The sequence below is a fragment of the Kitasatospora sp. NPDC036934 genome (assembly GCF_055608425.1).
In genome coordinates this window covers 505,514-609,046 of sequence record NZ_JBVJQR010000001.1, presented here as the reverse complement: position 1 = coordinate 609,046, position 103,533 = coordinate 505,514, and the positions used below count along the sequence as shown (strand labels likewise).

General features: G+C 74.1%; 87 protein-coding genes and 6 pseudogenes (1 of these 93 running past the window's edge). 50 read left to right on the top strand and 43 right to left on the bottom strand.

Going from position 1 to position 103,533, the window contains the following annotated elements; translation table 11 throughout:
- Window positions 1-766: IS630 family transposase (locus tag ACZ7BZ_RS02710; protein WP_470356809.1), on the bottom strand; the 766-nt coding region annotated here is incomplete at its 3' end.
- A gap of 268 nt (window positions 767-1,034) precedes the next feature.
- Between ACZ7BZ_RS02710 and ACZ7BZ_RS02705 the strand changes: the two genes are divergently transcribed.
- Window positions 1,035-1,442, top strand: coding sequence for a hypothetical protein (locus ACZ7BZ_RS02705; protein WP_470356786.1), 408 nt, complete (start codon window positions 1,035-1,037; stop codon window positions 1,440-1,442).
- Here the strand turns inward: ACZ7BZ_RS02705 and ACZ7BZ_RS02700 are convergent.
- Entirely contained in the window at window positions 1,423-2,778 is a 1,356-nt protein-coding gene (locus ACZ7BZ_RS02700; protein WP_470356785.1) for an MFS transporter, read from the bottom strand. The two genes, ACZ7BZ_RS02705 and ACZ7BZ_RS02700, sit on opposite strands and share 20 nt — an antisense overlap.
- A gap of 2 nt (window positions 2,779-2,780) precedes the next feature.
- Window positions 2,781-3,722, bottom strand: a complete 942-nt coding sequence (locus tag ACZ7BZ_RS02695; RefSeq protein ID WP_470356784.1) for a RimK family alpha-L-glutamate ligase — start codon at window positions 3,720-3,722, stop codon at window positions 2,781-2,783.
- Between the two features lie 409 nt (window positions 3,723-4,131).
- Here ACZ7BZ_RS02695 and ACZ7BZ_RS02690 point away from each other — a divergent pair.
- From ACZ7BZ_RS02690 to qcrB, 6 genes and pseudogenes are all read left to right on the top strand, one after another.
- Window positions 4,132-4,332 (top strand): annotated as a pseudogene (locus ACZ7BZ_RS02690) (transposase); the annotation flags it as partial.
- A 133-nt stretch (window positions 4,333-4,465) separates the two neighbouring features.
- Window positions 4,466-4,648: pseudogene (locus tag ACZ7BZ_RS02685) on the top strand (transposase); the annotation flags it as partial.
- Window positions 4,649-4,846: 198 nt separating this feature from the next.
- Window positions 4,847-5,257 (top strand): annotated as a pseudogene (locus tag ACZ7BZ_RS02680) (transposase); the annotation flags it as partial.
- A gap of 51 nt (window positions 5,258-5,308) precedes the next feature.
- Window positions 5,309-5,938, top strand: coding sequence for a pyridoxamine 5'-phosphate oxidase family protein (locus ACZ7BZ_RS02675; protein WP_470356783.1), 630 nt, complete (start codon window positions 5,309-5,311; stop codon window positions 5,936-5,938).
- 128 nt (window positions 5,939-6,066) lie between these two features.
- On the top strand, window positions 6,067-6,540 hold the full coding sequence (locus ACZ7BZ_RS02670) for a nucleoside deaminase (RefSeq protein WP_380452121.1): 474 nt from the start codon (window positions 6,067-6,069) through the stop codon (window positions 6,538-6,540).
- Window positions 6,541-6,645: 105 nt separating this feature from the next.
- Window positions 6,646-8,367 carry a cytochrome bc1 complex cytochrome b subunit gene (qcrB, locus tag ACZ7BZ_RS02665; protein WP_470356782.1) on the top strand — a complete coding sequence of 574 codons (1,722 nt, stop codon included), beginning with the start codon at window positions 6,646-6,648 and terminating at the stop codon, window positions 8,365-8,367.
- Here the strand turns inward: qcrB and ctaF are convergent.
- Window positions 8,327-8,728, bottom strand: a complete 402-nt coding sequence (ctaF, locus tag ACZ7BZ_RS02660; RefSeq protein WP_470356781.1) for an aa3-type cytochrome oxidase subunit IV — start codon at window positions 8,726-8,728, stop codon at window positions 8,327-8,329. The genes qcrB and ctaF overlap by 41 nt on opposite strands.
- Complete coding sequence (gene ctaD / locus ACZ7BZ_RS02655) at window positions 8,725-10,452, bottom strand: aa3-type cytochrome oxidase subunit I (protein WP_470356780.1); 1,728 nt, start codon at window positions 10,450-10,452, stop codon at window positions 8,725-8,727. The genes ctaF and ctaD overlap by 4 nt, the downstream gene beginning before the upstream one ends.
- Before the next feature lie 262 nt (window positions 10,453-10,714).
- Between ctaD and ACZ7BZ_RS02650 the strand changes: the two genes are divergently transcribed.
- Complete coding sequence (locus ACZ7BZ_RS02650) at window positions 10,715-11,080, top strand: DUF488 domain-containing protein (protein ID WP_470356779.1); 366 nt, start codon at window positions 10,715-10,717, stop codon at window positions 11,078-11,080.
- Between the two features lie 18 nt (window positions 11,081-11,098).
- The gene (locus ACZ7BZ_RS02645; protein WP_380452134.1) at window positions 11,099-11,365 is read left to right on the top strand and encodes a hypothetical protein; all 267 of its coding nucleotides are present in this window, start codon (window positions 11,099-11,101) and stop codon (window positions 11,363-11,365) included.
- A gap of 53 nt (window positions 11,366-11,418) precedes the next feature.
- On the opposite strand, the gene ACZ7BZ_RS02640 is transcribed toward ACZ7BZ_RS02645, so the two are convergent.
- Window positions 11,419-12,606: an MFS transporter gene (locus tag ACZ7BZ_RS02640; protein WP_470356778.1), complete on the bottom strand. Its 1,188-nt coding sequence runs from the start codon at window positions 12,604-12,606 to the stop codon at window positions 11,419-11,421.
- A 115-nt stretch (window positions 12,607-12,721) separates the two neighbouring features.
- Here ACZ7BZ_RS02640 and ACZ7BZ_RS02635 point away from each other — a divergent pair, with 115 nt between their 5' ends.
- On the top strand, window positions 12,722-13,720 hold the full coding sequence (locus ACZ7BZ_RS02635; RefSeq protein ID WP_470356777.1) for a helix-turn-helix transcriptional regulator: 999 nt from the start codon (window positions 12,722-12,724) through the stop codon (window positions 13,718-13,720).
- A complete protein-coding gene (locus tag ACZ7BZ_RS02630) occupies window positions 13,717-15,414 on the top strand; it encodes an FAD-binding oxidoreductase (RefSeq protein WP_470356776.1) in 1,698 nt (565 codons plus the stop codon). Before ACZ7BZ_RS02635 ends, ACZ7BZ_RS02630 begins: the two co-directional genes overlap by 4 nt.
- 38 nt (window positions 15,415-15,452) lie before the next feature.
- Here the strand turns inward: ACZ7BZ_RS02630 and ACZ7BZ_RS02625 are convergent, their stop codons facing one another.
- Window positions 15,453-16,499: a homoserine dehydrogenase gene (locus ACZ7BZ_RS02625; protein ID WP_470356775.1), complete on the bottom strand. Its 1,047-nt coding sequence runs from the start codon at window positions 16,497-16,499 to the stop codon at window positions 15,453-15,455.
- Window positions 16,500-16,620: 121 nt separating this feature from the next.
- A complete protein-coding gene (locus ACZ7BZ_RS02620; protein WP_470356774.1) occupies window positions 16,621-16,911 on the bottom strand; it encodes a helix-turn-helix transcriptional regulator in 291 nt (96 codons plus the stop codon).
- A 120-nt stretch (window positions 16,912-17,031) separates the two neighbouring features.
- Here ACZ7BZ_RS02620 and ACZ7BZ_RS02615 point away from each other — a divergent pair, with 120 nt between their 5' ends.
- Entirely contained in the window at window positions 17,032-17,676 is a 645-nt protein-coding gene (locus tag ACZ7BZ_RS02615) for an HAD-IIIA family hydrolase (RefSeq protein WP_470356773.1), read from the top strand.
- 102 nt (window positions 17,677-17,778) lie between these two features.
- Window positions 17,779-19,920, top strand: coding sequence for a catalase (locus tag ACZ7BZ_RS02610; RefSeq protein ID WP_470356772.1), 2,142 nt, complete (start codon window positions 17,779-17,781; stop codon window positions 19,918-19,920).
- A 105-nt stretch (window positions 19,921-20,025) separates the two neighbouring features.
- Here the strand turns inward: ACZ7BZ_RS02610 and ACZ7BZ_RS02605 are convergent, their stop codons facing one another.
- Window positions 20,026-20,592: a DJ-1/PfpI/YhbO family deglycase/protease gene (locus tag ACZ7BZ_RS02605; protein WP_380452156.1), complete on the bottom strand. Its 567-nt coding sequence runs from the start codon at window positions 20,590-20,592 to the stop codon at window positions 20,026-20,028.
- 350 nt (window positions 20,593-20,942) lie between these two features.
- Between ACZ7BZ_RS02605 and ACZ7BZ_RS02600 the strand changes: the two genes are divergently transcribed.
- From ACZ7BZ_RS02600 to ACZ7BZ_RS02575, 6 genes are all read left to right on the top strand, one after another.
- Window positions 20,943-21,167: a hypothetical protein gene (locus ACZ7BZ_RS02600; RefSeq protein ID WP_380452159.1), complete on the top strand. Its 225-nt coding sequence runs from the start codon at window positions 20,943-20,945 to the stop codon at window positions 21,165-21,167.
- A gap of 313 nt (window positions 21,168-21,480) precedes the next feature.
- Complete coding sequence (locus ACZ7BZ_RS02595; protein ID WP_470356771.1) at window positions 21,481-22,368, top strand: Rieske (2Fe-2S) protein; 888 nt, start codon at window positions 21,481-21,483, stop codon at window positions 22,366-22,368.
- Window positions 22,369-22,476: 108 nt separating this feature from the next.
- Window positions 22,477-23,115, top strand: coding sequence for an endonuclease (locus ACZ7BZ_RS02590; protein ID WP_470356770.1), 639 nt, complete (start codon window positions 22,477-22,479; stop codon window positions 23,113-23,115).
- 53 nt (window positions 23,116-23,168) lie between these two features.
- Window positions 23,169-23,567 carry a VOC family protein gene (locus ACZ7BZ_RS02585; RefSeq protein ID WP_470356769.1) on the top strand — a complete coding sequence of 133 codons (399 nt, stop codon included), beginning with the start codon at window positions 23,169-23,171 and terminating at the stop codon, window positions 23,565-23,567.
- Window positions 23,568-23,832: 265 nt separating this feature from the next.
- Complete coding sequence (locus tag ACZ7BZ_RS02580; RefSeq protein ID WP_470356768.1) at window positions 23,833-24,897, top strand: FAD-dependent oxidoreductase; 1,065 nt, start codon at window positions 23,833-23,835, stop codon at window positions 24,895-24,897.
- Between the two features lie 230 nt (window positions 24,898-25,127).
- On the top strand, window positions 25,128-26,081 hold the full coding sequence (locus tag ACZ7BZ_RS02575; protein WP_470356767.1) for a TIGR03557 family F420-dependent LLM class oxidoreductase: 954 nt from the start codon (window positions 25,128-25,130) through the stop codon (window positions 26,079-26,081).
- 126 nt (window positions 26,082-26,207) lie between these two features.
- Here the strand turns inward: ACZ7BZ_RS02575 and ACZ7BZ_RS02570 are convergent, their stop codons facing one another.
- Together ACZ7BZ_RS02570 and ACZ7BZ_RS02565 are read right to left on the bottom strand one after the other, a co-directional pair.
- Window positions 26,208-27,083, bottom strand: coding sequence for a SigB/SigF/SigG family RNA polymerase sigma factor (locus ACZ7BZ_RS02570; RefSeq protein ID WP_470356766.1), 876 nt, complete (start codon window positions 27,081-27,083; stop codon window positions 26,208-26,210).
- Between the two features lie 558 nt (window positions 27,084-27,641).
- On the bottom strand, window positions 27,642-28,130 hold the full coding sequence (locus ACZ7BZ_RS02565) for an ATP-binding protein (protein WP_470356765.1): 489 nt from the start codon (window positions 28,128-28,130) through the stop codon (window positions 27,642-27,644).
- Between the two features lie 256 nt (window positions 28,131-28,386).
- Between ACZ7BZ_RS02565 and ACZ7BZ_RS02560 the strand changes: the two genes are divergently transcribed.
- The gene (locus ACZ7BZ_RS02560; RefSeq protein ID WP_470356764.1) at window positions 28,387-28,944 is read left to right on the top strand and encodes a DUF6328 family protein; all 558 of its coding nucleotides are present in this window, start codon (window positions 28,387-28,389) and stop codon (window positions 28,942-28,944) included.
- A 75-nt stretch (window positions 28,945-29,019) separates the two neighbouring features.
- Window positions 29,020-30,021 carry a PHP domain-containing protein gene (locus ACZ7BZ_RS02555; RefSeq protein WP_470356808.1) on the top strand — a complete coding sequence of 334 codons (1,002 nt, stop codon included), beginning with the start codon at window positions 29,020-29,022 and terminating at the stop codon, window positions 30,019-30,021.
- Window positions 30,022-30,143: 122 nt separating this feature from the next.
- Here ACZ7BZ_RS02555 and ACZ7BZ_RS02550 read toward each other — a convergent pair whose 3' ends face one another.
- The 4 genes from ACZ7BZ_RS02550 to ACZ7BZ_RS02535 all read right to left on the bottom strand — a co-directional run bounded on the left by ACZ7BZ_RS02550 (window position 30,144) and on the right by ACZ7BZ_RS02535 (window position 32,467).
- Window positions 30,144-30,722 (bottom strand): hypothetical protein, encoded by a 579-nt coding sequence (locus tag ACZ7BZ_RS02550; RefSeq protein WP_470356763.1) that lies wholly within the window; start codon window positions 30,720-30,722, stop codon window positions 30,144-30,146.
- Entirely contained in the window at window positions 30,719-31,297 is a 579-nt protein-coding gene (locus ACZ7BZ_RS02545; RefSeq protein ID WP_470356762.1) for a hypothetical protein, read from the bottom strand. Before ACZ7BZ_RS02545 ends, ACZ7BZ_RS02550 begins: the two co-directional genes overlap by 4 nt.
- 102 nt (window positions 31,298-31,399) lie before the next feature.
- Window positions 31,400-31,960: a hemerythrin domain-containing protein gene (locus ACZ7BZ_RS02540; RefSeq protein ID WP_470356761.1), complete on the bottom strand. Its 561-nt coding sequence runs from the start codon at window positions 31,958-31,960 to the stop codon at window positions 31,400-31,402.
- Between the two features lie 3 nt (window positions 31,961-31,963).
- Window positions 31,964-32,467, bottom strand: a complete 504-nt coding sequence (locus tag ACZ7BZ_RS02535; RefSeq protein ID WP_470356760.1) for a hemerythrin domain-containing protein — start codon at window positions 32,465-32,467, stop codon at window positions 31,964-31,966.
- Between the two features lie 246 nt (window positions 32,468-32,713).
- Between ACZ7BZ_RS02535 and ACZ7BZ_RS02530 the strand changes: the two genes are divergently transcribed.
- From ACZ7BZ_RS02530 to ACZ7BZ_RS02520, 3 genes are all read left to right on the top strand, one after another.
- A complete protein-coding gene (locus tag ACZ7BZ_RS02530; protein WP_470356759.1) occupies window positions 32,714-33,454 on the top strand; it encodes a rhomboid family intramembrane serine protease in 741 nt (246 codons plus the stop codon).
- 111 nt (window positions 33,455-33,565) lie between these two features.
- Entirely contained in the window at window positions 33,566-33,739 is a 174-nt protein-coding gene (locus ACZ7BZ_RS02525; RefSeq protein ID WP_470356758.1) for a CsbD family protein, read from the top strand.
- Between the two features lie 78 nt (window positions 33,740-33,817).
- Window positions 33,818-33,997: a hypothetical protein gene (locus tag ACZ7BZ_RS02520; RefSeq protein WP_470356757.1), complete on the top strand. Its 180-nt coding sequence runs from the start codon at window positions 33,818-33,820 to the stop codon at window positions 33,995-33,997.
- Window positions 33,998-34,074: 77 nt separating this feature from the next.
- On the opposite strand, the gene ACZ7BZ_RS02515 is transcribed toward ACZ7BZ_RS02520, so the two are convergent.
- The 4 genes and pseudogenes from ACZ7BZ_RS02515 to ACZ7BZ_RS02500 form a co-directional block, all read right to left on the bottom strand.
- Window positions 34,075-35,628 carry an aspartate aminotransferase family protein gene (locus tag ACZ7BZ_RS02515; protein WP_470356756.1) on the bottom strand — a complete coding sequence of 518 codons (1,554 nt, stop codon included), beginning with the start codon at window positions 35,626-35,628 and terminating at the stop codon, window positions 34,075-34,077.
- Window positions 35,629-35,652: 24 nt separating this feature from the next.
- Entirely contained in the window at window positions 35,653-42,063 is a 6,411-nt protein-coding gene (locus ACZ7BZ_RS02510) for an SDR family NAD(P)-dependent oxidoreductase (RefSeq protein ID WP_470356755.1), read from the bottom strand.
- A gap of 29 nt (window positions 42,064-42,092) precedes the next feature.
- Window positions 42,093-48,563, bottom strand: a complete 6,471-nt coding sequence (locus tag ACZ7BZ_RS02505; protein WP_470356754.1) for a thioester reductase domain-containing protein — start codon at window positions 48,561-48,563, stop codon at window positions 42,093-42,095.
- Between the two features lie 53 nt (window positions 48,564-48,616).
- Window positions 48,617-51,604: pseudogene (locus ACZ7BZ_RS02500) on the bottom strand (type I polyketide synthase); the annotation flags it as partial.
- A 247-nt stretch (window positions 51,605-51,851) separates the two neighbouring features.
- Between ACZ7BZ_RS02500 and ACZ7BZ_RS02495 the strand changes: the two are divergent.
- Together ACZ7BZ_RS02495 and ACZ7BZ_RS02490 are read left to right on the top strand one after the other, a co-directional pair.
- On the top strand, window positions 51,852-52,985 hold the full coding sequence (locus ACZ7BZ_RS02495; RefSeq protein ID WP_470356753.1) for an acyltransferase family protein: 1,134 nt from the start codon (window positions 51,852-51,854) through the stop codon (window positions 52,983-52,985).
- On the top strand, window positions 52,982-53,863 hold the full coding sequence (locus tag ACZ7BZ_RS02490) for an NAD(P)-dependent oxidoreductase (RefSeq protein ID WP_470356752.1): 882 nt from the start codon (window positions 52,982-52,984) through the stop codon (window positions 53,861-53,863). Before ACZ7BZ_RS02495 ends, ACZ7BZ_RS02490 begins: the two co-directional genes overlap by 4 nt.
- Before the next feature lie 105 nt (window positions 53,864-53,968).
- Here the strand turns inward: ACZ7BZ_RS02490 and ACZ7BZ_RS02485 are convergent, their stop codons facing one another.
- From ACZ7BZ_RS02485 to ACZ7BZ_RS02470, 4 genes and pseudogenes are all read right to left on the bottom strand, one after another.
- Window positions 53,969-55,636 (bottom strand): HAL/PAL/TAL family ammonia-lyase, encoded by a 1,668-nt coding sequence (locus ACZ7BZ_RS02485; RefSeq protein ID WP_470356751.1) that lies wholly within the window; start codon window positions 55,634-55,636, stop codon window positions 53,969-53,971.
- Between the two features lie 338 nt (window positions 55,637-55,974).
- Window positions 55,975-57,582 carry a DUF6351 family protein gene (locus tag ACZ7BZ_RS02480; protein WP_470356750.1) on the bottom strand — a complete coding sequence of 536 codons (1,608 nt, stop codon included), beginning with the start codon at window positions 57,580-57,582 and terminating at the stop codon, window positions 55,975-55,977.
- Window positions 57,583-57,635: 53 nt separating this feature from the next.
- Window positions 57,636-58,319 (bottom strand): cytochrome b/b6 domain-containing protein, encoded by a 684-nt coding sequence (locus tag ACZ7BZ_RS02475; protein ID WP_470356749.1) that lies wholly within the window; start codon window positions 58,317-58,319, stop codon window positions 57,636-57,638.
- Window positions 58,270-58,629 (bottom strand): annotated as a pseudogene (locus tag ACZ7BZ_RS02470) (molybdopterin-dependent oxidoreductase); the annotation flags it as partial. The gene ACZ7BZ_RS02475 and the pseudogene ACZ7BZ_RS02470, both read right to left, overlap by 50 nt.
- 257 nt (window positions 58,630-58,886) lie before the next feature.
- Here ACZ7BZ_RS02470 and ACZ7BZ_RS02465 point away from each other — a divergent pair.
- Together ACZ7BZ_RS02465 and ACZ7BZ_RS02460 are read left to right on the top strand one after the other, a co-directional pair.
- A pseudogene (locus ACZ7BZ_RS02465) lies at window positions 58,887-59,162 on the top strand (arsenic transporter); the annotation flags it as partial.
- A gap of 340 nt (window positions 59,163-59,502) precedes the next feature.
- The gene (locus tag ACZ7BZ_RS02460) at window positions 59,503-60,540 is read left to right on the top strand and encodes a zinc-dependent alcohol dehydrogenase family protein (protein ID WP_470356748.1); all 1,038 of its coding nucleotides are present in this window, start codon (window positions 59,503-59,505) and stop codon (window positions 60,538-60,540) included.
- A 45-nt stretch (window positions 60,541-60,585) separates the two neighbouring features.
- Here the strand turns inward: ACZ7BZ_RS02460 and ACZ7BZ_RS02455 are convergent, their stop codons facing one another.
- From ACZ7BZ_RS02455 to ACZ7BZ_RS02445, 3 genes are all read right to left on the bottom strand, one after another.
- A complete protein-coding gene (locus tag ACZ7BZ_RS02455; RefSeq protein ID WP_470356747.1) occupies window positions 60,586-61,440 on the bottom strand; it encodes a DUF4184 family protein in 855 nt (284 codons plus the stop codon).
- A gap of 283 nt (window positions 61,441-61,723) precedes the next feature.
- Window positions 61,724-62,626: a hypothetical protein gene (locus tag ACZ7BZ_RS02450; protein ID WP_470356746.1), complete on the bottom strand. Its 903-nt coding sequence runs from the start codon at window positions 62,624-62,626 to the stop codon at window positions 61,724-61,726.
- Window positions 62,623-62,949, bottom strand: a complete 327-nt coding sequence (locus tag ACZ7BZ_RS02445; RefSeq protein WP_470356745.1) for a PadR family transcriptional regulator — start codon at window positions 62,947-62,949, stop codon at window positions 62,623-62,625. The genes ACZ7BZ_RS02450 and ACZ7BZ_RS02445 overlap by 4 nt, the downstream gene beginning before the upstream one ends.
- A 179-nt stretch (window positions 62,950-63,128) precedes the next feature.
- Between ACZ7BZ_RS02445 and ACZ7BZ_RS02440 the strand changes: the two genes are divergently transcribed.
- The 5 genes from ACZ7BZ_RS02440 (at window position 63,129) to ACZ7BZ_RS02420 (ending at window position 68,072) form a co-directional block, all read left to right on the top strand.
- Window positions 63,129-64,364, top strand: coding sequence for a M20 metallopeptidase family protein (locus tag ACZ7BZ_RS02440; RefSeq protein WP_470356807.1), 1,236 nt, complete (start codon window positions 63,129-63,131; stop codon window positions 64,362-64,364).
- Between the two features lie 221 nt (window positions 64,365-64,585).
- Window positions 64,586-66,310: an Ig domain-containing protein gene (locus ACZ7BZ_RS02435; protein ID WP_470356744.1), complete on the top strand. Its 1,725-nt coding sequence runs from the start codon at window positions 64,586-64,588 to the stop codon at window positions 66,308-66,310.
- Window positions 66,311-66,456: 146 nt separating this feature from the next.
- Complete coding sequence (locus tag ACZ7BZ_RS02430) at window positions 66,457-67,212, top strand: 2OG-Fe(II) oxygenase (RefSeq protein WP_470356743.1); 756 nt, start codon at window positions 66,457-66,459, stop codon at window positions 67,210-67,212.
- A 9-nt stretch (window positions 67,213-67,221) separates the two neighbouring features.
- Window positions 67,222-67,518, top strand: a complete 297-nt coding sequence (locus ACZ7BZ_RS02425) for a metal-binding protein (protein WP_470356742.1) — start codon at window positions 67,222-67,224, stop codon at window positions 67,516-67,518.
- On the top strand, window positions 67,515-68,072 hold the full coding sequence (locus ACZ7BZ_RS02420; RefSeq protein ID WP_470356741.1) for a hypothetical protein: 558 nt from the start codon (window positions 67,515-67,517) through the stop codon (window positions 68,070-68,072). Before ACZ7BZ_RS02425 ends, ACZ7BZ_RS02420 begins: the two co-directional genes overlap by 4 nt.
- Window positions 68,073-68,304: 232 nt before the next feature.
- Here the strand turns inward: ACZ7BZ_RS02420 and ACZ7BZ_RS02415 are convergent, their stop codons facing one another.
- Window positions 68,305-69,099 (bottom strand): NAD-dependent epimerase/dehydratase family protein, encoded by a 795-nt coding sequence (locus tag ACZ7BZ_RS02415; protein ID WP_470356806.1) that lies wholly within the window; start codon window positions 69,097-69,099, stop codon window positions 68,305-68,307.
- Window positions 69,100-69,513: 414 nt separating this feature from the next.
- Here ACZ7BZ_RS02415 and ACZ7BZ_RS02410 point away from each other — a divergent pair, with 414 nt between their 5' ends.
- On the top strand, window positions 69,514-70,548 hold the full coding sequence (locus tag ACZ7BZ_RS02410) for a YihY/virulence factor BrkB family protein (RefSeq protein ID WP_470356740.1): 1,035 nt from the start codon (window positions 69,514-69,516) through the stop codon (window positions 70,546-70,548).
- 17 nt (window positions 70,549-70,565) lie between these two features.
- On the opposite strand, the gene ACZ7BZ_RS02405 is transcribed toward ACZ7BZ_RS02410, so the two are convergent.
- A complete protein-coding gene (locus ACZ7BZ_RS02405) occupies window positions 70,566-72,203 on the bottom strand; it encodes an alkaline phosphatase family protein (RefSeq protein ID WP_470356739.1) in 1,638 nt (545 codons plus the stop codon).
- Between the two features lie 432 nt (window positions 72,204-72,635).
- Between ACZ7BZ_RS02405 and ACZ7BZ_RS02400 the strand changes: the two genes are divergently transcribed.
- Entirely contained in the window at window positions 72,636-72,827 is a 192-nt protein-coding gene (locus ACZ7BZ_RS02400) for a hypothetical protein (RefSeq protein WP_470356738.1), read from the top strand.
- A 23-nt stretch (window positions 72,828-72,850) separates the two neighbouring features.
- Here ACZ7BZ_RS02400 and ACZ7BZ_RS02395 read toward each other — a convergent pair whose 3' ends face one another.
- The 3 genes from ACZ7BZ_RS02395 to ACZ7BZ_RS02385 all read right to left on the bottom strand — a co-directional run bounded on the left by ACZ7BZ_RS02395 (window position 72,851) and on the right by ACZ7BZ_RS02385 (window position 75,144).
- A complete protein-coding gene (locus ACZ7BZ_RS02395) occupies window positions 72,851-74,203 on the bottom strand; it encodes an MATE family efflux transporter (RefSeq protein ID WP_470356737.1) in 1,353 nt (450 codons plus the stop codon).
- A 337-nt stretch (window positions 74,204-74,540) separates the two neighbouring features.
- The gene (locus tag ACZ7BZ_RS02390; protein ID WP_470356805.1) at window positions 74,541-74,816 is read right to left on the bottom strand and encodes a DUF4265 domain-containing protein; all 276 of its coding nucleotides are present in this window, start codon (window positions 74,814-74,816) and stop codon (window positions 74,541-74,543) included.
- A gap of 100 nt (window positions 74,817-74,916) precedes the next feature.
- Window positions 74,917-75,144, bottom strand: a complete 228-nt coding sequence (locus ACZ7BZ_RS02385) for a hypothetical protein (RefSeq protein ID WP_470356736.1) — start codon at window positions 75,142-75,144, stop codon at window positions 74,917-74,919.
- Window positions 75,145-75,362: 218 nt separating this feature from the next.
- On the opposite strand from ACZ7BZ_RS02385, the gene gndA reads away from it, so the two are divergent.
- Entirely contained in the window at window positions 75,363-76,814 is a 1,452-nt protein-coding gene (gene gndA / locus ACZ7BZ_RS02380) for an NADP-dependent phosphogluconate dehydrogenase (protein WP_470356735.1), read from the top strand.
- A gap of 49 nt (window positions 76,815-76,863) precedes the next feature.
- Here the strand turns inward: gndA and ACZ7BZ_RS02375 are convergent, their stop codons facing one another.
- Complete coding sequence (locus ACZ7BZ_RS02375) at window positions 76,864-77,850, bottom strand: alpha/beta hydrolase (RefSeq protein ID WP_470356734.1); 987 nt, start codon at window positions 77,848-77,850, stop codon at window positions 76,864-76,866.
- A gap of 27 nt (window positions 77,851-77,877) precedes the next feature.
- Window positions 77,878-78,471 (bottom strand): TetR/AcrR family transcriptional regulator, encoded by a 594-nt coding sequence (locus tag ACZ7BZ_RS02370; RefSeq protein ID WP_470356733.1) that lies wholly within the window; start codon window positions 78,469-78,471, stop codon window positions 77,878-77,880.
- A gap of 7 nt (window positions 78,472-78,478) precedes the next feature.
- On the opposite strand from ACZ7BZ_RS02370, the gene ACZ7BZ_RS02365 reads away from it, so the two are divergent.
- Window positions 78,479-78,661 (top strand): hypothetical protein, encoded by a 183-nt coding sequence (locus tag ACZ7BZ_RS02365; RefSeq protein ID WP_470356732.1) that lies wholly within the window; start codon window positions 78,479-78,481, stop codon window positions 78,659-78,661.
- A gap of 50 nt (window positions 78,662-78,711) precedes the next feature.
- Here ACZ7BZ_RS02365 and cynS read toward each other — a convergent pair whose 3' ends face one another.
- Together cynS and ACZ7BZ_RS02355 are read right to left on the bottom strand one after the other, a co-directional pair.
- Window positions 78,712-79,179, bottom strand: a complete 468-nt coding sequence (gene cynS, locus ACZ7BZ_RS02360) for a cyanase (protein WP_470356731.1) — start codon at window positions 79,177-79,179, stop codon at window positions 78,712-78,714.
- A gap of 113 nt (window positions 79,180-79,292) precedes the next feature.
- Complete coding sequence (locus ACZ7BZ_RS02355; protein ID WP_470356730.1) at window positions 79,293-79,883, bottom strand: carbonic anhydrase; 591 nt, start codon at window positions 79,881-79,883, stop codon at window positions 79,293-79,295.
- Window positions 79,884-80,008: 125 nt separating this feature from the next.
- Between ACZ7BZ_RS02355 and cynR the strand changes: the two genes are divergently transcribed.
- Window positions 80,009-80,920 (top strand): transcriptional regulator CynR, encoded by a 912-nt coding sequence (gene cynR, locus ACZ7BZ_RS02350; RefSeq protein WP_470356729.1) that lies wholly within the window; start codon window positions 80,009-80,011, stop codon window positions 80,918-80,920.
- Window positions 80,921-80,979: 59 nt separating this feature from the next.
- Here the strand turns inward: cynR and ACZ7BZ_RS02345 are convergent, their stop codons facing one another.
- Complete coding sequence (locus ACZ7BZ_RS02345; protein ID WP_470356728.1) at window positions 80,980-82,467, bottom strand: FAD-dependent monooxygenase; 1,488 nt, start codon at window positions 82,465-82,467, stop codon at window positions 80,980-80,982.
- Window positions 82,468-82,594: 127 nt separating this feature from the next.
- Between ACZ7BZ_RS02345 and ACZ7BZ_RS02340 the strand changes: the two genes are divergently transcribed.
- Together ACZ7BZ_RS02340 and ACZ7BZ_RS02335 are read left to right on the top strand one after the other, a co-directional pair.
- Entirely contained in the window at window positions 82,595-83,566 is a 972-nt protein-coding gene (locus ACZ7BZ_RS02340; protein WP_470356727.1) for an Lrp/AsnC family transcriptional regulator, read from the top strand.
- Window positions 83,567-83,742: 176 nt separating this feature from the next.
- Complete coding sequence (locus tag ACZ7BZ_RS02335; protein WP_470356726.1) at window positions 83,743-84,492, top strand: hypothetical protein; 750 nt, start codon at window positions 83,743-83,745, stop codon at window positions 84,490-84,492.
- Window positions 84,493-84,645: 153 nt separating this feature from the next.
- Here ACZ7BZ_RS02335 and ACZ7BZ_RS02330 read toward each other — a convergent pair whose 3' ends face one another.
- Entirely contained in the window at window positions 84,646-85,332 is a 687-nt protein-coding gene (locus tag ACZ7BZ_RS02330) for a TetR/AcrR family transcriptional regulator (RefSeq protein ID WP_470356725.1), read from the bottom strand.
- A gap of 163 nt (window positions 85,333-85,495) precedes the next feature.
- Between ACZ7BZ_RS02330 and ACZ7BZ_RS02325 the strand changes: the two genes are divergently transcribed.
- Both ACZ7BZ_RS02325 and ACZ7BZ_RS02320 read left to right on the top strand, forming a co-directional pair.
- Window positions 85,496-86,467, top strand: coding sequence for an alpha/beta hydrolase (locus ACZ7BZ_RS02325; RefSeq protein ID WP_470356724.1), 972 nt, complete (start codon window positions 85,496-85,498; stop codon window positions 86,465-86,467).
- A 202-nt stretch (window positions 86,468-86,669) separates the two neighbouring features.
- Window positions 86,670-87,728 (top strand): hypothetical protein, encoded by a 1,059-nt coding sequence (locus ACZ7BZ_RS02320; RefSeq protein WP_470356723.1) that lies wholly within the window; start codon window positions 86,670-86,672, stop codon window positions 87,726-87,728.
- A gap of 67 nt (window positions 87,729-87,795) precedes the next feature.
- Here the strand turns inward: ACZ7BZ_RS02320 and ACZ7BZ_RS02315 are convergent, their stop codons facing one another.
- From ACZ7BZ_RS02315 to ACZ7BZ_RS02295, 5 genes are all read right to left on the bottom strand, one after another.
- Window positions 87,796-88,191, bottom strand: coding sequence for a hypothetical protein (locus tag ACZ7BZ_RS02315; protein WP_470356722.1), 396 nt, complete (start codon window positions 88,189-88,191; stop codon window positions 87,796-87,798).
- A 207-nt stretch (window positions 88,192-88,398) separates the two neighbouring features.
- Window positions 88,399-89,544, bottom strand: a complete 1,146-nt coding sequence (locus ACZ7BZ_RS02310) for an FAD-dependent oxidoreductase (RefSeq protein WP_470356721.1) — start codon at window positions 89,542-89,544, stop codon at window positions 88,399-88,401.
- Window positions 89,545-89,795: 251 nt separating this feature from the next.
- Window positions 89,796-90,491 carry a TetR/AcrR family transcriptional regulator gene (locus ACZ7BZ_RS02305; RefSeq protein WP_470356720.1) on the bottom strand — a complete coding sequence of 232 codons (696 nt, stop codon included), beginning with the start codon at window positions 90,489-90,491 and terminating at the stop codon, window positions 89,796-89,798.
- A 382-nt stretch (window positions 90,492-90,873) separates the two neighbouring features.
- A complete protein-coding gene (locus ACZ7BZ_RS02300; protein ID WP_470356719.1) occupies window positions 90,874-91,407 on the bottom strand; it encodes a GNAT family N-acetyltransferase in 534 nt (177 codons plus the stop codon).
- A gap of 69 nt (window positions 91,408-91,476) precedes the next feature.
- On the bottom strand, window positions 91,477-92,550 hold the full coding sequence (locus ACZ7BZ_RS02295; protein ID WP_470356718.1) for a HEAT repeat domain-containing protein: 1,074 nt from the start codon (window positions 92,548-92,550) through the stop codon (window positions 91,477-91,479).
- A gap of 277 nt (window positions 92,551-92,827) precedes the next feature.
- Here ACZ7BZ_RS02295 and ACZ7BZ_RS02290 point away from each other — a divergent pair, with 277 nt between their 5' ends.
- From ACZ7BZ_RS02290 to ACZ7BZ_RS02280, 3 genes are all read left to right on the top strand, one after another.
- A complete protein-coding gene (locus ACZ7BZ_RS02290) occupies window positions 92,828-94,372 on the top strand; it encodes an MFS transporter (protein WP_470356717.1) in 1,545 nt (514 codons plus the stop codon).
- A gap of 104 nt (window positions 94,373-94,476) precedes the next feature.
- Window positions 94,477-94,866, top strand: coding sequence for an SCO5389 family protein (locus ACZ7BZ_RS02285; protein WP_470356716.1), 390 nt, complete (start codon window positions 94,477-94,479; stop codon window positions 94,864-94,866).
- A 238-nt stretch (window positions 94,867-95,104) separates the two neighbouring features.
- Window positions 95,105-96,160, top strand: a complete 1,056-nt coding sequence (locus ACZ7BZ_RS02280) for an LLM class flavin-dependent oxidoreductase (RefSeq protein ID WP_470356715.1) — start codon at window positions 95,105-95,107, stop codon at window positions 96,158-96,160.
- A gap of 50 nt (window positions 96,161-96,210) precedes the next feature.
- Here the strand turns inward: ACZ7BZ_RS02280 and ACZ7BZ_RS02275 are convergent, their stop codons facing one another.
- Complete coding sequence (locus ACZ7BZ_RS02275; RefSeq protein WP_470356714.1) at window positions 96,211-97,992, bottom strand: gamma-glutamyltransferase family protein; 1,782 nt, start codon at window positions 97,990-97,992, stop codon at window positions 96,211-96,213.
- A 238-nt stretch (window positions 97,993-98,230) separates the two neighbouring features.
- Between ACZ7BZ_RS02275 and ACZ7BZ_RS02270 the strand changes: the two genes are divergently transcribed.
- The 5 genes from ACZ7BZ_RS02270 to ACZ7BZ_RS02250 form a co-directional block, all read left to right on the top strand.
- Window positions 98,231-99,310 carry a methyltransferase gene (locus tag ACZ7BZ_RS02270; protein ID WP_470356713.1) on the top strand — a complete coding sequence of 360 codons (1,080 nt, stop codon included), beginning with the start codon at window positions 98,231-98,233 and terminating at the stop codon, window positions 99,308-99,310.
- Window positions 99,311-99,707: 397 nt separating this feature from the next.
- Complete coding sequence (locus tag ACZ7BZ_RS02265; protein ID WP_470356712.1) at window positions 99,708-101,009, top strand: ABC transporter substrate-binding protein; 1,302 nt, start codon at window positions 99,708-99,710, stop codon at window positions 101,007-101,009.
- On the top strand, window positions 101,006-101,935 hold the full coding sequence (locus ACZ7BZ_RS02260; protein ID WP_470356711.1) for a carbohydrate ABC transporter permease: 930 nt from the start codon (window positions 101,006-101,008) through the stop codon (window positions 101,933-101,935). Before ACZ7BZ_RS02265 ends, ACZ7BZ_RS02260 begins: the two co-directional genes overlap by 4 nt.
- Window positions 101,935-102,798, top strand: a complete 864-nt coding sequence (locus tag ACZ7BZ_RS02255) for a carbohydrate ABC transporter permease (protein WP_470356710.1) — start codon at window positions 101,935-101,937, stop codon at window positions 102,796-102,798. The genes ACZ7BZ_RS02260 and ACZ7BZ_RS02255 overlap by 1 nt, the downstream gene beginning before the upstream one ends.
- Window positions 102,799-102,857: 59 nt before the next feature.
- On the top strand, window positions 102,858-103,533 hold the 5' portion of the coding sequence (locus ACZ7BZ_RS02250) for a glycoside hydrolase family 36 protein (RefSeq protein WP_470356709.1). Its footprint extends 1,127 nt past the window's final position; only the first 676 of its 1,803 coding nucleotides appear in the window; its start codon is at window positions 102,858-102,860; its stop codon lies off the right edge, out of view.

Sequence of the window (103,533 nt, the reverse complement as noted above, 5' to 3'; positions counted from 1 at the left end):
GGTGCACGTCGAGGTCGGCGGGCACCTCCTTGTCCAGCTTGGCGAGGAACTTCTTGAACTCCGCGGCCCGGTGCCGGCCGTGGAGCGAGCCGATGACCTCGCCGGTCGCCACGTCAAGTGCGGTGAACAGTGTGGTGACGCCGTTGCGGAGGTAGTCGTGGGTTCGACGTTCCGGCATGCCCGGCATCATCGGCAGGACCGGGGCCGAGCGGTCCGGTGCCTGGATCTGGCTCTTTTCGTCCGCGCAGAGGACAAGGGCACGCTCCGGCGGGTCCAGGTACAGCCCGACCACGTCGCGGACCTTGTCGATGAACTGCGGGTCCTTGCTGAGTTTGAAGGTGTCCACCAGGTGCGGCTTGAGGCCGAACGCCTTCCAGACCCGACCGACCGTGGATTTTGACAGCCCGCTCTCGGCGGCCATCGACGCACGTGACCAGTGGGTGGCGTCCCGGGGTGTGCGTTCCAGGGTGGCGACGACCAGGTCCTCGACTTGGTCGTCGCTGATCTTCCGTGGGGCGCCGGGACGTTGCTCGTCCGCCAGACCCTCCAGCCGGCCCTCCAGGAACCGCCGCCGCCACTTGCCGACCGTCTGTGGCCAGATTCCCAGCTCGGCGGCCACGGCCTGATTGGACTTCCCGTCCGCACAGCCAAGGACGATCCGGCATCGTTGTGCCAGCGCCTGCGAGGACTTGGCCCGCCGCGACCAGCGGACCAGCGTCTCGCGTTCCTCGTCCGTCAACGTCAGCTCGGCCATCGGCCGTCCCATTCGCGCCACGGGGCAAGGCTACACATATACATCGAATTTCAGGCGCAGGACACTAGAAGGCCGATGGAGATCTTGCTGATCCTGCGGGCGGCGTGCCGGCGGCACATGGCGTAGCTGTGGGCGGCTCCGGTGGCCCGTGGCTACGGAGGGTGCTTGTGTGGGTGCGAAAGGTAGCCGTGGGGGTGTACTGATGATGGGATCTTCGATGCGACGGATGTCTGCTGGTGCTCGTTCTGTGTGTGCTCTGGCTCTTGCCGGAGCGTTGGGTGTGGTGGTGCTGGCGGTGCCGGCGGGTGCGGCCACCGGTAACACGTGCGGTGGTGCGGTCTCGGACTGGGTCGGCGAGAGCGAGCTCGACAAGGCGTTCGAGGGGAGTGTGACCTTGCCGGGTGGGTCGACGCGGGCCATCTCGATCGCGCCGCAGACTCTGGGGAGCACGCTGGTGAAGACGGAGCTGACGGCGTCGGCCGAAGAGTCGCGTGCGGCGGTGGGGAACTTCGTCCTGCGCATCAACAGCCTCGGGCGCGGGCAGATCACCTTCCCGACCTACGCGGGGGAGACCGGCGTCACCACCGGGACGCTCTGCCCTGTTGGCACCCGGGTCACCAGGATCACGGGGAAGGTCTCCACTGCCGGGGTCGAGGGCAAGCTCGACTTCACCGCTTCCCGTACCTGACCCCGGGGCGCTGACGCGGCCACGACGGCGGCTCTGCCGGTGTGCGGCTCCTCGGAGCCGCACACGCCGGCAGGGCTGCCGTCGTGGTGGGCCGGGTCTTGGGACGTCGGCCGAGCAGTACGCCCGCCCCGACCGCGGAGAGCGCCGACACGGTGCCGCCGAGCAGGAGTCCGTAGCGCGGGCCCGCCGTCTGGCAGAGCCAGCCGATGCCGGGCGCGGCCAGCGGGGTGGTGCCCAGTGAGGCGAGCATGTAGAGGCCCATGACCCGGCCACGCAGCGCGGGGGCGACGGCGAGCTGCAGCCGGGCCTTGGCGGCTGTCATGAAGAGCAGCAGCGCCGCTCCGGTCGGCACCAGCGTCAGGGCGAAGGTGCGGAAGCCGGGCATCAGGCCGCTCGCGGCCTCCAGCGTCCCGAAGGCGAGCGCGTAGCCGGCCGTGTGCCGCCAGCCGCAGGGGCGCGCGCGAGCTGCGAGCAGCGAGCCGGTCACCGCGCCCACGGCGAGCGCGGCGGAACCGATGCCGAACGCGGCGTCCGGGCTGTGGAAGACCTGGGTGGCCATCAGCGCGGTGGTGATCTGGAAGTTCATCCCGAAGGCGGCGACGAAGGCCACCAGCACGAGTGTCAGGCCCAGCTCGGGGCGCTCGCGTACGTACCGCAGCCCGGCCCGCACCTGCCGCCCGGAGCCCGTGGGAGCCGAGGCCGGGCGCAGGGTGCGGGTGTCCATGCGCAGCAGGGTGGCCAGGACCACGGCGTAGGAGAGGGAGTTGAGGGCAAAGGCCGGGGCGACGCCGAAGGCGGCGATGACGGGGCCGGCCAGTGCGGGGCCGGCCACTCGGGCGAGGTTGAGCACCGCGCTGTTCAGCGCCAGCGCGCTCGGCAGGTCGTCGGGCTCGACGGCCTCGGCGATGAAGGCTTGCAGGGTGGGTTTGTCGACGACCATGGTCAGGCCCAGCGCGAGGCAGAGCGCGTAGACGGCGCCCAGGGTGGCGGAGCCGGTGGCGGTCAGCAGGGCCGCGGCCAGGGCGAGCGTGCCGTGGAGGGTCTGGGTGAGCAGCAGCAGCCGGCGTTTGGGGAAGCGGTCGGCGGGTGATCCGCCGCAGGCGCCGAACAGCAGTATCGGCAGCAGTTGCAGGGCAGTGGTGATGCCCAGCTGTGTGCCGTCGTCGTGGGACAGCTGCAGGACGAGCCAGCCCTGGGCGATGTTCTGCATCCAGGTGCCGGTGTTGGAGACCGCCTGGCCGATCGCGAGGAGGCGGTAGTTGCGGTGGCGCAGCGGCGCTAGGGCCGATGTGCGTGCGGGTGGGGCCGGTGCGGCGGGTCCGCGGGGGTCGGCCATCGCTACACCCGGGCGGTCAGTCTGGCCACGCAGGCGGCCACGACGGCCGGGGTGACCTCGCTCATGTGCTCGCGCCAGCCGACGTTGGCGTTGACCTCGCAGATCGTGAACCCGCCGTCCGCTTCGAAGAGCAGGTCCACCCCCGCCACCGCCAGGCCCAGCGCCTGGGCGGCACGGACGGCCAGTGTCTCGCCCCCGGGGTGCAGGCCGGGGCAGAGCACGGCGGTTGCGCCGAGCGCCAGGTTCGACCTCAACCCGCCGTCGGCGGCCGAGCGGACCTGGGCCGCGACGGCCCGGCCGTCGACCACCACCACCCGCAGGTCGCGGCCGTGCGAGTGGGACACGTACCGCTGGAACAGGTACGGGGAATCCTCCTTGAGGCTGCCGTGGACCTCCCGCAGCATCTGGGCGTCGGGGGCCAGGAAGACCTGACCGCCGCGCTGGCCGCGCACCGACTTCACCACCGACGGCGCGGAAACCCCGGCCGCGATCACATCCTCCAGCCCCGCGTGCGCATAGCTGCGGGTGTCGGGGACGGGAAGACCCGCCAGGGCCAGCTCCTGCAGCTGCCAGAACTTGTTCGCACCCGCCAGCACCGCCTCCAACGGGTTGAGCAGCACCGTGCCCATCGCCACCAGATGACGCAGCAGCGTGCCCTCCCGGTCGGTACTGAGGCTCGGGGACGCCAGCCGGGCGTAGACCACACCCGGCGCCTCCAGCAGGCCACCGCCCAGATCCCGCAGCGTAAGCTTGCCGCCCTCGATCCCGAGCAGCAGCTCATCGGTGCGCCACACGGCGAACCGGCCGGGCAGCGCGTCCTCAAGAGCTGTGGTGAGGTCGCCGACGATGCCGTTCTCCAGCAGACCGGGACCCGTCAGCAGCCAGCACTGGGCGCCTGTCCGGCCGCCGAGCGGTCGCCTCGCCGGGGCATCGCTCAACGTCACCGCAGCAACTCCTCGCCTGGCCGTACCGACAACCCTGCGATGCTGACACCCAACGCCCGGCAGGGCCGGGCATTGAGCCGGACAGCGGCGTGCCACGCCGACAATCGGATCCGGGCAGCCTCCGCTGCGACAAGTGGGCAGGGCCCGCGCGTGTCTGCCGGTGCCACCGCTTCGTCGTGCCGCGACGAGGCGGGGGCCTTTGCCGGCACACGCGGGACTTCGCCGGCCGATCACGTGATACCACGCCCGCTGGAGGCAGCCACCGCGCCGGACCGGCAGTCGCTTCCGGCCGGGGATCGTCCAGACAACGGACGACGACGTCCGCTTCTGGCCCCGCCGACCGCACGCCAGGACCAGACCGTTTGGCGTGGTGACGGGGGTATGGGCCGGGGAGACGGTCGGGCCGGATGTGTGGAAGACCTACCGGGAGTTGATCCCGGCGGGAAGCGTGTTCGCGTTCCTGGCCGAGCATCGCGGTGAACTGTTCCCGGCGGCGATGTTCGCGGACATGTACCCGTCGGCGAACGGCCGCCCGAGTACGCCGCCCCAGGCCCTGGCCGCCACGATCACCCTGCAGGCCCTGCACGGACTTTCGGACTTCGAAACGGTCCATCCGCGAACGGTGCACCAAGACCAAGGCCGGTCGCATCCTGACCATTCGCCCCCACCTCGACCAACTCGCCGCCGCCCGGCACCAAAGCGCCACCGACCCCAACTGGCAAGCCGACTAACGCCGCTGGCGACCACCCGTCGAACGCGCCGTCGCCTGGCTCGTCCCCCACGGCAACCGCAGACTTCGCTACCGCGGCACCGCCAAGAACAACACCTGGCTCCACACCCGAACCGCCGCCCTCAACATACGAACCCTCATCAACCTCGGCCTCACCCACGCCCACGGCACCTGGCATCTCACCCCCACCACCTGACCAAGAGGGCCCACCCGGCCCCCACCCGAACAGCGCCTCAGCAAGATCTCCATCGGCCTTCTAGTGTCCTGCGCCTGAAATTCGATGTATATGTGTAGCCTTGCCCCGTGGCGCGAATGGGACGGCCGATGGCCGAGCTGACGTTGACGGACGAGGAACCCGAGACGCTGGTCCGCTGATCGCGGCGGGCCAAGTCCCATCGGCTCGCTCCACGGCCGGCACCGGGCCGCGGAGTTCAAGAAGTTCCTCGCCAAGCTGGACAAGGAGGTGCCCGCCGACCTCGACGTGCACCTCGTCTGTGACAACTACTCCACCCACAAGACCCCGGCGATCCAGAAGTGGCTGGCCGCACACCCACGGTTCCATCTGCACTTCACCCCCACCAGCTCGTCCTGGCTCAACCAGGTCGAGCGGTGGTTCGGCCTGCTGACGGACAAGCAGCTCCGACGTGGAGTCCACAAGCCGGTCCGCGCGCTGGAGAAGGACATTCGGGACTGGATCAAGACCTGGAACGAGAACCCCCGGCCCTTCACCTGGACCAGGACCGCCGACGAGATCCTCGAACGACTCGCCTCATATCTTGAACGAATTCCTGGCGCAGGACACTAGGCTGGCCACACGCCATCGCACGGCGAGACACACGGGGAGAGGGGAACGTCCATGCGGACGGACGGACTGGTGGAGATCACTTCCGAGGACGAACTGCGCGAGCTGCTCGGTGCGCCGACCCCGCGGGACGCGGCCAAGGTGCGGACCTCCCTGCACGAGCACGACCGCGCTTGGCTGGCCGCCTCGCCGTTCTGCGTGGTCTCCACGGCGGCGGCGGACGGCAGCTGCGACGCCTCCCCGAAGGGCGACCCGGCCGGCTTCACCCTCGTCCTGGACGACACCACGATCGTGGTGCCCGAGCGCCCCGGCAACCGGCGCACCGACGGCTTCCGCAACGTCCTGGGCAACCCCCACGTCGGCCTGCTGTACGTGATCCCCGGCCGCGGCGACACCCTGCGGATCAACGGCCGGGCCCGCCTGCTGCGCGACGCGCCGTTCTTCGACCGGCTGGTGGTCAACGGCCACCGGCCGCCGGTGGCGCTGCTGGTCGAGATCGAGGAGGTGTTCTACCACTGCTCCAAGTCCTTCCTGCGCTCGGCGCTCTGGAAGCCGGAGTCCTGGGCCCCGGAGGCGGCGCCGTCCCGGGCGCGCATCGCCAAGAGCCTGGAGCGGCCGGACGAGAATCTGGCGGACCTCGAGCAGTACTACGGCCCGCGGTACGGCGCCCGGCTCTACGGGTGAGCCGGGGGCGCCGGGGCGGCCCCACGACGGCGGGGTGACACTGGTCGGGGGTCCGGAGGCGCGGCAGCCCGCTCCGACCCCCGCCCAGCCGTCCGCCCCGCCGTCCGCCCTGTCCGAGGAGACCCGCCATGGCCGACCACTCCCCCGCCCACCTGCTCGCCGCCATCGAGCTCGGCGCCTCCGCCCGGGCCCACGGCAACCACCCGTTCGGCGCGCTGCTCACCGGTCCCGACGGGGACGTCCTGCTCACCGCCGAGAACACCGTGCTGACCGACCACGACGTCACCGCCCACGCGGAGATCAACCTGGTCCGCGAGGCCTCCCGCACCCTGGCCCCGCACCAGCTCGCCGAGGCCACCCTCTACTCCAGCACCGAGCCCTGCGCGATGTGCGCCGGGGCGATCTACTGGAGCGGCATCCGGCGGGTCGTCTACGCCCTCGCCGCGCCCGAACTGAACGCCATCGCGGGCGTCGACCCGGACGAGCCGGTCCTCGACCTGCCCTGCCGCGCGGTCTTCGCGGCCGGCGGCAACACCGTGGAGGTGTCCGGTCCGTACCTCTTCGAGGAGGCTTCGGCCGTGCACGTCGGCTACTGGGGGTAGCGGAGCACCCCGGTTGCTCCGACCGGGTGCTCCGGGCTCGGCCCCGGCGGAGGATCGGGATGCCCTGCCCGGCCGGGCCAGGCGTTTCGCACTAGGTTGCCCGCTATGGACGGAAACCAGGCTCACGGCTGGCGGGTGCCCGCGAACCGGCCGGAGCGCGCCGTACGGGCCGTGGACGGGCGGCTCCCGCTGACCGAGGCGGGCAGGCTGCTGCTCCGCAAGGCGTTCCCCGACCACTGGTCGTTCCTGCTCAGCGAACTGGCCCTGTACAGCTTCGTCTTCCTGCTGCTGACCGGGGTGTTCCTCACCTTCTTCTTCAACCCGAGCATGGGCGACGTCGACTACCAGGGCCCCTACCTGCCGCTGCGCGGGGTCCGGATGTCCGAGGCGTACGCCTCGACCCTGCGGATCAGCTTCGAGGTGCGCGGCGGCCTACTGGTGCGTCAGATCCACCACTGGGCGGCCCTGCTGTTCGTCGCCTCGATCTGCGCGCACCTGCTGCGGGTGTTCTTCACCGGCGCCTTCCGCCGCCCGCGCGAGCTGAACTGGGTGATCGGGGTGACCCTGCTGACCCTCGCCCTGCTGGAGGGGTTCTCCGGCTACTCGCTGCCGGACGACACCCTGTCCGGCACCGGGCTCCGGATCGCCGAGGGCGTCCTGCTCTCGGTGCCGCTCGTCGGCAGCTACCTCACCTTCTTCGCCTTCGGCGGCGAGTTCCCCGGGCACGCCATCATCCCGCGGCTGTTCACCGTGCACATCCTGCTGGTGCCCGGTCTGCTGCTGGCGCTGATCGGGGCGCACCTGACCCTGGTGGTGGTGCTCAAGCACACCCAGTGGGCGGCGCCCGGCCGGACCAACCGGAACGTGGTGGGGCTCCCCTTCTTCCCCCAGTTCCTGGCCCGCACCACTGGCCTGGCCTTCACCGTCGGCGGCATCCTGGCGCTGTCCGCGCTGTCCGCGGAGATCAACCCGATCTGGCGCTACAGCGCCTACCGGCCCGACATCGCCGGGGCGGGCGCCCAGCCCGACTGGTACATCGGATTCATCGAGGGGGCACTGCGGCTGATGCCCGCGGCCGAGACCGGGGTGCTCGGGCACACCGTCTCCTGGAACGCCTTCCTGCCCGCCCTGGTGGTGCCGGGCCTGCTGTTCGGGGCGCTGTACGCCTACCCCTTCGTGGAGCGCTGGCTCACCCCGGGCGGCGGCGAGCACCACCTGTGCGACCGGCCGCGCAACAAGCCCGTCCGCACCGCGCTCGGGGCCGCCGGGGTCACCTGGTACACCGTGCTGCTGATCGCCGGCGGCAACGACGTGGTCGCGTACGTCTTCGGCGTCTCCGTCGACTCCCTGACCTGGGTGCTGCGGGCGGCGTTCTTCCTGGCGCCGGCGTTCGCGTTCCTGCTCACCCGGTGGCTCTGCCTCGCCCTGCAGGCCAGGGACCGTTCCCGGCTGCTGGAGGGCGACCCGACCGGGCGGATCGACCAGTCGATCGAGGGCGGCTTCGACGGGCACCACCGGCCGGTGCCGGCCGCCGAGCGGTACGCGCTGCTCGTGCGCGACGCCCCGCGACCGGACGAGCCGCGGCCCGGGGCGCCGCGCACCGAACGGGCCCGGGCCGCGCTCGGCTCCTGGTACCACGGCGACCGGGTCGAGCTGCCCGCGACCGAGCAGGAGGCCCGCGCCGTCGCGGCCGTCCTCACCGCGCCGGAGCACCCCGCACCGCCGGCGACCGACCGGCCCGCGCTCCCGGAGCGGCGCGGGCCGGTGAGCCGGCTGTTCCGCCGGCTCAGGCCCCGCCGTCGCCACGGTCGTGGTACTGGAAGATGAAGCCGAACACGGCGAAGCCGAGCAGCACCGCACCGCAGACGATCAGCCAGCGGGCGAACACCAGGCCCAGCGCGAAGACCACCAGGCCCGCCGCGGTGAGCACCGGGTAGCCGCTGCGGGCCGGGAAGAAGCCCACCTGCCCGGCGGACTCCACGATCTCGGCCTCCTTGCGGTCCTGCGGCCGACCGCCGCCGCGCCGCTGGTGCTGGACGAACCAGAACAGCGCGACCAGCCCCGACATCAGGAACGCCACCGTCAGGATCGCCTTGCCGGCAGGCTCGTGCGCCCAGAAGCCGTAGACCAGCCCGACCACCGCGAAGAACACCGTCATGACGGCGAACAGCCAGCCCTCGGCCTTCATCCCGCCTCCCCCTGTCCGCTCCGGCCGACCTGCGGCTGTCCGGCGCCGCTCGGCGAGTCCTCCGGCGGCACCTCCGGGTGGTGCAGGTCGAAGGCCGGCGACTCGGAGCGGATCCGGGGCAGCACCAGGAAGTTGTGGTGCGGCGGCGGACAGGACGTGGCCCACTCGAGGGAGCGGCCCCAGCCCCACGGGTCGTCCTGGTCGACCCGGGTGCCGTGCCGGGTGGTGACCCAGACGTTGTAGAAGAACGGCAGGTTGGAGACGCCGAGCAGGAAGGCGCCGATCGAGGCGACCACGTTGAGCGTGGTGAAGCCGTCCACCGCCAGGTACGTCGCGTAGCGCCGGGGCATCCCCTGGGCGCCCAGCCAGTGCATCACCAGGAAGGTGGTCTGGAACCCGACGAACAGGATCCAGAACTGCACCTTCCCGAGCCGCTCGTCGAGCATCTTCCCGGTGATCTTCGGCCACCAGAAGTAGAAGCCCCCGAAGGTCGCGAACACGACCGTCCCGAACAGGACGTAGTGCAGGTGGGCCACCACGAAGTAGCTGTCGGTGACGTGGAAGTCGATCGGCGGCGCGGCCAGCAGCACCCCGCTCAGTCCGCCGAACAGGAAGGTCACCAGGAACCCGATCGACCACAGCATCGGGGTCTCGAAGGACAGCGAGCCGTGCCACATCGTCCCGATCCAGTTGAAGAACTTCACCCCGGTGGGCACCGCGATCAGGAAGGACATCATCGAGAAGAACGGCAGCAGCACCTGCCCGGTGGCGAACATGTGGTGCGCCCACACCGACATCGACAGCGAGGTGATGGCGATGGTCGCGCCGATCATCCCGTAGTAGCCGAACAGCGGCTTGCGGCTGAAGACCGGGATGATCTCGCTGACGATGCCGAAGAACGGCACCGCCACGATGTACACCTCCGGGTGGCCGAAGAACCAGAACAGGTGCTGCCAGAGCATCGCCCCGCCGTTGGCCGGGTCGAAGACGTGGGCGCCGAACCTGCGGTCCGCCTCCAGCAGCAGCAGGGCCGCGGTCAGCACCGGGAAGGCCAGCAGCACCATGATCGAGGTGAACAGCACGGTCCAGGTGAAGACCGGCATCCGGAACAGCGTCATGCCCGGTGCCCGCAGACAGGTGATGGTGGTGATGAAGTTGACCGAGCCCAGGACCGTCCCGAGACCGGCCACCACCAGGCCGAGCGCCCACAGGTCCGGGCCCGTCCCGGGCGAGTGCTCCGGCCCGTTCAGCGGAGCGTAGGCGAACCAGCCGAACGCGGGGGCGCCGCCCGCGGTGAGGAAGCCGCTCAGCACCATCAGCCCGCCCAGCAGGAACGCCCAGTAGGTGAAGGCGTTCAGCCGGGGGAAGGCCACGTCGGGCGCGCCGATCTGCAGCGGCATGATCGCGTTGGCGAAGCCGGCGAAGGTCGGGGTGGCGAACAGCAGCAGCATGATCGTGCCGTGCATGGTGAACAGCTGGTTGTACCGCTCGTTCGACAGGAACCCGGTGTCGGGGCCCAGCAGCTGCGTCCGCATCAGCAGCGCCATCAGGCCCCCGACCAGGAAGAACCCGAAGGCCGTCGCCAGGTAGAGGTTGCCGATCACCTTGTGGTCCGTGGTGAACAGCCAGCGCAGCAGCCGGCTGCCCCGCCGCACCCGCAGCCGGACGCGCGGCGGCGGGCCGGTGCCGACGCTGGTGTCGGCGGTGGTGTCGGACGCACTCATGGGACCTCCGCAGCGGAGCCGGATGAAACCCCCGGCAGGGCCCCGTCCTCCCCCGGAACGGCCCGGCCCCGCACACCGGGAGCGACCCTAGCGGCGGCGGGCCGGTGCCACCGGGCGCCACGCGGGACCGGCGCGCGGGCAGCCGCCCCGGCTGCGCCGTCGGTGTGCGGATCCGCCCGATCCGGGCACACGCTGGTGTGGGCGGACCGCCACGGGCGTGGACGGACCGGCCACCAGCACACCGAGCCGGGAGGAACCCGCCATGGCCGCACAGATCAGCTACCGACGGATCTACGAGGTCGCCTCGCCCCAGGACGGGCAACGGGTACTGGTGGACCGCGTCTGGCCGCGCGGCATGAAGAAGACGGACGCGCACCTGGACGAATGGCTGCGCGACGTCGCCCCGTCGACCGGACTGCGCAAGTGGTACGGCCACGATCCGGAGCGCTTCACCGAGTTCCGCCGCCGCTACCTCGCCGAGCTGCGCGACGCCGAGCACCGGGAGGCCGCCGGCCACCTGCGCGAGCTGGCCGCCCACGACCCGCTCACCCTGCTCACCGCCACCAAGGACGTCGACCACAGCCAGGCGGCCGTTCTCGCCGACTGGCTGGCGAAGAAGAAGCACTGAGCGGACGGGTGACCCGACATGACGGCGATCGTCGTCCTGTTCGAACTCGAACAGGACGAAGCCCTCGGACCGGATGGCGTGGAGCCGGTGGTGCTGGCCGTGCACGCGGCGGGCGGCGACCCGGAGGTGCCCGAGGACCCGCTCCCGCGCACCCTGTGCGGCCTGGACACCGACCCGATGGAACACTCCCACTACCGGCCCGCCCGCCCGGGCGAGCCCTGGTACCCGCCCGCCCTGGCCGATCGGCGCTGCGCCGCCTGCGAGGCCGCCCTGCGGGCGCTCTGAGCTCGCAGGGGGTTGTGCGCCCGCAAAAGTGCTGCCCGCAGGCCGGCCTCGGGTCAGCCCCGGGCGGTGAAGCGGCGCCGCCCGAGCACCACCGCGGCCGTCAGCGGCACGGTCGCCACGGCGGTCACGCCGAACAGCAGGTCGAACCGCCCCTGGCCGGCCGCTCCTCCGCCGAGCGCGGTGCCCAGGGCGCTGCCGACGAACAGCGCGGCGACGAAGCAGGAGACGGCCGTCCCACGCGCCTCGGGCACCACCGAGGTGGCCCACGCCTGGAGCGTCGAGTGCAGGAAGGCCCAGCCCGCGCCGAGCAGCGCGGCCACCAGCGCGTACGTCCACACCCCCGGCACCAGGGCGGCGGCGCCGTAGCCGACCAGCACCAGGGCGCCGCCGATCGCGGCCAGGCCGTGCGCCGGGACGTACCGCGTCAGGGCCTTCACGGCACGGGTGAACACCAGCGTCCCCGCGCCGTACAGGGCGGTGATCGCACCGGCCGCGGCGTCGGAGAGACCACGGTGCTCCAGCGCCGGCGCCACGAAGGTCAGCCCGCCCAGCAGCACCGCGCCCTCGACCAGGCCGAGCAGGGCGACGAGGTACGCGAACGGGCTGCGCAGCACCGCGCCGAGCTGCCCGGCCAGGCTGCCGGCCGGGGCGCGTTCCGGCTCCACCGCGCGGCGCAGCCCGATCGCGGCCGCCGCGGCGGCTATCGCGGGCACCACGAACACCAGCCGCCAGTTCAGCCAGTTGGCGACCATCCCGGCGAACAGCGCGGCCAGTCCGTTGCCGAGCCCGAGCGCCGCCATCAGGTCGGCCAGCGCGCCCTGCCGGCGCTCCGGCGCCACCGCGTCCCCGACGAAGCTCAGCGAGGACGGCACGACGGCGCCGAACGCGAAGCCGGTGACCACCCGCAGCGCGGTGAGCACCGCCAGGTTCGGCGCGGCGGCCGAGGCCAGGCCGGCCAGTGCGGCCACCACCAGGGCGGTACGGATCACCCGCAGCCGCCCGATCCGGTCGGAGAGCACGCCCCAGACCGGTTGTGACAGTCCGTAGGCGAGCGCGTAGCCGCCGGCCAGGGCAACCGCGGAGGACAGCGGGACGTGCAGCGCGGCCGCGACGGTGACCAGCACCGGGCCGATGGCGAAGCGGTCGAAGTTGGCGGTGAACGCGGCGGCCGTCAACGGGAACGGCACCCTGGTGTCCGGCCGGGCGGCGACCGGAGCGGCGGTGTGGGCGATCGGAGTCATGCGTCCCATCCTCGGGCCGCCGCCGGACCCTCCCCGCCACCAGGCGCTGACGGATCATCCTGGTAGTGGGAGTAACAGCCTCGGCCGGATCGCCGGACCGTACCCTGGGCCCACCATGAACGATCGTGAAACACAGCGCCGCACGGCGCTCGGCGCCTTCCTGCGCTCCCGGCGGGAACGCCTGACCCCGGGTGACGTCGGCCTGACCGGCGGCCCCCGGCGCCGGACGCCCGGGCTGCGCCGCGAGGAGGTGGCGCTGCTGTCCGGGGTCAGCGTGTCCTGGTACTCCTGGCTGGAGCAGGGGCGCCCGATCGCCGCCTCCGGCCAGGTCCTGGACGCGCTGGCCACCACCCTGCGACTCACCTCGGCCGAGCGGCGCCACGTCTTCGACCTCGCCGGCGAGAACGACACCGCCCCGCGCCCGGCCGCCGACGGCTGCCCCGCGGTCGGCGACCACCTGCGGGCCACCGTCGCGGCCCTCAGCCCCACCCCGGCCTGCCTGCTGGACCGGCACTGGGACATCCTCGCCCACAACGGGAGCGAGGCCGCCATCTACGACGGGCTGGACCAACTGCCCGTCCAGCGGCGCAACATGATCTGGCTCTACTTCGGCTGGCCGCCGATGCGCACAGTCCTCAAGAACTGGGAGGCCGAGTCCTGGGCGGTGCTGGCCCAGTTCCGCGCCTCCGCCGACCGCCACCCCGGCGACCCGCGCTTCGCCGAGATCGTCACGGACGTCTCGACCACCGACCCCGGCTTCCGCGCCCGCTGGGAACGCCACGACGTGGCGGGCTTCAACCCGGCGCTCAAGCGCTTCGACCACCCGCGGCTCGGGCCACTGACGTTCCGCCAGGCCAAGCTGATCGCGGCCGAGGACCCGGATCTGCACCTCGTCGTCCGCCACCCTGCGGACCCGGGCACCCGCCGGACGATGGCGGCGGCGGCCTCCTGCCCGACCGCACCGGTCGGCGACCCGGTCGAGGCGGCGGCCGGCGCCGACGGCCCTCCCCTGGTTGCGTCGGGTCGGCGCCCGCTCCCGGCCCCGACGGGTAGCGTGCGGTCACGGGCCGCGGCGGCACCGGGCGACGGCCCCGGGAACGGGAGGCGGCCATGAGCGGGAGCGGATCGGTGCCGGACCTGCCCGGACCGACGCCGTACCTCCCTGGTCCGACGCCGGACCTCCCCGGAGCGACGCCGGACCTCCCGGCGGGGCCGCCCCGCCGAACGGTGCTCCGGCTCGCCGTCGTGCCCCTCGCCGCGCCGTTGGCGGCGGTGCTCGCGGCCTGCGGGGGCGCGGAGCCCGCGCCGGCCCCGGGCCCGTCGGCCTCCACCCGGTCGCCCTCGCCCCGGCCCACCACCGCGCGCCCCACATCCGCCGGCCCGGCCGACTGGGCCGCGCTGGCCAAGGACCTCGGCGGCACGGTCATCGGTCCCCAGGACGGCCGTTACCAGGACGCGAGCCGGCTCTACCAGCCGCAGTTCGACGACCTCCGACCCGCCGGGATCGTCTACCCGGCCACCGGCCAGGACGTCACCACCTGCCTGGCCTTCGCCCGCCGCCACGCCGTCCCGGTCGCGGTGCGCAGCGGCGGGCACAGCTACGCGGGCTGGTCGTCGGGCCCCGGCATGGTCCTGGACGTCGGGGCGATGGCGGGGGTCGGCGGCTCGGGCGGCACGGCCACGGTGGGGGCCGGGGCGCGGCTGATCGACGTGTACGCGGGGCTGGCAGCCGACGGCGTGACCGTCCCGGCCGGCTCCTGCCCGAGCGTCGGCGTGGCCGGGCTGACCCTGGGCGGCGGCATCGGCGTCACCTGCCGGGCGTACGGGCTGACCTGCGACAGCCTCACCGGTGCCCAGGTGGTGACGGCGGACGGGCGGATCCGGCGAGTGGACGCGGACACCGACGCCGACCTGTTCTGGGCGCTGCGCGGCGGTGGTGGCGGCAACTTCGGCGTGGTCACCTCCTTCACCTTCCGCACCCACCCGGCGGCGACCTGCGCGTACGCCTTCCTCTCCTGGCCCTGGTCCGCCGCCGGGTCGGTGGTCGCCGCCTGGCAGAGCTGGGTGGCGGGCGCCCCGGACCAGCTCTGGGCGAACCTGCACCTGGACACCTGGCCGGACGGCAGGCTGCGCCTGACCAGCACCGTCAACCTGCTAGGTCCGCAGAGCGAACTCGCCGACCTGCTCGACCGTCTGGCCGTCGCCCCGGCCACCGCCTCCCTCCACACCGCGCCGTTCCTGGACACCATGAAGGTGCTGGGCGGAGTGGCCGGCTGGTCGCAGGCGGCCGCCCACCTTCCGGGCAGCCTGCCCGGCCGGAGCCCCGACGGCCGACTGACCAGGGAGTCGTACGCGGCCCGGTCCGACTTCTACACCAGGCCGATCGACGCGGCCGGGATCGCGGCGCTGGTGGCCTCCGTCGACCGGTACGCCCGGACCGCACCGCAGGGCGGGAGTGCCTCGGTCGCCTTCGACGCGCTGGGCGGCGCGGTCGGCCGGATCGCTCCGGGGGACACCGCCTTCGTCCACCGCGGCGCGCTGTTCTCGGCCCAGTACATCGCCAACTACCCTTCTCCCGGGGCCGGTTCGGGGCCGGGCGTGGAGCAGTCCCAGGCCTGGCTGCAGGACGTCTGGAGCACCATGCGCCCGTACGCCAGCGGCGAGGCGTACCAGAACTACCCCGATCCGCGCCTGGCCGACTGGGCCCGGGCGTACTACGGCGGCAACCTCGACCGGCTGCGCGGGGTGAAGCGCGGCTACGATCCGGACGGCCTCTTCACCTTCCCCCAGGCCATCACCCCGGCCTGACGCGTGCCCGGTCCGGCCCCGACCGGGCACGTCCCGGCTCAGCCGAAGCCGTATCCGCGCGGCGCCGTCACGTCGAGGGTGTCCCGAAGCATCGCCAGTGCCGCGCCGAGCGGGCTGGAGCGGCCGCCGCTGACCGTGATGTCGCCGGCGTCGGGGCAGCCGTAGACGACCGCCTTCTCCGGGCCGGTGATCGCGTGCAGCGGGTCGCCGGGCGCGGTCCGCTCCAGGCGGACCTCGACGAGCAGCGGCCGGTCGGCGCTCGCACTCGCCACCGCCCGCAGCCGTTGCCCCCGAGCGTCCGCGGCCACCGCCGCGGCGCCCGTCCCCGCGTCCACCGCCTCCGTACTGACCCTGACGGCGGCCGGATCCCAGCCCCACAGCAGGGCCGCGAGCAGTCGCACCTTGGTGGCCGCGTCGGCGCCCGACAGGTCGGCCGAGGGATCAGCCTCGGCGATGCCGCGCCGCTGGGCCTCGGCGACCGCCCGGTCCAGGGGGTCGCCCGCCGCCAGACGGTCGAGCACGAAGGTGGCGGTCCCGTTGGGGCAGGCCCGGATCGTCCGGCAGCCGAGACCGCGCACACCGGTGCGCGCCAGGTCCGCGGTCGGCAGGGCCGCACCGGTCGCCCCGGAGATCCTGACCAGGCTGCCGCCCGACCGCGCGGCCCCGGCGAGTTCGCGCCAGTGGCTCAGCAGGTGACTCTTCGTGGCGGTGACCACGTGCACCCCGCGCCCCAGCGCCAGACAGGCCTCCTCGGCGGCCTGCTCCCGCGCCTGCGGGGAGGACGGCAGCGACTGGACGAGCACCCGCGCGCCGGTGCGGTCGAGGGTCTGCGCCAGGGAGGCCAACGGGCCCCACTCCGCCCGTGGCGGGACCGGGCCACCGCCGTGGAGTTCGACCTGCGCCGAGCCGACCCGCACCGCCGCGAGCCTCGGCCGGATGCCGTACTCCTCCGCGATGCCGTCACCGTGCGTCAGCAGCCGCTCGGCGTAGGCACGGCCGACGGGACCGTAGCCGGAGAGGACGACGGCCGGCTCACCGGCCGGTGGGGCCGAGGGGGCGACGGTCCGGACATCTGGTGCGGGCATCCCGCGAGGATACCCGGGGCTGTCCGGGCAGCAGCCGGCGGCGGCTGCTGTTCGCCCGCTTCCACGGCCGGTCCGGGCCTCGCCGGGCCGGCCGGCGGAACTCGCCGAGGACACCGGGGGGTCAGCGCAGCAGCACGGCCAGCAGTTCCGCGAGGGTGGGCCCGGCGTCCGCCGGGTGGCGCAGTTGCTTGCTCGCGATCACGTGGTAGTGGTTGACCCGCCCGAGGCGCTCGTGAGTGAGGTAGCCGGCCGCTTCGAGATCGGCGATGATCCGCTGCACGGCCCGCTCGGTGAGCAGGCAGCGGGCGGCGATGTCCCGCACCCGGATTCCGGGATCGCGGGCGATCTGCACCAGGACGCGGGCGTGATTGGTGAGGAAGGTCCACCCGAGGCCCGCTGGCCGCTCGGTCATGGTCCCAGCCTACGGCCGGTGCCCCACGCCCCGCTGCGACTCGGAAGCCGTCCCGGTTCGTCATCCCGATTCGCCGTCCGGCGCCGTTTGCCTCCCGCGACGGCGGCAACCCGCAGGAGTATGGCCTACCTAGGAGAACCCGTACCGACCGTCCCCCAGCCCCGCCCGCGGAGCGAGCACCGGGACCGGTCCCGGCCCTGGCTGACCGTCCGCACCGGCGGTGCGAGGACGGACGAACCCTCGGGCGCGGTGCTGTTCGGCCGCGACGGCACGCTCCTCCAGAACGTCTCCCCCAACGGCGATCCCGCCATGGTCCACCCGGCGGCGGGCGTCCGGGCCGCCGTCGCCGCGCTGCGCGGGGCGGGCCTCGCGCTCGGTGTGCTGAGCAACCAGCGCGGCGTGGCCCGGGGGCTCTTCGGGCGCGGGCAGGTCGAGGCGGTCCAAGCCCGGGCCGAGGTGCTGCTCGGCGCGATCGACGTGTGGGCGGTGTGCCCGCACGGGGAGCGCGACGGCTGCGCCTGCCGGATGCCCGCTCCCGGACTGGTGACCGCCGCCTGCGGGGCGTTGGGCCTGCCGCCCTCGCGCGTCACCGTGATCGGCTGCGAGGACACCGTGCTCGCCGCCGCGTTGACGGCCGGCGCCCACGCGATCAGGGTCCCCGGGGCGAGCGGGCCGGTGGCCGTCCGGTACCGGCTCTGCACCCCGACGGCCTGTCCGGCGGCCGGGAGCCCGGCCGAGGCGGCCTACCTCCTGCTGCGGCACTGACCACCGCCCGGCGCCCGCCGGCCCGGCCCCGGACTCCAGGGCCACCGAACCCTCCGACCACCGAACTCCAGGACCACCGAACTCCAGGACGGAGAAGTCGAGATGCGCACCTCCCCCGAATCCCCCGAGCCCGCCGACCGGGACGCCAAGGACGCGGCGCTGGACGCCGCCCGGGCCCCCGATCCGGACGGCCCGCTCACCACCGACCAGGGCGTCCGCGTCGACGACACCGACAACTCGCTCATCGTCGGCGACCGCGGCCCCACCCTGCTGGAGGACTTCCAACTGCGGGAGAAGCTCACCCACTTCGACCACGAGCGGATCCCCGAACGGGTCGTGCACGCGCGCGGCGCAGGTGCCTACGGCTTCTTCGAACCGTACGAGTCGCTGGCCGAGTTCACCTGCGCGGACTTCCTCCAGGAGGCCGGCCGGCGCACGCCCGTCTTCGTCCGCTTCTCCACCGTGCAGGGTCCGCGCGGCTCCGCGGACACGGTGCGCGACGTCCGCGGCTTCGCCGTCAAGTTCTACACCCGGCACGGCAACTACGACCTGGTCGGCAACAACATGCCGGTGTTCTTCATCCAGGACGCGGCCAAGTTCCCGGACTTCGTCCACGCGGTGAAGATGGAGCCCGACAACGAGATCCCCACCGGCGCCTCCGCCCACGACACCTTCTGGGACTTCTGCTCGCTCCAGCCGGAGTCCACCCACATGCTGATGTGGGTGATGTCCGACCGGGCCATCCCGCGCAGCTACCGGATGATGCAGGGCTTCGGCGTGCACACCTTCCGCCTGGTGAACGCCGACGGCCGGGGAACCTTCGTGAAGTTCCACTGGAAGCCGGTGCTCGGCGTCTTCTCCCAGGTGTGGGACGAGGCCCAGCTCACCGCCGGGCGCGACCCCGACTTCCACCGCCGGGACCTGTGGGAGGCGATCGCCGCGGGCGACTTCCCCGAGTGGGAGCTGGGCGTCCAACTGATCCCCGAGGAGGACGAGTTCGCCTACCCGTTCGACCTGCTGGACCCGACCAAGCTGGTCCCCGAGGAGCTGGTGCCGGTGCGCCCGATCGGGCGGATGGTCCTGGACCGCAACCCGCAGAACTTCTTCGCCGAGACCGAGCAGGCGGCCTTCCACACCGCCAACATCGTGCCCGGCATCGACTTCACCAACGACCCGCTGCTCCAGGGCCGCAACTTCTCCTACCTTGACACCCAGTTGATCCGCCTGGGCGGCCCCAACTTCTCCCAGCTGCCGGTCAACCGCCCGCTGGCCGAGGTCCGGGTCAACCACCGGGACGGCTACGGCCAGCAGGTGGTGCACCCCGGAACGAGCTACGCGCCGAACTCCGTCGGCGGCGGCTGCCCGTTCACCATGGGCGGCGGCCACCTCGCCGAGGGGGTGTTCGAGCACTACCAGGAACGCATCGACGGCGTCGCGATCCGGCGGCGCAGCCCCAGCTTCGCCGACCACTACGGCCAGGCCGCGCTGTTCTGGCGCAGCATGGCGGACTGGGAGCAGCGGCACATCACCGCTGCCTTCGCCTTCGAGCTGGGCAAGGTCGAGGACGAGGAGGTCCGACGGCGGATGGTCGGCAACCTGGTGCACGTCGATCCGGGCCTGGCCGCCGAGGTCGCCCGGCGGATCGGCGCGCCGGAGCCCGAGGCCACCCCTGACGACCGGGCCACGGCCTCGGCCGGGAACGACGTCGCCGGGCCCCGGACCTCTCCGGCGCTGAGCCTGGAGAACCTGCGCGGCCCGGGCATCCGCACCCGCAGGATCGCCGTGCTGGCCGGGCCCGGCGTGGCCGGCGACCAGGTCCGGGCCGCCCGCGAGCACCTGGGCCGGGCGGGCGCGGGCGTGGAGACGCTCGCCGCGCACGGCGGCCACGTGCTGGCCCAGGACGGTGAGCACCTGTCGGTGGACCGCCCGCTGCCCACCACGGCCTCGGTGCTGTACGACGCCCTGGTGGTGCCGGACGGCAGCGACCGGACGCTGCCCGCCGATCCGGACGCCGTCACCTTCCTCGCCGAGGCACTGCGGCACGGCAAGCCGGTCGCGCTCCTGGGCTCGGGCGTGGAGCTCGCCCGGGCGGCCGGGTTCACCGCGCCGGACGAGCTGGCCGGGGTGGCGGTCGGCGCGGGCGGGGCGGACAGCGCGGACGGGGCCGACGGCCGGCGGCCCGGGCCGGAGTTCTGGACGGAGTTCGCCGCTCTGGTGGCGCAGCACCGCTTCCCGTCGCGCTGACACCGCCTCCCGGGGCGACGAGCACGGCGAAGGCCCGTACGGCTTCCGTACGGGCCTTCTTCCGTTCCGGCCTTCGTGCTGGGCCCGGGAACGGCCGGGAGGCGGTCAGGCGGCGGCGTCGGCCCGGGCGCTCAGGGCGGCGTCGATGCCCCGCAGGAAGTCGTCGAGGTCCCCGGGGTTGCGGGAGGTGAGCAGCCGCCAGTCGTTGGCATCGTCGGTGACCAGCGGCTCGTCCGTCCAGGTCGCGCCCGCGTTGGCGAGGTCGGTGCGCAGCGACGGGTAGGAGGTGAGCCGCTTGCCGTAGGCCACGCCCGCCTCGGCCAGCAGCCACGGCCCGTGGCAGATTGCGGCGACGGGCCGGCCGGAGGTGGTGAAGGCGAGCACGACGGCGACCGCCTCCAGGCGGAGCCGCAGGCTGTCCGCGTTGAGGGTACCGCCGGGGATGAGCAGCAGGTCGTACCCGGCGGGGTCGATCTCGTCGAAGGTGTGGGTCGGGCGCACGCGCTCGCCCGGGTCCCGGTCGTGGACCAGGGTGCGGATGTCGTCCCGGTGCGGGGCCGCGATGTCGACCTGGACACCGTTGTCGCGCAGGTGCCGCACCGGAACGAGCAGTTCGTCCTGTTCCACGCCGTAGTTCGTCACGATCGCCAGGACCTTGGTGGGGTGGGTCATCGCTCCTCCTGGGCAGCGTCAGCGGGCCTCGGGCGCGGCCGATCCGCACCCCGGATGCCGGCGGGTACCCGGCCCCGGCCCGGCCACACCGGCACGGCCGGGCGGTTCACCGCTCGTCGTCCCGGCCCTCGCCGCCGTGGCGGGCCCGGGCGCGGGCGTCGGTGTCCATGGGCTCCTTCACCCGTGCTCACCGGGGCCTCCCCGGTGGTACGGCCGGAGTCCGTCCCGGCCGAGGGCGCGCCTGCCCGCTGTGGAGCGGCGTAACCATCCCACCGGGCCCGGCCCGGTGGCCGTCCGTGGTATCCCGGGTTTGCATGGGGTGACCGAGCCCCGAGACCCCGGAGGTCCCCGTGTACGAGATGTGGGCCGAACACGACCCGGCGGTGTCACCACCCGCAGTGGTGTGGCACGTGGTGGCGAAGGACGACGCGACGGCGTCACTGTGCGGACGGTTCCTCGAACCCGCCCAGCGGGTCGTCCCGGCGGGCGACGGCGCGGACGCGGAGGTACCGGACCGGTACTGCGACCCGTGCCTGGTGACCGTCCGTGAGGCGCTCGCGGCCGCCGGCGGCTGACCGACCGGAGGCCGCTGCGGACCGGGCCGGCGGGGTGCCGGCGGTCCAGCCGGGTGGCCCTGACCCGGGCCAGGGCCAGGGCCGCCCGCGCATCCGCCTACGCCCGCGGCCGACTCACGGACGCCGTCACCCGGGCCGGGCGCCGCATCGAGGCGCTGAAGCGGTTCCGGGCACTGGGCGACCTCCTCCCGAAACCGTTCACCGACTCCGACGACCCCGGCCGGGCCCTCATCGCCCCACGGGACGGAATGACCGGCCCCTACCGGGCCGGGGCCGAGGGTTTGACCGGGCCCGGACCGGCTAGCCGCCCGGTATGAACGCATCGGCACTGCACACCCGCCCTTGGTCCCGTCGGCTGCGCCGCGCCCTGGAGGCGCCGGCGCACTGGGACGTCCTGGACACCCCCGCCCGCCCGCTCGCCGACGCGGTCGAGGCCCTGCCGCTGGGCCCGTACCGGGACGCCCTGCACGGCGTGTGGCTGGGCCACCCGCTCCACCCGGCCCTGGTCCAGCTGCCGATCGGCTGCTGGATGTCGGCAGGCCTGCTCGACCTGGCACCCGGTCGGCGCCGCTCGGCCGACGTGCTGGTGGCGGCGGGCCTGCTGGCGGCCGGGCCGGCCGCCCTCGCCGGCTGGGTGGACTGGGCCCGGCTCGACCCACCGCGCCGGCGCACCGGGCTGGTGCACGCGCTCGCCAACTCCGGCGGCGTACTGCTGTACGGCGCCTCGCTGCTGGCCCGGGGCCGGGGACGGCGCGGGCGCGGGCGGCTGCTCGGCCTCGCCGGGCTGGCCGCCGTGTCGGGCGGCGCGGTGCTCGGCGGGCACCTGTCCTACCGGCAGGCCGCCGGACCCGACCGGGCCGCCGCGGTGCCCCGGCTGGCGCCGCCGGACTGGGTCGCGCTCGGCGCCGTCGAGGACTTCCCCGTCGGCCGTCCGGTCCGCCGCAGGGCGGGCGAGCTGGCCGTGGTGGTGGTCCGCGACGGCGAGAACTGCCATGTACTCGTGGAGCGCTGCTCCCACCTCTCCGGCCCGCTCTCCGAGGGCACCGTCGCCGACGGCTGCCTGCGCTGCCCGTGGCACGGCAGCGAGTTCCGCCTTCGCGACGGCCAGGTGGCGGGCGGACCGGCCACCGCGCCCCAGCCCGTGCTGGAGACCCGGGTGCTCTCAGGACATCTGGAGGCCCGGCTGCCCGGCGCCGGCTGACCGGCCCCCGGGCCGCGTCGACGCTGTTTCGGCCGGGCGGAGCGGGGCAGCCACGGGGCCGTGTCCGCCCCCGCCCGACGGCCCGCCGCAGAGTGAGGTGACACCGCGATGACCGTCGAAACGATCAGGGACCGGCTGCTCGCCGAGTACGGCCGGACGTACGCCGAGGAGGCCGGCATCACGCTGCGGGACAAGCCTTCGCCGCTGTACCGGCTGCTGGTCCTGACCGTCCTCTGCTCGATCCGGATCAGCGCTGGGACGGCCGCCCGGGCCGCCCGGGAGCTGTCCGCCGCCGGGTACCGCACACCGCGCGCGATGGCCGGCTCCGGCTGGCAGGAGCGGGTGGACGCGCTGGGCCGGGCCCACTACGTCCGGTACGACGAGAGCACCGCCACCGCCCTCGGCGAGGGCGCGCACCTGGTGCTCGACCGCTGGCACGGCGACCTGCGCCGCCTGCCGGAGGAGGCCGACCACGACCCCGCCGCCCTGCGGGAGCTGCTGCGGGAGGCCCCGCGGATCGGCCCGGTGGGCGCGGGCATCTTCTGCCGGGAGGTCCAGGCGGTGTGGCCGTGGCTGCGCCCGTACTTCGACGAGCGGCCGTGCCGGGCGGCCCGGGAGCTGGGGCTGCCGCACACGGCCCGCGGCCTCGGCGGACTGGTCCCGCCGGAGGAGCACGCCCGGCTGGCCGCCGCGCTCGTCCGGGTCAGCCTGTCCAAGGACGCGGCGGAGCGGCTGCGGGCCGGGTGACCGGCGGTCCCGGATGTCCGTCGACCCGGCGGGCGGCTGTGGGAGGGTGGACCATGCCCTTGAGCGATTTCCACCTGCGTGCCTCCGTGGCGGTGTCCGACATCCGGCGAGCGGTCGCGTTCTACGAGGGAAAGCTGGGCCTGCGGGCGTTGTGGGCCGGTCCCAGCGCCGCCGTCCCCGCCGGCAGCCGCGTCTACGGTTCCGGTGGTGTCCCGGCCCTGAACGTGTACCAGTCCGACACGGCCGGGAGGTCCGCGGCGACCATGGCGGTCTGGTACGTCGACGACATCGACCGGGTCGTCGGCGAACTCACCGCCGCCGGCGTCGACTTCGTGTGCTATGACGGGTTGGAGCACGACGCCGGGGGCATCACCGCCCGGGCCGGCGGTGGACGCATCGCGTGGTTCCGGGATCCGGACGGCAACACCTTCGCCGTCGAAGCCGACGTCTGAGTGCCGGAGCCGTCGACGAACTGCATCGTCATCCGGTGCGGGCGGTGCTGCGAGTCCGTGATCGCTCCGGGGCCTGACCACCGAACAGCCGCCTCCGTGAGACGCGTCAGGGCGGCGGACGTGACAGCTGTCAGTGCCGAACGGTGACGGAACGGGCTGTCGCGCGGGGGCCCGGCTCGGCGATGCTGATCACGGATCGGTCGGACACCCGTGGGCAGGAGCCCGGCGGGCGTTCGAGGGGGCGACGAGAGACGGGAACGTCAGCATGAAGGTATTGGTGGCCGGGGCCGGGATCGGCGGGCTGTGCCTGGCACAGGGGCTGGTACGGGCGGGGATCGACGTCCGGGTGTTCGAGCGGGAGGCGGCCGCGGACAGCCGGTACCAGGGGTTCCGGATCGGGCTGGACGCGCCCGGGCTCGCGGCGCTGCGCCAGTGCCTGCCGCCCCGGCTGCACGGGCTGCTGGAGGCCGTCACCGGGCCGCTCGCAGGTGAACGGCGGGTGGTGGACGAGCAGTTGACCGAACTCCGGCGGCTCGGCCGGACCGACGGGGGCACCGCCGCCGACCGGCACGTACTGCGGCAGCTGCTGCTCGCCGGGCTGGCGGACCGGGTGGAGTTCGGCCGGGCCGTGGTCGGCTACCAGGAGCTTGCGGACGGCCGGGTGGCCGCCCGGCTCGCGGACGGCGACACCGTGGAGGGCGACCTGCTGGTGGGCGCGGACGGCGTGGGCTCGGCGGTGCGCCGGCAGCTGCTGCCCGGGGCACGGGTCGTCGCCCTGCCCGGCAACTCCGTGCTCGGCCGCACCCCGATGACCGAGCGCCTCACCGCCCTCGTGCCGGGCGCGGGCACACTGGTGCAAGGGGCCGGGGTGAGCCTGCTGATCGGCCGGATGGAGTTCCGCCGGCCACCGCGGTCGGCGGCGGCCGAGCTGGCGCCGGAGGTCGAACTGCCGGACACCACCAGCTATCTGCGCTGGGTGGCGATGCTGCCCGAGCCGCTCGACGCCCCGGCCGGGCCGGCCGACTGGGCGGGGGTTCGGGACCGGCTGCTCACGCTGATCGACGACTGGCACCCCGATCTGATCGAGCTGGTCCGGCAGTCCGACACGGGCAACAGCTCCCCGCTCACGATCCGCTACGCCGAACCCGTACCCCACTGGGGCACCGGACCGGTCACGCTGCTCGGCGACGCGATCCACCCGATGCCGCCGAGCGCCGGCCAGGGCGCGAAACGGCGTTGCGCGACGCCGAGCTGCTCTGCCGCTCGCTCACCGCCGTCCACCGCGGTGAGGCCGATCCGGCGACCGCCGTCGAGGAGTACGAGCTGCTGATGCTCGACCGCGGGTTCGCCGCGGTGGCCGACGGCCTGGCCCGGCTGCCGGAGTTCACGCCCGCCCGCTGAGGCGGGCCGGCGCCCGGCGCGGCCTCCGGGCCGGGCCGGGCCGGGCCGGGCCGGGCCGGGCCGGGCCGGGCCGGGCCGGAGGCGAACGACGGCGAGGTTTCGCGGCTGCCCGCCCGGATAGCCGCTCCGGCGGAAGCGTCCCGAGGAAACGAGGCTGCCATGACCGCGTTCGGCTATTTCCTGTCCTGCGAGGAGTTCACCCCCGCCCAGCTGGTCGACCAGGCCCGACTGGCCGAACGGGCGGGCTTCACCCGGCTGGCGATCTCCGACCACTACCACCCGTGGAACGACGCCCAGGGCAACGGCCCGTTCGTCTGGGGTGTGATCGGCGCGCTCTCCGAGGCCACCCGGCTGCCGGTGACCACGCTGGTCACCTGTCCGACGATCCGGATCCACCCCGCGGTGACGGCCCAGGCGGCCGCCACCGCGGACGTGCAACTGCCCGGCGGGCTCCGGCTGGGCGTGGGCACCGGTGAGGCGCTCAACGAGCACGTCCTGGGCGACCACTGGCCGCCGTTCGACGTCCGGGCGCAGATGCTGGAGGAGGCCGTGGCGGTGATGCGCGAACTTTTCACCGGCGGTGCGGTCTCGCACCACGGCCCGCACTACACCGTGGAGAACGCCCGCCTCTACACCCCGCCGCGGGACGGCCGACTGCCGGTGTACGTCTCGGCGTTCGGGCCGAAGGCGGCCGAGGCAGCGGCGACGTACGCGGACGGCCTGGTCACCATGACCCCGGACGCCGAACTGGTCGGCCGCTACCGGGCCGCGGGCGGCGCCGGGCCGGTGGTGGGCGGGCTGAAGGTGTGCTGGTCGGAGGACCGTGACCGGGCGGTCAAGACCGTCCACCGGCTCTGGCCGAGCGAGCTGTTGCCCGGCGAGCTGGCCCAGGTGCTGCCGACACCGAGGCACTTCGAGCAGGCGACCGAGCTGGTCACCGAGGAGATGGTCGCCGACGCGGTCGTCTGCGGCGACGATCCCCAGCAGCACGCGGACCGGCTGCGGGGCTACGTCGGCGCGGGCTTCGACGAGGTGTACGTCGGCCAGATCGGCCCGGATCAGGAAGGGTTCTTCGACTTCTACCGCGATCAGATCCTGCCCCTGGTGGCGTAGGACGCCCCTCCCGCCCAGCGCGCGGAGCGAGCACGTCCTCGTCGCCGACGGCGCACACCGCACACGACGGACCCCCGTAGCAGTTGGCCCCGCTACGGGGGTCAGAAACGTCGAACGGTGGCGAAGTCACTCGGGCTCGGCCGTCTCGTCTGGCTCGTCGGCCCAGCCGGGGGCGTCGCGGTCCTCCAGCTGTTCGCGCAGCCGGGCGAGGGTGGCGGACAGCAGCCGGGAGACGTGCATCTGTGAGACACCGATCCGGGCGGCGATCTCGGACTGGGTGCAGCCGTCCCAGAAGCGGAACTTGAGCACGGTCTGCTCGCGTTCCGGCAAGCGGGCGAGCAGAGGGCGGACGGCGGTGCGGAAGTCGGCGAGTTCGATGCCGGGGTCGCAGCCGCCGAGGCGGTCCAGCATGGCACTGCCGCTCTCGTCGGTGTCCTGCTCGCGCAGGGCGTCCAGCGAGCTGGGGCGGTAGACCCGGCCCGCCACCAGGCCCTCGGTGGCCTGCTCGACGCTGAGGTGCAGGTCTTCGGCGATCTCCTGCGGTTGCGGGAGGCGGCCGAGTTCCTGCTCCAGCCGGTCCGAGCCGCGGGCGACCGTGAGGTACAGCTCCTGCATGCTGCGGGGGACCCGCACGGGCCACGAGGTGTCCCGGAAGAAACGTTTCATCTCGCCGGCGATGGTGGGGATGGCGTAGGTGACGAACTCGACTCCGCGGGTGGGGTCGTAACCGTCCACCGCCTTGATCAGACCGATCGTGCCCACCTGCAGGATGTCGTCCATGTCCTCGGCACGGTGCCGGAAGCGGGCCGCGATGAACCGCACCAGCGGCATGTTGAGCTCGATGATCGTGCCCCGGACGTAGCTGTAGGCGCTGCTCTCGCGGGCGAGGCCCGCCAGGCGCTCGAACAGCGCGTCGCTGAGCTCGCGTGCCTCGGTCTTGCCCATCGCGCGCAGTTCGGTGGTGGTGGGCCTCGGTGGCAGGTCGGGCTCGGCGACGGTCACGGACCCATCCCGGGGGGCGGTTTCCAGAGGGGTGGACACGTGTCCTCCTCGTATCGGGGCGAACGCCCGGCGACGGCCACGGACTGTCGTCCGTCGAGTCGTGGGCTCTTCCCCAGGACCACGGCCCGCTGTCGGCGCGATGGTCCCGGTGGCACCCGGTCCGGGCACCCGCGGCGGTTCGTCCGGCGAAGCAGCCGCATGAATGGTTTACCCGACATACGACATAGAATTCATGTTTCGGCTGATTTCTTGTGATTCGTCCGGGTACACGCGGTCTCGTGACGTTCCGGGACCACGAGTCCGCTCCCGAGGAAGAGAGGTGCGCCATGACCGTTCCGACGCCCCCCGGTCCGGACACCCAACCGATCCCTCACCCGAACCCCACGCCCAGGCCGGGCGAGGAGCCCGATCCGGTGCCTCCGCCCATCCCGCCGTTCCCGGCCCCCGAGCCCTTCCCCGACCCCGACCCCGCGCCGCCGCCGCAGCCGCACCCCGGGCAGCGGTGAGGGCCCCGACCCGCGCGGACCACCAACGGTCGGCCGGAGCTGACGACGCCCGTCAGCCCGGCCGGCCGCGATCGTCGCTCCGGCCGTAACGGTCGGGCGGGGCGGACACCTCGGCCCAGACCAGCTTGCCCCCGCCGTCCGGCCGCGCACCCCAGGCCCGGGCGAGCCGGTTCACCACCCGCAGCCCGTGCCCGCCCGGCCGACCGGTGTCGGCGGGCCGGCGCAGCCTCGGCCGTACCGGACTGGCGTCCACGACCTCCGCCCGCAGGCGGATGCCGTCCCAGTTCAACCGCAGCTCGCGCGGACCGCCCGGAGCGTGCAGACAGGCGTTGGTGACCAGCTCCGAGACCAGCAGCAGGACGTCCTCCGCCACGGCGCGCCGCTCCGCGTCGACGGTGGGCAGCCAGTGCCAGGACCGCAGCGCCGCCCGGCTGAACTCCCGGCTGCGCCGCACCGCGCCCTCGGTGCCCGCGAAGACGAGCCGCCTGGTCTCCCCGGCGGCCGTCGGGGAGCCCCGCGCGGAGCGGTCGGGGGGATACATCCGGGCCTCCTCACGCCTGGCCGGGAAGGTCACCTGGTTCGGCCGGAGGCCGTTCCTGCGGGGCGGCCCCGGAGAGGCCGGTGCCGCCCCGAGGTCGGTACCGATCCGGAGGACGGCACCGGCGCCGGTGACCGCGAACGGCCGCGCCGCGCCGGACCGCAGGCCCCCGAACTCCACGTGCCCCTGGTTTCATGCTCCGCGTTTGCCCGACCCGGTCAGGGCTACACGCGCTCAGGTAAGGAGGCGAAGACGAACCATGGCGACGCCGAACAGCGAAGGCGGCGGCGACCACGCCCACCGGTCCCGAACCGGACGCCGAGAGTCGCCCGAGGAACGGGCCGACCGACGCTGGCGCGACCTGCTCCAGGAGGTCCGGGTCGCCCAGACCGGCTCACAGATCCTCTTCGGGTTCCTGCTGAGCGTAGTCTTCATGCCCCGCTTCACCCAACTCGGCGCATTCGACCGGGGGCTCTACGTCACCACCGTCGTCCTCGGCGCGCTCGCCACCGGGGCGCTCACCTCCCCCGTCGCCTACCACCGGATCTTCGCCGGCCACCGCCTGAAACCCGAACTGGTCAACGCCGCGGCCCGCCTGGTGGCCACCGGCCTGGTGCTGCTGGCCCTCACCATCGGCTCGGCCCTGCTCCTGCTGCTCAGCGTGGCGACCGATCACGCCATCGCCGGCGTGATCACCGCCGCCGTCATGCTCTGGTTCACCTCCTGCTGGCTGCTGCTGCCGCTGGCCCACCTGCACCAACGCGACGGCCGCGAGGACGGGCCCCCGGACGAACCGCGCCCCGACCGGCACTCCTGACGTTCCCGACGGGCACTCCTGACGTTTCGGCCACCCGCCGCGGGCAAGACGCCCGCCATGAGGACCGTGACGGCCGTGGAACCGGAAGGGGCACTTCGGCGGATCGCCTTCCTGCTGGAATGGGAGGGCGCCTCGCCGTACCGCGTCAGGGCCTTCCACACCGCCGCCGACGCGGTCCGCGACCTGCCACCCGGCCCGGTGGACGCGGCCCGGGCCCGGCGGCTGCCGGGCGTCGGACCGGTCACGGCCGAGGTGATCGCCCAGGCCTCGGCCGGAGAGCTGCCCGGCTACCTCGCCCATCTGGAGCAGACGGCCGGAGCCGCCGCCCGGGCCGGGTGGGACCTGGTCGCCGAGGTGCGCGGCGACTGCCACCTGCACTCCGACTGGTCCGACGGCGGCCACCCGATCGACGAGATGGCCGACGCCGCCCGCGCCCTCGGGCACCGCTGGGCCGTCCTCACTGACCACTCGCCCCGGCTGACCATCGCCCACGGCCTCAGCCCCGAGCGGCTGAGGCACCAGCTCGACGTCGTGGCGGCCCACAATGCCGGCCACGACTCCTTCCGGCTGCTCACCGGGATCGAGTGCGACATCCTGGAGGACGGCTCGCTCGACCAGGAACCCGAACTCCTCGGCCGGCTCGACCTGGTGGTGGCCTCTGTGCACTCCAAGCTGCGCGCCGAAGCCGAGCCGATGACCGCCCGGATGTTGGCGGCGGTCCGCAACCCGCGCACCGACGTCCTGGGGCACTGCACCGGACGGATCGTCACCGGCCGCGGGCGGCCGCCGTCCCGATTCGACGCCGTGGCGGTGTTCGCCGCCTGCGCCGCGACCGGGACGGCGGTGGAGATCAACTGCCGTCCCGAGCGCCGCGATCCGCCCGACGAGCTGCTGCGCCTGGCCGCCGAGGCGGGCTGCCTGTTCGCCGTGGACACCGACGCCCACGCGCCGCAGCAGCTGCACTGGTACACCTCGGGATACGCCCGGGCCGCACGGCTCGGCCTCGGACCGGACCGGTTGATCACCACCTGGTCGCGCGAGCGGCTGCTGGCCTGGGCGGGAACCGGGCGGCGCTGACACCCTCCGGGCCGCCGGGTTCCGGCACCGCGCCGCCGGGTTCCGGTCCCCGGCCACAGGGTCCCCGCCCCCGACCCCGCCCGCGCGGGGACGGGCCGCGTGGATGCGGGCGGGCCTCGCCCTCAGCTGCTGAGCAGCCGGTCGAAGAAGGCCCGGTACTGCTTCAGCGCCACGCGCAGCTCCTCCGTGTCGGCCTCCCCTTCGCGGTTCCACTGGCTCTCCAGGCCGTTCTTGCGGCCCGCGAAGTACTCGGCCAGGCGGCGCATCACATCGGCGACCAGCTCGTCCGCGTCGCGGACGGCCTCGCGGGGGTCGTCGACGAAGCGCGTCTGGACCTCCAGCCACCGGGAGCGCAGCTCCTCCGCCTCACCGGACGGCAGCAGGGACTCGCGCTCCTGCCGCTCGCCGTCGGCGGACATCTCGCCCTCCACGGCCCGACCGGTGCCACCGCCCGTGGCCGTCGTTCCTTCGTCATCCGTCGCGGCCGACTCCGTTCCTGTCGGCTGCGTTGCTCCTGCCTCCGTTCCTGCCGGCTCCGTTCCTCCGGCCGTGTCGTCCGTGCCCTGCTCCGCCTCCGTGGCGGTGGCCTCGCCGGGGTAGACGGGCCGGGCCCGGCTCTCCGGCGTCTCGTCGGCGCGCACACCCGCGAGGATGTCCTCGGTCGACGTCCGTCGCTCGTCGTCGCGGTTGGTCGGCGTCATCTCGGTCGCTCCGTTCCGCCTCGTTCCGTTCCGCCTCGTTCCGTTCCACCGTCGAGGAGCGCGTCGAACAGCGCGCGGTAGTGCACCATCGCGCCCCGCAGCTCCTCGGTGGTGGCCTCGCCGCGGCGCGCCTGGGTGTTGACGACGTGCGCGGCGCGGTAGTGCTCCAGGGTGCGGCCGTGCTCGACCGACAGGTCGCGCAGACGCTGTTCGTAGTCCTCCGTCGGGTAGCCGCGGTCCCTCATGAGTGTCGTGACCAGTCGGTCGGCGTCCTGGACCGCACTGCCCGGCCGGTCGACGAACTCCTGCTGCACCTGGATCCAGTCCTGGCTGTAGCGCTGCCTCGCCTCGGCCGGCAGCGGCTTGATGTCCAGCTCGCGGTGGCGCTGTTCGCGCTCCCGCAGATCGCGTTCGGCCGCGATCCGGCTGTCGGACCGGTCCACGGTCCGTTCGTACTCGGGGCCGAATCGTTCCCGTAGTCGGCGGCGGCGGTTGACGAACCACAGCGCCGCGACGACGAGGACCACCACGACGGCGATCGGCACGATGATCGCGACGAGTTCTCCTGTCGACATCGGGCCCTCCTTGCTTCTTCTTCGGTTCTTCTCCGGGGTGGCACGCCGCGCTGTCCGCGGGTGCGCCACCGGGGTGGTCGTCGTCTCCTCCGATCCGCGGGGTCAGCTGGGTTCGGCCCGGGAGACGTAGTCCCGCAGCCGTTCCACCAGCGGGCGCTCGGGTGGCGGGAGGCGGTCGGCGGGACGTTCGGTCGGGGGCTGGTGGCGGGGCCGGCCGGAGGAGCGTGCCTTGGCCTCGCGCGCGCGGGCGGCGAGCTCCCGCAGTTCGGCCTCGGTGGTGACGGCCCGTACGGCCGGGAAGAGTCGGGCGTCCTCGTCGCCGGCGTGCCGGGTGACCTCCTCGGTCAGTCGGGCCACCAGGCGGTCGAAGTGGGGCGAGTCGACCCCGGTCGGCCGGAGTTCCTGCAGCAGGGCCTCCACCGCGCGGTGGTCGGCGAGTTCGCGTTCCTCCACCGCCGGTCCGTCGGCCAGCCGGTCGCGGACCAGCGGGTAGAGGTGGAGTTCCTCGGCGCGGGTGTGGCGCACCAGTTGGTCGGCCACCTGGTCGGCCAGCTCCTTGCGGCGCGGGTCGCCGTGGGGCAGGCCGCTGAGTTCGCTGAAGTGGACCAGTACGGCCCGGTGGTCGGCGGTGAGCTGCTCCAACAGGTCCTCGTCGTGGTGCACGGCTCAGCCCTCCAGGGCGTCGGCGATGCGGTGCAGCACCCCGCCGCCGCTCGGGTGGCGCGGGGCGGTCTCGCGCACGGCCTGCATCCGCTCGCCGAGTTCCCGCAGTTCCTTGCGGCCGAGCGTGGCCCGTACCTTCGGGAACCAGTCCGCCTCCTCCTGCTCGATGTGCCGTTCGACGGCGTCGATCAGGACGGTGGTCTTGGCGTCGTAGCCCTCGTCGCCGGGGGACATCCGGCTCAGCTCCTCGCAGAGCAGGTCGGCGACGTGGTGCTCCTCCTTGGCCCGGTCCATCTCCTCGGCGAGCCCTTCCACCTCCTGGCGGATCCTGGGGTAGACGAGTTCGTCCTCCAGGTAGGTGTGGACGGTCAGCGACTCGATGATCCGTCCGACCGTCCCGGCCCGGGCCTGGTCGTCGCCGTCCTGGGCGAGCGCCCGGTACTCGCGGAACAGGCCGCGGACCTCCTTGTGGTCCTCCCGCAGCAGGACGATGGCATCGTTCGACATCGCTCGGTCCTCCTCTTCAACTCCCCCGCAGGCCCGGCGTGTCCCCGGCCGGGGCCGGGCCAAACGCGGGCCGCGGAGAGGATCACCCCGGAGCGGGCCGCCGACCACCGCGGAACCCGGCTCCCGCCGTGACGGTCGTCACGGCAGGTCGATGATCATTTGGGCTGGCGTCGGTGTCCGGCCGATTGCGATGATGAGCGACCTGGCGGGGTGAGGTGCCCCACGGGTGTTCGAAGGGGGGCGCCGATGTCGCCGCACGAGATCGGGTTGTACGCGAGTGCCGCGGTGGTGGTCGGGGTGGGGTTGCGGACGCTGCTGCTGGTCGGGACCGCGGACGGTGCCGGAGCCGGCGGTTCGGCGGGCGGCGGTTCGGCGGGCGGCGGCACCGGACCGGCTGAGGTGCTGGCGGTTGTCCGGGCCGCCCTGGCACGGCGGCCGTGGGTGACCGCCGCGCTGTTCGCCGTCATGGCGGTGATGGCCGTGGTCCAGTACGCGGTACCCGGCGTCGTCGAGGGTCTGATGCGCCGGCCGGACGCGCTGTCGGACGGGCAGTGGTGGCGTGCCGGGACGGCCCTGCTGGTGCAGTCCTCCGGGATCGGGCAGATCGCGTTCAACCTGGCGGCCCTGCTGGTGATCGGCGCCGTCGCGGAGTCGGTTCTCGGCTGGTGGCGGACCCTGTCCGTCTTCCTGGTCAGCGGTGTGCTGTCCCACGTGGTCAGCCTGGCCTGCTGGTCACCGCGCGGCGGTGGCGACTCCGTGGCCGTGTGCGGCCTGCTGGGGGCTCTCGCCGTCACCTGTCTGCTCCGCAAGAGCGACCTGGGGCTGCCGTTCAAGGGCGTCTGGATCGTGCTGCTCATCCCCGCGGTCGGGGTGTTCCTGTGTCTGTTGCACAACAACCACGGCGCCGGCCTGGTGGCGGGCTGCCTGCTCGGCGTGGTCCTCGCGCCCGGCACGAGGATCCCGCTGCCGCGGCCGGTCGCGGCGTAGCCCGGGCCGGTTCCCGCCGGGCCGGTGTGGAACCGCGGATCCGGGGCAGACGCGGTCCCGAGGCCGTAAGCGTCGGCCCGTTACCGGAAACCGAGTGGAGGAGTGCACCCCATGGGTACCGAGGACAAGCTGCGCAACATGGCGGAGAAGGCCAAGGGCAAGGTCAAGGAGGCCGCAGGGAAGGCCACGGGCGACCGGGTGGTCGAGGCCGAGGGCCGGGGCACACAGATGAAGAGCGACCTCAAGCAGGCCGGGGAGAAGGTCAAGGACGTGGGGAAGGACTGACGCCCGTACCCGTCGGCGAGCCCGTCCGGGCGCCAGGGGGTGCCAGGAGGTCGCCAGGCGTGCCAGGAGGTGAGGACGATGAGCACCACGGGGCAACCCGTGCCGGCGGACCCGCCTGAGCCGGTCGAGACGCCGGAGTCCCGGATGACCGGCGAGGGCGGTCCGCCACCGGAGCACGAGCAGGACAAGGGGCCGCAGGACGGCCCCGAGTTCGAGGTGACGGAACCGGCCCACGAACCGGAGTCCGGTAGCCGCTGACGCGGCGAACAGCGGTCCCGGGCGTGTCTGACGATTCCCGCCGGGCGCGCGAATTGTCAGACACGCCCCAGGAGTTGTCAGACACGCCCCAGGAGCCGCTCGCCGTCCTGGGCGCGCAGGACCTCACAGAGCGCGCGCAGGGCGGCTTCCGCCTGGTCGATCTGCGGGTCGGTGATCCGGACGGACGGCTCGATCCGCAGGGTGGTCGCCGCGCTGGCGGTCGGGAAGACCCGTAGCGCGTGGGCGTTGAGGAGGTGGCCGGCGGCGGCGTAACCGAGCACCCCGGCCCGGGAGAGTTCGCTCAGCACCGGTGACGGGGAGTCGCTCTGGTCGCGCAGTTCCAGGCCGAGCATCAATCCGCGGCCGCGCACGTCCACCACGACGTCCTTGAAGTCGTCGCGCACACCGGACAGTTGCTCCAGGATGCGTTCTCCCCGTTCGGCGGCCCGCCGGTACAGGGCGCCGCCGTCCGCCTCCAGCAGGTCGAGGGTGCGGGCGGCGATCAGGGTGGAGAAGGCGTCCTTGGCGAAGGTCGAGCTGTGCAGCAGCTCGAACTCGGGCCGGTGGCGCCGCTGGTGGACCAGCGTCACCGCGGCCTTGGCGAGGCCGCCGCCGAGGCTCTTGGCGAGCACGTAGTAGTCGCCGCGCAGCCCGATGGCCGAGCTCGCCAGGAAAGTGCCGGTACGGCCCATGCCGCTCTGCACCTCGTCCACCACGATCGGGCAGTCCGCCTCGGCGCAGATCCGCTGCACCTCGCGCGCGTACCCGACGGTGAGCGGCCGGACCCCGCCCTCGCCCTGGATCGGCTCCACCAACAGCGCGCACAGCCTGGGCAGTTGGTGCTCGACGACGTCCACGGCGCCTTCGGAGACGGCGAGGCCGAGCAGTGCCCGGCGCTCCTCGGCGACCGCCGTGGCCAGCGTCTCCGGGTCCTCGGCGGAGACGAAGCGGCAGGAGGCGGCCAGGGCCCGGAACGGCTCCCGGACGGCCGGGTTGTGGGTCAGCTGGACGCTGCCGACCAGCTTGCCGTGGAAGCCCCCCGCCAGCGCGAGCAGCACCGGCGGCTCCTCACCGCGGGCCCGGTTGGCGGCGCTGACGGCGGCGGCCAGCGCCTCGAAGTCCCCGCCGCCGGCCAGCCGTTGGGCGGCGGCGCTGAGGGGCGCGCCGTCGCGGGCGGCCCGGCGGGCCCGCTCGACGCCCTCGCCGATCCGTTCGAACAGCGCGGCCGCCTTCAGGCCGCGGTCCAGTTCGGCGTGCTTGACCGCGGCCTCCACCGCCTCGGCCCCGCTGTTGGCGAAGACGGCCAGGTAGCGGCCCGGGTCACCGGTCTCCCGGCGGAGGATGTCATTGAGCCGGCGGGCGACCGTCTCGGCGTACGGGTGCAGCGAGAACTGCGCGTGCACCGGCACCTGAGCGGCCAGCAACTCCTGTGCGAGAGCCGTCACTTCGGGGTGGTTGTGGCCGAGGATCGTCGCGCCGAAGCCGCCGACGAGGTCGAGCACGGGGATCTCGCCGCCGTCGTCGCCGCGCCGGTAGAGGGTGTCGCCCTCGGCGCGGACGTACTCGACGGCCAGGCCCAGGGTTTCCAGCTGGGCGCGGAGGAAGGGTTCGGCCAGACCGGTGGTGTTCATCGCGGTGCCTCTCTGGGGTGCCGGTCAGAGCCGGGTGTCGATGAAGCGGAGCAGTTCGTCGTCGTCGGCGTCGGCCAGTTCGTCGGCCGCGCGGGTGGCCGCCACTGCGGCCCCCGCTGCGGCCCCCGGAGCGGCAGCGGCCGGTTCGAGCCGCTGGAGCAGGGTGCGCAGCCGGGCGGCGTGTTCCTCGCGGGCAGCCCCGTCCAGGGCGGCGAGGGCGTGCTCCAGAGTGTCCAGCGCGGCGGTGGCCGCCCGCTGCTCCTGGACGGAGCCCAGGAGGTGGCGCAGCTGCTCTGCGACGGCGGCCGGGTTCGGGTGGTCGTAGACCAGCGTCGCGGGGAGCTTGGCGCCGGTCAACCGGGCCAGCCGGTCGCGCAGTTCGAGCGCCATCAGGGAGTCGAAGCCGGCGTACTCGAAGGGCTCCTCGGCCGGGATCCGCTCGTCCGCCCCGAGCACCTCGGCGGCTTCGGCCCGGACCAGCTCCAGTAGGGCGCCCGGGTCGGTGGCGACCAGCCGTACCGGCTGCGGTTCGGCGCCGCCGGGCGCCGGGGCCGCCGGGTGCGGCGCGGCGAGGTCCCGCAGCAGCGCCGGAGCGGGTCGGCGGATCGCCGCGGCGTCCAGGGCCAGGGGCACCAGTACCGGACGGCCGTCGGCGATGCCCACGTCGAACAGCCGCAGCGCATCGGCGGGTTGGAGCGGCCGTACGCCGGTGCGGGCCAGCCGGGCGCGGTCCGCCCGGCTCAGGGCGGCCGTCATGCCGTCGGAGGCGTCCCAGGAGCCCCAGGCCAGCGATACGGCGGACCGGCCGGCGGACCGGCGGCGGGCCGCGAGGGCGTCCAGGAAGGCGTTGGCCGCCGCGTAGCCGGACTGGCCGGCCGTCCCGACGATTCCGGCGGCGGAGGAGCAGAGCACCAGGGCGACGGGGAGGTCGCGGGTGGCCTGGTCCAGCCAGAGGGCGGCGTCCGCCTTCGGGCGCAGCACGGTGGCGAGCCGCTCGGGGGCCTGTGCGCCGATCACGGCGTCCTCCAGGACTCCGGCGGCGTGCACGACCACGGTCAGCGGCGCCTCGGCCGGGACGCCGGCGACCAGGGCGCGCACCTGCTCGCGGTCGGCGGCGTCGCATCGGACGACCTCCGCGTGTGCGCCCAACTCGGCCAGTTCGGCGCACAGTTCGGCGGCGCCGGGTGCCTCGGGGCCGCGCCGGGAGGCGAGCAGGAGCCGACGGATGCCGTGCCCGGTCACCAGGTGGCGGGCGATCTGCCGGCCCAGCAGTCCGGTGCCGCCGGTGATCAGCGCGGTACCGGCGCCATCCAGCGCCGGACCGTCCGCCCCGGGTGCGGCCGCGACCAGACGGGGCACCCGGACGGCCGGGCCACGGAGGGCGAACTGCGGCTCGTCCGCCGCCAGCGCCTCGCCCAGGGCCGCACCGACAGCTCGGGCGCAGGCCTCGGGGCTCGCGTCGGCGGACAGGTCGAGGTCGACGAGGAGGAGTCGGCCAGGGTGCTCGGTCTGCGCCGAGCGCACCAGTCCGGCCACCGCCGCCTGGGCCGGGTCCACCGGCTCACCTTGCTGGGTCGCCACGCCGTACCGGGTGGCCACGACCAGGCGGTGGTCCTCGTGGCGGGGTTCGGCCAGGAAGGCCTGGACGGCCGCCAGCACCCGGGCGGTCGCGCGCCGGGCGCGCTCGGCGTCGTCGGCGGCTGCGGCGGCTGCGGCGGCTGCCGCTTCGTCGGCGGTGGCCTCGGGCCCCGGCAGGAGCAGTAGCCGGCCCGAGGACTCCGGCGCCGCCGCCAGGTCCGCGACCGGCGTGACGGGGACGGGCTCCGCGCCCCGCACGGGCAGGTCCCGCCAGGCGACCCGGAACAGTGCGCCACCGCCAACCGCCTGAGCCTGAACCTGCGCCTGGGCCTGGTCCTGCGGCGTCTCCGGCCAGTACCGCCGCCGCTGGAACGGGTAGGTCGGCAGGTCGACCCGGCGCGCGTCGGGCGGGAGCAGCGGCGTCCAGTCGACGGGCACGCCCCGGACGAACGCCTCCGCGAGCGAGCGGGTGAACCGGTCCCGCCCGCCGTCGCCGCGGCTGAGCGTCCCGCAGACCACGGCCGCCGGGCCCGCCCCGGTGTCGGCGAGGGTGGCCTCGATGGCCGTGCTCAGAACGGGGTGGGCGGCGATCTCGACGAAGGCCGTGCAGCCGTCGCCGGCGAGGGCCCGTACCGCCGGTTCGAAGCGCACCGGGTGGCGCAGGTTGCGGTACCAGTAGTCCGGGCCGACCGGGCCGGTGATCCACCCGCCGTCGACCGTCGAGTACCAGGGCACCGCCGGGGCCGAGGCCGGTACCCCGGCCAGGTGGCGGAGCAGCTCCGGCTCCAGCTCCGCCACCTGCGCGGTGTGGGAGGCGTAGTCGACCGGGATCATCCGGACGTCGATGCCCCGGCCCGCCAGTTCGCCGTGGAAGGCGCTGAGCGCCGCGCTCGCCCCGCCGACAACGGTGCGCTCCGGCCCGTTCACGGCGGCGATCTCGACTCCCCGGCCGCAGGCGCGGATCCAGTCCCGGACCCGGCGTTCGGGCAGCGGTACGGAGAGCATCCCGCCGCTGCCCGCGAGCCGCTCGCCGATGGCCCGGCTGCGCAGCGCGACCGTCCGGGCGGCGTCCGCCAGGGTCAGGGCGCCCGCCACGCAGGCGGCGGCGATCTCGCCCTGGGAGTGGCCGAGCACGGCCGCCGGGCGGACGCCGTAGGACTCCCAGAGGGCGGCCAGCGAGACCATCACGGCGAAGGACACCGGCTGGGCGACGTCCACCCGGTCCAGTGGCGGGGCGTCGGGCGCGCCGTGGACGACGCCGGCGAGCGACCAGTCGACGTACCGGGCGAGGGCCTGCTCGCAGGCCGCCATCCGCTCGGCGAAGACCGGCTCGGCCTGCCACAACTCCCGCCCCATCCCGGCCCATTGGGTGCCCTGGCCGGGGAAGACGAAGACCACGTCCTGGTCCGCCCGGTCGGCCGGTACGACCCCGGTGACCAGCTCGGGTGCCTCCCCTCCCGCCGCCAGGGCCCGCAGCGCCGCGCGCACGGCCGCCGGGTCCGCGGCCACCACGACGGCCCGCCGTTCGAACAGGGATCGCCCGGCAGCCAGCGAGAGCGCCACGTCCTGCGGGCGGGCCCCACCGTCCAGCAGTTCGGCCAGCCGCCCCGCCTGGGCCGCCAGCGCCTCCGGTGTCCGCCCGGACACCAGCAGCGGCACGAGCGGCGGCACCGTCGGCGCCGACGACGGCGCCGACTCGGCGTCGGGGGTGCCCGCCCGTTGCGGAGGGGCCTGTTCCAGCACCACGTGAGCGTTGGTCCCGCTGATCCCGAAGGAGGAGACCGCGGCCCGGCGCGGCCGCCCGCGCTCCGGCCAGCGGCTGGTCCCGGTCCGTAGTCGCACCACGCCGCCGGACCAGTCGACCCGGCTGGTCGGCCGGTCGACGTGCAGGGTGCGCGGCAGCACCCCGTGCTGCAGCGCCAGCACCGTGGCGGCCACGCCGACGGCGCCGGCCGCCGCCTGGGTGTGGCCCAGGTTGGACTTCACCGAGCCGACCAGCAGCGGCTCGGTGCGCTCCGGCCCGTAGGCGGCGATGAGCGCCTGGGCCTCGATCGGGTCGCCCAGCACGGTGCCGGTGCCGTGCGCCTCGACCGCGTCGACCTCGTCCGGGCCGAGTCCGGCGTCGGCCAGGGCCCGGCGGATCACCCGCTGCTGGGCGGGGCCGTTGGGCGCGGTGAGGCCGTTGGAGGCGCCGTCCTGGTTGACGGCGGAGCCGCGCACCACCGCGAGCGGGCGGCGGCCGGCCCGACGGGCGGCGGAGAGCCGTTCCAGGACGAGGACGGCCGCGCCCTCGGCCCAGCCGGTGCCGTCCGCGGCTTCGGCGAAGGGCTTGCACCGGCCGTCGGGGGCGATGGCGCGCTGGCGGGAGAACTCGACGAAGGCGTCCGGCGTCGCCATCACCGTCGCGCCGCCGACCAGTGCCGTGGTGCACTCGCCGGCCCGCAGCGAGCGCACCGCCAGGTGCAGGGCCACCAGCGAGGAGGAGCAGGCGGTGTCCACCGCGACGGCCGGACCGTGGGTGCCCAGGACGTACGCGACCCGGCCGGCCGCGATGCTGGTGGCGCCGCCGGTGACCCGGTAGCCGTCGGCCGCGCGGGAGACCGGGACGCGTTCGGTGTAGCCGTTGGCGAACACCCCGGTGAAGACCCCGACGTCCTGGCCGCGCAGGGCGGTCGGGGCGATGCCCGCGTGCTCCAGCGCCTCCCAGCTGGTCTCCAGCAGCAGGCGCTGCTGGGGGTCCATCGCGGCGGCCTCGCGCGGGGAGATGCCGAAGAAGTCGGCGTCGAAGAGCGCGGCGTCGGCGAGGAAGCCGCCGTGCCGGGTGTCGGAGCGGCCGGGGGCCTCGGGGTCCGGGTCTTCGAGCGCGGCGAGGTCCCAGCCGCGGTCCTCGGGGAAGCGGGTGACGGCGTCCTGTTCCTCGGTGAGCAGTTGCCACAGCGCCTCGGGGGTGGTGATCCCGCCCGGCAGCCGGACGGCCATGCCGGTGATCACGACCGGGTCGTCCCCGGTGGCTGCGGAGGGCGTCCGGTCCTCCTCCGCCGGGGCGGTTTCGCCGAGGCGGGCGCGCAGCAGCTCGACCACGGCGGCCGGGGTCGGGTGGTCGAAGGCCAGCGTCACGGGCAGCGTCAAGCCGGTGGCGGCGGCCAGCTGGTCGCGCAGCAGGACGGCCTTGAGCGAGTCCATGCCGAGTTCGGCGAAGCTCGTGGTGGCGCCGTGGCGGCGGCCGGGCGGGAAGCCGAGCGCCGTCTCGGTGGCGGCGGCGACCAGGGCGGGCAGGCCGTCCCGGCCGGTCGGGCGCGCCGCCGCCGACCCGTCCTCGACGGTGGGCAGCAGGGCCCGCAGGGCCGCCTGGTCGGCCTTCCCGGCACCGTTGCGCGGGATCTCCCCGACCAGGTGCAGCCGGACCGGGAGCTTGTGCGGCGCCAGCCGGTCGGCGGCGAACTCCCGCACCGCGTCCAGGGTCGGGGCGCCGCCGGGTTCGGCCACGGCCACTGCCACCACGGTCTCGCCCCACTCACGGTGCGGCGCCCCGAGGACGGCGACCTCCCGCAGGCCGGGGCAGCCGGCCAGGGCGCGTTCGACCTCGGCCGGGTAGACCTTCTCGCCGTTCTGGATGATGACGTTCTTCAGCCGGTCGACCAGGTACAGGCAGCCGTCGGCGTCCAGCCGCCCGAGGTCGCCGCTGCGGAACCAGCCCTCGGCGTCCCGCAGGGATTCCTCGCCGCGCCAGTAGCCGGGCGAGACGTGCTCGCCGCGCACCCAGACCTCGCCCGGCCGGTCCGGCCCTGCGACGTCCGCGCCGGTCTCCGGGTCGACGATCCGCAGCTGGGTGAAGGGCATCGCCCGGCCCGCCGAGCCGGCCTTGGCGACGGTGAGTTCGGCGGGCAGGTAGCTGGCGAAGCAGGCGGTCTCGGTCAGCCCCCAGGCCTGCTGGAGCATCACCCCGCGCGCGGCGTAGTCGAGGACCAGCCCCGGCGGCACCGGCGCGCCGGCCACCACGGCGCCGCGCAGCGCGGAGAGGTCGGCGGCGGCGAAGCCGGGCTGGCGGGCGAGCAGGGCGTACATCGAGGGGACGGCGAAGAAGGTGTCGACCTTCAGCTCGACCAGGTCGCGCAGGGTGCGCTCGGGGTCGAAGCGCCGGCGCAGCACCGTGGTGCCGCCGTGGCCGAGGTTGCGCAGGGTGAAGCAGTTGAGCCCGCCGATGTGCGACAGCGGGGTGACCACCAGGTTGACGTCGTCCTCGCGGGTGGCCATCGCCGCGTCGATGTTGGCGGCGTTCCACCAGATGTTGCCGTGGGTGAGCCGCACCCCCTTGGGGCGGCCGGTGGTGCCGGAGGTGTACAGCAGGACGGCGAGGTCCTCGGCGTCCAGCGGCGCGGGTTGGCGCGGCGGCTGGGCGGCGGCGGCCAGGGCGGGGCCGAGCGGCGTCCAGTGCGGGCCGGGCGGTTCGATGACCGGGGCGGCCAGGTCGTCGTCCACCAGCAGCAGCCGCGCGCCGGACTCCCGGTCGACCAGCGGCGCGTGGCCCGGCTCGGCCACCACCGTGTGGGCATCGCAGTCCCGCAGCAGTTCGGCCACCTCGGCCGCGCCGAGCCGGTGGTTGACCGGGACGAAGACCGCGCCCAGCCAGCTGCAGGCGAGGTAGGCGACCAGCAGCGTCGGGCTGTTCAGCCCCAGGTAGGCGACCTGGCGGCGGGCCGTCACCCCGCCCTCCGCGAGCACCTCGGCGAGCCGCCCGGCCCGGTCCAGCAGCTCGGGGTAGCCGATGGCGGCTTCCTCGTAGTGCAGGGCCGGGCCCGCTCCGGGCCGGCGGGCCGCGCGGCGCAGTGCGTCGATCGGGGTGATCTCCAGATGCATGGTCGTCCTCCTGGTCGGGCGGGGCGCGGTCAGGCGGTGGGTCCGGGCGGGCCGGTGGGTGCGGGCAGTCCGACGGGTTCGGACGGGCCGGTGGGTGCGGCGCCGGCCGGCGGCGGCGGGAGCCAGCCGGTCCGGACGAAGAAGTCCACGTAGCGCCGGAACAGCGGCAGGTCGATCGGCGGGCAGGCGATGCCGGTTCCGGCCAGGGCCCGTTCGGCGGCGGAGACGTCCATCAGCGGATGGACGGCCTCGTGGCCGGCGATCCGCTCGAACGGGTCGAGCAGCGGGGTGAGCGCGTTGCCCGGGTCGGCGCGCACCGCGCGCTGCCAGGCCGAGAGCTCCACCTCGGGCAGCGAGTAGCCCAACTCCCTGAGGTATCCGGTCAGTTCGCCGTACCCCTCGGTGCTGGTGTTCTGCAGGTGGAAGGTCCGGCCGGCGTTCCCGCGCTGCCCGGCGAGGGTGGTGATGGCCGCGCTGATGTAGTCGACGGGGGCCAGGTGGACGGCGCCCGCGGCCGCCAGCCCGGCCGGGACGGCCCCGGCCTGGACCAGGCCCTTGAGACTCAACCAGAAGAAGTCCCTGGTCTGGCAGGCACCGTGGACCTGGTCGCCGCAGATCACGTCGGCCCGGTAGACCGTCACCGGCAGTCCGCGTTCCCGGGCGATCGCCACCACCTGCTCGGCCACCCACTTGCTCTGGGCGTAGCCGTTGGCCAGCGCCTGCGGCGGACCGGTGGGGGCCGAGACGGCGCGCGGGCCGGGCGCCGGGGCCAGGGGCGTGAAGACGGCGGTGGAGGAGACGTGGTGCACCGGCACGGTGCGGTGCCGGGCGGCCAGCCGGAGCACCTCCCGGGTGCCGTCCACGTTGGCGGCCCGCAGTTCGGCGTACGGGCGCAGCCAGTTGACGGCGGCCCCGGCGTGGTGGACCACGTCGACGGTCCGGGCCAGCCGGTCGAACTCCAGCTCGGTCAGGCCGAGTCGGGGCTGCGCGAGGTCGCCGACCACGATCGCGAGCCGGTCCTGGTCGATCTCCTCCCACACCCGGTACCAGCGCAGCCGCTCGCGCAGCCGCTCGGTGGCCGCGGCGTGGTCGGCGGCGCGCACCAGGCAGTGCACGGTCGCCTTGGTGGAGCGCATCAGGTCGCGCAGCAGGAAGGCGCCGAGGAAGCCGGTCGCACCGGTCAGCAGCACCTCCCGGGGCTCGGCGGCCTCCTCGACCACCTCGGCGGCCGGGCGGACGTCCTCGTCCAGACGGACGTCAGCCGCGAAGTCCCCGGCACCGGCGGCCGCCTCGGCCCCGGCGGGTGTCTCCGGCAGGGCCAGCTCCGACACCAGGTGGTCCGCCAGCGCGGCCGGGGTCGGGTGCGCGAACACCGCCCCGGGCGCCAGCCGCAGGCCGGTCAACGCGTCCAGCCGGTTGCGCAGTTGGACGGCGGCGAGGGAGTCGAAGCCCAGCGCGGGAAAGGCGTCCTCGGCGCCGACGGCCGCGGCGTCGGGGTGGCCGAGCACCCGGCCGGCCTCCCGGCGAACCAGGTCGACGGCCTCCGCCCGGCGCCGCTCCGGCGGCAGCCCGGCGATCGTCCGGGCCAGGGACTCCACCGCCACCTCGCCCGTCCCGGCGCGGGGCCGCGGCGGCAGCGGCGCGAGACCGGTGAACAAGGTCGGGAGGTCGGCGGGTCGGCGTCGCAGCACGGCGAGGTCCAGCGGGGCGGCCAGCACGGCGGCCCGCCGGCCGTCCAGCGCCGCGTCCAGCAGCGCCGGGCCGTCGGCCGCGGTGACCGGGCGCAGCCCGCTGCGGGCGATCCGCCGCAGGTCCGCCTCACCCAGGTGTCCGGCCATGCCGCCCCCGCCCTGCCAGAGGCCCCAGGCGATCGCGGTCGCGGGCAGGCCGAGTCCGGCCCGGTGTTCGGCGAGGGCGTCCAGGAAGGTGTTGGCGGCGGCGTAGTTGGCCTGGCCCGGCCCGCCGACGATCCCGGCGACCGAGGAGAACAGCACGAAGGCGGACGGCCGGCGCGGGAGCGTCAGCTCGTGCAGGTGCCAGGCGGCGTCCACCTTGGGGCGCAGCACCGCGGCCAGCCGCTCGGGGCTCAGCGCGCCGAGCAGGCCGTCGTCCAGCACCCCGGCCGCGTGCAGCACGGCCGTCAGCGGCCGGTCGGCCGGGACGGTCGCCAGCAGTGCGGCGAGCGCGGCCCGGTCGGCGACGTCGCAGGCCGCCACGGTGGCCCGGGCGCCGAGCGCGGCGAGTTCGGCCACCAGGGCGGGCGCCCCGGGGGCCGCGAGCCCGCGCCGGCCGGTGAGCAGCAGCCGTGTCACGCCGTGGCGGCGCACCAGGTGACGGGCGAACACCGCGCCGAGGGCGCCGGTGCCGCCGGTGATCAGGACGGTGCCGCCGGTTGGCACGGCCCCGGCCCTGGGCGAGGCCCCGGTTCCGACACCGACACCGGTTCCGGCACCGACACCGGTTCCGGACGAGGCCCCCGGCACGGCCCGGGCCAGGCGCGGGACCAGCAGCCGGCCGGCCCGGACCGCCGCCTGGGGTTCGCCGGAGGCGAGCAGTGCGGGAAGGGCGGCGGCAGAGGCCAGGTCGTCGTCGAGGTCGACCAGGACGATCCGGTCGGGCGCCTCGGACTGGGCCGAGCGCAGCAGGCCCCATGCGGTGGCGGCGGCCGGGTCGGTGACCCCGGCCACGGCGCCGCTGGTCGCGACGACCAGCGGTACGGTGGCGGTGCGTTCGTCCGCCAGCCAGGACTGGGCCAACTGGAGTGCTTTCAGGGCCAGTTGATGAGCCCGGGCCGGGACGTCGCCGCCGGGCGCGGGCACCAGCGGGGCGAGCACGGCGTCGTACTCGCCGATCGTGTCCAGTACCTCCGCGAGGTGCGCGACCCTGCGGGCCGAGGGCGGCACGAGCGCGGTGCCGTCGGTGAGCACCGCCCAGGTCACCGGTGGCACGGACGGCGGCGGGGTCACCGGGGTCCAGTCCAGCTGGAACAGCCCGTCCCGGGCCCGGGACCGTTCCTCCGCAGACACCTGGTCCTGCTCGGTCAGCGGCCGCAGGACGACGGCGGCCACCGAGGCGACCGGACGGCCACCGGGGTCGGTCAGCCGCAGCGCCGTGCCGTCCGGCCCGGGGGTGAGCCGGGCCCGTACCCGGGTGGCGCCGGTGGCGTACAGCCGGACCCCGCGCCACTCGGCGGCGCGCCCGGGACCGGCGCAGCGCAGCACCGTGTCCAGCAGCTCCGGGGGCAGGCCCCAGTCCTCTGCCGGATCCTCGGTCAGGGCCACCTCGGCGAACGACTCCCCGTCCGAACGCCAGAGCGCCGTCACTCCGTCGATCTCCGTGGGCACCGCTTCCGCGCCCGGCGGCGGCCACGCCTCACCGTCGGGGGCAGGCTCGGCGGAACCCCGGCTGAGCGCGCCCGTGGCGGTCGACGTCCAAGCCCCGCTCTCCCCCGCCCGGGTGTGGACCGCGAAGGCGCGCCGCCCGTCGCCGTCCGCCGGAGCGAGCACCAACTGCGCTTCCACCGCACCGTGCCGGTCATGGATGGTCAGTTCGTCGAGCACGCCGTGCCCGGCCTCCTCCCCCGCCCGCAGGGCCAGTTCCACCAGTTCGGCCGACGAACCGCCGGGCAGGCGTCCGCCGAACACCAGCTCGCCGCGCCCGGCCAGCTCCGTCACACCGGTCAGCAGCGGGTGACCGAGCGCCCGCCCACCGGAACCGGCGTCCTGGCGCGTGGCCCGCGAGGGCGTCAGCCAGTACCGCTGCCGTTCGAACGGGTACGTCGGCAGCTCGGCCGCCGCCCGCCGGGCCGGGCCGAGCACGGCCCGCCAGTCGACCGGCACCCCGGCCGCCCAGAGCGCGCCCAACGCCCCGATCAGGCCGGGTGCCTCGGCCGAGCCCGCCCGTACGCTCGGCACCGCCGTGACCGGCCGCTCGCCGCCGTCCAGGCAGGCCCCGATCAGCGGCGACAGCACCGCGTCCGGGCCCACCTCCAGGGCCGCCCCGACCCCCTGGGCCGCCAGGGTGCGGACGGCATCCAGGAAGCGGACCGGGCGGCGCAGTTGGGCGGTCCAGTGGTCGGGAGAGCACAGCTCCCCGGCGGTGGCGAGGCGCCCGGTCACCGTGGACACCAGTGGCAGCGTCGGGGCGGCCAGCCGGACGCCCGCCACTGCCCGCCGGAACTCCGGAAGCATCGGGTCCAGCCCGGCCGAGTGCACCGCCCGGCTGATCGTCAGCCGGCGGGCCCGGCGGCCGCGGCGCTCGACCTCCACGGCCACCTCACCCACCGCCGCGGCGTCGCCGGACACCACTACCGAGGCCGGGCCGTTCACCGCCGCGAGCGACACCCGCCCGCCGTGCCGCGCCATCAGCTCGACCGCCTCCGCCTCGGAGGCCTCCAGCGCCACCACCGCCGCGTCGGCGGGCAGTGCCTCGACCAGCCGGCCGCGGACGGCGAGCAGGGTCGCGGCGTCCGGCAGCGCCAGCACCCCGGCGACGTGGGCGGCGGCCAGTTCGCCGACCGAGTGCCCGGCCACCACGTCGGGCCGCACTCCGAAGGACTCCAGCAGCCGGAACAGTGCGACCTCGAAGGCGAACACCGCCGCCTGCGCGTACCCGAACCGCTCCAGCGCTCCCCTGCCGGCCAGCACCTCACCGAGCGGCGCCGGCAGGTGCGGGTCCAGCGCGGCGCAGACCTCGTCAAAGGCCGCCGCGAACGCCGGGTACGCCCGGTGAAGGCCGCGGCCCTGCTCCGGGCGCTGCGAACCGTGCCCGGGGAACACGAAGGCGAGCCGCCCCGGCCGTACCGGCTCCGCGCCCGGCTTCCCGTCCGGCTCCTCGGCGAGCGCGCCCAGAGCGCGCAGGAGGGTGTCCCGGTCGGCGCCGACCAGGGCGGCCCGGTGCTTGAGCGCGGCGCGGCCGGTGGCGAGGGTCTCGGCCACGTCCCGGGGCGAGGCCTCGGGGCTCCGTGCCAGGTGGTCCAGCAGCCGGGCGGCCTGGGCGCGCAGGCCGCTCGCCGTCGCGGCGGACAGCAGCCACGGTACGGCGGGAAGCGGGGCCGCCTCGGGCGCCGGTTCGGTCTCGGGCGCCCGCTCGGCTTCGGGCGCCTGTTCCAGCAGCACATGGGCGTTGGTCCCGCTCACACCGAATCCCGAGACCCCGGCACGGCGCGGCCGGTCCGCCGATGGCCAGGGCCGCCGCTCGGTGAGCAGCTCGACCCCGCCCGCGGCCCAGTCGACCAGCGGCGTCGGCCCGTCCACGTGGAGCGTCGGTGGCAGCACGCCGTGCCGCAGGGCCTGCACCGCCTTGATCACCCCACCGATCCCGGCGGCGGCCGTCGCGTGCCCGAGGTTGGACTTGACCGAGCCCAGCAGCAGCGGCCGTCCGACCGGGCGGTCCGCGCCGTAGACGGCCTGCAGGGCCTGCGCCTCGATCGGGTCGCCGAGCCTGGTGCCGGTGCCGTGGCCCTCGACGGCGTCGACCTCGCCGGGGGTGAGTCCGGCGTCGGCCAGGGCGCTGCGGATCACCCGCTGCTGCGCGGTGCCGCTCGGCGCTGTCAGCCCGTTGGAGGCGCCGTCCTGGTTGACGGCCGTGCCGCGCACCACCGCGAGCACCCGGTGGCCGTGGCGGCGGGCGTCGGCGAGCCGCTCCAGCAGGACGAGCCCGGCGCCCTCGGCCCAGCCGGTGCCGTCCGCCGCCGCCGCGAAGGACTTGCAGCGGCCGTCCGGGGCCAGGCCGCGCTGCCGGGCGAAGTCCACGAAGCCGAGCGGCGAGGCCAGGACCGTCACCCCGCCTGCCAGGGCGAGCGTCGACTCGCCACTGCGCAGCGAGCGCACGGCGAGGTGCAGGGCCACCAGCGAGGAGGAGCACGCGGTGTCCACGGTGACGGCCGGGCCGTGGAAGCCGAAGGTGTACGCGATCCGGCCGGAGACGACGCTGCCCAGGCGCCCGGTCAGCAGGTAGCCCTCGTACTCGGCCGGGGTGTCCGGCCCGAGGTAGGACTGCTCGGTGGCGCCGGCGAACACCCCGACGTCGGTGCCGCGCAGGGCGGTCGGGTCGATGCCCGCGTGCTCGAACACCTCCCAGGCGGTCTCCAGTAGGAGCCGCTGCTGCGGGTCCATGGCGGTGGCCTCGCGCGGGGAGATGCCGAAGAACCCGGCGTCGAAGCGGGTGGCGGTGTCCACGAAGCCGCCCTCCCGGGCGTAGGACGTGCCGGGCACCTCCGGGTCGGGGTCGTAGAGGGCGTCGAGGTCCCAGCCGCGATCGGTGGGGAACGGTGTGACGGCGTCCCGGCCGTCCAGCACCAGCCGCCACAGGTCGTCGGGCGAGGCGACGCCGCCGGGGAGGCGGCAGGCCATGCCGACGATCGCGATCGGCTCACCCGCGGGCGGGGGCGAGGGCAACTGCGGCTGAGCAGACTCCAGTTCGGCGATCCTGCGTCGTGCGTCGCGCAGGTCGGCGGTGACCCAGCGCAGGTAGTCGACGAGCTTCTCCTCGTCCGACATGGTGGCTTCCTCTCTCGGCGGGCGTGCTGTCAGCTCCGGATCGACCGGCGCCGTCAGGTCCGGGCCCGGCCGAGCTCGTTGTCGATGAGGTCGAACAGCTCGTCCTTGGTGGCGGTCTCCAGCCGCCCGAAGCGGTCGAGGAGGTCCCGCAGGCGTTCGGTGACGGCGAGGACTTCCGCGCCGCCGGCCGGCAGGCCCGCCAAGGCCTCCTCCAGCCGGTCGACTTCGGCGAGCGCGATCGGCCGGTCGGTGCCGGACGGCCGGTCGGTGCCGAACGACCGGTCCGCTGCGGCCATCAGGTCGAGCAGCAAGTCGGCCACGGCCTCCGGGGTGGGGTGGTTGAACAGCACGGTGACCGGAAGCTCCAACCCGGCCAGCGCCGCCAGTCGGTTGCGCAGCTGGACGGCGGTGAGCGAGTCGAATCCGAACTCCCGGAAGGGGCGGCCGACTTCGATCGTCATCGGGTCGGCGATCCGCAGGACGGCCGCCGCCTCGGCGCGCACCGCGTCCAGCAGGTGGGCGCGTCGCTCCCCGGCCGGTAGGTCGGCGACGTGCCGGGCGAGCGCCCCCGCGTCGCCCACCGCCGACGCAGAAGCAGACGAAGCGGACGAGGCGGAGGAGGCCGAAGAGGTCCCGGGGTCAGCGGTCGTGGTCGGCTCCAGCCAGTAGCGCTCGCGCTGGAACGGATAGGTCGGCAGGTCGACGTGCCGGGTGCCGCTCCCCGCGAAGAAGGCGGACCAGTCGACGGCCGCCCCGGCCACGTACCGCCCGACCAACGCCCGGACGACGGCGTACGGCGCGTCCTCGCCGGGCGCGGCCTCGACTCCCAGGACCAGTACGTCCTCCAGCCCCTCCGCGATCGGCCCCTCGCCCGCCAGGGCGCGCTCGGCCCAGCCCTCCGCGTCCGCCCACCGCTCGGCGGGCTCCTCACGACCGCTCGCGGCCGAGATCAGGGGCAACGTCGGCGCGGCGAAGGTCAGCGCCGCGACCTCGCGCCGGAACTCCGCGCGGGCCGCCGGCTCGTCGCCCTGCCGGAGCAGGCGCTGGCGGGCCGCGAGCAGGGCCACCGCGTCCGGCGCCGAGAGCACCCCGGCGAGGTGGGCGGCCACCACTTCGCCGCTACCCCGGCCGACCAGTGCCGCCGGGCTCAACCCCCAAGCGACGTACAGCCGGTGGAGCGCCATCTGCGCCACGAATCCGCCCGCGGCGGCCCCCGGCAGCACAGCGGCCTCCTCGCCGGCCTCTCCGCCCGCCTCCTGGCACGCCTCCTGGCAGGCCGTCGCGAACACCGGGAAGGCGGAACGGAGTTCGGCCACCACACCAGAGCCGGGCCCGTCCCCGTCCGGGCACAGGAAGACCGTCCGCGCCCGCCGCTCCGCGCGCCGGGCCTCGCCCGCAGCAAGGCCTCCGGCCAACTCGCCCAGCGCTTCGACGAGTTCGGCAGCCGTCCGGCCGACCACCGCCGCCCGGTACGGCAGCGCCGCCCGGCCGACGCCCAGCATCCGGGCGACGTCCCGGTGATCCGGAGCCGGGCCCGTCCCGCCGACCAGCGCCAGCAGATCCCGCGCCCGCTCCGCCAGAGCCCGGGCGGAGCGCGCCGAGAGCACCCACGGCACCACCGGCGGCGCGGCCCGCACTGCCGAGGGGTTGTCCGCCTCCTCCGGCGGGGCCTCCTCCAGGATCACGTGCGCGTTCGTTCCCCCGAGCCCGAAGGAGGAGACCGCCGCCCGGCGCGGACGGTCGACCGTCGGCCAGTCACGGGCCTCGGTGAGCAGGGCGAGCGCCCCCGACTCCCAGTCCACGTGCGGGGAGGGCTGTTCGGCGTGCAGCGTCGCGGGCAGTCGACCGCGCCGCAGCGCCTCCACCGTCTTGATCACCCCGCCCACACCGGCGGCGGCCTGGGCGTGCCCGAGGTTGGACTTCAGCGAGCCCAGCCAGACCGGCCGCTGCGCCGGGCGCTGCCCGTACGTGCGCAGCAGTGCCCGGGCCTCGATCGGGTCGCCGAGCGCCGTCCCGGTGCCGTGGGCCTCGACGGCGTCGATGTCCTCGGTGGTCAGCCGGGCGTCCGCGAGGGCGGCGCGGATCACCCGTTCCTGGGCGGGACCATTGGGCGCGGTGAGGCCGTTGGAGGCGCCGTCCTGGTTGACGGCCGAGCCCCTGACGACGGCGAGCACCCGCCGGCCGTCCCGACTGGCGTCGGACAGCCGGGCGAGCATCAGCAGCCCGGCGCCCTCGCCCCAGCCGACGCCGTCGGCGCTCGCCGAGAAGGCCTTGCAGCGGCCGTCCGGGGCGAGGGCCCGCTGGCGGGAGAAGCCGAGGAAGGCGGCGGTGGTGGCCATCACCGTGACGCCGCCGGCCAGGGCGAGGTCGCACTCGCCGCGGCGCAGCGCCGCGCAGGCGAGGTGGAGGGCGACGAGCGAGGAGGAGCAGGCGGTGTCGACGCTGACGGCGGGGCCCTCCAGGCCGAAGGCGTAGGCGAGTCGGCCGGAGAGGACGCCGGGGGCGCTGCCGCTGAACAGGTAGCCCTCGAAGTCTTCCCGGGGCAGATGGGGCCGGCTGCCGTAGTCGTTGTACATCACTCCGGCGAACACCCCGGTTCGGCTGCCGCGGAGGGTTTCGGGCGCGATCCCGGCCTGTTCGCAGGCCTCCCAGGCGATTTCCAGCAGGATGCGCTGCTGGGGGTCGGTTGCGAGGGCCTCCCGCGGGGACATGCCGAAGAATTCGGCGTCGAATCGATCGGCGTCGTACAGGAATCCGCCTTGTTCGACGTAGCTCGTACCGACGGTGTCGGGGTCGGGATGGAACAGGGAATCGAGCGGCCAACCCCTGTTCGCCGGGAATCCGGAAACGGCGTCGACGCCCTCGGCGACCAGTTTCCAGAGCAGTTCGGGCGAGTCGGCGCCGCCGGGGTAGCGGCAGGCGGCGCCGATGATCGCGATCGGTTCGCACTGGCGCTCCTCCAGGGCCCGCAGGCGCTCCCGGGTGTCGACGGCGTCGGCGACCACGCGCTTGAGGTACTGGCGCAGGGTGTCATTGTCGGCCACGTGGGTCTCCGGTCCTGGGGCGGGCGGGCAGGGGCGGCGTGGGGTCGGAAGATCGCGCACGCACCCTAGCCGGGTAGCTGATCTCTATCAGATCTGACCCGCCGTCAACATTTCGAGCAGGAAAGTATGCAGAGCATGCAATCGGCTCGGCTTTCCCAAGGCAACGTCAAAATATCTGTTCCCCAGTCCAGTTCGGATACGATCACCGGACCTCCCCGCCCATTCCGACACCTCGGGAACGCTCTTGGCACTCGGCAGGTCGACCCGGCTGCCCTCGCTCACCGGTCTGCGCTTCATCGCGGCGGCGGCGGTGGTAGCCCAGCACTCCAGCCTGATCTGGACCCACGGGCACGGCGAGAGCGCGACCCTGCTCCGACTGGGCTTCGCCGCGGTGACGTTCTTCTTCCTGCTCAGCGGCTTCCTGCTGACCTGGGCGTGGCGGCCGGACCAGCCGGTCCGGGTGTTCTGGCGCCGCCGGCTGGCCCGGATCATGCCCACCCACCTGGCGACCCTGCTCGCCGGGGTGCTGCTGCTCGCGGCCGCCGGGCAGGCCGTGCCCCTGCGGGCCTGGCTGCCCAACGCGCTGCTCCTGCAGACCTGGCCCCCCGACTTCGACCTGCTCGACCCCGGGGTGAACGGGGTGTCCTGGTCACTCTGCTGCGATCTGGCCTTCTACCTGCTGTTCCCCGCCGTCGCCCGCCGCGCGGCCGGGATCCGCCCCGAACGGCTGCGGCACTGGGCCGCCGCGATCGTCGCCGTGATCCTGCTGATCCCGCCACTGGTCACGGCGGCGCGCCCGCTGCTCGACGGGCCGCCCTTCGGACTCGGTGTGACGCTCCGTCAGATCTGGTTCTGCTACACCTTCCCGCCCGCGCGGATGCCGGAGTTCCTGCTCGGCATGGTGCTGGCCCGGCTGGTCCGGGAGGGCCTGCTCGACCGGGTCCGGACCTGGCACGGCGCCGCCGCCTTCGCGCTGCTCTACCCGCTCGACCAGCTCTCCCCCCTGCTGTTCGGCGTCACCGCGATCACCGTCCTCCCGCTGGCCGCGCTGATCGTCGGGGCCGCCAACGCCGACCGCCTGGGCCGGCCCTCCCGGCTCGCCCACCCGCTGGCCGAGCGGCTCGGGGCGCTCTCGTTCGCGCTCTACCTGACGCACTACCTCGTGATCGAGCACGGCGACGCGCTGCTCGACCCGCACGGCACTGCCGACGGGCTCCGCCCACTGCTGTACACGGCCGTCCTGGCCCTCACCTCGCTGGCGGCCGCCTGGCTGCTGCACGCCTTCGTCGAGGAGCCGATGGTGCGCGTCCTGAACGTACCGCGCCGCGCCCGGCCCGCCGAACTCCTCGCCACCGCCGACCGGAGGGAAACCCCTTGACCACCGCCCGCACCCCCGTCGCCGTGCTCGGCCTCGGCCTGATGGGCACGGCGCTCGCCGACGCCTTCCTGGCCGCCGGGCACCCCACCACGGTCTGGAACCGTACGGCCGCCCGCGCCGACGGCCCGGCCGCCCGGGGCGCCCGGCGCGCCGCCACGCCCGCCGAGGCGGCGGCGGCCGCGCCGCTGGTCGTGCTCTGCCTCGCCGACCACGACGCCGTCCGCGAAGTCCTGGGCGCAGCCGGAGGGTCCCTGGCCGGCCGGGTCCTGGTCGACGTCACCTCCGGCACCTCCGACGACGCCGCCACCGTCGCCGAGGCCGCCGCCCGCCACGGCGCGCAGAGCCTCGACGGCGCGCTGCTGGCCACACCCGACACCATCGGCCTCGCCGGGACCACCGTGCTCTACAGCGGGCCCGAGCCGGCCTTCCGCGCCCACGAGCAGACCCTGACCGCGCTCGGCGGCTGCCCCGCCTACCTCGGCGAGGGCACCGGGCTCGCGTCGCTGCACGACCTCGCGCTGCTGGCCGTCCTGTGGTCCGGCCTGAACGGCTTCCTGCACGCGACCGCGCTGCTGCGCACCGCCGGGATCGGCGCGACCGAGTTCGCGCCGAGCGCCGAGCTGCTGTTCGGCAGCATGGGCGCCTTCCTGGCCCGCTACGCCCGGCAGGTCGACGAGGGCGACTACCCGGCCGAGGACTCGGCGTTGCGCACCCACCTGGCCGCCGCCGCCCACCTCCTGACGGAGAGCGAGCGGCGCGGCCTCAACCCCGTCCTGCCCCGGCAGCTGGCGGCCGTCATGGCGGCGGCGGCCGCCGACGGCCACGCGGCCGACAGCTACGCCGCCGTGGTCGGTCACTTCGCCGAGCCGTCGGCGTAGCCGGGTCCGTCGGCGTAGCCGGATCCGTCCGCGCGGGCCGGGGTTCCACCCCGCAGGCCGGGTCCGACCGCGCGGGCCGGGCCGTACGGGCCGTGCGGTCGGGGGCTACGCCCCGGTCGCCGCCGCCTCCCGCAGCCGTCCGGCCGCGAGCAGTTCCGCCACCAGCGCGATGTCCCGCTCCATCCCGCGGTCCCCGTCCATCATCGGCGACACCGCGCGCACCGCCGCGTGCACGGCCGCCGTCGGGCCGCTGAGCCGTTCGGCGCCGCGCAGGTCGGCGGCCTGGCAGAGGGCGAGCAGATGGATCGCCGCCGTCTGGCGCACCAGTTCGACGACCGTCCGGGCGTCCCGGGCGGCGATGGTGCCCATGCTGACCTTGTCCTGGTTGTGGGCCTCGGTGGAGCGGGAGAACGAGGTCGCGGGCATGGTCAGTTTGAGCGCCTCGGCGACCAGCGAGGAGGCCGCCAGCTGAAGGGACTTGAAGCCGTGGTGCAGCCCGGCCTCCCAACTGTCGTCCGGGAAGCGCTGGATGAGGTTGGCGGTGAGGCCGTTGTTGTACTTCTCGTCCACCACCAGCTGCAACTGCCGTTCCAGCAGGTCGCCCACGCTGGCGGCAGCGGTCTTCAGCGAGTCCATCGCCTGGCCGATGTGCCCGCCGTAGAAGTTGCCGCCGTTGACGACCACGCCCGCCTCGGTGTCGAACAGCGGGTTGTCGTTGGAGGAGTTGATCTCCACGTGGGTCCAGTCGGTGGCGAAGCCGAGGGTGTCCCGCAGCACGCCGTTGACGTGCGGGGCACAGCGGATCGAGTACCGGTCCTGGACGGCCTCGGCGAGCCGGCGGTAGCCCGTCCCGTCGGGCATGACGTCGGCCTGGCCGGCGTCCTGGTCCCCCGCGAAGGGGCCGGTGCCGTCCCGCCCGAGCAGCCGGCGCACCGTCCGGGCGGATTCGGCGCTGCCGGGGTGCGGCTTGTGGTCGAACACGAACGGGTCGAAGTGGCGCGGGTTGCCGTTCAGGACCTGCGAGGCGAGCGCCGTGCACAGGTCGGCGGCGAAGGCGAGTTCGGTCGCGTCGCGCAGTGCCAGTACGGCGAAACCGGCCATGAAGGAGGTGCCGTTGACCAGGGCCAGCCCCTCCTTGGAGGCGAGTACCACCGGTTCGAGTCCGGCCTCCGCGAGTGCCTCGGCGACGGGCCGGGCCTCGCCGCGGTGGAGCACCGTGCCGTGCCCGGTGAGCATCGCGCCGAGGTAGCTGAGCGGGACGAGGTCGCCGCTCGCGCCCACCGAGCCGCGCTCCGGCACCACCGGCAGGATGTCGGCTTCCAGGCAGTCCAGCAGCAGTTGGACCACCTCCGGGCGGATCCCGGAGTTGCCGCGCGCCAGGCAGTTCGCCCGGGTGATCACCGTGGCCCGCACCACGTCCGGTGAAGCCGCGGGGCCGAGGCCGCAGTTGAAGCCGCGGATCAGGTTGGCCTGCAGCGCCTCCACCTTGCGCGGCGAGATCTGCCGGGTGTTGCTGTCGCCGAAGCCGGAGGTGACGCCGTACACCCGCTGCCCGGAGTCGACGATCGCGTTCTTGAGGTCCACCGACCGCTTCATCCGGTGCACCGCGCCGTCCGCCAGCACCACCCGCCACGCCTCCGGCCGGCGCGCGGCCGCCGCGGTCTCCTTGACGGTCAGCGAGCGGCCGTCGAGCAGTAGTTCCGCTCTGGGCGCACCAGTGGCGGCCGGGCGGTGCTGGGTCCTCTGCGGGCTCCGGGTGCGGTCAGACGACAACTCGACTCTCCTGTCTATCGGCCGCCCGAGGCCTTGAACCGGCCTCGGGCGGGCCTTCGGGCGGGCCTTCGGGCGGGCCGTGGTGACGCGACGACGGACACCCCGAGGCCGACGGGGGGAACGACTTCGACTCCCCGCTGTTGATCTCCTATCACTCTACGTCACCAACGGTCGCCGAACGCCCGCGGCCCGCGCCCCCCGGGGGTCGGGGTGCGGGCCGCGGAGCTTCAGGGCGGGTCAGTGCCGCTCGAGTCGGTACCATTTGGGCCAGTGCCGCTCGAGTCAATGTCGGTTGGTCAATGCGGGTTGGTCAATGCGGGTTGGTCAATGCCGGTTGGTCAATGCCGATTGGCCGGGGCGCAGCGGAAGCTGGCGGCGTCCGCGATGTCGCCGTGGCCGGTGTAGCGGGAGACCAGCGGGTAGGCGCAGAGGTTGCGGCTGACCGTCCGGCCGTCGGCGGTGTTCAGGGTCGCGGGGAGCGTCTGCGGCGCCTTGCCCTGTTCGACCCAGGCGGTCAGCGCGGCGAGGTCGGCGGTCTTGCCGGAGAGGCCGCAGTGGGCGGTGCCCGGGGCGAGGAAGAGCCGGTAGAAGTCGTCGACGTTCGAGGCGCCGCCCATCCGCCGCTCGACCTGCTTGCGGTAGCGCACCGTGCCGGCGGCCGGGATGAACTCGTCTGCCGTGCCGTGCCAGCTGAGCAGCTTGCCGCCGGCGTCGCGGAAGGCGGACAGGTCCGGGTCTGCGGTGCCGATGACCTTGTCGTATTCGGCCACGGACTGCTGGAACAGCTGAACGAACCGGTCGGCGGTCAGGGTCGTGACGTCCAGCGTGGGCTGCTTGGCGACCCAGGTGGACACCCACTTGGCAGGTACCGGGAACGGCGCGCCCACCGGCTGGCCGGCATCGTCCGTGGTGTGGCCGGCGAGGGCGCTCAGGTCAGCCCCGATCGGCGTGCCGGCCCACAGCTTGCGGCCCGAGGAGGTGCGCGGACCGTCCCAGATCCGACGCACCACCTCGGCGTCGGCCGCGCTGATCGTCACCTGCTTGCCGTCGCACTCGATGGTGGTGCCGATCAGCCGGCGCGGGTCGAAGCCGCACTCGTCGGGCCGGGACACCAGACCGTCCCGGGCGCCGTCCAGCCCGTCGCAGGCCTGCACGGCGGCGGCGGTGAAGGCCTCGAACTCGCACTTCGTCGGGTAGGTGTGCGCCTCGTTCATCACCACCTGCGGCCACAGCGTGGCGACTTCGAACTGCGTCCAGTTGACGGCGGGCGCGTTGGCGAGGATGCCGTTGTAGTCCTCCGGGTACTTCTGGGCCTCCATGTAGCCCTGGCGGCCGCCGGTGGAGCAGCCGTTGAAGTACGCGTACGAGGCGGCCCGCTGGTAGTGGGCGGCGATGACGTCCTTGGCCACGACGGCGGCCTCGTGCTCGGAGCGGGAGGCGAAGTTCTCCAGCAGCGTCGAGTCGACGGTGCCGTCGCTCTTCAGCCCCCACCCGGCGTCGATGTAGGTGCTCACCCCGGCGTCGGTGGTGGCGGCCGCGTAACCGCCCTTGAGGGCGGCGGCCAGGTTGCTGCCGTAGTCGCCGGCGGCGTAGGCGCTGCCGCCGACGGTCTGCAGCCGGCCGTTCCAGTTCTGCTGCGGCAGCCAGACCCGCACCTTGGCGTGGTCGCCCTGGCCGGGGTGGGTGAGGGTCACCGTGACGTCGCAGAACGCGGGGACGTCGGGAACGTGATCGGCCTTCAGCGGGAACACGGCGGGCACGTCGACGGTGCCCGCCGGGTGGGCGACCGCGGTGACGGCCTCCACCTGCGTGCCGTCCGGGGCCGCCACCGCGGGGGCGGCGCAGCTGTAGCCGGCGGGCATGCCGGTGTCCGCCACCGCGCCGGGGGCGTAGAGCACGGCGGCCAGCGGCAGGCCGGCCGCGAGAACGGTCAGGAGTCGTTTCATCGGGATTCCTTTCGAGAAGGTGAAGTTGCCCTAGGTACGGTGGCGTTGACGAGTCAGAGGTCGGGTGAGGAGCCGGGCCCGTGGTGTTCCTCCGGCAGCCAGTGCGGGTGGTGGCGGCGCGCCCAGGACCGGCTGACGTAGCCGGTACGCATCCCCCGCCGCGACTCCCGGTCCCGCAGCGCCCGGCGGATGTGCCCGACCAGGACGGCGGCCACCGCCCAGGCGAGGCAGTCGTGGACGAAGATCGCGCTGGTGCGGGAGACGAACGGCAGCAGCCGGGTGAACCACATCAGCAGCCCGGTGGCGGCCATCACCAGCACCGCTCCGGCGATCCAGCCGGCGTACAGCTTCTGCCCCGCGTTGAACCTGCCCGCCGGCCGGTCGTACGGCCCGGTCAGCCGCCGGTGCGCGGCCCGCAGCCACTGCCGGTCGTACGGCGCGAAGCGGTTCAGCCGGCGCAGGTCGGCGCGGAACGCGCGGGAGAGCAGGCCGAGCAGCACGGGCACCGGCAGCAGGATGCCGGACCACTCGTGCAGGGTGGTCACCAGCCTTCGCCGGCCGACGAGTTGGGCCAGCGGGCCGAGGTAGAGGCAGGCCCCGGCGGCGCCGCACACCAGCATCAGCAGCCCGGTGCTCCGGTGGACCAGCCGCTGCGCCCGGGTGAACCGGCGGACCCGGCCGCCCGGTTCAGACGGCGGCGCCGCGGTCGGCGCCGCCGAGCCAGCCGTCGACCGCATAGCCGTACTCCTCCCAGTAGCCGGGGATCACCCGGTCGGTGACGGTGATGCCGGACAGCCACTTGGCCGACTTGTAGAAGTACATCGGCGCCACGTACAGCCGCACCGGGCCACCGTGCTCGTGACTGATCGGCTCGTCCTGCATGTTCAGCGCGACCAGCACGTCCGGGCGCCGGGCCTGCTCCAGGGTGAGACTCTCGCTGTACGCCCCGTCGAAGCAGGTGAACCGGAGCGCCTTCCCTTCGGCGCGCACTCCGGCGGCGTCCAGCAGCTCGGTGAGCCGCACCCCCTGGAAGGGCGTGTCCGCCGCCGACGGATCACCGGCGCACAAGTAACTGTTCTGAACGGTTATTAGATTGGCATCCGCGCCGGTCACTCGTCAACCCGGTTACCGCATCGGCAGTGATGGCGCATCGCGGAACGCGCCGACTGGCCTGCCGATGCGCCACAAGGAGCTCGGACGGCTCAACTCGACAGCACACGGCCACCATCGGGCAGTCCTGCGATTTCATCACCGGTCTATATGGTTACTGACCAGAGACGCTCAGCCCCTGCCGGTCGCCGCCCGCCGCCCTCGGCCTGGACGCCACCGTCGTACTGCTGACGCCGGTGGTGTTCGCCACCGCCGCCCGGCTCGGCGCCCGCCCCAAGCCCCACCTGTACGCCTGCACCCACCTGTCCGACACCGCCTCGCTGCTGCTGCCGGTCTCCAACCTCACCGATCTGCTGGCCTGCGCCGCCAGCGGACTGGGCTTCACTCGCTTCGCCGCCCTGATGGCACTGCCCTGGCCGGCGGCCATCGCCGTCGAGTACGCGGTGCTGCGCCGCTTCTTCGCCACCGACCCTCCTCACCCTCGCCCTCGTCCCGGGCCTCGGCATCCTGGTCACCGTGGCCCGCTGGCTCCGGTCCGGTGACCGGCGGCACGCCCTGCTCGCCGCGCTCGTGGTGGCCCTGCTGCTGGGCGGCGCCCTGCTCGGCTGACGCCGGGCCGCCTGGGCGTTGGCCTCGCGTCCGTACGCCCGGCCTCGCCGCACGCCCGCCCCGGAGGCAGGCTGGATGGAGCGGGCCACCCGTCCGGCGGACGGCAGAACAACGGGCGGCACGCGGCACGCGGCAGGCGGCACACGGCAGGCGGCGGCCGACAGGCGGCAAGCGACGGACGGCAGACGGCAGGAGTCGGCGATGGACACGACGCGACCGGCACCGGGCAACAGCGGGGCCTGGGTGGTGGCCCGCCCCGGTCCGGTGGCTGCGGCGGGACCAGGGCCGCTGGAGTGGGAACGCCGGCCGCTCCCCGAGCCCCGGCCCGAGGAGATCCTCCTCGACGTCGAGGCGTGCGGGGTGTGCCGCACGGACCTGCACCTGGCGGAGGGCGACCTCGCCCCCAGGGTGCCCAGGTGCACGCCCGGACACGAGGTGGTCGGACGCGTACGGGCGGTCGGCTCCGCCGTCGACGGCTTCGCGACCGGCGACCGGGCCGGAGTCGCCTGGCTGGCCCGCACCTGCGGCAGCTGCGCCCACTGCCGGAGCGGACGCGAGAACCTCTGCCCGCACTCGCGCTACACCGGCTGGGACCGGCACGGCGGCTACGCCCACCACCTGACCGCCGACGCCCGCTTCGCCTACCGGATGGCCCAGGGGCCGCCCGCCGAGGAACTCGCCCCGCTGCTGTGCGCCGGGATCATCGGGTACCGCGCCCTGGAACGGGCCGAGCTGCCGCCCGGCGGACTGCTCGGAATCTACGGCTTCGGCGCGTCCGCCCACCTCACCGCCCAGATCGCCCTCGCTCGGGGCGCCCGGGTGGCCGTGTTCACCCGCGCCCCGGCGGCCCGACGGCTGGCCCTGGAACTCGGCGCGGCCTTCGCCGGGGACTCGTACGACCCCGCACCGGAGCCGCTCGACGCGGCCGTCCTCTTCGCCCCGGTCGGCGAACTGGTACCGGTCGCCCTGGCCGCCCTCGGCCGCGGCGCCACTCTCGCGGTCGCCGGCATCCACCTCAGCGACATCCCCACCCTCGACTACCAGCGCCACCTCTTCCAGGAACGCACGCTGCGCAGCGTCACCGCCAACACCCGGGCCGACGGCCGCGCGTTCCTCGCCGAGGCCGCCCGGGCCCGCCCGATGGTGCACGTCAACCGCTACCCGCTGCGGCAGGCGGACACCGCACTCAGGGACCTCGCTGCCGACCGGGTGACCGGCGTCGCCGTCCTGCTGCCGTAGCCACACGCGGGCCGGGCCCGGGCGCACGGTCGGGCGGCGGTGCGGTCAGGCGGCGGCGTCCGCCCCCGCCCCGTCCTGGTGGCCGGACCCTCGGCCCGCCGTGAGGGCGCGCCGGATCCACCAGCCGGCGGCGTACAGGGCGAGGGCGGCGATCAGTCCGGCGCCCGCGCCCTTCGCCGCGTCGGACAGCGCCCCTTCGAGGACGGCGCCCAGCGGCTGCCCGGCCGTCGCCGCGTCCGGCCCGGCGTGCCACCGCCAGGCGTGGGCGACGGCCCCGGCGGCCGCGCACAGGGCCAGCGAGAGCAGGACGCTGCGCGGCGCCGCGCCCGTGCCGACCCGCAACCGGGCCCGCCCGCGCCACCCGTACACCGCGATGGCCGCCAGGCCGCCGACGGTGCTCATGTGCTGCAGCGCCCGGGCCCAGGTGAGGCTGCCCGCCAGGGTGGACTCCAGCCAGGGCGTGCGGGTGGCCACGAAGCCGTCGACGTGGGTGAAGGAGTCCCAGACCAGGTGGGTGGCGATGCCGATCAGCGCCGACAGCAGCACCCAGCCCGCCCGCCGGACCACCGTCCCCGCCGTCCGGGCGCCCGCCGGGCCGAGCGGCGACGACGGCAGTGACGCCGGTGACGACAGTGACGCCAACGGCCGGTGCCCGGCCAGGAACATCGCCCACAGCGCCAGGGTGTACGGCAGGCCGACGGTCAGGGCCCCCGGCAGGGTGTGGGTGGTCGTGGCGTTGGTGAACGGCTCGTACCAGGACTGCGCGCTGACGGGCAGCCCGATGGTGGAGACGAAGTAGGGCATGTCCGGCGCCACGGCTCCGGCGACCAGCGCGGCCCGGCTGAAGGGCCCACGCAGCAGCGGCAGCACGGCGGCGGGGTGGGACAGGGTGAACGGCATGGGCATCCTCTCGCGCGGACCGATAGTCCGTCGAACGGAATGCTACGTCAAACGGACTAATACCTGCGTGCCGATCCCCGCCCCCGGTCGGCGCGGGCCGTACCGGCGCCGAGGCGATCGAGCGGGCACACGGAGCAGGGCGCTCACCGGGCGACGGCTGACCGGCCGGGCCGCTGAGCACGGGGCGCACCGGGCGGTCAGAGGTACCGGCGGCAGCGGCCCGCCGCCCGTACGCGGCGTGCGCTCCGGCGCGATCCCAGCCTTCCCGCCCCGGGGGCGGCGCTCAGGACGACCGGCGGAAGGCCAGCCCCAGGCGGCCGGCGAGCGGGACGGCCGCCAGGGCCGCCGCCAGGACGATCGCCAGGCAGGTGACGGCGGTCGGGTCGCCCCAGGCGGTGGTGCCGGCCTCGGCGAGCAGCGGCGGGCAGGCCAGGGCGAGTGCGGCCAGTTCGCGACCGCCGCGGGATCGGCGGTGCCAGGCCGAGGCGGCGCCCGCCGCCGCGAGCACGAGCAGGGGCCAGCAGCCGTAGTCGGTGCTGACCCAGGGCAGGACGTGGGCGCCGACGGCGGCCCGGGGCACCAGGACGAGCGCGATCACGGCCCCGGCCGCCCCCGCCGGTAGCGCGCCCGCGCCGTCCGCGCGCCGGTCCGGTGGGCAGGCGAGCAACAGGGCCGCCGCCAGGGTGGCCGCGGCGGGGGCGGCGACCGGGTCGCCGAACGCGGGCCCGCCGGCCACGGCGGCCGCCGCGAAGGCGAGCAGTCCGAGCACCGTGCAGGGCAGACCCACCCGTCGGCGGCCGGCCAGGGCGGCGGCCGCGCCCGCGAAGACGAGCAGTGCGGAGCCGAGCAGCGCGCCCCAGGCCCCGGACAGGTCGACCCGGAGCTGGGACAGCACCGGCGTGGGCGAGGTGACCAGGGCGGTGTACCAGCGCAGCAGGTGCAGCCCGCAGGCGGTGGCCGAGGCGGCCAGGACGAGGGGGTGGGCCAGACCGAGTGCCCGTGCGGCGGGGCCGGCCGGCCCGAGCCCGGCGCGCATCCGCAGGGCCTGGGCCGCCAGTTCGCCCGCGTCCCGCAGGCGTGAGCGCAGCGGCTCGCCGGCCGTCATCTCGTGGAAGGTCGCGGCGATCTCCTCGCCGTGGGCCCGGCGATGGGCGGCGGGGTAGAGCCGGAGGACGTGTTCGATCATGTGCCGGTGGCCGCCGGCCGGGTGGCGGAGAGGCGGCGGGCGGCCTCCCTGGCCGTCGCGGCCAGGCGTTCGGCTTCGGCCGCCAGTCGTTCCCGCCCGGTCGGGGAGAGGGTGAAGATCCGCCGGGCCCGGCCGTCGACGACCTCCTCCCGGTCGACCTCGATCAGCCCGTCGGCCAGCAGCCGGTCCAGCGCCCCGTACAGGGCGCCGGTGCGCAGGGCGACCCGGCCGTGGGTCATCGCCTTGATCTCCTGGGCGATGGCGTATCCGTGCCGGGGGGCGTCCGCGAGGGCGGTCAGGACCATCACGGTGGGTTCTTGCATCACACGCTCACTCACCCCATGAAGATAGTCATTCCGCCGGAGCATCTCAACGAACCCCGGACGGGGCCGCGCTCGGGCCCGGCTGGTGGCGGATCCGTGAACCTGCCCGGAACGGCGGGGGCGACCCCCGATCATCGAGCCAGACAGTCCGTCCGCCCCCTGGAGGCCCCGTGTCCGACCTGCCCACCTCCGTCACCCTGCTCGACCGGCTGGGACTACCCGACCTCGCCCGCGATGCCGCCCGCCTCCAGCCCGAACTGGTCGCGCTCCGGCGGGAGTTGCACCAGCACCCGGAGCTCGCGCTGGACCTGCCGCGGACCCGCGACCGACTGCTCACCGCGCTCGACGGGCTGCCGCTGGAACTCACCCTCGGCACCGGGCTGAGCTCGATCACCGCCGTGCTGCGCGGCGGCCGCCCCGGGCCGGCCGTGCTGCTGCGCGCCGATATGGACGCCCTGCCCGTCCAGGAGAGCGCGGGAGTGCCGTACGCGTCCACCGTCCCCGGCGTGATGCACGCCTGCGGGCACGATCTGCACATGGCCGCACTGGTCGGTGCCGCCCGACTGCTGGCCGAGCGGCGCGCCGAGCTGGCCGGGGACGTGGTGCTGATGTTCCAGCCCGGCGAGGAGGGGGCGGGCGGCGCACAGCTGATGGTGGACGCGGGAGTGCTGGAGGCGGCCGGGGATCGGGTGGTGGCCGGGTACGCGCTGCACGTGGCTGCCGCCATGCTGCCGGGCGGGCTGGTCGCCACCCGCCCGGGGCCGGTGCTGGCCGCCTCCGACACCCTGCGGGTCACGCTGCGCGGGCGCGGCGGGCACGGGTCCAGCCCGCACTCGGCACTGGACCCGGTGCCAGCGCTGTGCGAGGCGGTGTTGGCCCTCCAGACGATGGTGACCCGGCGGATCGACGCCTTCGACCCGGTGGTGCTCACCGTCGGCACGCTGAGCGCCGGTACGGCCGCCAACGTGATCCCGGACGAGGCGCGGTTCTCGGCGACCGTCCGCTCCTTCTCGCCGCACGCGCGCGAACTGGTGCACCGCGAGGCGCTGCGGGTGGTCCACGGGATCGCGGCGGCCCACGGGCTGGAGGCGGTCGCCGAAGTGGAGCCCGGCTACCCGGTGACCGTCAACGACCCGGTGGAGGCGGGGTTCGCGGCCGCTCTGGCGGCCCGGCTGCTCGGGCCGGAACGTTTCGTCGAGATGCCCAAGCCGATCGCCGGCTCCGAGGACTTCGGCGTGGTGAGCGCACTCGTCCCGACGGCGTACCTGATGCTCGGAGCCACGCCGGCCGACGGCCGCGACCCGTTCGCCGCGCCCTACAACCACTCCCCCGACGCCGAGTTCGACGACGGCGTCCTCGCCGACGGCGCCGCGCTGCTGGCCGGCCTGGCCCTGGGGCGGCTGGCCCGGGGATGACCGCCCCAGGGCGGTCGGCAGCCGAGGAGATTCGGTGTGCCCGCGGTGCTCTGACGGTGTCGCAGCTGCTCAGGGCACCACGGCCGGTGACGGGCCACCGTGCGGAGATCTCATTCGTCGCGTTCCGTTCAAACGCCGCTTACCCCATCATGGAACCGTGTCTGCGCGCCTACGCGCGTAGCTCTCCCCTGTACTTCCCCACACCACAGAGGACTTGACCCATGTTCAGACGCATCGAAGCGGTACGTCCGCTCGCCCTCGGCGCCGCCGCCCTGACGGTGCTCGCCGGCGCGGGCGCCGCACCCCACCCGGCCGCCGCGGCCCCGGCGAAGAGCGCGACCACCGCCGCCACGACCACCCAGCACCGCGTGCTGTTCGACAGCAGCAAGGCGGAGACCGCCGGCAACGCGGACTGGATCATCAGCACCAGCCAGCCGGACCCGCTCGGCCAGAACGCCAACCCCCAGTCAGAGACCGACTGGACCGGCGCCATCTCCAGCTGGGGCGTCGCCCTCCAGAAGACCGGCCAGTACAGCCTCAAGACCCTGCCGAGCGGCTCCACCATCACCTACGGCACCGGTGGCGCGCTGGACCTCGCCAACTTCGACGAGTTCGTGCTGCCCGAGCCGAACATCCGGCTCAGCGACGCCGAGAAGACCGCGGTCATGACGTTCGTCCAGAACGGCGGCGGACTCTTCCTGGTCTCCGACCACACCAAGAGCGACCGCAACAACGACGGCTGGGATTCCCCCGCCATCATCAACGACCTGATGACCAGCAACTCGGTCAACAGCAACGACCCGTTCGGTCTGTCGGTCGATCTGCTCAACATCCAGACCGACAACCCGACCGCCGTCAACGACGCCGCCGACCCCGTCCTGCACGGCCCCTTCGGCACCGTCACCGGCAGCATCATCCGCAACGGCACCACCTTCACCCTCAAGCCCGCCGACAACCCCACCGTCAAGGGCATCGTCTACCGCACCGGCTACTCCGGCACCACCGGCGCCTTCTTCGCCACCAGCAGCTTCGGCAAGGGCCGGGTCGCGATCTGGGGCGACAGCTCCGCCATCGACGACGGCACCGGCGAGCCCGGCAAGACCGTCTACGACGGCTGGAACGACCCGGCCGGCACCGACGCCGCCCTCGCCCTCAACGCCACCGCCTGGCTCGCCGGCAGCGGCGGCGGCACCACCACCGGCAGCGTCACCCTCAGCAACCCCGGCGCCCGGACCGCCACCGCCGGAACCGCCACCACCGTCCAGCTCTCCGCCACCGACACCGCCGGCGGCACCCTGAGCTACGGCGCCACCGGCCTGCCCGCCGGCCTCGGCCTCAACAGCACCACCGGCCAGATCAGCGGCACCCCGACCACCGCCGGGACGTACTCCGTGACGGCCACCGCCACCGACTCCACCGGCCCCTCCTCCTCCGTCACCTTCACCTGGACCGTCCAGCCCACCGGCGGCGGCACCGGCTGCACCGCCGCCCAACTGCTCACCAACCCGGGCTTCGAGGCCGGTACCACGGCCGGCTGGACGGAGACCAACACCGGCGGCAGCAGCACCATCAACAGCAGCTCCAGCGAGCCCCCGCGCTCCGGCGGCTACGACGTCTGGCTGGACGGCTACGGCAGCGCCAACACCGACACCCTCGCCCAGACGGTCACCCTGCCGACCGGCTGCAGCACCTACACCCTCAGCTTCTGGCTGCACGTCGACACCGCCGAACCCACCACCAGCGCGTACGACAAGCTCACCGTGACCGCCAACGGCACCACCCTGGCGACCTACTCCAACGTCGACGCCGCCGCCGGCTACCAGCAGCACACCCTCGACCTCGCCGCCTACGCCGGCCAGACCGTCACGCTCAAGTTCACCGGCGCCGAGGACTACACCAAGCAGACCTCCTTCGTCCTCGACGACACCGCCGTCAACGTCGGCTGACCCGACACCGGTTGCCCTCCCCGCACCGGGGAGGGCAACCCAGCCGGAACCTCCCGGTCCGAAAGCCGCCAGCCAGTACCGTCGCGGCGTCGCAGACTGGATCCGACGCGGCCACCCCGACGGACCGCGGTGAGGAACCGAGAGCGATGACCGTCCGCACGACGCCCGTGAGCACCCGACCCGGCACCGCCGCCCTCGCGCAGGCCCGGCAGCGCGTCGAGGCGGCCGACTGGCCGGCCCTCACCGAGGAGCTCGACGCCCACGGCTGCGCGCTCACCCCGCAGCTCCTCAGCGGCCCGGAGTGCCGCGACCTGGCCGCCCTGTACGAGCGTGACGAGCTGTTCCGCAGCACCGTGGACATGGCCCGGCACCGCTTCGGCTCCGGCCAGTACCGGTATTTCACCCACGAGCTGCCCGAGCCCGTCCACGCCCTGCGCCAGGCCCTCTACCCGCAGTTGCTCACCATCGCCCGCGGTTGGGCCGAGCAGCTCGGCCGGCCCGCGCCCTGGCCCGACACCCTCGACGAGTGGGTAGAGCGGTGCCACGCGGCCGGACAGGCCAAGTCCTCGCAGATCCTGCTGCGTTACCGGGCCGGCGACTGGAACGCGCTGCACCGCGACCTCTTCGGCGACCTCGTCTTCCCGCTCCAGGTCGTCATCGGCCTCGACGAACCCGGGACCGACTACACCGGCGGCGAGTTCCTCCTCGTCGAGCAGCGCCCCCGGGCCCAGTCCCGCGGCACCGCCACCGTCCTCCGGCAGGGCCACGGCCTGGTCTTCACCACCCGGGACCGGCCCGTCCGCTCCACCCGGGGCTTCTCCGCCGGCCCGGTGCGCCACGGCGTGAGCACCGTGCGCTCGGGCCTCCGGCACGCCCTCGGGCTCGTCTTCCACGACGCCTGAGGCCGCACCATGACCGACCCCGACTCGCCGTCTGCGGCACGGACCTACCGCCCGGTCGGCCCGGACGGCCTCACCCACCCCAGCAGCCGGCCCGGCACCCTGGGCGGCCACCGGCGCGCCCGCGTCTACGGGCGCCTCGACCGCCCGTCCGCCCGACGCGCCGTCGCCGCCGGCCACTACGTACGCCACCGGGTCTTCTTCGCCGACGAGCCCACGGCCCTCGCCGCCGGCTACCGACCGTGCGCCGTCTGCCTGCCCACCACGTACCTGCGGTGGAAGGCCCGACAACAGGAGCAACAGCCATGACCCCCGCCGCCCCCGGCCCGTCGCCGCTCATCCACCCCGGCGAGCTCGCCGACTCCCGGCCCCTGCCCTCCCCCGGCGAGCACACCGAGGCCGAACTCGACACCCTGATCGGCCTGTTGACCGCCACCCGCCCCCGGGTGCACACCGTCAGCGTGGGCCACGGCCGGGACGACGTCTCCCGGGCGGCCGCCCGGGCCTTCGCCGACGCCTGGCAGGCCCGCAGCGGCTCCGTGCTCACCGTCACCGACTGGCCCGAGCAGGCCGCCTCCTGGCTGCGCCCGGCCCAGCGGTTCACCGCTCAGGCCCCGGACGCCTGGGTGGTCGCCGCCGCGCCCCTCGGCTGGATCCAACTGGCCCGGCGGCTGCGGCACAGTACCGGCTGGACCCCTGAACGGACCTTCGGCTTCGCCGCCCTCGCCGAACCGCGCGCCATCGCGCTCGCCGGGCCCGACACCCTGCACGGTCTGCGCGGCGCCACCCCGGACGGCCGCACCTGGGAGGTCCGGAACGGCTGGCTGACCACCCCAGTCCCGCCGGACGGAAGCATCCCGTGAACGCCACGCCGCCGCTCTTCCCGCCGCAGACCGCAGACCGCACCGACGAGCGACGTGCAGAAGACCTACGCCGGCGATGAGACCGCCGACCACCGACTCGACACCGGCCGGTCACCGGTCACCGGTCACCGGTCACCGGCCGATGTTCTCCACACCGCGCGAACTGGCGCGGACCCTCCTCGACGCCGCCGGGGACGGCGACCCGTAGCCGCGCCCGGGCCGCGGACGCCGGTCAGCGCCCGGCCCGGGTGAAGGCACCGCCGAGGTAGCGGTGCTCCGGGTCGTCCGGGGCGAGTTCACCCAGTTCGGCGATCAGCTTCGCGGCGTAGGCCTCGGCGTCGTCCTGCGGCCGGTAGCCGAGGGCCCGGGCGGTGGAGAGGTCCCACCAGGCGCGGGTGTTGGCGGAGATGCCGTAGGCGACGGTGTGGCCGGTCACCGGGCCGGTCAGGGCGGCGTGCACCAGGCGGGCGCAGTCGCCGGGGCTGAGCCAGGTGGAGAGCATCCGGATGCTGCGGGGCGCGGGGGTGAAGGAGCCGATGCGCAGCGAGACGGTCTCCATCCCGTGCCGGTCGGCGTACAGCGAGGCGAGGTCCTCGCCGAAGCACTTGGAGAGCCCGTAGTAGGTGTCGGGCCGCTGCGGGGCGTCCACCGACACGGCGCTGCCGTCGGCGGGCCGCTCGGTGAAGCCGGTCGCGTGGTTGCTGCTGGCGAAGACGACCCGGCGCACGCCTGCGGCCCGGGCGGCCTCGTACAGCCGGTAGGTGCCGTCGATGTTGGCGGCCAGGATGTCGGCGAACGGCGCCTCTCCCGGGATCCCGGCCAGGTGGACCACGGCGTCGACGCCCTCCGTCGCGGCCGCGAGCGCCTCGGCGTCCGCCAGCTCGGCGGTGATCGCGTCGGGCTCGCCGGGCACCGGGAGGCGGTCGAAGCAGCGCAGCCGGTAGCCGTGGGCGGGCAGCAGCTCGCGCAGGCAGCTGCCGATGCGGCCGGCGGCGCCGGTGAGCAGGACCAGGCGGGGCTGGTTCACCATTCCGTGGTTCTCCCATGATTGATCGACGGCTCGTCGCCGGGTCCACGCGGGCGAACTCGGCGACGAGCGAGGATACCTGACGCGAGGCCAGGGCTCGCGGCGATATTCGGGCCGTCCCACGGCCGCCCCGTCCCACGCCCGCCCGGCCCACGCCCCGCCCGACCGACCGCAGGGGCGACCGGCGTCCCGACCGGGATCCCCGTGGCACAGAGCCGCGGCCCCGGCCCGCGCGTCCACCGCTCACGGCCTGGCGGACGAACGAAGGGGCACCGGCCGTGCGGAGCACCACCGCGGGGGCGTAACGGCCGCACGGCGCTCCGGGTGCGTACCGGTCGGCGGGCCGGGCAGACGCGTCCACGCGGGCCGTTCGGTGACCGGGTCCGCACACGGCACGACGCGGAGGAGGACGGCATGAACCCGGTCGAACGCGCACTGCGATCGGTTGACCGCTTCCAGCAGCGCCACCGGCCCACCGCCGTGGTGTTCGGAGTGGTCAAGAAATACGGCGACGACCGGGGCGGGCTGCTCGCCGCGCTCGTCAGCTACTACGGCTTCCTCGCGCTGATCCCCTTGCTGCTCCTGCTCAGCACCGTGCTCGGCTTCGTCCTGCACGGGAACCCCGGCGCGCAGCGGTCCGTCCTCGACTCGGCGCTCGCCGACTTCCCGATCATCGGCGACCAGCTCCGCCAGAACGTCCACTCGCTCCAGGGCAGCGGGTTCGCGCTGGTCGTCGGCGCGCTGTTCCTGCTGTACGGCGCGCTCGGCATCGCCCAGGTGCTCCAGCACGCGATGGCCGAGATCTGGAACGTCCCGGGCGTGCGCCGGCCGGGCTACTGGCCGCGGCTGGCCCGCAGTCTGCTGCTGCTCGCGGTGCTCGGCGTCGGCGTGGCGCTGGGCACCGGGGCGGCCTCGCTGGTCACCGTCTCGCTCGGCGGTACGGCGGCCCGGATCGGCGGACTGGTGGTCTCCGCGCTGCTGAACGCCGCCCTGTGCCTGGCCTGCTTCCGGGTGCTCACGCCCCGCGGGGTGCCGACCCGCGCCCTGCGGCCGGGCTGCCTGCTCGCCGGGCCGCTGTTCACCCTCCTCCAGGCGTTCGGATCGCTACTGGTCGTGCACGAGCTGCGCCACGCCAGCCAGGTCTACGGGTTCTTCGCGACCGTGATCGGCCTGCTCGCCTGGATCTACCTGGCCGCGCAGATCACGGTGTACGCCGCCGAGGCGAACGTCGTGCTGGCGCGCCGCCTGTGGCCGCGCAGTCTGCTCCAGCCGCCGCTGACCGACGCCGACGAACAGGTGCTGAGCGCCATCGCCCGGCAGGAGGAGCGCCGCCCGGAGCAGCAGGTCGACGTCGCCTTCACCGACGATGCCTTCACCGACGGCGACGCCCCGGAGGCGCCGGACGATGACGCCGGGGGCACCGCTCCCCCGCCGTCATCGGCGGCCTGACGCCCGCGCTCCGGTCGTCAACGGACCGGCAGCACCCGGGTGTGCTCCTCTCGGACGGCCTCCAGGGCGTTCGGCCGGAGGCCGAGCAGCTTGAGGATGGTCGGCGCGATCTGCTTGGTCTCGACCTTCTCGTCCCGGCGGACGCCGTCCGGGGTCGCGGCACCGGAGACCACCAGCGGGACGTCGAGGTCGTCGGGGTGGGCGCCGCCGTGCTCGGCGATCTTGCTGCCGCCGGTGTAGACGACGCCGTACTGGGCGACGCCGTAGACGTCCGGCACCCGGGGGTCGCCCGGGTCGACGCCGAAGTGGTCGGCGGCCTCGTCGCCGGCGTAGATCTTCTGCACGCCGCTCTCGGTGAAGGGGCGGGGCTTGCCGTCGATGTCGACGCCGTTGCCGTGCTGCGCCAGCAGGTAGTCCTTGGCGAACCCGGTGGCGGTCGCGGAGCGGTCGTTCAGCCAGAGCAGCACGCCGTCGTCGTCCACGGCGTGGGCGACCAGGTCGCCGGCACCCGGGTGGGCGGCCTTCCAGGCTGCGTTGAGGCCGTCCAGCAGCGGGCCGTCGTCGATCCGGTCGAGCGCGGCCGGGTCGGTCGGGGACTGGCCGTGCTTGGCGGAGAGGATGACGGTGGTGGAGCCGTCCAGGTGCTGCTTGCGCAGTTCGGCAGTCAGCGCACCGATCTGCTGGTCGACGTACGCCAGGTTCTTCTCCACCAGCGGGCCGGGCACGCCCTTGGCGACGTAGCCGCCCCGCAGTCCCTGGGAGCTGGCGAGCTTCTGCGCGGTGGAGACGGACTGGAAGTTCAGACCGAACACCGCCGGGGTGCCGACCAGCTGCGCGCGGCTGTGGTCGTAGCCGTCGATCTGGTTGAGGACGGCCTGCACCTTGTAGGAGTCGTACTGCTCGGTGGCCTGGTTGTCCTTGGTCCAGTCGCCCTTGTAGCCGGTCGCCTTGCTGTTGATTTCGGGGGTGAAGAGGTCCTGGATGCCTTCACCCGAGGGGCCGTTGAGGATGTCGTAAGCGGCGTGCTTGTCCGACCACGCGGTGCGCAGCCCGGCCTGGCGGGCCACCTCGAAGACGGTGTTCACCTGGAGGTAGGAGTGCGGGTAGACCGGCCGGCAGGTGTCGGGGTCGACGGGCAGCTTGGCCGGGTCGATCAGGGTCTGCGGGCGGCCGGTCATCCGCAGGATGGAGCCGGGCAGGCCGGGCAGGCCCTGGCCGGCGTCGAGGGCGTCCTTGTTCTTGTCCAGGTCCTCGGTGAGGTCCACCTCGACGCCGGGCTTGGCGCTCTCGCAGTCGGTGGTGCCGGCCGGGAGCAGCGCGGCGTCGTAGGTGTCGTCGTAGTAGACGCCGGTGGTGCCCGGGCCGCCGCCGGTCAGCTGGGCGACCATGCCGGGGAAGGAGTCCGAGGGGTCGGTGGTGCTGGCGCGGGTGAACTCCACACCGCCGCGGACCAGCCGGGCGAGCGCCGACTGCGGGTGCTCGGCCACGAACCGGGCGAGGTCCGCCTGGTGCAGGCCGTCGACCGACACCAGCAGGACGTGCGCGGCGCGGGCACCACGGCCCTCCTCGGCGGCGGCGGCCTGGGCGACGGTGGATCCGGCCAGCACTCCGGCGGCGCCGATGGTGGCGGCCAGCCGGACATAACGACGGGTCACAGAGGTCTCCTGTGGAGGGGGAAGGGAAGTCGCGGAGGCGGTGCGCCCCCAGGGTGGGAGGCCCCGGTGTACCGGCGGCGGCCGGCACATGAACAACTCCGGACTCCGGCCCGGAGAGCGGCGCGATTTTACCGTGACCTCACCAACTCGTGGCGCTGCCATGGTGCTTGGACGACGGGCGCGGCCAGTGCGGCCCCGCGCTCCGGCCTGCGTGCGGCCCGGTGTTCGGGCCTGGGTGTTTCGTGTCAGATGATCTTGATTGATTGCCAAACGATCTTGACCGACCGCGAATGACAACGCGGTGCGCCCGGGAGAGGAGGTGGGGGTCGCCGAGGCGGAGCGGTGCGAGGAGCGTGGTCCCAGGTTTGGCTGTCGGGCCGACATGGCGGCACCACCCGGCTGGCGTTCGCGGGCGCCGCGGGGAGTGGGACGGTGGCCGGGAGATCCGGCAGGGTTGCCGGATCTCCCGAAGGCCGGGGTCGGCGCCCCCTGCCCGCCCTCCCGGGGCGGGACCCGGCCGAGTTGATCGGCCACCGGGTGCCGCTGTCCGCGGCCGCCGACGCCTACGACCTGTTCGACCGCCGCGAGGCCTTCAAGATCGTCCTCGCTCCGCCCGAGACGTGACCCTCGGGGAGGTCCGCTGTGACTCAGCCGGTCGTGGCAGCTGTCCGGGCACTGCCCTCGGCTGACAGTTTCCGGATGTGCCGTACGGCGACGAGCGGCACACTCACGCCGATCAGATTGCAGTACGCCACCGCTTCGTAGAAGCCGTCCGCGCTGCCGGCGGCGTGTGCCGCAGCGGCGCTGACCGCGACGATCAGGCCGAAGTAGACGGCGTTGAGCACGATGGCCCGGAAGCCGCCGCCGGTCTCCTCCATGACGGTCAGCGAGGTGAGCACGGGGCCCTGGACGGCGTAGGTGAGCGCCACGGCGCCCAGATAGCTGCCGGCGGCTGCGGCCACCCCGACGTCGCCGCTGATCAGCCGCGCCAGAGGCTCGTGCACCAGCCACACCAGTACCGCGATCGCCACGTAGACCATGACGGTGACCTCGATGCCGCCACGCATCAGCCCACGCATGCGCTGCCAGTCGCCTTTCCCGCGCAACTGGTTGATGGTGATCGCCGTGGCCGTGCCCAGGACCATGCCCGGCAGCAGCACCACGTTCTGCAGGGTGGACACCACCGTGAACCCGGCCACGGCGTCCTGCCCGTAGCCCCCGAGGACGCCGACGACCGCGACGTTGTACGCGGAGATCAGCAGGAGCGACATGGCGATGGGCACGCCGATGCGGCGCAGGCCGGTGAGGACTTCGCGCCGCCAGATCAGGACGGCCGGCGGATGCCACAGCTCGGTGCGGCGCAGCAGCACCACGCCCATGGTCAGGCCGGTCACAGCCGCTGCCGCGTCGGCGACGGGCACCGCCGCGATTCCGACGCCGGTGCCGAGCCCGAGGCCGGCCACGAGGCCGATCCGCACGCTCGCCGTACAGACGACCAGAAGGGTGGCGTGCCGCACGTACCCGTAGCCGCGCAGGCAGGACGCGCAGAGCTCCGTCCCGACGCCCAGCAGATCGGCGGCGCTGGTCCAGCGCAGGAAGGAGACGAAGGTGTCCCGGTGCTCGGCGTCCACGTGGAAGAGACCGGTCAGCAGGGGAGCCGCGATCGCGAGGACCAGGTACAGGGCCGCGCCGAGCCCGAGCCAGACCCTGGCCAGGCTCGCGGCGTTCGTCATCACGTCCCGGGGACGCCCGGCCCCCTTGCTGATCGCGGCGGCGACCTGGTTGGAGACCCCGAAGCCCACGGTCACGGCGATGACGACGAGGCCGACCGGCTGATACAGGGAGCGAATGTAAATGGCGTCGCCCCCCATTCGCCCCAGAAGAGCGACGATGCCGAGCTGGACAGCGAAATTGAGGGACTCGGCCACAAGAAGCGGAACAGCGAGGCCCGATATGGTGCGCCACACGTCCCTTCCTTCATGCGTGGCCAGGGAAAACATACAAACCTCCGGGAGTGTGACGGCTGGGCGTGACGGGGGAAGAGTCGCGGGACGCTATCGACATTCACCGACGAATGTCCACGGAGGCCGGCCGGTTCAGGCCGCTGCCGTGTCGAACCGGCACAGGCTCGGGCATCCCGGCGAGGGTCGCAGTCGGCGAGGGCAACCCTCCGGCCGATCGACTGAGCCAAGAGACCATGTCACCCCAGTCGAGTCACAACATCAGTCCGACTTCGCTGTCCCAAACCGACCGCACAGTGATCCATCTTGGACGGCACGACTGGCCGAACGTCGAGCTGAATGAGGCCAGGCAGATGCTCCGGGCTGTGCAGTCAGGTCAGCACGCGGCGACGTTGTCCGAGATCGAGCAGCTTGCTCGGAGACTGCGCGCGGCAGGTGTTGATGCCCGGGCTCTCCGCGACTGAAGCTCCTCGTCGTTTGGTGGCGGACGGTCAGGCCTCCACCAAGCGTCGTTGCCGCACTCGACCTCGAAGTGCCACCAGCCTTCCTCCTTGCCGCGGTTCAGGAGCTTCTTGATCCCGGAGAAGTCGGCGTTGGCCGGAACGCTGAAGGCGACCATCGGGAACTCTTCGCTGAAGTACTTGCGCCGCAGGTTGCCGGCCGCGCTGGCCGACCGCGCTGGCCGACCGCGCTGGCCGACACCTCGTGGCCGGCGGCCGCCAGTTCGGCGGCCTTCGCCCGCTGCCGGGCCGTCAGCGAGTGCTCGGCCCGAACCCCGGACGCGGCCCGGCGTCCGCGTCGGCCTCCGGACGGCGGCCGTGCAGGACTTCGAGGATGTGGCCCTCCCACCACAACGCCTTCTCGACTGTCTGGGGAGGGAAGGTCTCCAGCCTCGACTGGACCGGCAGCGGTGCGCGGGCCGGCAGGTCGACCACGGCGAAGTCCGGATCGCCCGTCAGCTCCGCGACCGGCACCTCCACGGGGCGGCACCGCCTGCGGCACCGCGGAGCGGGACGGCGCGCACCCCCGAACGGGCTAACTCCCCGGGCGCCACGCACCGCCCGGCGGCGATCCTGTAGTCCGACCGCCCCGGGCGGTATTTCCATGCGCGGTGCGAGGCACGAGACTCGAGGCCCGTGAGACGCGGTGAGGAGCCCGCGGGCTCTCCGGAAGCTCCGAGGAAGGAAGCAATCAGGTCATGGACGCATCCGCACAGATCGGCGTGACGGGGCTGGCGGTCATGGGCCGCAACCTGGCTCGGAACTTCGCCCGCAACGGCTACACGGTCGCGGTGCACAACCGCACCCCGGCCCGGACCCGGGCCCTGGTCGAGGAGTTCGGCCACGAGGGCCGGTTCGTCCCGGCGGAGTCGCCGCAGGACTTCGTGGCCGCGCTGGAGCGTCCGCGCCGGCTGCTGATCATGGTGAAGGCCGGCGGGCCCACCGACGAGGTGATCGAGGAATTCGCCCCGCTGCTGGAACCGGGCGACATGATCATCGACGGCGGCAACGCCCACTTCGCCGACACCCGGCGCCGCGAGAGGTCGCTGCGCGAGCGCGGCATCCACTTCGTCGGCAGCGGCGTCTCGGGCGGCGAGGAGGGTGCTCTGCTCGGCCCCTCGGTCATGCCCGGCGGCTCCGCCGAGTCCTACACCGTGCTCGGCCCGATGCTGGAGAAGATCAGCGCCCACGTGGACGGCGAGCCGTGCTGCACCCACATCGGCACCGACGGCGCCGGGCACTTCGTGAAGATGGTGCACAACGGCATCGAGTACGCCGACATGCAGCTCATCGCCGAGGCCTACCACCTGCTGCGGGAGGTCGGCGGCTACGCCCCCGCCGAGATCGCCGAGATCTTCAGGCACTGGAACCAGGGGCGCCTGGACTCGTACCTGATCGAGATCACCGCCGAGGTCCTCGCCCACACCGACGCCGACACCGGCAAGCCCTTCGTCGACATCGTCCAGGACGCCGCGGAGCAGAAGGGCACCGGACGCTGGACCGTGCAGACCGCCCTGGACCTCGGCTCCCCGGTCACCGCCATCGCCCAGGCCACCTTCGCCCGGGTCGCCTCCTCCCGGGCCGAGCTGCGCGCCGCCTACCGCCCGCTGCCCGGCGGCACCGTGCACGAGATGCGCCCGCACGAGGCCGACCGCTTCACCCGGGACGTCGAGCAGGCCCTGTACGCGTCGAAGGTCATCGCCTACGACCAGGGCTGGACCATGATCCGCGACGCGGCGGCCGAGTACGGCTGGGACATCGACCTCGGCGCGGTGGCGAAGATCTGGCGCGGCGGCTGCATCATCCGGGCCGCCTTCCTCGACCGGATCCGGGCCGCCCACGCCGACAACCCGGACCTCGTCAGCCTGCTCGCCGAGAAGCAGTTCGCCACCGAGATCGCCGACGCCCAGGCGGCCTGGCGCACGGTCGTCGCCGGGGCCGCCCAGCACGGCATCCCGGTGCCGGCCTTCTCCGCCGCCCTCGCCTACTACGACACCCTGCGCAGCGAGCACCTGCCCGCCGCCCTGGTCCAGGGGCAGCGCGACTTCTTCGGCGCCCACACCTACCGCCGCACCGACCGGCCGGGCAGCTACCACACCCGCTGGGCCGAGCCCGACCGCCCCGAGGAGCGGACGGACACCGGGGCGTAGCCGGGCAGCGGGTGCAGCCGGACAGCGGGGCGTCGGCGAGCCCGGGGTTTCAGCCCCGGAGGACGCGCCGCAGCCAACGGGTGCGGGCCTCCTCGGCGTCCCGGGCGACGGCCGCCTCCGGGGCGAGGGTGTCGAACCCGTGGCAGGCGCCGGGCCACACATGCAGTTCGGCCCGGCCGCCCGCCTGCCAGATCGCGTTGGCGAAGCCGACGCCCTCGTCCCGGAAGGTCTCGGCGGAGCCCACGTCGAGGTACGTGGCGGGCAGCCCGGACAGGTCGGTGGCACGGGCCGGGGCCGCGTAGGGCGGGAGGTCGGCGGCGCCGTACCGGTCGCCCAGCACGGCCTGCCAGGCGGTGGCGTTGGAGGCGCGGTCCCAGGTGTCGTGGCCGACCATCTGGTGACTGGAGAAGGTGTCGCCCCGGTCGTCGAGCATCGGGCTCAGCAGCAGCTGGCCGATCGCCGCCGGGCCGCCGCGGTCCCGGGCGAGCAGGGCCAGCGCCGCGGCGAGCCCGCCGCCGGCGCTCTTGCCGCCGATGACCAGGCGCCGGGCGTCCACGCCCAGCTCCTCCGCGTGCTCGGCCGCCCAGCCGAGCCCGGCGTAGCAGTCCTCGATCGCCCCCGGGAAGCGGGTTCCCGGTGCCAGCCGGTACTCCACGGACACCACCGCCAGCCCCAGCGGCAGCGCCCAGGAGCGCAGCAGCCGCGGCAGGACGGACCACGCGTTGCCCGTCACCATCCCGCCGCCGTGCAGGTAGTACAGCAGCGGCAGCGGCTCGCGGACGCCCGCGGGGCGGGCACTGACCAGGGTGACATCACCCTCCGGCCCCGGCACCCGCAGCTCCGTCACCTCGAACCGGCCGCCGTCCCGCAGCCGCTCCGACGTCGGCCGGGGACGGGCGGACGCGTCCCGCCGCTGCCAGGCCGCCAGGCCCTCCGGGGTCAGCACTTCCCGCGCCCGCCCACCGGCGGCCTCCACCGCCGTCCGCACCTGCGGATCCAGCGGCGGCACCCGCCGGACTGCCGAACCGTCCGTCATCGCCACTCCCCCTCGCTCGAGCTGCCGTCAGTTCGTCGTTCGCAGAGCGCGTTCGAGGAGCACCTCCGCCGCCGCTCGCGCGTGCCGGCCGTAGTCCGCCTCGCCGAGCACCATGGCACGGCTGGCCGCCCCGTCCGCGAGGGTCACCAGCTGTTCGGCGAGGGCCGCGGGCTCCCGGCAGCCGAGCTCCTCGACCAGCGCGGTGACCAGCGGGACCATCCTCAGCTTCTGCTCCCGGGCGTAGGAGTGGACGCTGCTCCGCGGGTCCGGGAACTCCGCGGCGGCGTCGATGAACGGGCATCCGCGCACCGGTCCGGCGGGTGCGGCGGGGAGGTCGAACAGCCCGAGGATCCGCTCCCGCGGCGGGAGGTCCGCGCGGTTCAGCACGCCCTCCACGGTGGCGCCGGACGCCACGAGGTCCTCCAGGTGGGCGATCACCAGCTCCCCCTTGGTCCGGAAGTGCGCGTAGAGCGTGCGCTTGGAGACCGGCGCCTCCTCCGCGACCTGTTCCATCCCGGTCGCGTTGATCCCCTGGGCCGCGAACAGCCGGGCCGCGGCGGCCAGGATGCGTTCCCGGCCCCCGCGCCCGCGCGGTCGAGGGTGCGCAGTCGTCGTACGCATGTGCCGAGTGTACGTATCCGTTTACTTCGGCGGTGTTGGTCTGGGCGACCTTGTCGGCGCTCTCGGTGAGGATCCGGCCGTCCTTGACGATGACGGTCGCGAACGGGCGGCCGCCCTCGGCGACGTTCTGGCGGGCGATGTCGATGGCGCGCTGGGCGAAGTCCGCGGTGGCCTCTTCCCGATCGGGTGAGGGGGAGGTGGGGCGGGCGGCGGCCCGCCCCACCGATGAGCAGGCGTGGGTCAGAACGGCTTGGTCGGCAGGTACTTGCCGTCCAGGGTGATGACGGCGCGCTCGCCGCCCTCGGGGTCGGCGACCTTCTTCACGTCCAGCTTGAAGTTGATCGCGGAGATGATGCCGTCGCCGAACTCCTCGTGGACGAGGGCCTTGAGGGTGGTCCCGTAGACCTGGAGCATCTCGTGGAAGCGGTAGATGGTCGGGTCGGTGGGGATGCCGCCGGGGATCGAGCCTCGGGTGGGGATGGTCTGCAGCAGCACCGCGTCCTCGTCCAGGCCGAGCAGCCCGGCGACGGCCTCGGCGGAGGTCTTCGGCAGGGCGTGCTGGCCGAGGAGGGCTGCGGTGGTGAAGGCCACCGACAGGCCGGAGACGTCGGCGATCTGCTGCCACGTGAGGTCCTTGCGGGTCTTGGCATCGACGGCGGCGACGGCGAGCGCCTGGCGGGCGGTGGGGTCGAACTGGGCGTGCACCATGAGGGGCTCCTTCGGGTGGTGGGCGCTTCGCGGTGGTGCGGAGCGCGCGGGTCGAGGGGTTCCGGTCCGCGCGAACGGGGCGGCCCGGGGCTGGGGGGCTGGGGGCCCGGGAGTCAGGCCGCGAGCGCGGCCCGGTCGGCGGCGGTGAGGTCCTCGACGCGCCCGGTGGCGATGTCGAAGACCCAGCCGCGCAGGGCGACCGTCCGCTCGGCCAGGGCGCGGGCGACGGCGGGGTGGGTGGCCAGGTTCGCCAGCTGGGCGAGCACGTTGTGCCGCACCAGGGTGGGGACGTCCCCGGCGGTGGCGGTCCGCGCCACCGAGGCGTCGGCGAGCCGCAGCCAGTCGGCGACGGCCGGGGCGCCGCTGAGGTCGTGGCCGTGGGCGAGGGCGGTCATCGCCCCGCAGGCGGAGTGCCCGCAGACGACGATGTCCCGAACGCCCAAGGCGGCGACGGCGTACTCGATGCTGGCGGTGACCCCGTCGGCGCCGGGGGTGTACGCGGGCACCAGATTGCCGGCGGTGCGGATGACGAACAGCTCGCCCGGCTCCGACCCGGTGATCAGCTCCGGTACGACGCGGGCGTCTGAGCAGCCGATGAACAGGGTGTGCGGGCTGTGGTGGGCGGCCAGGTGGGCGAAGAGCTCTTCCTTGGCGGGGAAGACGTCCCGCTGGAAGTGCGCGATGCCCTCGGCGAAGTCACGCATGGAATCACTCCCTCTCGTGGCGCCGGGCCGGTGGGGCCTGGCGAGATCTACTGTGCATGACCTGCTGCTATAGCGTCCAAGAGCTGCTACCGATGGCATCCATCGATGCGGTCTATAGTTCGCCCATGGCCCTGGAACTGCGCCACCTGCGCTACCTGCTCGCCGTGGCCGACCACGGCAACTTCACCCGCGCCGCCGAGGAGCTGCACATCTCCCAGCCCACGCTGTCCCAGCAGATCAAGCAGCTCGAACGGACCCTGGGCACCCAACTGCTGGACCGCACCGGACGCACCGTGCGCCTCACCGACGCCGGCCAGGCGTACGCCCACCACGCCCGCGGCGCGCTACGGGACCTCGCCGCTGCCGAACGCGCCGTCCACGACGTCCAGGACCTCTCGCGCGGGCAGCTGCGCCTGGGCGTCACCCCCACCTTCACGGCCTACCTCGTCGGCCCGCTCGCCGCCGGACTCCACACCCGGCACCCCGGCATCGGCCTGACCGTGCGGGAGAGCAGCCAGGACGGCATCGAAGCCGGCCTGCTCACCGACGAGTTCGACCTCGGCATCGCCTTCCGGGGGCCGCACCTGCCCGGTGTCACCGGCACCGACCTGTTCACCGAGACCCTCACCCTGGTCACCGGCGTCGACACGCTTCCGGCGGACCCGCTTCCCGATCCGCTCCCCCTGCGGGACCTCGGCGACCGCCGACTCGCCCTGCTCAGCGGCGACTTCGCCACCCGGGGGCACATCGACGCCTACTTCGCCCAGCACCGCGTCAGCCCGCGCATCGCCGTCGAGGCCAACTCCGTCCAGGCCCTCACCGAGGTCGTCCAGCGCACCCCGCTCGCCACCGTGCTGCCGGACGCCGTCACCCACGACCACCCTCGGCTCGCCCGGATCCCGCTCGACCCGCCGCTCCCCACCCGCACCGTCACCCTGCTGCACCGCTCCGACGCCTACCGCAGCGCCGCCACCCGCGCCTTCACCGACCTCGTCCACGACCTGGTCCGAACCCGCGGATACCCGCCGGCCGCCTGAACAGCGGACGGCCGGCGGGCCCGACCCCCGTTCAGCCGGCCGGCAAGCCCCACCCGCGCTCAGCCGCCCGCCGGCGCGCCGAACCAGCGGGCCAGGGCCGGCCGCAGGGTCGCCGGGGTGCCCACCCAGCACACGTGGCCGTCCGGGCGGATCAGCATCGGCTCGACGGGCGCGCCCCGCCCGGCCCGGTCCACCCGGTCCGACCAGGGGGCAGCGGCCCCGGCGAGGGTGTCCTCGGGGTCGAGCAGCACGCCGCGCCCGGACCGCAGCAGCTCGTGCACCCGGACCGCACCGAGGTCGGCGTCCGGAACGGGCCGCCCGAGGAGCGGATGGGCGCCGGTGTCCGGCATCGGGTAGCGGATGGCCGTCCCGGACATCACGGTGTCCAGGTGCCGCCGTGCGTCCGGCAGTTCGAGCAGCTCGACGAAGACCTCCCGGGTGGCCAGCACCTCAGGGTCACGGGTGCCCACCCAGTCCATCAGCAGGCTCTGCGCCTGGACGTTGCGCAGCGCCAACGTCCCGGCCAGGTGGCGCTCGGTGTGGTAGCTGTCGAGCAGCCCCTCCGGTGCCCAGCCCCGGACCGCGGCGCCGAGCTTCCAGCCGAGGTTGAAGGCGTCCTGCATCCCGCCGTTCATGCCCTGGGCGCCGAGCGGGAGGTGCACATGGGCGGCGTCGCCGGCCAGGAACACCCGCCCGTGCCGGTACTCGGCGGCCTGCCGGGCCGCGTTGGTGATCCGGCGGGCGTAGCAGAGTTCGAGCAGCTGCACCCGCTCGCCGAACACGGCGCGCAGACCGTCCCGGATCTCGTCCTCGGTGATCGGCACGTCCCTGGGCAGCGACCGGCCCGGTCCGCCCATGGCGAGGCGGCGCAGCGGCCGGCCCCGGCCGTCGGTGCCGAGCGGGAACACCCCCGCCCAGGCACCGTCGGCGCTGTGGTGGTGGGTCGGCAGGCCGTCAGCCCCGCTCAGCCGCACATCGGCGGCGATGGTGGTCAAGGTGCCTGCCCGGCCCGGGAATTCAGCCTTCAGCAGGGTCCGCACCGTGCTGTGAGCGCCGTCGGCGGCGACCAGGTACCGGGCGCGGACGACACGGCCGTCGGCGAAGGTCGCGGTGACGGCGTCCTCGTCCTGGGCGAGGCCGACCAGTTCGTGGTCGCGCCGGACGTGGAGGCCCTGAGCGGCGAGGTGCCGTTCGAGGAAGGCCTCCAGTTCGGCCTGGGGGACGGAGCGCCAGGGCTGCCGGGGGCGGAAGGCGGTCCGGCCGTCCTCGGCACCGGGGGTCGGGACGGGCGCCAGCGGGATGCCCGCGAAGTGACTGCCGCCGACCGGGTGCTCCCCGGTGGCCAGCAGCGGCGCCAGCAGGCCGCGCTGGTCGAGCGCCTCCAGTGTGCGGGTCTGCACGCCGCCCGCCCGGGACAGGGTGCTGCGCCCCGGCAGCCGGTCGGCCAGTACCGTCCTCACCCCCGCCAGCAGCAGTTCACCGGCCGCCGTCATCCCGGTGGGGCCAGCGCCGACCACGAGTACGTCGGTGTCGGTGTCGGTGTCCATGGTTCCTCCCTGGTTCGGTCGGTCGGCTGATCCCGCCGACCGGGGACAACGCTCCGTCCGCCGAGGGGTGTTGAGCCAGTAACGAGCGCGCTGGTGCCGGTATCCGACACCGACTACCCTCGGCACGGTGGAATCCGACTACGACGAGCTGGACCGCCGTCTCGTCCACGCCCTGCAGATCGACGGCAGGGCCCCGTTCAGCACGATCGCCGCCGCCCTCGGGGTGTCGGACCGCACCATCGCCCGCCGTTACGCCGCACTGCGTTCCACCGGCGCGCTGCGGGTGCTCGGCGGCGTCGACCCGACCGCGCTCGGCGCGGTGCTCTGGCTGCTGAGGGTGCGCTGCGCGCCCAACGCCTCGATCGCGGTCGCCGAGGCGCTCGCCCGACGCCCCGACACCTCCTGGGTGAGCCTCTCCTCCGGCGGCACGGAGATCACCTGCAGCGTCCGCACCGAGACCGACGCCGACAGCGAGGCCCTGCTGCTGGCCCGGCTCCCCCGCACCCCGCGCGTCGAGGGCGTGAGCGCCCACTCCGTCCTGCACTCCTTCTACGGCGGGCCGGACAACCTGATCGCCAAACTCGGCCCGCTGGACGCGACGACCGTCGAGGCGCTGCGCCCGCCCCCGCTGCCGCACCGCCCCGGCCCGGTACGGCTCGACGACGGCGACCGCCGACTGCTCGCCGCCCTGGCCGCCGACGGCCGCGCCGGCTTCGAGCAACTGGCCACGGTGACCGGCTGGTCGCCCACGACCGTCCGGCGCCGGATGACCGAGCTGCGCGAACACGGCGTGCTCTACCTGGACCTCGACTGCGACCCGCGCCTGCTCGGCATCGGCATCGGCAGCCGGACCCTGCTGTGGCTCTCGGTCGCGCCCCCGCACCTGGCGGAGGCCGGCGAAACCCTGGCCGGGCACCCCGAAGTCGCCTTCGCCTGCGCCACCACCGGCCCGACCAACCTCTACGCCAGCGTGCTCTGCGCCGACCAGCGGGCCCTGTACCGCTACCTCACCACCCGGGTCGCCGCGTTGCCGGCCGTCACCCACGTCGAGACGGCGCCGGTGATCCGGACGCTCAAGCAGGCCGCGAACCGGGTGTAGCCGCCGTCCCCGTCCGGGGCCACAGCGGCGTCACCGCATGCCGAGGCCGTCGGCCGGACACCCGGATGCCGAGTGCCCGGACACCCGCGAAACGGCTGCAACCGGAGGCTGCGCGGCGGCGTCCACCCGGATACGAACGGTCGCCCGACTGTCGTACCACCGGGGGGACTTCACACATGCCGATCAACGACGCCGTACCCGCGCCAGCGCCGCACGGCGCCCTGACGCCCTGTCCGAGCTGCGCACTCACCGACCAGGTCCGCAGCGTGCCGGCCGTCCACCTGGACGAGCGGCGGAAGGTCACCGTACGCAGCTCCGGCCGCGACGGCCGCGCCGAGACCCGTGAGGAGGTCTCCGCCCTCGGCCGCGCCCTGGCGCCCGCGCCGCCGACCTTCACCACGGCGTTCCAAACGCTGCTGGTCCTGGGCGTCCTGACGCTGTTCGGGACGGTCGCCACCTTCACCGCGGGCATGTCGGACCGCAACGCGTCCGTCCACCACGAGCCCGACCTCTCGCCGCCGGACTGGGTGACCAAGCACCCGGGGTTCCCGAACGACCTGCCCACCGAGCTCCCGGGCTTCGGCCCCGGGCCCGCCCCCGCCTCCCCGGCCACGCACTCGGCGGCCCCGCTCGCCGAGGCGACCGGAACGCCGACCATGCTCCTGGTGTCGTACCTGCTCCTGGCGGTCACGATCGCCCTGGGGGCGGGCGCGATCGCCCTGTTCCGCGCCCGGCGCCGGCACCTGGCGGGCCGGCCGCAGGCCGAGCGGCTCTGGAACCAGGCCTGGTACTGCGCCCGTTGCGGCAGCGCGTACTTCCCGCCCACCGCCGGCCAGGGCACCGGCGCGCTCGGCCTCGCGGACTTCCGCCGCAGCGTCTGGACGGCGGGCGGCTACGGCGACCTCGCCGACCGGTACCGGCCGTAGCCGCTCCCGGCCGCTGGAGCCGGGCGCCGCGAAACCGCCGCCGCCCACCCCGACCTCGTCGGCGGGCTCGACCTCGTCGAGGCCGGGCCCGCCGGGGCGCACCAGGTGCCGTCGACGCGCCCGACGGTCCGGTACGTCAGGGGATCCGGTACGTCAGGGGGGCGGGCACCTCAGGGGATCGGGTACGTCAGCGGATCCGGCCTCGATGTGGGCGAGTTGGGCGGCGAGGATCTCCTCGAAGGCGGTGCGGCGGTCCGCGCCGAGGGGTCGGATGTCGCGGGCGAAGTGGGCCAGGGCCGGGAAGTGTTCGGGGTCGGCGCCTAGTACGGCGACGCGGAACTGCTCCATGCCCTGCTGGTACTCCTCGGGGGTGATGGTGCTGATGCCGCCCTCGGAGGAGATCAGCGCGGCGAGCAGGACCACCAGGCGGTGGTAGCACTCCGGGATCTCCCGGTCGGGCAGGCCGGAGGTGCGCAGGGCCTGGAGCAACTCCTCCATGACCAGCCGGGATCCGGTACCGCCGGAGCCGTAGCGCCCCCAGATCGCGGCGAGTTGGGGCTGCTCACCGAAGGTCTCCCGCAGGCGCAGGGCCAGGGCGGTGACGCGTTGCTTCCAGTCGCCCTCGGGGCGGTGGCCGTCCATGGTGGCCAGCAGGACCCGGTCCGCGACCGCGCGCAGCAGTTCGGTCTTGTTGCGGAAGTGCCGGTAGAGGCTGGAGGAGTCGGTCCCCAGGGCCGCGGCGAGCTTGCGCACGCTGAACGACTCGGCGTCACCCGCGCGCAGCAGCGTGGCCGCGGTGTCCAGGATCTCTTCGGTCGACCATCGCCTGCGGCCGGTCATCTCGTCCCTCTCGTCTCTCGTCTCGTTCTCCCGCCCCGTCTCCTGTCCGGGCTGAGCCTAACGTATGCACTTGGCGTTGCACGCGGTGCGTGCATAATGAGGGCATCGCGTCCGTCCGACCGTGACGACACCCGGCAGCACGCCGGGAGGGGGAGCAGGGCACATGAGCGGGAACACGACCGCGGCACGACCGCTGGAGCCGGACTTCGAGACGATCACGACCGAGGAACTGATCGCCTACCGCGAGGCGGAGAACCGCTTCCGGGCCTCCGCCCCGGCGCGGGCCGTCCTCGGAGAACCGCACCCGGGCGCCGCCATCGAGTGGCAGCGGCTGGCACTGCCCGACCGCGACCTCCCGGTCCGGGTGTACCGGCCAGCCCTGGTCGAGGACAGTGAGGTCGGCGAGGCCGGCGCCCGGACCGCCCTTCCGCTCGTGATCCACGTCCACGGTGGCGGCTTCGTGGGCACGGCGGCGCAGTGCGACTGGACCAGCAGCCACCTCGCCGCCCGGCTGCCCGCACTCGTCGTCTCGGTCGAGCACCGCCTTCTCGCCCCCGCCGATCCGCTCTCGAACGCCGCTGCCGACGGCTGGGACGCACTCGACCACGTGGTGCGGAACGCCGCGCGGTGGGGCGTCGATCCGGCCCGCACGGCCGTGTTCGGCGAGAGCTGCGGCGCGCTGATCAGCGCCCTGACGGCCCTCCGGGCCAGGACGGCCGGCCTGGAACTCAAGGCTCAGGTCCTGGTCAACCCGGTGACCGACGTCACCGGGACGATGTTCGACCACCCGTCCACGGCCGAGCACGGACACACCTCGACCCTGGCCCTGCCGCAGCTGCGACTCTTCCAGCGGCTCGCCGTCCCGCCGGGAACCGACGCCGGCGCCGTCTCGCCGCTGTACGCGGACGACCTGGTCGCCCTCGCCCCGGCACTGGTGGTGGTGCCCACCCATGACCCGGTCGCCGACCACGGCCGCCGCTACGCCGAGCGGCTGCGCGCGGCCGGGACTCCCGTGCGGCTCTCCGAATTCCCGGGCGCCAGGCACGCGTTCCTCACCCTGCCCGGCATCGAACCGCAGGCCGAGGCCGCCCAGTCGGAGATCCTCCGGTTCCTCCGCGCGGCTCTGGCGGCGTGACGGGTTCTCACCGGCAGGGAGGCGAAGGCGGTACGGGCCAAGGACCAGGCGGACTTCGACGGTGTGCTGCCGCTGCTTAACCGGACCCGGCGCGACGCCCTCGCCGGCTGCTGGAGCGCATCCACCCCCCGGCATCGCTGGCTGACGGCGCTGGCGGAGTGGGCCCCGTCCGGCCAGCCGTACACTGCGAGAGGATTCCGGCATGACGATCACACCACGGCTGGTGGCCACGTACCCGGTCCCGGACCCGGCCGGTGCCCAGGCCTTCATCGACCCCACCGGGCCCGTCCCCCGGCTGGAGGTCCGCACGGCCGGGTCGCTGCGCCTCTACGAGCTGCGGGAACGGGCGGAGCAGGTGGCCGAGTTCCCCGCGCCGGCGCCCGTCGGGTGGCTGAGGGCGTGGACGGCGCCCGACCTGTCGTTCGCCGTCTTCGGCGCCGCGACGGGGTACGTCGCCGTCGCTCCGGACGGCCGCAAGCTGTGGGAACAGCCGTACGGCACTTGGGAGGTGGGCCGATGGGGCTACCTCGCGTTCTCGGCGGGCGGCGCCGACCGGGAGCTGCGGATCTGGCTGCGCCTCCCCTCCGGCCTGCCCGACCACACCCTGATCCTCACCCTGGACGTCCGGGGGGCGGTGCTGGCGCGCAGCGTGCTGCCGTGCGGCGGCTACGAACGGTTCGTCTCCCTGCGCTGGGACGAGCACGGCGAGGTCACCGGTGTGACGGTGTCCGGGGGGCTGCAGGCGGACACCCGCTACGCGGCCCGGTGGGAGTCCGGCGCCATCGTGCTGGGCGGGCCGCTGCCGCAGGACCGGGACGCCCTGCGCCTCGGCGAGCGCGAGTACCTGGGCGCGGACTCCGGGAACACCCGCTGCATGACCGTCGACCGCAGGGGACGGGACGTCAGCTGGCACCGCCTGCCCGGCCACCAGGTCACCGCCACGCTCGCCCTGGGCGACTTCCCGGCCCCCGGCACGGGCGACTGCTCGGTGCACAACGCGCCGTACATCTCCTCCTGGAGCGGGTTCGTGGACGACGACACCGCGATGGTGACGCTCCACAACCCGTACGACGAGGCCGCGGTGTACGTGTTCGGCGAACAGGACTGGCGGGAGCACAGCCACTGGCTCGCCGACCCGGCCACCGGTGGCCTGCACGGCCGGATCGAGTACCCGATGGCCGAGGTCGACACCGTGGTGCCGGTCGGCGACGGCACCTGGATCACCCAGGAGTGGGACGCCTTCCACCGCTGGCGCCGCTGAGCCGACCCGAGCCGAGGCGTTCGGTGGTCGGAGCCGCGGCCACCGAACACCCCGGCCGGATCCGGGATCAGTGCCAGGCGGTGCAGAACGAGTAGCCGTTGACGTTGACGCACCCCCGGGTGACGATCCCCGAGTCCGGGAGTTCGTCGGTGTACCCGCTCGTGTTGATGACCGTGTTGAGCCAGCCGTCCCACGTCCTGCCGCCGTCGCTCGACTGGTCCATGTAGACGGACCAGGACTGCCCGGGCGTGGCGCCGCCCCTCGCCTTCGCCCACTCGTGGTTGCCGATGAGCTCCGTCGCGAGCTGGACCCAGCCCCAGTTGGTCGAGACGTACTGGCAGTAGTAGGCGGCGGGCTCGTCGCAGTTGTTGTACTGGGCGGCGGCCTGCGCGGTGCCCGACATGCCGACGAATCCGCCGCCGACCAGCGCAGCGGTGGCGATCATCGTTCCGATACGACGCATGGTTCCCTCCGTGGATCGTTGGTCCGAGGGCACCCCACACGGGTGGACCACCGCCTCCTCCGGCCGGAGGCGCTCCCCTCGTCCGTCCGCACAGCAGGTTGCCAGCGCACCGACAGGCCGGGGAACGACGTTGGCCGGACGTTCCTCCGACACTTCGCCCCGGGAACGACGGCCCGGGAACGACGACCTGGAGAGTACGGCGGGTCGTCAGGCGTCGGTCGGCCCGGTGGTCAGGAGGGCGGTCATCCTCTCCAGGCCGGCCCCGCCGAACATGCTGTCCAGACTGGCGGCGGACTCGGCGGCGCTCGCCTCGCTGCGCGGGAAGAGGGCCTGCTCGTAGGCGGTCAGGGCCGCCTCGACGTCGCCGGGGTGGGCGACGACGGCCCGACCGAGTTCGGCGCCGTCGAACATGGCCAGGTTGGCGCCCTCGCCGGCGAACGGGGACATCAGATGCGCGGCGTCGCCGAGCAGGGTCACGCCGGGGACGCGGTCCCAGCGGTGGCCGATCGGCAGGGCGTGGATGCGGCGCGGGTTGAGCGTGTCGGCGTCGGCGACCAGGCGGCGCAGGTCCTCGCTCCACCCGTCGAAGTGGGCCAGGACGGCGGCCTTGGCGGCCTTCGCACCGGCGGCGCTGAAGTCGAGGGTGTCCAGCCAGTCCTCGTCGACCTTGAGCGCGGTGTAGACGTGCAGGCTGCCGTCGGTCTCCCGGTGGGCGAGGATGCCGTTCCGGTCACCGAGGCAGATGAAGAACCCGCCGCCGATCAGGGCGGCGCTGCGCGCGTGGCGGGTGTCGGCGTCGAAGAGGTCGGCCTCGATGAAGGAGATGCCGGTGTAGGCGGGCCTGGCGTCCGAGAGCAGCGGCCGGATCCGGGACCAGGCGCCGTCCGCCCCGATCAGCAGGTCGGTGGTGATGGCGGTGCCGTCGGCGAACGTCACCTCGTGGCGTCCGGCCGCCAGCGGGCGGGCACCGGTGACCTTCCGCCCCCAGTGGAGGGTGCCGTCGGGCAGGGAGTTCAGCAGGAGGTCCCGGAGGTCGCCCCGGTCCACCTCGGGCCGGCCGCCCGTCCCGTCGTCCTCCTGGGCCAGGTGGACGGTGCCGTCCGGGCCGAGGAGACGCAGGGCCTGGCCGCCCGGGTGGACGATCCCGCGGAAGTCGTCGTGGAGGCCGGCGGCGAGCAGTGCCTGCTGGCCGTTCTCCTCGTGGATGTCGAGCATGCCGCCCTGCGAGCGGGCCTCGGCGCCCGCCTCCTGGTCGAAGACGGCGGCCCGGATGCCGTGGACGTGCAGCACCCGGGCGGCGGTGAGACCGCCCAGGCCGCCGCCGATGATCGCGATGGGGACGTGCGTGTTCATGCGGATGCCTCCGGGGGCCCGTGGTGCCGGACGCCGACCGGCGGGCGGTGGTGCCCCGTGTCCGGCCGTCGCCGCCGGGCTCCGTGCCCGACCGCTCCACCGTAACGAACATGTTCGTAACGAACAAGTTCGCCGCAACCAGTCGCCACCAAGTGCGAACAGGCGCGAACAGGCGGGAACAGGCGCCGGCGGCACGGTGTCGGCACATGCGAAACGGCCCCGGGGGTACCCGGGGCCGTTTCGAGGGACGGTCAGCCGACCGTGCCGGGAAGGGGCGTCCGGATGATGCCGTTGACCAGGACGTCGAAGCCCCAGGCCAGCCGGTCCTCACCCGTACCGGCGAGCAGGGCCGGCATATGGGCGTTGATCATCGGATGCGTGGCCTCGCCCGCGGACCGTACGGCCCGCGTCAAGGCGTCCCAGTCCTCGCGCGAGGCGGCGTCGCGCTGCTGGGTGCCGTGCTCGGCCGCCGTGGCGGTGGCGTGCTGCAGCAGGATGTCGACACCCCAGGCCGCCTGCTCCCGGGCGGCACCGCTGCGGGCCAGCAGGCCGAGGATCCGCTCCACCAGGCGCAGGTAGTTCTCGCCGCTGGGGCGGGCGACCAGGGCCGAGCGGGCGAGCTGCGGGTGCTCGAACAGGACCCGGGTGTACGAGACGAGCACCGCGAAGAGCTGCTCCCGCCAGCCCTCCCCCGCCTCCCGGGCGGCCAGGTCCACCTCACCCAGCAGCGCGTCCAGGACGGCCGCGTGCAGTTCCGCGGTGTTGGCCACGTAGACGTACAGCGAGGCCGGTCCGGTGTCCAGTTCCTGGGCGAGGCGACGCATGGTCACCTTCTCCAGCCCCTCCGCGCGCATGATCCGCACGGCCGTCTCCACGATGCCCTGCCGGGTCAGCGCAGCCTTCGCGGGGCGCTCGCGGCGACTGACCGGTCCTCGTCTCACGTCCATGGCCCGATCGTAACGAACATGTTCGGAACGGCCTCGGGCCGGCCACCACAGCTCGGGCCGGCGACCCCGGCGACGCCACTGCGGACTCGGCCGCGACCACCCGGGCGCCTGCGGGGCGGCTGTCGCCGGTGGCCGCGTCGACCGGTTCAGCAGCCGGGCCGGGTCGGTGGTCACAGCGGCGTGCAGGACCGACGGGGCGAGGTGGGCGGCCGACCAGGCGAGGGACTCGGCGGCCCTCATGCTCACCGGCGCCCTGCGCCGCAGCCGGTTCCGAGGCACGCGCGCGCCTCAGTCGAGGCGTCTCACCCGGTGGCGATCGATGCGGCCGGGGAGGTACGGACGGCGGTCCGCCATCCTGTGGTGATCCGGCGGATCGGCCGGCTCACGCCTGGTACTCGGTGAGATCGATGGCGTGAACGCGCAGCGGATAGCCGTACACCGGGTGCTCCGTCTCACGTTCCGGCACCATGCCGAGCTTGCGAACGACGTTCTCAGAGGAGCCGTCACCCACTCGGTTGATGCTGATGACGCGGTCGAGGCCACGATCCTGGAGTGCGAACTCCAGGGTGGCCTGGGCGGCTTCGGACGCGTATCCCTGGCCCCAGAACTGTCGGCCGAGCCGCCAGCTGATCGCCACGTCCGGCAGCACCTCCGGCAGGAATTCGGGCACGGACAGCCCCGTGAAGCCGGCCAGCTCACCCGAGGCCAGCATCTCGACGGCGAAGAGGCCGAAGCCCTCGTCGTCCCACTCCTCCTCCCACCTCTCGATGGCCTCAGCCGTCTCGTCGAGGTCGCGCACCGAGCCGTCGTCGATCCACCGCATGACCTCCGGGTCGGCGTTGATGTCCGCCATCGGCGCGAGGTCGTCGTCACGCCAGCGACGGAGGAGGAGGCGGGGGGTGTGGATCTCGGTCATGGTGCCCATCTTGCCGGAGGCGAGGGCCGCTTCGACAATCGGCCCACCACCAGCGTTGACGGAGTAACGTCAAGAGTCGGCCGGCGCCGCCCCGGTCCTCGAAGGACCGGTGAGGTCGGCCACCACCAGCTCGGCCGCCCGTACCGGGTCCCCTCCGGCGCGGGTGAGCAGCGGGGCCACGTCGTAGGCCGCGTCGACCATCCCCCGATGGGTCACTGTCATCCCGTGCACGGGCTGGTAGCGCGGTGAGCTGAGTGCCGCGCCGATGTCGGGGCGGAGCCGCTCCAGCTCCACGACGACCGTCCAGGCGTCGTCCTCGATCCGGGATCGCCGTACCGGGTCGCAGGCCTCGATGGCCTGGTCGGTTGCGGGTGGGTCGGGCTCGCAGGCGGCCAGAGCCGACAGCAGCTCGGGGACGCCCAGGACTGCCGCCGCGTGCAGGGTGAAGTTGTGGGACCAGCCGTCGGAGTTCAGCAGTTGCGCGATCAGTGGGACGGCCCGCAGGTCGTGCCGTACGGCCAGCCCTCGCGCGCCCTCCTCCCGGACCTCGCCGCACTCATCTGTGGTGCACTTCCACAGCGCGTCCCTGATGGCGGCCGTGTCCTGCTCCAGCTGGAATCCCAACGTGAAGGCCGCCCACTCGCGGACCTCGGGGTCCTGGTCCCGGGTGAGCCGGATCAGCGCCCGGATGTCGGGCCCGTCGGGCAGTCCGCTGTTGACGGAGCTGAAGGTCGAGGCGACATGCCGCCGCAGGTCGGTGTCCTCGTGTCCGGAAAGCCTTGCCAGCAGGGGAACGGCGCGCGGGTCCTGCGCCCGGCCCAGGGCGCAGACGAGGGAGCTCAGCACGCAGCTCTCCGCCTCCGCTTCGGCCAGCGCCATCAGGGCGGTGGCCGCCTCTCGACGCAGGGGCTCGTGCGCCCCGTCGGCCGCGTATCCCACCAGATCGCAGCCCACCGTCCGCTCCAGGGGATCGGCCGACCCCAGCAGCCCCAACCCGCCGCGCAACGCGGTCTCCTCGCCCTCCCCCTTGACCGCCTCAATGACCAGATTCCAGTAGGCGTGACTGTCGTCGTCCGCCTCCGCTGCCTGCGCCACCCGCGCCGCAGTCACCAAGCGCCCCGCCAGCCCCACCGCGTTGTCCATGTGCGCATCTTGCCCGAAGGACCGGGTGCCGGGCACCGGGTTTCTCCGCCGGGCCCGCACCGGCACTCCGACCAGCTGCACCGCCCGTGCGGGGCCGACGGCCGCAGGGTTCGACCTCGCGCTCGCACCGGCACCACCGCCCGCCCTCGTCCGAAAACAGACGGTTGTCGGTAATGAACGGTTGTGTTCCCTATCTCCCCGGGGCTACGGTCGGTGGTAGCGAACGGACTCCGTTCACTCACCGTCGTTCGACCCCACGCCATTGGGGGACCCTGCCATGGCAACCCCGCGCACCCTGCCGCTCGCACCGCCCGCGTCCGCACGGCGCGGCCAGCACCCAGGGATAGCCCTCACCGTCATCGCGGCCACCCAGCTCATGGTCGTTCTGGACATCACGATCGTGAACATCGCCCTGCCGCACATCCAGCAGGCCTTGAGCTTCTCCACCACCGACCTGTCCTGGGTGATCAACGCCTACACGCTGACCTTCGGCGGGCTGTTGCTGCTCGGCGGGCGGGCCGGTGACATCCTCGGGCGCCGGCGGGTGTTCATCGTCGGCGTACTGGTGTTCGGCCTGGCCTCGCTGCTCGGCGGGGTCGCCCAGAACGCCCCCTGGCTGCTGGCGGCCCGGGCGTTGCAGGGCGTGGGCGGCGCGATCGCCTCGCCCACAGCGCTGGCGCTGATCGCCACCAACTTCAAGGAGGGCCCGGAACGCAACCGGGCCTTCGGCGTCTACTCCGCCGTGGCCGGTGCGGGCGGTGCGGTGGGTCTGCTGCTCGGCGGCATGCTGACCTCCTGGCTGTCCTGGCGCTGGGTGCTGTTCGTCAATGTGCCGATCGGCATCGCGATCGCGCTGCTGGCGCCGCTCTACATCAACGAATCCGAACGGCACCCCGGGCGCTTCGACCTGCCCGGCGCGTTCACCGCCACCGCGGGCATGGTCTCCCTGGTCTACGGCTTCATCCGGGCCTCCGACCACGGCTGGACGGACGCCGTCACGCTGACCGCCTTCGGCCTGGCCGTACTGCTGCTGGCGGCCTTCCTGCTGAACGAGCGGCGGGTGGCGCAGCCGATCACCCCGCTGCACCTGTTCCGCGACCGCAACCGCTCCGGCGCGTACGGGCTGATGCTGTGCGTGGCCGCGACGATGTTCAGCATCTTCTTCTTCATCACCCTGTTCGTGCAGGAGATCCTCGGGTTCAGCCCGCTGCGCGCGGGCTTCGCCTTCCTGCCGATCAGCGTGGCCATCGTCGCGGCCGCCCAGTTCGCCGCGCGCAACCAGATCCGGTGGGGCCCCAAGCCGTTCCTGGTCACCGGGTCGGTCCTGGTCCTCAGCGGGGTGTTCTGGGCGACCCGCATCGACATCCACAGCACCTACGCGAACGGCATCCTCGGACCGACACTGCTGTTCGGCTTCGGGATGGGCTCGATCTTCGTGCCGGTGATGCTCACCGCCGTCTCGCACGTGGCACCGAACGAGACCGGCGCGGCCACCGGCATGCTCAACACCACGCAGCAGGTGGGCGGTTCGCTCGGCCTGTCGATCCTGGTCACGGTGTACGGCACCGCCAGCCGCAACGAGGCCGAGCAGCAGGTCGGGGCGTTCCTGCGGCAGGCGACGCCGGGGCAGGCCCTCCAGTTCAAGGCGAGCGGGAAGCTGCCGGCGCCGTACTCCTCGGAGGTGCTGGTGCACGGCATCGCGACGGCCTTCCAGCTGGGGCTGGTGTTCGCGTCGCTGGCGGTGGTGATCGCGGTGTTCGTCATCAAGGTGCGGCGGGCGCCCGAGGCGGCGCACGTCAGCGCTTCGGGGGGCGGTACTTGACAGGGCGTCGGGGCGTCCAGGACAGTCCCTTTACGCAAATGGTTTTCATCTTCGTTAACCATTCCCCGTCCGCGCCCAGCGCGCGCCCGCGAAAGAGGACCCCCATGTCGCTCGACGTCTCCCCCGCCCTGCTCGACCAGGCCCGCGCCGGCCACGTGGAGCAGGCCGACTTCCTCGACACCGTCCGCGCCTCGCTCCCGTACGCCTACCAGGTCGTCGCCGGGCTCAGCACCGAACTCGCGGCCACCGAAGCCGAGTTCACCACCGACAACACCACGCCCAGCGACCAGCAGCGCGCCCAGCTGCTGCGCGCGCTGGCCAGCAACGCCATCCGCGGCAGCCTGGAGGAGCACTTCGGCGTGAAGCTGGCCTTCGTCAACTGCCACCGGGTCGGCGCCTTCCGCCCCGGAACGGAGTCCAGCGAGGCGTACCGCGAGTTCACCTCGCTGCACAACCAGATCCGCAACCAGAGCCCGGAGCTGCGCAGCTGCTGATCCCCCCGGCCCCGCGCCCGGCTCCGGCGGGCGCCCGCCCTCCTGGGACGGGGGCCGCCGGAGCGGGGTGCGACCCGGCGCCGCGTTTCCGCCCGTTGCGCCGGGTTGCGCCGGGTTGCGAACCGTTGTCCGGATCGTGCGCCGATCTTGTGGCGCCGAGCACGGCCTGCGTACGGTCGACGGGCACCACCCGTCCGGCCCCCACCGGGGCCGCAAGAGCCCACGCGGAGCCGCCACCATGCCGACCTCCCCACGCCCGCTGCGGAAACTCGGCTTCCTGACCATCGGGCTCTTCGACGAGGCCGACCCGCACCGAGGCCACGAATCCACCCTCGAACTGATCACCCTCGGTGAGCACCTCGGCTTCGACAGCGCCTGGCTGCGCCACCGCCACCTCCAGTACGGGATCTCCTCCCCCCTCGCCGTCCTCGCCGCCGCCACCCAACGCACCCGCCGCATCCAGCTCGGCACCGCCGTCACCCCGCTCGGCTGGGAGAACCCGCTGCGGCTCGCCGAGGACCTCGCCACCGTCGACGTGCTCTCCGGCGGCCGGCTCAACCCCGGCTTCAGCGTCGGCCCGCCCGTCCACTACGAGCACGTGCGCGGCGCCCTCTACCCCGACACCGGCGAGCAGGAGGACTTCAGCCCCGCCCGCGCCGAACGCTTCCTCGCCCTGGTGCGCGGCGAGGACGCCTCCGACTTCGCGGGCACCGAGGGCATCGAGGTGTACTCGCGCCGCGTCCAGCCGCACTCCCCCGGTCTGGCCGACCGGCTCTGGTACGGCGCCGCCAGCCTGCGCTCGGCCCGCTGGGCGGGCGAGCACGGGCTCAACCTGCTGACCAGCAGTGTGGTCAAGCCCGAACCCGACGGCGCTGAACCCGACGCCGCCGCACCGGACTTCGCCCGTATCCAGGCCTCACAGATCCGCGCCTTCCGCGCCCACCACCCCGACGGCGAGCGCGCCCGGGTCTCCCAAGGCCTGGTGGTCATCCCCACCGACGGCGCCACCCCGGAGCAGCGCGCCAAGTACCAGGCGTACGCCCTCGCCCGCACCCCGCGCACCCTCGCCCCGCAGGGCCCGGCCCGGCTGGTGTTCGCCCCCGACCTGGTCGGCAGCTCCGCGGAACTCGCCGAACGGCTGCACGCCCACGCCGGCTACCGGGAGGTCGACGAAGTCGCCTTCGCGCTGCCGTTCAGCTTCGACCACCAGGACTACGTGCAGATCCTCACCGACCTCGCCACCCGGCTCGGACCCGCCCTCGGCTGGTCGCCCTCGGCGCCCGGACAGGGCTGAACGGCCGCCGCACCCGATCACCCCGCCGCAGCCTGCCCAGCGTCCACCGCTCACCGGCCGACGGCGTAGCCCTGCATCCCGCGCGGATTGGCGCCCGCCGAGAGCACCCCGGTCTCGGGGTCACGGGCGACGGCGCACAGCCGCCCCTCCGACCACGGCGGCCCGACCGTGACGTGGTGCCCGCGCCGGCGCAGCCGCTCGACGGTGTCCGGGCCGAACCGGGACTCCACGAAGAGGCTGCCGGGCCGGCTGCGGCGCGGGTGGAAGGAGCTGGGGAAGCCCTCGGTGTGCCAGTTCGGGGCGTCGATCGCGCCCTGGAGGTCGAGCCCGCCGCGCACCGGCGGGCGCAGCGCGGCGGCCAGCAGGAAGTGCAGGCTCCACTGGTCCTGCTGGTCACCCCCCGGGGTGCCGAAGGCCAGCACGGGTCGGCCGTCGCGCAGGGCGAGCGAGGGCGAGAGGGTGGTGCGCGGACGGCGGCCCGGGGTGAGGGAGTTCGGCAGTCCGGGGGTGAGCGAGGCCATCTGGAGCCGGGTGCCGAGCGGGAAGCCGAGGCCCGGGACGACCGGGTTGGACTGCAGCCAGCCGCCGCTCGGGGTGGCGGAGACCAGGTTGCCCCAGCGGTCGACCACGTCCAGGTGACAGGTGTCGCCGCGGGTGGTGCCGTCCCTGCCGACGGTCGGCTCGCCCGTCCCGGGGGCGTCCCACTCGGACGGGTCCTGGACGCCGACGAACTCCGCGAGACGGGGCGCCCGCCCGTCCGGGCTGCCTGGCCGGAGGTCGTGGGACGCCCGATCCGCGATCAGGGCGCGCCGGGCGTCGTTGTACCCGGGCGAGAGCAGCGCCCCGATCGGCACGTCGCCCGCGTCGCCGTACCAGGCCTCGCGGTCGGCCATCGCGAGCTTGGCGCCCTCGACCAGGGTGTGCACGTACTCGGCTTCGTCGAGCTCCGCCAAGTCGGCTGGCAGCAGGGCGAGTTGCTGGAGGAACGCCGGACCCTGGCTCCACGGGCCCGGCTTGGCGACCGTCCAGCCGTTCCAGGTGTGCGTCACCGGCTCCTCGTAGTGCGCGCTGAACGCCGCCAGGTCGTCCCCGGTCAGGGTGCCCGGGTGGCGCTCGCCGGAGGTGTCCATCGCGGGCCGGGCGGCGAAGTCGGCGAGCGCCTCGGCGACGAAGCCCTCCCGCCAGTTCCGCCGGGCGGCGTCGATCTGGGCCTCTCGTCCGCTCCCGGCGGCCTCCGCCTCCCGGATCAGCCGCCGCCAGGTCGCGGCGAGCGCCGGATTGGTCAGCAGCGCGCCGGGCTGCGGCGCCCGCCCGCCGGGGAGGTAGAGCTCCGCCGAGGTCGTCCACTCCTCCTCGAACAGCTCCCGCACCGTCTCGACGGTCGTCCCGATCCGCTCGACCGCCGGATGCCCGTACTCGGCGTAGCCGATCGCGAAGCGCAGCACCTCGGCGAGCCGCCGGGTGCCGTGGTCGCGCAGCAGCAGGAGCCAGGCGTCGAAGGCCCCGGGCACGGCGGCCGCCAGCGGTCCCGTCCCGGGGACGAGCGAGAGGGCGAGCGCGCGGTAGTGCCCGATGCCCGCCCCCGACGGTGCCGGCCCCTGACCGCAGAGCACCTGCACCGGCCCGTCCGCCGGCGCCAGGATGATCGGCACCTCCCCCGCCGGTCCGTTCAGGTGCGGCTCCACCACCTGCAGGGTGAAGCCGGCCGCCACCGCGGCGTCGAAGGCGTTCCCGCCGTCCTCCAGCACCGCCATCCCGGCCGCCGAGGCCAGCCAGTGCGTCGAGGACACCATCCCGAAGGTCCCCTGCAGCGTCGGCCGGGTCGTGAACATCGCTACCCCCTCCGTGCCCGTGCGGCTCCAGGGCCCGTCTTCGAACCCGCGTCCGCGGGGGTTTCAGGACGGACCCTAGGAATCCTGGCCGTCCCCGCCGGACTTGTCACCACCGCGTCGGCGGACGCCTTCCCTGGTCGGCCCCGGACGGCCCGCGACCCCGGACGGAGCGGGCTTCGGCGCGGGCCGGCGCGGGAAGCGTTCCCGGGCGGGGGAATCAGGAGCGGAGGAGGACGGTATGAACCAGAGCGACGGCACGTTCCCGGACGGGCCGGCGGGGACGGCGGCCGGCAGCGGCGGAGGCGATCCCGACGAGCGCCTCCGTCGGTCCAACGCCTTCCTGGTGGACGAGATCCTCGGCTTCCTCCACCCCGCCGCGCTGCGCGCCGCCGCCGAGGTGGGTGTGGCCGACCACCTCGCCAAGGGGCCCGGCACCCCCGCCGAGCTGGCCGCCGCCACCGGCACGGACGCCCGCGGCCTGTACCGGGTGCTGCGGCTGCTCGCCACCCGGGGCGTGGTGGCGGAGGACGAGTCGGGCCGGTTCGCGCTGACCGAGGCCGGGCAGGCATTGCGCAGCGACGTCCCGTACTCCGCGCGGGCGGCCGTGCGGATGCTCAGCGACCGCACCATGTGGCGGCCCGCCGGGGAGTTGACCCGCTGTCTCACCGAGGGCGGCTCGGCGTTCGACGAGATCTTCGGCATGCCGTTCTTCGACCACTTCGCCCAGGACGCGCGCACCGCAGACGTCTTCCACGTGGGCATGGCGGCGATGTCCGACGCGGAGAACGCCGCCATCGCCGCCGCCTACGACTACCCGGAGAGCGGTACCGTCGTGGACGTCGGCGGCGGCCACGGCGGCCTGCTGTCGGAGGTGCTGCTCCGCAACCCCGGGCTGACCGGTGTCCTCTACGACCGCGCCCACGTCCTCGCGGGCCACCGCCTGGGCACGGCCGAGGAGCTGGCGGGACGCTGGAGCCTTGCGGAGGGCGACTTCTTCACCGCCGTGCCGCCCGGCGACGTCCACCTGCTCAAGCGGATCACCCACGACTGGGACGACGAGCAGTGCGCGATCCTGCTGGGCCACTGCCGACGCGCCCTGCGCCCGGGCGGCCGGGTCCTGGTGCTGGACGCGGTGGTCCCGCGCGGCAACGCCCCGCACCAGTCCAAGGCGCTGGACCTGATGATGCTGGCCTCGCTCGGCGGCCGCGAGCGCACCGAGGAGGACTTCGCGGAGCTCTTCGGGAACTCCGGCCTGCGCCTCTCCCGCGTCGTCCCCACCCCGACGGTGCTCTCCGTGGTGGAGGCCGTCCCGGCCTGACGTACCGCCGCACCGACACATCGACACATCGAGACACCGCCGCGCCGTCGCACCGTCGCGCCGTCGCACCGAACAGGAGCAGTCGGGAGCAGCCAGGAGCAAACAGGATCCATCACAAGTCAACATCCCTACACATCGTAACGCTTTCGCTCTGTACGACGAAAACTGAATGAAAACTCTTGTTCACCTCTGACGGAGGTCGCTACATTCCTCCTCGGCCGCCTGCCAGACCGGCGGCGCAGCGGCGACCCGGCCCCGGGAGCCGCTGAGACATCCGCGCGCCCCCTGTTCCCCGGTGCGGCAGCGCGTCTCGAGGGAGGAAGACCCGGACATGGGTGGCAGAGTCGTGGGCGGGCCGAGTCGGCGCGGATTCCTGAAGGGACTGGGAGTCGCGGCCATGGCCGCCGCCGGGGCCCCGGTCCTCTCGTCGTGCAGCGGATCGGGTGCCGGAGCCGACGTCACCGGAGGCTCCGGCACCCCGTCCGGCTCGATCACGGTGTGGAGCTGGAAGAACCCGGCCGCCGAACTCAAGGCCCTGGTACCGGCGTTCAACGCGGTCTACCCGGACGTCAAGGTCACGGTCCAGGACATCGGCAACCCCGCGATCTGGGACAAGATCACCATCGCGATGGCGGCCGGCGGGCAGGGCCTGGGCGACGTCCTGCACCTCGGCGTGGACTACCTGCCCAGCTACATCGAGAAGTTCCCCGGCGGGCTGGCCGACCTCTCGAAGCTGGGCGCGGGCAAGTACGCCGGCGCCTTCGCGCCGGGCCTGTGGCAGACCGTCTCCCGGGGGGACAAGGTCTACGCGCTGCCCTGGGAGGCCAACGCCGCCGGCTTCTTCTACCGCGCCGACCTCTTCAGGACCGCGGGCGTGGATCCCACCGCGCTGGCGACCTGGGACGACGTCATCACCGCCGGGAAGAAGGTCAAGGACGCCACCGGCACTGCCCTGCTGGCCGTGGACCGCTCCGCCTCCCAGGCCGACTCGGCCAACCTGTTCCAACTGCTGCTCCAGCTCCAGGGATCCTTCTACTTCAACCTGGACGGGAAGATCACCCTCAACTCCCCCGAGGCCGTCCGAGCGCTCACCCTGATCAAGGAGATGAACGACGCGGGCCTGGTCCTCGACGCCCCGGGCGCACCCGGCGCACCCGGCTACGACGGCGTGGTGAAGGCCGGAAAGGTCGCGGTCTGCCCCAACCCGGCCTGGTACGGCGGCTACCTGGAGACCTTCGCCCCCGAGCAGAGCGGCGACTGGCAGCTGATGCTCCCGCCCGCCGTCACTCCCGGCGGCTCGCGCTCGGCGATCGTCAACTCCACCCACCTGGCCGTCTCCGGCAGCAGCAAGAACCAGCGGGCCGCGTTCGCCTTCGCCGAGTTCGCCCTCACCCGCCCCGCCTCCCAGGTGCAGGTCTTCAAGGCGAAGGGCATCTTCCCGGCGCTGCTCGACGCCTACCAGGACCCGGCCTTCCACGGGGCCGACGCGTTCTTCGGCGGGCAGAAGTACGCCGAGGTCCTCATCGACGAGCTGTCCAAGCCGTCAGTGGCGACCAACTACACCGCCGACTACGCCCGGGCCCTCAAGGCCATCGACGACGCCCAGACCAAGGTGCTGATGCAGGGCGCCGACCCGGCCGCGGTACTGAAGGCGGCCGCCGAGCAACTCGCCCGGCAGACCCGGCGGTCGCAGGCATGAGCACCACCTCGCTCGGCGCACCGGCCCGCCCCGCCGCCGGGGAGCGCCCCGCTGCGCGACGCGGTCGGCGGCGCACCGCCCGGCCGGCGCCGTACCTGTTCGTGCTGCCCGCGCTCGCGCTGTTCGCGGCGTTCCGGCTCTACCCGATCGGGTGGTCGTTCGTCCTCAGCCTGTACCACACCGACGGCACGGCGCAGACCTGGGCCGGGCTCGACAACTACCGTCGTCTGCTGGACGATCCACTGTTCTGGAAGGCGCTGGGCAACACCGCGCTGATCCTGGTCGTCCAGGTGCCGGTCATGCTGGCGCTCGCACTCGGCCTCTCGGTGGCGCTCAACTCCGCGCTGCTGCGCTGGAAGCCGCTCTTCCGGCTCGCCTTCTTCCTGCCGGTGGTGACCGGTCTGGTCACCTACGGACTGCTGATCGGCGCGCTGCTCAACCAGGACTCCGGCGCCGTCAACTGGCTGCTGGAGCTGGTCGGCCTACCCCAAGTGCACTGGCTCACCGACCCGTTCTGGGCGCGGGTGTCCATCATGCTCGCGCTGACCTGGCACTACACCGGCTACAACGCCGTCATCTACCTGGCCCGGCTGCAGGGCATCCCATCGGATCAGTACGAGGCCGCGGCCGTCGACGGCGCCGGCCCCTGGCGCCGGTTCTGGCACGTGACCCTGCCCGGGCTGCGCCCCGCCCTGCTGCTGACCGTGGTGCTGTCCACCATCGGCACCCTCCAGCTGTTCGACGAGCCGTTCATCATGACCGGCGGCGGGCCGGACAACGCGACCACCACCATCGGCGTGTACCTCTACCAGACCGGCTTCCGCTACTTCGACTTCGGCTACGCCTCGGCGATCGGCTACGCCCTGGTGCTGATCATCGCGGTCTTCGGCGTCCTCCAGGTCAAGTTCGCCAAGGAGGAGGACTGATGGCCACCACCCCCCGCCCCACCACCCCCCGCTCCGCCCCGCGCGCGTCCCGCCGCGGTCAGGTGCTGCTGACCGGCGGCATGCTGGTGCTGCTCGCCTTCACCGTCGCGCCGCTGTACTGGCTGGTGATCGCCGCCACCCACACCTCGCACGACGTCTTCGGCCGCCCGCCGCACCTGCTGCCCGGCGGCGCGCTCGGCTCGAACCTCGGCCACCTCCAGGAGTCCGTGGGCTTCGGCCGGGTCGTGCTCAACTCCGTGCTGCTGTCCCTCGGCTACACGGTGCTCGGCGGCACCGTCTGCACGCTGGCCGGCTACGGCTTCGCCAAGTACCGCTTCCGCGGCCGGGGCTTCCTGTTCTCCGTGCTGCTGCTGGCCCTCGTGGTGCCCACCCAGCTGACCGTCGTCCCGCTGTTCAAGATGATGGTGGACCTCGACTGGCTCAACACCTGGCAGGCCGTGCTGCTGCCCAACCTCGCCCTGCCGTTCGGCGTCTTCCTGATGCGCCAGTCGATGCGGGCCCTGCCGGACGAACTGCTCCAGGCCGGACGGATCGACGGCTGCGGCGAGCTGGGCCTGTTCTTCCGCATCGCGCTGCCGACCATGCGGCCGGCCCTGGCGGCGCTGGCGATGTTCCTCTTCCTGTTCCAGTGGAACGACTTCCTCTGGCCGCTGGTCGTGCTGCGCGACCAGTCCTCGTACACCATCCCGGTCGCGCTGGCCGCGCTGACCGGCAGCATCGACGTCGACTACGGCCAGCTCCTCACGGGGACGGCCGTCGCGGCGGTGCCGATGGCCGTGCTCTTCCTCTTCCTGCAGAAGCACTTCGTGTCGGGAATGCTCGCCGGAGCCGTCAAGCAGTGACCCGCCCCCAGCGCACCGAACCCCGCCCCGAACCCGAACCCGTCCCAGAGAGGCCCCCCGTGGAAACCGGCACCCTCGACCCCGCCGCGCTGCCCACCTTCACCCCGGACCAGTGGGCCCGGAGCCCGCACGAACTCCGGCTGCACGGCGTGCGGATCACCGTGCACGCCCCCGGCGGCGCCGTCGAGCTGACCGCCCGGGACGGCTCCGAAGCCGTCGTCACGGCCTCCGCCGCCACGGAGGTGACGGTCCGTATGGACGTCCCGCTCGGCGACGCAGCGGGCTACTGGCACCCGAACGCCGGCTGGGAGCGCAGCCTGCCGGCCGACTGGTCACCGTGGCGCACGGTCTCCCTGGTCGACTCCGCCCCGGTCGGCTGTCTCTACGACACCGCTGGGCGCGCCGTGCTCGCCTTCGCCACCGACCGCACCGAGCAGGTGACGGCGCTGCGGTTCGGGGTCTCCGAGGAGCACAAGCGCTTCGGCGTCTGGCTGCGCTTCCCGCTTCCGGCCGGCCGGAGCCACCGGCTGCGGCTGGCCGCACCGGGCGGCACCTTCGCCGCCGCGCTGCGGGAGCTGCGCGACTGGTTCGCCGCCCTCCCCGGCGGGCGGCCCCTGCCCACCCCCGCGTTCGGCCGCACCCCCGTCTACTCCACCTGGTACGCCTTCACCCAGGACGTCGACGCCGCCGGCGTCGAGCGCGAGGCCGAACTCGCCGCCGCGATCGGCTGCGGCC

Excerpts from the sequence above, each read along its gene's own strand:
- ACZ7BZ_RS02505 (WP_470356754.1), bottom strand. The coding sequence starts at position 48,563 with ATGTCGGACGAGGAGAAGCTCGTCGACTACCTGCGCTGGGTCACCGCC.
- ACZ7BZ_RS02675 (WP_470356783.1), top strand. The coding sequence starts at position 5,309 with ATGCGGACGGACGGACTGGTGGAGATCACTTCCGAGGACGAACTGCGC.
- ACZ7BZ_RS02700 (WP_470356785.1), bottom strand. The coding sequence starts at position 2,778 with ATGGCCGACCCCCGCGGACCCGCCGCACCGGCCCCACCCGCACGCACA.
- ACZ7BZ_RS02475 (WP_470356749.1), bottom strand. The coding sequence starts at position 58,319 with ATGCGGTCGACGGCTGGCTCGGCGGCGCCGACCGCGGCGCCGCCGTCT.
- ACZ7BZ_RS02510 (WP_470356755.1), bottom strand. The coding sequence starts at position 42,063 with ATGCATCTGGAGATCACCCCGATCGACGCACTGCGCCGCGCGGCCCGC.
- ctaF (WP_470356781.1), bottom strand. The coding sequence starts at position 8,728 with ATGAAGGCCGAGGGCTGGCTGTTCGCCGTCATGACGGTGTTCTTCGCG.
- ACZ7BZ_RS02315 (WP_470356722.1), bottom strand. The coding sequence starts at position 88,191 with ATGCGTCGTATCGGAACGATGATCGCCACCGCTGCGCTGGTCGGCGGC.
- ACZ7BZ_RS02375 (WP_470356734.1), bottom strand. The coding sequence starts at position 77,850 with ATGACGGACGGTTCGGCAGTCCGGCGGGTGCCGCCGCTGGATCCGCAG.
- ACZ7BZ_RS02265 (WP_470356712.1), top strand. The coding sequence starts at position 99,708 with ATGGCCGCCGCCGGGGCCCCGGTCCTCTCGTCGTGCAGCGGATCGGGT.
- ACZ7BZ_RS02425 (WP_470356742.1), top strand. The coding sequence starts at position 67,222 with ATGACCGACCCCGACTCGCCGTCTGCGGCACGGACCTACCGCCCGGTC.
- ACZ7BZ_RS02545 (WP_470356762.1), bottom strand. The coding sequence starts at position 31,297 with ATGTCGACAGGAGAACTCGTCGCGATCATCGTGCCGATCGCCGTCGTG.
- ACZ7BZ_RS02395 (WP_470356737.1), bottom strand. The coding sequence starts at position 74,203 with ATGTTTTCCCTGGCCACGCATGAAGGAAGGGACGTGTGGCGCACCATA.
- ACZ7BZ_RS02335 (WP_470356726.1), top strand. The coding sequence starts at position 83,743 with ATGCCGATCAACGACGCCGTACCCGCGCCAGCGCCGCACGGCGCCCTG.
- ACZ7BZ_RS02595 (WP_470356771.1), top strand. The coding sequence starts at position 21,481 with ATGAACGCATCGGCACTGCACACCCGCCCTTGGTCCCGTCGGCTGCGC.
- ACZ7BZ_RS02370 (WP_470356733.1), bottom strand. The coding sequence starts at position 78,471 with ATGCGTACGACGACTGCGCACCCTCGACCGCGCGGGCGCGGGGGCCGG.
- ACZ7BZ_RS02345 (WP_470356728.1), bottom strand. The coding sequence starts at position 82,467 with ATGGACACCGACACCGACACCGACGTACTCGTGGTCGGCGCTGGCCCC.
- ACZ7BZ_RS02300 (WP_470356719.1), bottom strand. The coding sequence starts at position 91,407 with ATGACCGAGATCCACACCCCCCGCCTCCTCCTCCGTCGCTGGCGTGAC.
- ACZ7BZ_RS02530 (WP_470356759.1), top strand. The coding sequence starts at position 32,714 with ATGTCGCCGCACGAGATCGGGTTGTACGCGAGTGCCGCGGTGGTGGTC.
- ACZ7BZ_RS02610 (WP_470356772.1), top strand. The coding sequence starts at position 17,779 with ATGCGCACCTCCCCCGAATCCCCCGAGCCCGCCGACCGGGACGCCAAG.
- ACZ7BZ_RS02320 (WP_470356723.1), top strand. The coding sequence starts at position 86,670 with ATGACGATCACACCACGGCTGGTGGCCACGTACCCGGTCCCGGACCCG.
- ACZ7BZ_RS02520 (WP_470356757.1), top strand. The coding sequence starts at position 33,818 with ATGAGCACCACGGGGCAACCCGTGCCGGCGGACCCGCCTGAGCCGGTC.
- ACZ7BZ_RS02450 (WP_470356746.1), bottom strand. The coding sequence starts at position 62,626 with ATGATCGAACACGTCCTCCGGCTCTACCCCGCCGCCCATCGCCGGGCC.
- ACZ7BZ_RS02480 (WP_470356750.1), bottom strand. The coding sequence starts at position 57,582 with ATGAAACGACTCCTGACCGTTCTCGCGGCCGGCCTGCCGCTGGCCGCC.
- ACZ7BZ_RS02565 (WP_470356765.1), bottom strand. The coding sequence starts at position 28,130 with ATGTATCCCCCCGACCGCTCCGCGCGGGGCTCCCCGACGGCCGCCGGG.
- ACZ7BZ_RS02270 (WP_470356713.1), top strand. The coding sequence starts at position 98,231 with ATGAACCAGAGCGACGGCACGTTCCCGGACGGGCCGGCGGGGACGGCG.
- ACZ7BZ_RS02515 (WP_470356756.1), bottom strand. The coding sequence starts at position 35,628 with ATGAACACCACCGGTCTGGCCGAACCCTTCCTCCGCGCCCAGCTGGAA.
- ACZ7BZ_RS02635 (WP_470356777.1), top strand. The coding sequence starts at position 12,722 with ATGAACGATCGTGAAACACAGCGCCGCACGGCGCTCGGCGCCTTCCTG.
- ACZ7BZ_RS02550 (WP_470356763.1), bottom strand. The coding sequence starts at position 30,722 with ATGACGCCGACCAACCGCGACGACGAGCGACGGACGTCGACCGAGGAC.
- ACZ7BZ_RS02590 (WP_470356770.1), top strand. The coding sequence starts at position 22,477 with ATGACCGTCGAAACGATCAGGGACCGGCTGCTCGCCGAGTACGGCCGG.
- ACZ7BZ_RS02255 (WP_470356710.1), top strand. The coding sequence starts at position 101,935 with ATGGCCACCACCCCCCGCCCCACCACCCCCCGCTCCGCCCCGCGCGCG.
- ACZ7BZ_RS02560 (WP_470356764.1), top strand. The coding sequence starts at position 28,387 with ATGGCGACGCCGAACAGCGAAGGCGGCGGCGACCACGCCCACCGGTCC.
- ACZ7BZ_RS02260 (WP_470356711.1), top strand. The coding sequence starts at position 101,006 with ATGAGCACCACCTCGCTCGGCGCACCGGCCCGCCCCGCCGCCGGGGAG.
- ACZ7BZ_RS02445 (WP_470356745.1), bottom strand. The coding sequence starts at position 62,949 with ATGCAAGAACCCACCGTGATGGTCCTGACCGCCCTCGCGGACGCCCCC.
- ACZ7BZ_RS02275 (WP_470356714.1), bottom strand. The coding sequence starts at position 97,992 with ATGTTCACGACCCGGCCGACGCTGCAGGGGACCTTCGGGATGGTGTCC.
- ACZ7BZ_RS02615 (WP_470356773.1), top strand. The coding sequence starts at position 17,032 with ATGGCCTACCTAGGAGAACCCGTACCGACCGTCCCCCAGCCCCGCCCG.
- ACZ7BZ_RS02410 (WP_470356740.1), top strand. The coding sequence starts at position 69,514 with ATGAACCCGGTCGAACGCGCACTGCGATCGGTTGACCGCTTCCAGCAG.
- ACZ7BZ_RS02330 (WP_470356725.1), bottom strand. The coding sequence starts at position 85,332 with ATGACCGGCCGCAGGCGATGGTCGACCGAAGAGATCCTGGACACCGCG.
- ACZ7BZ_RS02645 (WP_380452134.1), top strand. The coding sequence starts at position 11,099 with ATGACGGCGATCGTCGTCCTGTTCGAACTCGAACAGGACGAAGCCCTC.
- ctaD (WP_470356780.1), bottom strand. The coding sequence starts at position 10,452 with ATGAGTGCGTCCGACACCACCGCCGACACCAGCGTCGGCACCGGCCCG.
- ACZ7BZ_RS02605 (WP_380452156.1), bottom strand. The coding sequence starts at position 20,592 with ATGACCCACCCCACCAAGGTCCTGGCGATCGTGACGAACTACGGCGTG.
- ACZ7BZ_RS02535 (WP_470356760.1), bottom strand. The coding sequence starts at position 32,467 with ATGTCGAACGATGCCATCGTCCTGCTGCGGGAGGACCACAAGGAGGTC.
- ACZ7BZ_RS02290 (WP_470356717.1), top strand. The coding sequence starts at position 92,828 with ATGGCAACCCCGCGCACCCTGCCGCTCGCACCGCCCGCGTCCGCACGG.
- cynR (WP_470356729.1), top strand. The coding sequence starts at position 80,009 with ATGGCCCTGGAACTGCGCCACCTGCGCTACCTGCTCGCCGTGGCCGAC.
- ACZ7BZ_RS02630 (WP_470356776.1), top strand. The coding sequence starts at position 13,717 with ATGAGCGGGAGCGGATCGGTGCCGGACCTGCCCGGACCGACGCCGTAC.
- ACZ7BZ_RS02280 (WP_470356715.1), top strand. The coding sequence starts at position 95,105 with ATGCCGACCTCCCCACGCCCGCTGCGGAAACTCGGCTTCCTGACCATC.
- ACZ7BZ_RS02305 (WP_470356720.1), bottom strand. The coding sequence starts at position 90,491 with ATGGACGTGAGACGAGGACCGGTCAGTCGCCGCGAGCGCCCCGCGAAG.
- ACZ7BZ_RS02640 (WP_470356778.1), bottom strand. The coding sequence starts at position 12,606 with ATGACTCCGATCGCCCACACCGCCGCTCCGGTCGCCGCCCGGCCGGAC.
- ACZ7BZ_RS02460 (WP_470356748.1), top strand. The coding sequence starts at position 59,503 with ATGGACACGACGCGACCGGCACCGGGCAACAGCGGGGCCTGGGTGGTG.
- cynS (WP_470356731.1), bottom strand. The coding sequence starts at position 79,179 with ATGGTGCACGCCCAGTTCGACCCCACCGCCCGCCAGGCGCTCGCCGTC.
- ACZ7BZ_RS02625 (WP_470356775.1), bottom strand. The coding sequence starts at position 16,499 with ATGCCCGCACCAGATGTCCGGACCGTCGCCCCCTCGGCCCCACCGGCC.
- ACZ7BZ_RS02670 (WP_380452121.1), top strand. The coding sequence starts at position 6,067 with ATGGCCGACCACTCCCCCGCCCACCTGCTCGCCGCCATCGAGCTCGGC.
- ACZ7BZ_RS02285 (WP_470356716.1), top strand. The coding sequence starts at position 94,477 with ATGTCGCTCGACGTCTCCCCCGCCCTGCTCGACCAGGCCCGCGCCGGC.
- ACZ7BZ_RS02310 (WP_470356721.1), bottom strand. The coding sequence starts at position 89,544 with ATGAACACGCACGTCCCCATCGCGATCATCGGCGGCGGCCTGGGCGGT.
- ACZ7BZ_RS02325 (WP_470356724.1), top strand. The coding sequence starts at position 85,496 with ATGAGCGGGAACACGACCGCGGCACGACCGCTGGAGCCGGACTTCGAG.
- ACZ7BZ_RS02295 (WP_470356718.1), bottom strand. The coding sequence starts at position 92,550 with ATGGACAACGCGGTGGGGCTGGCGGGGCGCTTGGTGACTGCGGCGCGG.
- ACZ7BZ_RS02355 (WP_470356730.1), bottom strand. The coding sequence starts at position 79,883 with ATGCGTGACTTCGCCGAGGGCATCGCGCACTTCCAGCGGGACGTCTTC.
- ACZ7BZ_RS02620 (WP_470356774.1), bottom strand. The coding sequence starts at position 16,911 with ATGACCGAGCGGCCAGCGGGCCTCGGGTGGACCTTCCTCACCAATCAC.
- gndA (WP_470356735.1), top strand. The coding sequence starts at position 75,363 with ATGGACGCATCCGCACAGATCGGCGTGACGGGGCTGGCGGTCATGGGC.
- ACZ7BZ_RS02430 (WP_470356743.1), top strand. The coding sequence starts at position 66,457 with ATGACCGTCCGCACGACGCCCGTGAGCACCCGACCCGGCACCGCCGCC.
- ACZ7BZ_RS02420 (WP_470356741.1), top strand. The coding sequence starts at position 67,515 with ATGACCCCCGCCGCCCCCGGCCCGTCGCCGCTCATCCACCCCGGCGAG.
- ACZ7BZ_RS02455 (WP_470356747.1), bottom strand. The coding sequence starts at position 61,440 with ATGCCGTTCACCCTGTCCCACCCCGCCGCCGTGCTGCCGCTGCTGCGT.
- ACZ7BZ_RS02525 (WP_470356758.1), top strand. The coding sequence starts at position 33,566 with ATGGGTACCGAGGACAAGCTGCGCAACATGGCGGAGAAGGCCAAGGGC.
- ACZ7BZ_RS02575 (WP_470356767.1), top strand. The coding sequence starts at position 25,128 with ATGACCGCGTTCGGCTATTTCCTGTCCTGCGAGGAGTTCACCCCCGCC.
- ACZ7BZ_RS02650 (WP_470356779.1), top strand. The coding sequence starts at position 10,715 with ATGGCCGCACAGATCAGCTACCGACGGATCTACGAGGTCGCCTCGCCC.
- ACZ7BZ_RS02435 (WP_470356744.1), top strand. The coding sequence starts at position 64,586 with ATGTTCAGACGCATCGAAGCGGTACGTCCGCTCGCCCTCGGCGCCGCC.
- ACZ7BZ_RS02580 (WP_470356768.1), top strand. The coding sequence starts at position 23,833 with ATGAAGGTATTGGTGGCCGGGGCCGGGATCGGCGGGCTGTGCCTGGCA.
- ACZ7BZ_RS02585 (WP_470356769.1), top strand. The coding sequence starts at position 23,169 with ATGCCCTTGAGCGATTTCCACCTGCGTGCCTCCGTGGCGGTGTCCGAC.
- qcrB (WP_470356782.1), top strand. The coding sequence starts at position 6,646 with ATGGACGGAAACCAGGCTCACGGCTGGCGGGTGCCCGCGAACCGGCCG.